Origin of the sequence: Clostridium sp. 1001271st1 H5, assembly GCF_005845215.1 — a bacterium.
Taxonomy (GTDB): Bacteria; Bacillota; Clostridia; order Lachnospirales; family Lachnospiraceae; genus Enterocloster.
Genome location: NZ_SPHO01000010.1, coordinates 57,672 through 173,014, shown reverse-complemented (window position 1 = coordinate 173,014; position 115,343 = coordinate 57,672). Strand labels below are relative to the sequence as shown.

General features: G+C 50.6%; 96 protein-coding genes and 1 pseudogene (2 of these 97 cut by a window edge). 88 read left to right on the top strand and 9 right to left on the bottom strand.

Annotation, left to right across the window (positions count from 1 at the left end; all coding sequences use genetic code 11):
* Positions 1 to 544, bottom strand: the 5' portion of a protein-coding gene (locus FGS84_RS16580; RefSeq protein ID WP_138309646.1) for a 2-keto-3-deoxygluconate permease. The gene continues 479 nt to the left of window position 1, outside the view; the window shows 544 of its 1,023 coding nt (coding positions 1-544); it begins with the start codon at positions 542 to 544; its stop codon lies off the left edge, out of view.
* A 339-nt stretch (positions 545 to 883) separates the two neighbouring features.
* Here FGS84_RS16580 and FGS84_RS16575 point away from each other — a divergent pair, with 339 nt between their 5' ends.
* The 14 genes from FGS84_RS16575 to FGS84_RS16510 all read left to right on the top strand — a co-directional run bounded on the left by FGS84_RS16575 (position 884) and on the right by FGS84_RS16510 (position 16,744).
* Positions 884 to 2,875 carry a sigma 54-interacting transcriptional regulator gene (locus FGS84_RS16575; RefSeq protein ID WP_138309645.1) on the top strand — a complete coding sequence of 664 codons (1,992 nt, stop codon included), beginning with the start codon at positions 884 to 886 and terminating at the stop codon, positions 2,873 to 2,875.
* A gap of 289 nt (positions 2,876 to 3,164) precedes the next feature.
* Positions 3,165 to 4,169 (top strand): 4-hydroxythreonine-4-phosphate dehydrogenase PdxA, encoded by a 1,005-nt coding sequence (locus tag FGS84_RS16570; protein ID WP_138309644.1) that lies wholly within the window; start codon positions 3,165 to 3,167, stop codon positions 4,167 to 4,169.
* An 18-nt stretch (positions 4,170 to 4,187) separates the two neighbouring features.
* Positions 4,188 to 4,637, top strand: coding sequence for a tripartite tricarboxylate transporter TctB family protein (locus tag FGS84_RS16565; RefSeq protein ID WP_138309643.1), 450 nt, complete (start codon positions 4,188 to 4,190; stop codon positions 4,635 to 4,637).
* A 15-nt stretch (positions 4,638 to 4,652) separates the two neighbouring features.
* Positions 4,653 to 6,158, top strand: a complete 1,506-nt coding sequence (locus tag FGS84_RS16560; RefSeq protein WP_138309642.1) for a tripartite tricarboxylate transporter permease — start codon at positions 4,653 to 4,655, stop codon at positions 6,156 to 6,158.
* A 187-nt stretch (positions 6,159 to 6,345) separates the two neighbouring features.
* The gene (locus FGS84_RS16555) at positions 6,346 to 7,338 is read left to right on the top strand and encodes a tripartite tricarboxylate transporter substrate-binding protein (RefSeq protein ID WP_138309641.1); all 993 of its coding nucleotides are present in this window, start codon (positions 6,346 to 6,348) and stop codon (positions 7,336 to 7,338) included.
* Positions 7,339 to 7,661: 323 nt separating this feature from the next.
* Positions 7,662 to 8,498, top strand: a complete 837-nt coding sequence (locus FGS84_RS16550) for a sugar phosphate isomerase/epimerase (protein ID WP_138309640.1) — start codon at positions 7,662 to 7,664, stop codon at positions 8,496 to 8,498.
* Positions 8,499 to 8,533: 35 nt separating this feature from the next.
* Positions 8,534 to 9,193 (top strand): aspartate/glutamate racemase family protein, encoded by a 660-nt coding sequence (locus FGS84_RS16545; RefSeq protein WP_138309639.1) that lies wholly within the window; start codon positions 8,534 to 8,536, stop codon positions 9,191 to 9,193.
* Positions 9,194 to 9,195: 2 nt separating this feature from the next.
* Entirely contained in the window at positions 9,196 to 10,023 is an 828-nt protein-coding gene (locus FGS84_RS16540; protein WP_138309638.1) for a transketolase, read from the top strand.
* Positions 10,023 to 10,958, top strand: a complete 936-nt coding sequence (locus tag FGS84_RS16535; RefSeq protein ID WP_138309637.1) for a transketolase C-terminal domain-containing protein — start codon at positions 10,023 to 10,025, stop codon at positions 10,956 to 10,958. The genes FGS84_RS16540 and FGS84_RS16535 overlap by 1 nt, the downstream gene beginning before the upstream one ends.
* A gap of 31 nt (positions 10,959 to 10,989) precedes the next feature.
* Positions 10,990 to 11,901, top strand: a complete 912-nt coding sequence (locus tag FGS84_RS16530; RefSeq protein WP_138309636.1) for a TIM barrel protein — start codon at positions 10,990 to 10,992, stop codon at positions 11,899 to 11,901.
* A 109-nt stretch (positions 11,902 to 12,010) separates the two neighbouring features.
* Positions 12,011 to 12,913, top strand: a complete 903-nt coding sequence (locus tag FGS84_RS16525; protein WP_138309635.1) for a TIM barrel protein — start codon at positions 12,011 to 12,013, stop codon at positions 12,911 to 12,913.
* A 92-nt stretch (positions 12,914 to 13,005) separates the two neighbouring features.
* On the top strand, positions 13,006 to 13,965 hold the full coding sequence (locus FGS84_RS16520) for a D-2-hydroxyacid dehydrogenase (protein WP_138309634.1): 960 nt from the start codon (positions 13,006 to 13,008) through the stop codon (positions 13,963 to 13,965).
* A gap of 171 nt (positions 13,966 to 14,136) precedes the next feature.
* A complete protein-coding gene (locus FGS84_RS16515; RefSeq protein ID WP_243129999.1) occupies positions 14,137 to 16,008 on the top strand; it encodes a sigma 54-interacting transcriptional regulator in 1,872 nt (623 codons plus the stop codon).
* Positions 16,009 to 16,102: 94 nt separating this feature from the next.
* The gene (locus tag FGS84_RS16510; protein ID WP_138309632.1) at positions 16,103 to 16,744 is read left to right on the top strand and encodes an RpiB/LacA/LacB family sugar-phosphate isomerase; all 642 of its coding nucleotides are present in this window, start codon (positions 16,103 to 16,105) and stop codon (positions 16,742 to 16,744) included.
* Positions 16,745 to 16,860: 116 nt separating this feature from the next.
* Here the strand turns inward: FGS84_RS16510 and FGS84_RS16505 are convergent, their stop codons facing one another.
* Positions 16,861 to 18,189, bottom strand: a complete 1,329-nt coding sequence (locus FGS84_RS16505; protein ID WP_138309631.1) for a glycoside hydrolase family 3 N-terminal domain-containing protein — start codon at positions 18,187 to 18,189, stop codon at positions 16,861 to 16,863.
* Between the two features lie 215 nt (positions 18,190 to 18,404).
* Between FGS84_RS16505 and FGS84_RS16500 the strand changes: the two genes are divergently transcribed.
* The 6 genes from FGS84_RS16500 to FGS84_RS16475 all read left to right on the top strand — a co-directional run bounded on the left by FGS84_RS16500 (position 18,405) and on the right by FGS84_RS16475 (position 25,880).
* Positions 18,405 to 19,643, top strand: a complete 1,239-nt coding sequence (locus FGS84_RS16500; protein WP_138309630.1) for a Zn-dependent hydrolase — start codon at positions 18,405 to 18,407, stop codon at positions 19,641 to 19,643.
* Between the two features lie 14 nt (positions 19,644 to 19,657).
* Positions 19,658 to 20,989: an NCS2 family permease gene (locus tag FGS84_RS16495; RefSeq protein WP_138309629.1), complete on the top strand. Its 1,332-nt coding sequence runs from the start codon at positions 19,658 to 19,660 to the stop codon at positions 20,987 to 20,989.
* 34 nt (positions 20,990 to 21,023) lie between these two features.
* Positions 21,024 to 22,802 (top strand): adenine deaminase, encoded by a 1,779-nt coding sequence (ade, locus tag FGS84_RS16490; RefSeq protein WP_138309628.1) that lies wholly within the window; start codon positions 21,024 to 21,026, stop codon positions 22,800 to 22,802.
* A 328-nt stretch (positions 22,803 to 23,130) separates the two neighbouring features.
* A complete protein-coding gene (locus FGS84_RS16485; RefSeq protein ID WP_138309627.1) occupies positions 23,131 to 24,663 on the top strand; it encodes a DUF3696 domain-containing protein in 1,533 nt (510 codons plus the stop codon).
* Positions 24,656 to 25,570, top strand: a complete 915-nt coding sequence (locus FGS84_RS16480) for a hypothetical protein (protein WP_138309626.1) — start codon at positions 24,656 to 24,658, stop codon at positions 25,568 to 25,570. The genes FGS84_RS16485 and FGS84_RS16480 overlap by 8 nt, the downstream gene beginning before the upstream one ends.
* A 34-nt stretch (positions 25,571 to 25,604) precedes the next feature.
* Positions 25,605 to 25,880, top strand: coding sequence for a hypothetical protein (locus FGS84_RS16475; protein WP_138309625.1), 276 nt, complete (start codon positions 25,605 to 25,607; stop codon positions 25,878 to 25,880).
* Positions 25,881 to 25,952: 72 nt separating this feature from the next.
* Here FGS84_RS16475 and FGS84_RS16470 read toward each other — a convergent pair.
* A pseudogene (locus FGS84_RS16470) lies at positions 25,953 to 30,284 on the bottom strand (acyl-CoA dehydratase activase-related protein); the annotation flags it as partial.
* A gap of 423 nt (positions 30,285 to 30,707) precedes the next feature.
* On the opposite strand from FGS84_RS16470, the gene FGS84_RS16465 reads away from it, so the two are divergent.
* From FGS84_RS16465 to FGS84_RS16415, 11 genes are all read left to right on the top strand, one after another.
* Positions 30,708 to 31,649 carry a magnesium transporter CorA family protein gene (locus FGS84_RS16465; RefSeq protein WP_138309623.1) on the top strand — a complete coding sequence of 314 codons (942 nt, stop codon included), beginning with the start codon at positions 30,708 to 30,710 and terminating at the stop codon, positions 31,647 to 31,649.
* Between the two features lie 35 nt (positions 31,650 to 31,684).
* The gene (locus FGS84_RS16460; RefSeq protein WP_138309622.1) at positions 31,685 to 32,515 is read left to right on the top strand and encodes a hypothetical protein; all 831 of its coding nucleotides are present in this window, start codon (positions 31,685 to 31,687) and stop codon (positions 32,513 to 32,515) included.
* A 66-nt stretch (positions 32,516 to 32,581) separates the two neighbouring features.
* Positions 32,582 to 34,018 (top strand): pyruvate kinase, encoded by a 1,437-nt coding sequence (pyk, locus tag FGS84_RS16455; protein ID WP_138309621.1) that lies wholly within the window; start codon positions 32,582 to 32,584, stop codon positions 34,016 to 34,018.
* Positions 34,019 to 34,115: 97 nt separating this feature from the next.
* A complete protein-coding gene (locus FGS84_RS16450) occupies positions 34,116 to 35,384 on the top strand; it encodes a diaminopimelate decarboxylase (protein ID WP_138309620.1) in 1,269 nt (422 codons plus the stop codon).
* 106 nt (positions 35,385 to 35,490) lie between these two features.
* Entirely contained in the window at positions 35,491 to 36,288 is a 798-nt protein-coding gene (proC, locus tag FGS84_RS16445) for a pyrroline-5-carboxylate reductase (protein WP_138309619.1), read from the top strand.
* 39 nt (positions 36,289 to 36,327) lie between these two features.
* Positions 36,328 to 36,918: an NUDIX hydrolase gene (locus FGS84_RS16440; protein ID WP_138309618.1), complete on the top strand. Its 591-nt coding sequence runs from the start codon at positions 36,328 to 36,330 to the stop codon at positions 36,916 to 36,918.
* Positions 36,919 to 37,010: 92 nt separating this feature from the next.
* A complete protein-coding gene (locus FGS84_RS16435) occupies positions 37,011 to 37,553 on the top strand; it encodes a hypothetical protein (RefSeq protein WP_138309617.1) in 543 nt (180 codons plus the stop codon).
* Positions 37,554 to 37,671: 118 nt separating this feature from the next.
* Positions 37,672 to 39,069, top strand: a complete 1,398-nt coding sequence (locus tag FGS84_RS16430; RefSeq protein WP_138309616.1) for a triacylglycerol lipase — start codon at positions 37,672 to 37,674, stop codon at positions 39,067 to 39,069.
* Between the two features lie 229 nt (positions 39,070 to 39,298).
* Positions 39,299 to 40,183, top strand: coding sequence for a site-specific tyrosine recombinase (locus FGS84_RS16425; RefSeq protein ID WP_138309615.1), 885 nt, complete (start codon positions 39,299 to 39,301; stop codon positions 40,181 to 40,183).
* 191 nt (positions 40,184 to 40,374) lie between these two features.
* Positions 40,375 to 40,746, top strand: coding sequence for a BlaI/MecI/CopY family transcriptional regulator (locus FGS84_RS16420; protein WP_138309614.1), 372 nt, complete (start codon positions 40,375 to 40,377; stop codon positions 40,744 to 40,746).
* A complete protein-coding gene (locus FGS84_RS16415; protein WP_138309613.1) occupies positions 40,743 to 42,308 on the top strand; it encodes a M56 family metallopeptidase in 1,566 nt (521 codons plus the stop codon). Before FGS84_RS16420 ends, FGS84_RS16415 begins: the two co-directional genes overlap by 4 nt.
* A gap of 130 nt (positions 42,309 to 42,438) precedes the next feature.
* Here the strand turns inward: FGS84_RS16415 and FGS84_RS16410 are convergent, their stop codons facing one another.
* Complete coding sequence (locus FGS84_RS16410) at positions 42,439 to 43,545, bottom strand: ribonuclease H-like domain-containing protein (protein ID WP_138309612.1); 1,107 nt, start codon at positions 43,543 to 43,545, stop codon at positions 42,439 to 42,441.
* 217 nt (positions 43,546 to 43,762) lie between these two features.
* Here FGS84_RS16410 and ruvA point away from each other — a divergent pair, with 217 nt between their 5' ends.
* The 6 genes from ruvA to FGS84_RS16380 all read left to right on the top strand — a co-directional run bounded on the left by ruvA (position 43,763) and on the right by FGS84_RS16380 (position 52,006).
* The gene (ruvA, locus tag FGS84_RS16405; protein WP_138309611.1) at positions 43,763 to 44,392 is read left to right on the top strand and encodes a Holliday junction branch migration protein RuvA; all 630 of its coding nucleotides are present in this window, start codon (positions 43,763 to 43,765) and stop codon (positions 44,390 to 44,392) included.
* Between the two features lie 77 nt (positions 44,393 to 44,469).
* The gene (gene ruvB, locus FGS84_RS16400; RefSeq protein WP_138309610.1) at positions 44,470 to 45,477 is read left to right on the top strand and encodes a Holliday junction branch migration DNA helicase RuvB; all 1,008 of its coding nucleotides are present in this window, start codon (positions 44,470 to 44,472) and stop codon (positions 45,475 to 45,477) included.
* Positions 45,478 to 45,771: 294 nt separating this feature from the next.
* Positions 45,772 to 46,629, top strand: coding sequence for a cell division protein ZapA (zapA, locus tag FGS84_RS16395; protein WP_138309609.1), 858 nt, complete (start codon positions 45,772 to 45,774; stop codon positions 46,627 to 46,629).
* A gap of 69 nt (positions 46,630 to 46,698) precedes the next feature.
* A complete protein-coding gene (locus FGS84_RS16390) occupies positions 46,699 to 49,191 on the top strand; it encodes a DUF3656 domain-containing protein (RefSeq protein ID WP_138309608.1) in 2,493 nt (830 codons plus the stop codon).
* A 5-nt stretch (positions 49,192 to 49,196) separates the two neighbouring features.
* A complete protein-coding gene (locus tag FGS84_RS16385) occupies positions 49,197 to 50,552 on the top strand; it encodes an FtsW/RodA/SpoVE family cell cycle protein (protein ID WP_138309607.1) in 1,356 nt (451 codons plus the stop codon).
* Positions 50,549 to 52,006: a penicillin-binding transpeptidase domain-containing protein gene (locus FGS84_RS16380; RefSeq protein ID WP_138309606.1), complete on the top strand. Its 1,458-nt coding sequence runs from the start codon at positions 50,549 to 50,551 to the stop codon at positions 52,004 to 52,006. The genes FGS84_RS16385 and FGS84_RS16380 overlap by 4 nt, the downstream gene beginning before the upstream one ends.
* On the opposite strand, the gene FGS84_RS16375 is transcribed toward FGS84_RS16380, so the two are convergent.
* Positions 51,991 to 52,905 carry a LysR family transcriptional regulator gene (locus tag FGS84_RS16375; RefSeq protein WP_138309605.1) on the bottom strand — a complete coding sequence of 305 codons (915 nt, stop codon included), beginning with the start codon at positions 52,903 to 52,905 and terminating at the stop codon, positions 51,991 to 51,993. The genes FGS84_RS16380 and FGS84_RS16375 overlap by 16 nt on opposite strands.
* 196 nt (positions 52,906 to 53,101) lie before the next feature.
* On the opposite strand from FGS84_RS16375, the gene speB reads away from it, so the two are divergent.
* The 6 genes from speB to FGS84_RS16345 all read left to right on the top strand — a co-directional run bounded on the left by speB (position 53,102) and on the right by FGS84_RS16345 (position 59,935).
* Positions 53,102 to 54,067: an agmatinase gene (gene speB / locus FGS84_RS16370; protein ID WP_347563846.1), complete on the top strand. Its 966-nt coding sequence runs from the start codon at positions 53,102 to 53,104 to the stop codon at positions 54,065 to 54,067.
* 25 nt (positions 54,068 to 54,092) lie between these two features.
* On the top strand, positions 54,093 to 55,529 hold the full coding sequence (locus FGS84_RS16365) for a YjiH family protein (protein ID WP_138309603.1): 1,437 nt from the start codon (positions 54,093 to 54,095) through the stop codon (positions 55,527 to 55,529).
* A 106-nt stretch (positions 55,530 to 55,635) separates the two neighbouring features.
* A complete protein-coding gene (locus FGS84_RS16360) occupies positions 55,636 to 56,430 on the top strand; it encodes an FAD binding domain-containing protein (protein WP_138309602.1) in 795 nt (264 codons plus the stop codon).
* On the top strand, positions 56,427 to 56,885 hold the full coding sequence (locus tag FGS84_RS16355; RefSeq protein ID WP_138309601.1) for a (2Fe-2S)-binding protein: 459 nt from the start codon (positions 56,427 to 56,429) through the stop codon (positions 56,883 to 56,885). Before FGS84_RS16360 ends, FGS84_RS16355 begins: the two co-directional genes overlap by 4 nt.
* A gap of 4 nt (positions 56,886 to 56,889) precedes the next feature.
* A complete protein-coding gene (locus FGS84_RS16350; RefSeq protein WP_138309600.1) occupies positions 56,890 to 59,307 on the top strand; it encodes a molybdopterin cofactor-binding domain-containing protein in 2,418 nt (805 codons plus the stop codon).
* A 175-nt stretch (positions 59,308 to 59,482) separates the two neighbouring features.
* A complete protein-coding gene (locus tag FGS84_RS16345; protein WP_002567924.1) occupies positions 59,483 to 59,935 on the top strand; it encodes an NUDIX domain-containing protein in 453 nt (150 codons plus the stop codon).
* 81 nt (positions 59,936 to 60,016) lie between these two features.
* Here FGS84_RS16345 and FGS84_RS16340 read toward each other — a convergent pair whose 3' ends face one another.
* From FGS84_RS16340 to FGS84_RS16325, 4 genes are all read right to left on the bottom strand, one after another.
* Positions 60,017 to 61,069 (bottom strand): alcohol dehydrogenase catalytic domain-containing protein, encoded by a 1,053-nt coding sequence (locus tag FGS84_RS16340; protein ID WP_243129998.1) that lies wholly within the window; start codon positions 61,067 to 61,069, stop codon positions 60,017 to 60,019.
* Between the two features lie 66 nt (positions 61,070 to 61,135).
* On the bottom strand, positions 61,136 to 61,981 hold the full coding sequence (locus FGS84_RS16335) for a carbohydrate ABC transporter permease (protein ID WP_138309599.1): 846 nt from the start codon (positions 61,979 to 61,981) through the stop codon (positions 61,136 to 61,138).
* A complete protein-coding gene (locus tag FGS84_RS16330) occupies positions 61,981 to 62,871 on the bottom strand; it encodes a sugar ABC transporter permease (protein ID WP_138309598.1) in 891 nt (296 codons plus the stop codon). Before FGS84_RS16330 ends, FGS84_RS16335 begins: the two co-directional genes overlap by 1 nt.
* A gap of 15 nt (positions 62,872 to 62,886) precedes the next feature.
* The gene (locus tag FGS84_RS16325) at positions 62,887 to 64,218 is read right to left on the bottom strand and encodes an extracellular solute-binding protein (protein ID WP_138309597.1); all 1,332 of its coding nucleotides are present in this window, start codon (positions 64,216 to 64,218) and stop codon (positions 62,887 to 62,889) included.
* Positions 64,219 to 64,500: 282 nt separating this feature from the next.
* Between FGS84_RS16325 and FGS84_RS16320 the strand changes: the two genes are divergently transcribed.
* From FGS84_RS16320 to FGS84_RS16105, 45 genes are all read left to right on the top strand, one after another.
* The gene (locus tag FGS84_RS16320) at positions 64,501 to 66,228 is read left to right on the top strand and encodes a sensor histidine kinase (RefSeq protein WP_171042655.1); all 1,728 of its coding nucleotides are present in this window, start codon (positions 64,501 to 64,503) and stop codon (positions 66,226 to 66,228) included.
* On the top strand, positions 66,225 to 67,814 hold the full coding sequence (locus FGS84_RS16315; protein WP_138309595.1) for a response regulator: 1,590 nt from the start codon (positions 66,225 to 66,227) through the stop codon (positions 67,812 to 67,814). Before FGS84_RS16320 ends, FGS84_RS16315 begins: the two co-directional genes overlap by 4 nt.
* Positions 67,768 to 68,886, top strand: coding sequence for a glycoside hydrolase family 88 protein (locus tag FGS84_RS16310; protein WP_138309594.1), 1,119 nt, complete (start codon positions 67,768 to 67,770; stop codon positions 68,884 to 68,886). Before FGS84_RS16315 ends, FGS84_RS16310 begins: the two co-directional genes overlap by 47 nt.
* Before the next feature lie 7 nt (positions 68,887 to 68,893).
* Complete coding sequence (locus FGS84_RS30910) at positions 68,894 to 69,265, top strand: hypothetical protein (protein ID WP_171042648.1); 372 nt, start codon at positions 68,894 to 68,896, stop codon at positions 69,263 to 69,265.
* Complete coding sequence (locus FGS84_RS16305) at positions 69,186 to 70,118, top strand: tyrosine-type recombinase/integrase (protein ID WP_347563845.1); 933 nt, start codon at positions 69,186 to 69,188, stop codon at positions 70,116 to 70,118. The genes FGS84_RS30910 and FGS84_RS16305 overlap by 80 nt, the downstream gene beginning before the upstream one ends.
* Before the next feature lie 360 nt (positions 70,119 to 70,478).
* The gene (locus FGS84_RS16300) at positions 70,479 to 71,024 is read left to right on the top strand and encodes a hypothetical protein (protein WP_138309593.1); all 546 of its coding nucleotides are present in this window, start codon (positions 70,479 to 70,481) and stop codon (positions 71,022 to 71,024) included.
* Entirely contained in the window at positions 70,990 to 71,721 is a 732-nt protein-coding gene (locus FGS84_RS16295) for a CpsB/CapC family capsule biosynthesis tyrosine phosphatase (protein ID WP_138309592.1), read from the top strand. The genes FGS84_RS16300 and FGS84_RS16295 overlap by 35 nt, the downstream gene beginning before the upstream one ends.
* Positions 71,722 to 71,734: 13 nt before the next feature.
* Positions 71,735 to 72,556 carry a Wzz/FepE/Etk N-terminal domain-containing protein gene (locus tag FGS84_RS16290; protein WP_347563844.1) on the top strand — a complete coding sequence of 274 codons (822 nt, stop codon included), beginning with the start codon at positions 71,735 to 71,737 and terminating at the stop codon, positions 72,554 to 72,556.
* Positions 72,541 to 73,251 carry a CpsD/CapB family tyrosine-protein kinase gene (locus FGS84_RS16285; protein ID WP_138309590.1) on the top strand — a complete coding sequence of 237 codons (711 nt, stop codon included), beginning with the start codon at positions 72,541 to 72,543 and terminating at the stop codon, positions 73,249 to 73,251. The genes FGS84_RS16290 and FGS84_RS16285 overlap by 16 nt, the downstream gene beginning before the upstream one ends.
* A gap of 29 nt (positions 73,252 to 73,280) precedes the next feature.
* Positions 73,281 to 74,336 carry an LCP family protein gene (locus FGS84_RS16280; RefSeq protein WP_138309589.1) on the top strand — a complete coding sequence of 352 codons (1,056 nt, stop codon included), beginning with the start codon at positions 73,281 to 73,283 and terminating at the stop codon, positions 74,334 to 74,336.
* An 88-nt stretch (positions 74,337 to 74,424) separates the two neighbouring features.
* On the top strand, positions 74,425 to 75,096 hold the full coding sequence (locus tag FGS84_RS16275) for a hypothetical protein (protein ID WP_138309588.1): 672 nt from the start codon (positions 74,425 to 74,427) through the stop codon (positions 75,094 to 75,096).
* 95 nt (positions 75,097 to 75,191) lie between these two features.
* The gene (locus FGS84_RS16270) at positions 75,192 to 77,156 is read left to right on the top strand and encodes a nucleoside-diphosphate sugar epimerase/dehydratase (RefSeq protein WP_171042657.1); all 1,965 of its coding nucleotides are present in this window, start codon (positions 75,192 to 75,194) and stop codon (positions 77,154 to 77,156) included.
* Between the two features lie 72 nt (positions 77,157 to 77,228).
* Positions 77,229 to 77,813 (top strand): antiterminator LoaP, encoded by a 585-nt coding sequence (gene loaP / locus FGS84_RS16265; protein ID WP_138309587.1) that lies wholly within the window; start codon positions 77,229 to 77,231, stop codon positions 77,811 to 77,813.
* Positions 77,814 to 77,860: 47 nt separating this feature from the next.
* On the top strand, positions 77,861 to 79,084 hold the full coding sequence (locus tag FGS84_RS16260; RefSeq protein WP_138309586.1) for an aminotransferase class I/II-fold pyridoxal phosphate-dependent enzyme: 1,224 nt from the start codon (positions 77,861 to 77,863) through the stop codon (positions 79,082 to 79,084).
* A complete protein-coding gene (locus tag FGS84_RS16255) occupies positions 79,068 to 79,787 on the top strand; it encodes a sugar transferase (protein ID WP_279232817.1) in 720 nt (239 codons plus the stop codon). The genes FGS84_RS16260 and FGS84_RS16255 overlap by 17 nt, the downstream gene beginning before the upstream one ends.
* A 13-nt stretch (positions 79,788 to 79,800) precedes the next feature.
* Positions 79,801 to 81,084, top strand: a complete 1,284-nt coding sequence (locus FGS84_RS16250; RefSeq protein WP_138309585.1) for an ATP-grasp domain-containing protein — start codon at positions 79,801 to 79,803, stop codon at positions 81,082 to 81,084.
* Positions 81,074 to 82,153: a hypothetical protein gene (locus tag FGS84_RS16245; protein ID WP_138309584.1), complete on the top strand. Its 1,080-nt coding sequence runs from the start codon at positions 81,074 to 81,076 to the stop codon at positions 82,151 to 82,153. The genes FGS84_RS16250 and FGS84_RS16245 overlap by 11 nt, the downstream gene beginning before the upstream one ends.
* Positions 82,141 to 83,211 carry a glycosyltransferase gene (locus FGS84_RS16240; protein ID WP_138309583.1) on the top strand — a complete coding sequence of 357 codons (1,071 nt, stop codon included), beginning with the start codon at positions 82,141 to 82,143 and terminating at the stop codon, positions 83,209 to 83,211. Before FGS84_RS16245 ends, FGS84_RS16240 begins: the two co-directional genes overlap by 13 nt.
* A 106-nt stretch (positions 83,212 to 83,317) precedes the next feature.
* Positions 83,318 to 84,433 carry an O-antigen ligase family protein gene (locus FGS84_RS16235; RefSeq protein WP_171042654.1) on the top strand — a complete coding sequence of 372 codons (1,116 nt, stop codon included), beginning with the start codon at positions 83,318 to 83,320 and terminating at the stop codon, positions 84,431 to 84,433.
* The gene (locus FGS84_RS16230) at positions 84,430 to 85,599 is read left to right on the top strand and encodes a polysaccharide pyruvyl transferase family protein (protein WP_171042653.1); all 1,170 of its coding nucleotides are present in this window, start codon (positions 84,430 to 84,432) and stop codon (positions 85,597 to 85,599) included. Before FGS84_RS16235 ends, FGS84_RS16230 begins: the two co-directional genes overlap by 4 nt.
* Positions 85,600 to 85,625: 26 nt before the next feature.
* The gene (locus tag FGS84_RS16225; RefSeq protein WP_138309580.1) at positions 85,626 to 86,813 is read left to right on the top strand and encodes a Coenzyme F420 hydrogenase/dehydrogenase, beta subunit C-terminal domain; all 1,188 of its coding nucleotides are present in this window, start codon (positions 85,626 to 85,628) and stop codon (positions 86,811 to 86,813) included.
* 16 nt (positions 86,814 to 86,829) lie between these two features.
* Positions 86,830 to 87,879 carry a GNAT family N-acetyltransferase gene (locus tag FGS84_RS16220; RefSeq protein WP_138309579.1) on the top strand — a complete coding sequence of 350 codons (1,050 nt, stop codon included), beginning with the start codon at positions 86,830 to 86,832 and terminating at the stop codon, positions 87,877 to 87,879.
* A gap of 35 nt (positions 87,880 to 87,914) precedes the next feature.
* Complete coding sequence (locus FGS84_RS16215; protein WP_138309578.1) at positions 87,915 to 89,261, top strand: MmgE/PrpD family protein; 1,347 nt, start codon at positions 87,915 to 87,917, stop codon at positions 89,259 to 89,261.
* Between the two features lie 21 nt (positions 89,262 to 89,282).
* The gene (locus FGS84_RS16210) at positions 89,283 to 90,284 is read left to right on the top strand and encodes an aldo/keto reductase (RefSeq protein WP_171042652.1); all 1,002 of its coding nucleotides are present in this window, start codon (positions 89,283 to 89,285) and stop codon (positions 90,282 to 90,284) included.
* The gene (gene aepY / locus FGS84_RS16205) at positions 90,281 to 91,411 is read left to right on the top strand and encodes a phosphonopyruvate decarboxylase (protein ID WP_138309577.1); all 1,131 of its coding nucleotides are present in this window, start codon (positions 90,281 to 90,283) and stop codon (positions 91,409 to 91,411) included. The genes FGS84_RS16210 and aepY overlap by 4 nt, the downstream gene beginning before the upstream one ends.
* Positions 91,412 to 91,438: 27 nt before the next feature.
* Positions 91,439 to 92,332, top strand: a complete 894-nt coding sequence (locus FGS84_RS16200; protein WP_138309576.1) for a peptidase — start codon at positions 91,439 to 91,441, stop codon at positions 92,330 to 92,332.
* A gap of 6 nt (positions 92,333 to 92,338) precedes the next feature.
* On the top strand, positions 92,339 to 93,493 hold the full coding sequence (locus FGS84_RS16195) for an HpcH/HpaI aldolase/citrate lyase family protein (RefSeq protein ID WP_138309575.1): 1,155 nt from the start codon (positions 92,339 to 92,341) through the stop codon (positions 93,491 to 93,493).
* A gap of 14 nt (positions 93,494 to 93,507) precedes the next feature.
* Positions 93,508 to 94,011 carry a fumarate hydratase C-terminal domain-containing protein gene (locus FGS84_RS16190; protein WP_138309574.1) on the top strand — a complete coding sequence of 168 codons (504 nt, stop codon included), beginning with the start codon at positions 93,508 to 93,510 and terminating at the stop codon, positions 94,009 to 94,011.
* A 33-nt stretch (positions 94,012 to 94,044) separates the two neighbouring features.
* A complete protein-coding gene (locus FGS84_RS16185) occupies positions 94,045 to 94,923 on the top strand; it encodes a fumarate hydratase (protein WP_138309573.1) in 879 nt (292 codons plus the stop codon).
* Entirely contained in the window at positions 94,920 to 96,326 is a 1,407-nt protein-coding gene (locus tag FGS84_RS16180; RefSeq protein ID WP_138309572.1) for an oligosaccharide flippase family protein, read from the top strand. The genes FGS84_RS16185 and FGS84_RS16180 overlap by 4 nt, the downstream gene beginning before the upstream one ends.
* A 39-nt stretch (positions 96,327 to 96,365) precedes the next feature.
* On the top strand, positions 96,366 to 96,815 hold the full coding sequence (locus tag FGS84_RS16175; protein WP_138309571.1) for a hypothetical protein: 450 nt from the start codon (positions 96,366 to 96,368) through the stop codon (positions 96,813 to 96,815).
* Between the two features lie 33 nt (positions 96,816 to 96,848).
* Positions 96,849 to 98,177 carry a nucleotide sugar dehydrogenase gene (locus FGS84_RS16170; RefSeq protein ID WP_138309570.1) on the top strand — a complete coding sequence of 443 codons (1,329 nt, stop codon included), beginning with the start codon at positions 96,849 to 96,851 and terminating at the stop codon, positions 98,175 to 98,177.
* Positions 98,178 to 98,217: 40 nt separating this feature from the next.
* The gene (locus tag FGS84_RS16165) at positions 98,218 to 100,563 is read left to right on the top strand and encodes a hypothetical protein (RefSeq protein ID WP_138309569.1); all 2,346 of its coding nucleotides are present in this window, start codon (positions 98,218 to 98,220) and stop codon (positions 100,561 to 100,563) included.
* An 86-nt stretch (positions 100,564 to 100,649) separates the two neighbouring features.
* Positions 100,650 to 101,846, top strand: coding sequence for a nucleotide sugar dehydrogenase (locus FGS84_RS16160; protein ID WP_347563843.1), 1,197 nt, complete (start codon positions 100,650 to 100,652; stop codon positions 101,844 to 101,846).
* Positions 101,847 to 101,883: 37 nt separating this feature from the next.
* The gene (locus FGS84_RS16155) at positions 101,884 to 103,005 is read left to right on the top strand and encodes a glycosyltransferase family 4 protein (RefSeq protein WP_138309713.1); all 1,122 of its coding nucleotides are present in this window, start codon (positions 101,884 to 101,886) and stop codon (positions 103,003 to 103,005) included.
* Positions 103,002 to 104,174, top strand: coding sequence for a glycosyltransferase family 4 protein (locus FGS84_RS16150; RefSeq protein ID WP_138309568.1), 1,173 nt, complete (start codon positions 103,002 to 103,004; stop codon positions 104,172 to 104,174). The genes FGS84_RS16155 and FGS84_RS16150 overlap by 4 nt, the downstream gene beginning before the upstream one ends.
* A 39-nt stretch (positions 104,175 to 104,213) precedes the next feature.
* A complete protein-coding gene (locus FGS84_RS16145; RefSeq protein WP_178332214.1) occupies positions 104,214 to 105,668 on the top strand; it encodes a flippase in 1,455 nt (484 codons plus the stop codon).
* A 6-nt stretch (positions 105,669 to 105,674) separates the two neighbouring features.
* On the top strand, positions 105,675 to 106,601 hold the full coding sequence (locus FGS84_RS16140) for a glycosyltransferase family 2 protein (RefSeq protein WP_138309566.1): 927 nt from the start codon (positions 105,675 to 105,677) through the stop codon (positions 106,599 to 106,601).
* A gap of 25 nt (positions 106,602 to 106,626) precedes the next feature.
* The gene (locus FGS84_RS16135) at positions 106,627 to 107,859 is read left to right on the top strand and encodes an O-antigen ligase domain-containing protein (RefSeq protein ID WP_243129996.1); all 1,233 of its coding nucleotides are present in this window, start codon (positions 106,627 to 106,629) and stop codon (positions 107,857 to 107,859) included.
* Between the two features lie 18 nt (positions 107,860 to 107,877).
* On the top strand, positions 107,878 to 109,143 hold the full coding sequence (locus FGS84_RS16130) for a hypothetical protein (protein WP_138309565.1): 1,266 nt from the start codon (positions 107,878 to 107,880) through the stop codon (positions 109,141 to 109,143).
* Positions 109,144 to 109,146: 3 nt separating this feature from the next.
* Complete coding sequence (locus FGS84_RS16125; RefSeq protein WP_138309564.1) at positions 109,147 to 110,937, top strand: diguanylate cyclase; 1,791 nt, start codon at positions 109,147 to 109,149, stop codon at positions 110,935 to 110,937.
* Positions 110,934 to 111,782, top strand: a complete 849-nt coding sequence (locus FGS84_RS16120; RefSeq protein WP_138309563.1) for a metallophosphoesterase — start codon at positions 110,934 to 110,936, stop codon at positions 111,780 to 111,782. The genes FGS84_RS16125 and FGS84_RS16120 overlap by 4 nt, the downstream gene beginning before the upstream one ends.
* Positions 111,783 to 111,800: 18 nt before the next feature.
* The gene (locus FGS84_RS16115; protein ID WP_319638380.1) at positions 111,801 to 113,015 is read left to right on the top strand and encodes a glycosyltransferase; all 1,215 of its coding nucleotides are present in this window, start codon (positions 111,801 to 111,803) and stop codon (positions 113,013 to 113,015) included.
* Between the two features lie 9 nt (positions 113,016 to 113,024).
* On the top strand, positions 113,025 to 114,023 hold the full coding sequence (locus tag FGS84_RS16110; protein ID WP_138309562.1) for a radical SAM protein: 999 nt from the start codon (positions 113,025 to 113,027) through the stop codon (positions 114,021 to 114,023).
* A gap of 23 nt (positions 114,024 to 114,046) precedes the next feature.
* On the top strand, positions 114,047 to 115,343 hold the 5' portion of the coding sequence (locus FGS84_RS16105; RefSeq protein ID WP_138309561.1) for a GGDEF domain-containing phosphodiesterase. It continues 23 nt past the right edge of the window; the window shows 1,297 of its 1,320 coding nt (coding positions 1-1,297); it begins with the start codon at positions 114,047 to 114,049; its stop codon lies off the right edge, out of view.

Below are 115,343 nucleotides of genomic sequence, written 5' to 3'. Positions count from 1 at the left end.
GATTGCCTATGATGAATCCAATGACCATGGGAATGATGCTGGCAATAATGTCTGTAACCGGGAAGTTGCCCATGCCGGAAGCGCCCAATGCAATCATGGTAAAAAAGGGCCCGTCGTTGAGGGCCAGGATGGAGGTTGCGCCAACATCTGTCTCATCTCCGAACTCTCCTGCCAGGGTGGCATAGATAACGCCGTTGGAATTGGTCACGGCACCGATGACAGCCAGGGGCGCCAGTCCCAGAAACCCTGCTTCGCCGAATAATGCATTGAGCAGAAGTCCCAGGCCAAAACCAATAAAGAACTTCAGGGCAGTGAGGACAACGCCTTTCCATACAGTGCTGCCTGCCATTTTTACATCAATGGTGGCGCCGCTGCAGAACAGGAACAGGCCAATCAGGGTGGGGACCCCGTTCTTGAACAGGCCTGAAGTAAAACCGCCTATGGTGAGGGCATTTGGGAAAAAGGTATTCATTGCACATCCAAGGAGCAGGGGAATTACCATCACTCCTGCCGGAAAACGCTTCATTGTCGCTAATATCCTCATAAATCTCTTCTCCTTTACGCGGGCTGCCATGCTCACTGGCCATGTGAGCCGCATCAGCCTCTGGTTGTTTTTCACATACCATTGCAATGTTGCTGACTGATTAAAATAGCAATTGTCGTGCCAAAAAAGATTTGCAGAGAAAACAGCAATGAATTTTATCTAAATCATCTAAAAACAGAGGGAAATATATGTAGTAATTGCACAAAGAATTGGAGGAAACAGAGAATGAGTTGGAATCTATAGAATTGCACATTAATTGTATTTTAGCAATTTAATGCAATTATATGATTGCAAAAATACAATATATGGGATAATATGGACAATGGGAGGAGGGGAAGCATGATTAAAATTGTATTTTTTGCACCATATCCGGACATTCTTCCAGTCATTGAGCAGGTATTCCGGGAACGGCCTGAATCAGAGGCAATCCGGTATGAGGTAATCCAGGATTTCTATAATAACAGACTGGAACAGGTGGACGCAGACGTGGTCATAGCCAGGGGATTTACAGCCCACACCCTGAAGCGCAAAAACATTCCCTGTGCAGAGCTTAAATCCACGGGATACGATGTAATGAAGGCTGTCAATGAATGTATGCAGAAGGGAAAAATTGAGAGGATAGCCGTGGTGGGCGCCTTCAATATGGTGTATGGGGCGGAGCAGATGAGCCACCTGTATCCGCAGCTGGGGCTGGGATGCTATGCGGAGGACGATGAAACCAAGCTGGATATGGCGGTGCATCAGGCGCTGAAGGACGGGAACCAGGCTGTTGTGGGGGGATATTCCACGGTCCAGATTGCAGAGCGGCTGGGGGTGCCGGCTGCCATGATTCATTCGGGAATCGAAGCAGTAAACCACGCCATCTCAGAAGCCATTGCGGTGGCCCATCTCACCCGCTATGAGAGGCAGAAAAGGGATGAGATAGCAAATATCATGAACTACTCCTTCCAGGGAATTATTTCCGTAAACAGGAAGGGAATCATAACTCTTGCAAATACCTGCTGCCACACCTATATGAAGGACAGGAAGACTTCGCTGGCAGGAGAGCCTGTAAGCAAATTTTTTCCGGATATTGATTTCGGCGGCGTTATACATGACAAACAGAAGATTCTGTCGGAGGTGTGCAAGTTCGGGGGTAAACAGGTGCTGGTGAACTGCGTGCCGGTGGAGGGTGATTCGGAGGAATTCGGCTGTGTGCTTACCTTCCAGGGCACGGAACAGATACAGGCAGAGGAAGGAAAGCTGCGTAAGCAGATGCATTCCGACGGTTTTACGGCCAGGTATGACTTTTCCCATATACTTTACAGGGACAGCTGCATGGAGGCGGTCATTAATCAGGCCGTGAAATTCAGCTATGCGGATTCCAACATACTGATTCACGGGGAGACAGGCACGGGAAAGGAATTATTTGCCCAGAGCATCCACAACTCCAGCAGGAGAAGAAAGGGACCCTTTGTGGCGATTAACTGTGCTGCGCTGCCTGAAAACCTGTTGGAGAGCGAACTCTTTGGTTATGTGGAGGGAGCGTTTACCGGTGCAGCCAAGGGCGGCAAGATGGGTTTTTTTGAGATTGCCCATAAGGGAACCATTTTTCTGGATGAGATAGGCGATATATCACCAAAGCTTCAGAGCCGTCTCCTGCGGGTTATACAGGAAAGGGAAATCATACGGCTGGGCAATGACACGGTGATTCCCATTGATGTGCGTGTTATCTGCGCCACCAACAAGGATTTAAAGAAGGAAGTGGCACAGGGAAATTTCAGGGAGGATTTACTGTACCGGCTGGATGTGCTTGAACTCAATCTGCCGCCTCTGAGAAAACGGAAACAGGACATCCTCTATCTGGCGGACCGGATGGTGCGGTTTGAGCATGAACGAACGGGAAGCAGGCTGGAGGCCATATCCCAGGAGGGAAAGGAACTTCTGCTGCGCTATAGCTGGCCTGGCAATGTAAGGGAAATGCGCAACTTCTGCGAGCGTATCTGCATTCTCTGCGAAAAGCCAAGGGCAGGCGCAGAGGATGTGCTGCAGGCTCTCCCGGGAGAATGGGGCGGCGAAGAGCAGGAGGATGGAAAACAGACGGATGGGCGGCGGACAGACAGGCGGCAGGCAGCGGAGCCTTCCCGGGGGCCGGGTTCCCTTGGAACCGGGAATCCCATATCGCTGCCGTCCACTGGCTGCCATGGTCCCCGCCTGGAAGCGGCCCAGAAACAGGCAGTGGAGGACGCCCTTGAGCTGTGCGGCTATCACCGGGGGAGGACGGCAGAATATCTGGGAATTGACAAGAGCACTCTTTGGAGGAAAATGAGAAAGTACGGCATTGAGGGATAGACGGACGGGCCGGCTTTGAGAAGAGAAACATAATGAAACGAAAATACATTTTGAAACAAAGATAAAACGTGATTAAGAGAATGAAACATTTTTGCTGTGAAAAGTATGAACACATGCAGGGTTAAATGATGATAATATATGCAATATGCATAACGATAATAAAGGATTCCTGTAATTAAAATATAAAAAATCGTTCTTCCTGAAAAGTTTGGCACAGTTTTTGCTTTTAATATAGGCATAGGTCAAGAGCAGAAATAAAAACCAAAATAGAAGGAAGGATGATTTTTTTATGAACGGTAAACCAATTTTAGGAATCTTATTAGGAGATGCAGCCGGTGTGGGGCCGGAAATCATTGCCAAGCTGGCAGCTTCCAGATTTTACGATGAGTACTGCCGTCCGGTGGTAATCGGAGATGTCAGGGTGTTTGAGAGAGGGGCCAGGATATGCGGTCTGGAAATTCCGGTACAGGTCATTGACAAGACAGAGGACGCAGACTGGTCCAAGGGAATACCTGTACTGGACCAAAGGGACGTGGATCCGGAGCAGGTTCCCTTTGCAGACATCAGCATTGACAGCGGCCGGGCCTGCCTGAATATGCTGAAGACAGCCATTGAGCTTTACCGGGCCGGCAGGATTGACGGGTTCTGTTTTGCTCCCCTGAATAAGCAGGCAATGATTCAGGCCGGGTGTCCTTTTGAGAGCGAACACCACTACATGGCACACCTCTTCGGACATACGGAGCCGTTTGGGGAAATCAATGTACTGGGAGATTTGTGGACCACCAGAACCACCAGCCATATCCCGATTAGCAAGGTCAGCGCAAGCCTGACAGTGGATACCATCATGAGAGCCATAAGGCTGGCAAACGTATCACTTAAGAACTCCGGCATTGAAAAGCCAAGGCTTGCCCTGGCTGCCCTGAATCCCCACTGCGGAGAGGGCGGAAAATGCGGCAGGGAGGAAATTGATGTAATCGCACCGGCCATAGAGAAAGCAAGGGAGATGGGCATTGACGCCAATGGGCCGTTCCCGTCCGACATATTGTTCATCAAGGCTTTTAACGGGGATTTTGACGGAGTGGTGACCATGTATCATGACCAGGGGCAGATTGCGCTTAAGCTGAAGGGCTTTGACCAGGGCATTACCATTGCAGGAGGTCTTCCGGCGCCAATCGTCACATGCGCCCATGGCACGGCCTACGACATTGCAGGAAAGGGTATCGTCAAGACTTCGGCATTTGAGAATGCGGTCAGGATGGCTGCCAAGATGGCTGCCCACCTGAAGGGCTGCTGATAAAAGGGAGGGGTTTACATGAAAAAAATAGGGACAAAGCAGATTGTGCCCTTGGTATTGGCAGCAGTTGCTGTGGTATTTGCAGTAATTGGTTTTACACAGCTGGGGTTCTGGAAGGACGTGGACGGGCCCCAGCCCGGTTTTTTCCCTGCCATTATGGCTATTGTCATGTTCCTGGCAAGTATTGCGTCTTTCTTTCAGTCCCTTAAGGAAGAAAAGGCGGCTAAGTATGAACGGGATGAGATGATGGTCATAGCCGGGGGAGCGGGAATCATAGCGGGTTCCTTTGTTATCGGTCTGCTTCCCAGCTGCTATCTGTTTGTGATACTGTGGCTGAAGGTATTTGAGAAGACCGGGTGGAAGGAGACGCTCATTGTCCTTGCTGTCTGTATGGCTATTTCCATCGGTGTGTTCCGGGTGTGGCTGGGAGTCCATTTTCCGATGGGGCTTTTGGAAGCATTTTTGTAGAAGGAGGCAGACAAAATGGAAAATATTCAACTGTTAATGCATGGTTTCTCCACGTTGTTTACCTTCAGCAACGTGGGAGCAGCCCTTTTGGGAGCGGTTCTGGGTTTGATTGTGGGGGCAATGCCCGGAATCGGAAGCCTGGCCGGTGTGGCTCTGCTGCTTCCGCTGACATACAAGTTTAATCCCACCACTGCCATCATCATGCTGGGCGCCCTGTATTACTCCAACATGTACGGCGGTGCATTCAGCGCTATCCTGTTAAATATACCGGGAGATTCGCCTGCTATCTGTACGGCGATGGACGGCTATCCCATGGCATCCAAAAAGAAACGTCCGGGGCAGGCGCTGTTTACGGCCAATATGGCTTCCTTTATCGGAGGAACCATTGGCATCGTGATTCTGACCTTTACGGGACCGGCTCTGGCTGATGTGGGTCTTAAATTCGGACCCTCTGAGATGACGGCCCTGCTTCTGATAGCCATGACGTCCATCAGCTGGCTGGTTGGGGAGAATCCCATCAAGGGCGTGGTGATTACCATGCTGGGTATCCTTTTGGCAAGCATGGGCATGGACACGCTGTCGGGTTCGCCCAGATATGATTTTGGCAGCATGTACCTGCTGGGCGGTATTCCATTTACGCCGTTCATTATCGGTACGGTAGGATTTTCCCAGGTTATCAAGCTGGTTATGGAGCGCAATAATGAAGTAAAGTCGGAACCTCATATGAAACTCACCATCCGCGGAAGCCTTTTGACAAAGCATGATTTTAAACGTCTGCTGCCCCCTGCCCTGCGTTCCGGCGTCATGGGAACTTTTGTGGGCGTGCTTCCGGGGGCCGGGGCAACCACGGGTGCTTTTATGGGATATGCAGCCCAGAAGAAGTTTAAGAATGAGGAAGAGCTGGGAACCGGCGCCATCGAAGGCATTGCAGCCAGCGAGGCTGCAAACAATGCGGCTGCCGCCGGTGCGTTTGCACCGCTGCTGGCCCTGGGGATTCCGGGAAGCGGTACCGGGGCAGTGCTTTTGGGAGGCCTGATGATGTGGGGACTTAACCCGGGCCCTCTCCTGTTTACCAATGAACCTGAATTTACATGGGGCCTTATTGCATCCCTGTTCCTGTCCAACATATTTGCACTGGCAGTTGCAATCGGGGTAATTCCGTTCCTGATTCAGATATTATCCGTTCCCGTGAAGTACATGATTCCCATTATCACCATTGTATGTGTGGTAGGGTCCTACAGTTCCAGCTATTCCATGTATGGTGTTCTGATTATGTTCCTGTCAGGCATCCTGGGCTACCTGCTGGTCAAAAATGATTATCCCACGGCTCCTATGCTTTTGTCCTTTGTACTGGCAAAACTGCTGGAGTCCAATATGCGCAAGGCATTTATCATATCGGGGGGAAGCCTGAACATTTTCTTTACAAGACCCATTACCTGTGTTCTGATGCTGATTTTCCTGGCATTTATCTGTACGCCTATGATAAAGGCTGTCCTTAAAAGGGCCAGGGCTTCCAAATAAGGCAGGAACATTTTTTACAGCCGGCATGATGGGGGCGGCATGATAAGGGCAGCATGGTGGGGCGGCAAGACAAAAACAACATGATAATAGCAATATGATAACAGTAACTGGATAACAGTAAAATAAAGAAGGCGGTATGCTAATTTGTTCATCTGTTTATGAACATGGATTGAGGAGGTATTTATTAATGAAGAAAAAAAGTATTGTAATGACAATGGCGGCTCTTATGGCAATTACAACAGTAACAGGGTGTTCAAGCAAGGCTGTCAGCAGCGACGGCACATTTACACCAAAGGAAACCATTAACTGGACCGTTACATCCAGTCCGGGCGGCGGCAGCGATATCTATACAAGAATGATATCTGATATCATGACAAAGGACCAGCTGGTTAATGGACAGCCTATCATTGTAACCAATAAGACGGACGGAAGCGGCGAAATCGGCCGGAACGAAGTGGCTACCACCAAAGGGAGCAAGGCTGACTATACCCTTCTCACATTTAACAGCGGCGATTTGATGCCCATGGTGCAGAATACAAAGAACCGTTCATCCAACTTCCGTATCCTGGCTGTTATGGCAGTGGATAAACAGCTGATTTTCAAAGGGGAGCAGACCAAGTATGCTGATTTCAAGGAGGCCATTGAGGCAGCTAAAAATGGTACAAAGATTGTCATCGGCGGGTCCAAGGGAGATGATATTGCTACCTATGATGCCATGCTTGAGGAAATCGGCATCAGCAAGGATGTGATGTCCTATATCACCTATGATTCCACCGGCGACGCCATTACGGCAGCTCTGGGAGGTCATGTGGAATTTGTTATTTCAAAGCCTGCAGCTGCTTCTGAGTATGTGACAGCCGGTTCCCTGATTCCTGTACTGGCCCTGTCCACGGAGCGGTACACCGGCAATCTGGCAGACGCCCCTACACTGAGCGAAATCGGAGACTATGAAGACGTGGAAGTTCCTGTATGGCGCGGCGTGGCAGCTCCTGCGGCCATGAGCGATGCTGCTGTAGCTTACTGGAGCGAGCAGCTGGGCAAGGTGGCTGAGACCGATGCCTGGAAGAATGATTATCTGGAAAAGAACAAACTGATTGGCAACTACATGGATGCTGCCGCTGCGACGGAATACGTGACAACCTATGAAAAAGACTTTATGGCTGCCAGCGGAATCCAGTAATCGCAGATGAAGCATTAGGAAACCAAGGAATGCGGGAGAGGACCGGAACGGGACATATGGGAGAACCGGAGACGTATCCTCTCCCTTTTTGCACCCTGAAATAAGCTGGAAACACAGGTGGGAGCAACAAAATGAAACGTAGGTGTCTGGGGAGATTGAAACGAAAAAACAAAATGGAACGTAAAGAAACAAATATGGCGAGGTGTTCTAAAATGTTTCATTCATTTGGGTCAAATGAAACGGATTTTAACGGATTTTATGTCTTTTGATATTGGCACGGTTTTTGCTTATTAATAAGGAAAAGCACTGAAGGAGGTTTGGATATGAAACTATGTTATCAGGTGGCCACACCGGACGTGGCAATTGCTGATTCAGTGACAGCGTACCAGGGAAGCCTGGAGAAAAGTTTTGGAGACCTGGGACGGCTGGGATATGACGGGGTGGAGCTGATGACCCTGAATCCGGGGGAGCTGGACTGGGAGGAAGTAAAAGAGACAGCCGGCAGGAACGGATTGTCCGTTGTGCTGGTATGTACAGGGGAAATCTTCGGACAGCTGGGATTGAGCTATACTGACCCCAGGGAGGAGATTCGCAGGGAGGCTGTCCGCAGGAGCAAGGAAATCATTGATTTTGCAAGCTTTCTGGGAGCAAACATAAACATTGGACGGGTGAGAGGACAGTATTGCAGTAAATGTTCCAGAGAAGAAACAGAAAACCTGGCAGTGGAAGCATTCCGGGAACTGGCTGATTACGGGGCACCCAGAAATGTGAGAATTGCACTGGAGACAGTTACCATCATGCAGACCAATTTCATCAACACCCTGGCAGAGGGAGCCGCCATGGTGGACCGTGTGGACCGTCCCAATTTCCGGCTGATGATGGATATCTTCCATCTGAACCTGGAGGAGAAGGACATCTATGAAGCCATCAGCAGGTATAGCCCCTACAACATTCACGTACATCTGGCGGACAACAACAGACGGTATCCGGGGCACTGCGGGCTGGATTTTGAGAAAATTCTTACCACATTTAAGGAATGCGGATACGACGGCAATTTCTGTACGGAAATCTTCCAGATTCCTTCCATGGAGGAGGCTGCGGCAGGCGCCATCCGGCATTTGCGTCCCATTGCGGACCGGGTCTACGGCCAGGCCCGTTAATAGGGAAAACACATGGAAGAGCATGGGAGGAAACAATGAAAAGTATAGCATTAATTCACACAGTAAAGAGCGTGGCAGCAGGCTTTGACGACAGCCTGAGGAATTACCTGGGATACGAAGTGAAGATACATAACCTGTGGGATGATTTCCTGGCAAATAATCCTAATGAGATTGGGGAGTTCACGATTCAGAACCGGAACCGCCTGCTCTGTGACATAAAGGCCCAGGAGCTGACAGGGGCGGATATCATTGTCACCACCTGCTCCACGCTGACCCCTGTGGTGGAGATGATTCGGCCTTTTATCCGGGTTCCTGTCATTGCCATTGACGACGCCATGGCCAGAAGAAGCGTTGTCTACGGAAAACGCATCATGGTGATGGCCACGGCGGACAGCACAGTGGCCCCAACCGTGTCCAAGATTAAGGGCGAGGCGGATAAGGCGGGAAGGGAAGCAGATATATCCACCTGCGTGTGTATGGATGCATTCCATGCCATGAAAGCCATGGACATGAAGAAGCACGACATGATTCTTAAGGAAAAGGCAGGGGAGCTTGGCGGCTATGACTGTATTGTCCTTGCCCAGGCATCCATGGCCCATCTGGAGGACGAGATAGCTTCCATCACAGGCTGCCCTGTCCTTACCAGTCCAAAGCTGTGCATGGAAGAAATCAAGAATAAATTGGAGGAGATATAGAGATGACGAATGAGAGAAAAGAGGAATTACAGAGACAATGCAGCAAATTCCGGAACGACCTGATTGACCTGCTTCACAGTATCCAGACAGGCCATCCCGGCGGTTCCCTGTCATGTACGGAGATACTGACGTCTCTTTATTTTGAAATCATGCATGTGAATCCCGGTAATCCTGAGATGGAGGGAAGGGACCACCTGATTCTGTCCAAGGGCCATGCAGCCCCCATGCTGTACCTGGTGCTGGCAGAGAAAGGCTTTTTCCCCAAGGAAGAGTTAAAGACACTGCGCCAGATGGACAGCATGCTTCAGGGACATCCCTGCGTACATAAGACACCGGGCGTGGAGCTGTCCACAGGTCCTCTGGGACTGGGGCTTTCAGCGGGCCTGGGCATGGCCATGGCGGACAGGATTAAGGGGCTGGATTCCTATACCTATGTGGTTATGGGCGACGGAGAGATTGAGGAAGGCTGTATATGGGAGGCCGCCATGTCCGCCTCCAAGTTCGGCGCTGACCATCTGATTGGAATACTGGACAACAACGGGGTACAGTTGGACGGCACCCTGGAGGAAATCATGCCCATGGGAGATATCGGGGCAAAATGGAGGGCATTTGGCTGGAAAGTCATAACATGTGACGGCCATGATGTGGAGGATTTCTGCCGGGCTGTTGAAGAGGCAAAGAAGACAAAGGGCCAGCCTGTCCTGATTCAGGCCAGCACTGTAAAGGGCAAGGGCGTTTCCTTTATGGAAGGCAGGAACACCTGGCACGGCAAGGCCATCAATGACAATGAATACGCACAGGCGAAAGCAGAATTAGGAGGTGCCAGATAATGGGAGAGAACATAGCAATCCGCGACGCTTACGGCGAAGCGCTTAAGGAGCTGGGAGAACAGAATAAGAAAATCGTGGGCCTGGAGGCGGATGTGGCTTCCTCCACAAAGAGCGGCATTTTTGGAAAGGCATTTCCGGAACGTTACTTTAATGTGGGCATCAGCGAGCTGGATATGGTATCCATGTCAGCCGGTTTTGCCAGGGAGGGATTGATTCCTTATGTAAATACATTTGCAGTGTTCCTGACCACCAGAGGGGCAGACCCCATACAGAGCCTGATTGCCTATGACAACCTGAATGTGAAGCTCTGCGGCACCTACTGCGGGCTTTCCGACTCCTATGACGGGGCCAGCCACCAGGCCATTACAGACCTGGCATTTGTAAGGGCGATTCCCAATATGACGGTGATTACGGTGGCGGACGCAGTGGAGACAAAAAAGGCGGTATTTGCCGCTGCAGACCATCCGGGCCCTGTATATTTAAGGCTGAGCCGCGCGGCGGCTCCTGTGTATTATCCTGAGGATATGGAATTTGAGATTGGCAGGGGCATTACGGTCAGGGAAGGCGGGGATGTAACCATCATCACCACGGGAACCGTGCTTCACAAGGCCCTGGCAGCTGCAGAGCTTCTGGAAGCAAAGGGTATCCAGGCAAGGGTGGTGGATATGCATACCATCAAACCCATTGACAGGGACCTGATTGTTGCATGCGCTGAGGAAACGGGCGCCATTGTAACGGTGGAGGAACACTCCGTTTACGGAGGACTGGGAAGCGCTGTGGCGGAAGTCCTGGCAGAAAATGCTCCTGTGCCAATGACCCGCATTGGTGCAACTGATTTTGCTGAGTCAGGGGATTACGAACAGCTTTTGGTGAAATACGGCTATGGCCCGGAATCCATTGCAGATAAATGCGCGGAAGTTATGAAGCGCAAGTAGAGACAGAGAAAACAGGAAGGAAGGCGCGCTTATGGAACAATCCATGCGAAGGTTCATGAAGGTGGGAATCATCCTCCACGTGTCCTACCCGCAGCTGGGAGGGGGAGAGGGGCCTATCCTGGAATGCCTGGAGAAGATTTGCGGGGATGATTATTTTGAGGCAGTGGAAGTGGCCAGAATGAAGGACCGGGAGGTCCGGAAAAAGGCAGCGGAGATGATTGCCATGGCCCATATGGTATCTGCCTACGGCGGCCAGTCCAGGACATTGTCGGCGGGGCTGAACATCAATGACCTGGATGAAACCAGAAGGGCCATGGCCGTGGACACCTTGAAGGAAGGAATCGACGAGGCCTATGAGATGGGCTGCGCAGGCTTTTCCTTCCTGTCCGGCCGCTATGAAGAGGACCGGAAGGAGGAGGCCTTTGAACAGCTGTTAAAGTCCACCAGGGAACTGTGCAGCCATGCAGAAAAGAAGGGGAAGATGCCCGTCTGCTGCGAGGTGTTTGACTACGACATTGACAAGAAGGCCCTCATTGGCCCGGCTGTTCTGGCTGCCCGCTACGCAGGGGAAATCCGCAGGGAGTATGGGAACTTCGGCCTGCTGGTGGATTTAAGCCATATTCCCATGATTCATGAGACCATTGAGGAGAGCATTATTCCGGTGAAGGACTACATCATCCACGCCCATATGGGGAACACGGTAATCAAGAGCCCTGCATGCGAGGCTTATGGGGATAATCATCCCAGATTCGGATTCCCAAACAGTGAAAATGACGTGGAGGAGCTGGCTCATTATCTGAGGACCCTTAAGGAAATTGGCTTTCTCAATGAGAAGGACCGGCCTGTTGTAAGCTTTGAGGTGAAGCCCTGGAAGGACGAACCTCCGCAAGTGGTGATAGCAAATGCAAAACGTACCCTGAACCGGGCCTGGGAGCTGGTGTGACAAGGACCTGGCGCGGCAGTACCTGCATTTGATATAGAGATATATAGCAGGAAGTAATTGGAGCTGTATAAAACAAGATTTGCAAACAGAAATAAGGAGGTATATAATTATGAAAGACCCAATCCAAAAATATTTTCAGGTAGGAACCATACAGTGGATGACCCATCCGCCGGTAAATTATCCAATCCTGGATTCCGTTAAGACCATCTGCTGCGACGAATACTTTACCGCCCTGGAGATTACCCACATTGAGGACCAGGAGACAAAGGACAAGGTAAGGGATATGCTGGCCCAGGGACATATGAAGGTGTGCTACGGCGCACAGCCCCGTCTTCTGGGACCAAAGCTTAACCCCAATGACCTGGATGAGGAAGGCAGAAAAAAGGCGGAGGCGGTTCTCCTGGATTCCATAGACGAGGCACAGTACATGGGAGCAAAGGGAATTGCGTTCTTGGCAGGAAAATGGGAACCCGGGACAAAGGACCAGGCATATGCCCAGCTTCTTAAGACAACCAGGGCTGTGTGCGACCATGCCGCTTCCAAGGGAATGATGGTGGAGCTGGAGGTTTTTGACTTTGACATGGACAAGGCAGCCCTTATGGGACCAGCTCCCTATGCAGCCAGGTTTGCAGCGGACATGCGCACCACCCACAACAATTTCGGCCTGCTGGTGGATTTGTCCCATTTCCCAACTACCTACGAGACTTCCAGGTTTGTGATTCAGACCCTGCGTCCTTATATCACCCACCTGCACATCGGCAATGCCGTGGTGAAGGAAGGCTTTGAGGCATACGGCGACCAGCATCCAAGGTTTGGCTTCCCTGACAGCGCCAACGACACAGAGCAGCTTGCGGACTTCTTTACCGTACTGAAGGAGGAAGGCTTCTTCAATAAGGAAAACCCGTATGTATTGTCCCTGGAGGTAAAGCCATGGGGGTCTGAGGACGGAGATATCATACTGGCTAACACCAAGAGAGTCATCAACAGGGCATGGGCGCTGGTAGAGGATTAGGGTGCTTCTGAAAATCATTGCGCCGGAGCGCAGGCCCCCGGAGGCCCGGATGCGCGGACAGAATAAAAAATCAGATAACGGAGGAATGCAGCATGAAAATCGTAGTTTTAGACGGATATACAGAAAATCCCGGTGATTTGAGCTGGGAGGGACTTGAAAGATTAGGGGAGCTGACCGTATATGACAGAACTCCCGCTGACAAGATTGCAGAGCGGATTGGGGATGCAGAGGCGGTTTATACCAATAAGACCCCAATCAGCGCAGAGACCATCAGACAGTGCCCCAACATGAAGTTCATCGGGGTACTGGCCACTGGTTACAATGTGATTGATACAGCAGCAGCCAAGGCGGCAGGCGTGGTGGTTTCCAACATCCCCACCTATGGCACGGATGCCGTGGCGCAGTACGCCATTGCTCTTCTGCTGGAGATGTGCCACCACATAGGTGAGCACTCTGACTGTGTGAAGGCAGGGGAGTGGACCCACAATGACGACTGGTGCTTCTGGAAACATCCCCTGGTGGAGCTGGCAGGAAAAACCTTCGGCGTCATTGGCTTTGGACGGATTGGACAGGGAACCGCTAAGATTGCAGAGGCTTTGGGGATGAAGGTGCTGGCATATGACGAATATCCAAATAAAGCACTGGAAACAGACAACTGCAGATACGCGTCACTGGATGAGCTTCTGGCCCAGTCTGACGTTATCAGCCTTCACTGTCCGCTGTTCCCGTCCACAGAGGGAATCATCAACAAGGATTCCATTGCAAAGATGAAGGACGGAGTGAAAATCATCAATACCTCCAGAGGTCCTCTGATTGTGGAAAAAGACCTGAGGGAAGCGCTGGACAGCGGAAAAGTCAGCGGAGCAGCCGTGGACGTGGTTTCCACAGAGCCTATCCGGGAGGACAATCCGCTTCTGGGCGCCAGGAATATGATTATTACCCCCCACATTGCCTGGGCTCCCAAGGAATCCAGACAGAGACTTATGGACATTGCAGTGGATAATCTGAAACATTTTGTAGACGGAGCACCGCAGAATGTGGTAAATAAATAGAAGGAAGGTCACGGGTCTGCGCTGCAGGCCCGGACAGACGCCGGGCGGCAGAAGCGGGTATGAGAGCGCTTTGATTCCTCCCGGCGTATTTCCGTATTGGCAGATGCAGGGCGGATACAGATTGAGAGAGGGTGTGAATTCATGGTAACAGTGCGGATGTTTATTCCTTATATGAATATGAAGAGCAGGTTCGAGGCGGCGGTGAGCCGTCTAGAGCCTCAGGATGATGTCAGGGTGGAGCTGCTCCACGTATTCGGCACCCCGGAATCCCTGTCCCGGTATGGGGATGCGGACATTTTAGTGGCCAGGGGCATGACCTATGACAGGCTCAGGTACCTGTTCCCGGAAAAGCATGTGGTGGAGATACAGCTTTCCAGCTTTGATATACTGAAGGCCCTGATTTGCGCCAGGCAGGAGTTTAGCCCCAGGAAGATTGCCCTCTGTGTCCGGTATATGGATGAGAGCGCTGTGGCGGAGCTGGAGAAATTGTGCCAGGCAGAGATTGCGTATTACACGGTCCATGACGAAGCATCCACCTTGGAGGCCATCCACAGGGCCAGGGCCAATGGCACGGATGTGTTTGTGGGAGCCGGCACCATGTGCGGACTGTGCGATAAGGAATCGCTGAACCGTGTCCATATCCACACAAAGGATATAGCCATAGAGCAGGCTCTGAAGCAGGCCATGGACGCGGCCAGGACCATCAATATGGAGCGGGCCAGGTCCAAGATGACCAGCACCATCCTCAATACCAGTGCGGATGCCCTGATTGCCGTCAGCGGCAGCGGGCAGATTCAGGCGCTGAACAATCAGGCGTACCGTACCTTCCAGCTCTCGTCCCAGTCCGACTTCACAGGACACCCCGTGGAGGAGGTCTGCCCTGCCCTTAAGTGGAAGGACGTGGTGGAGACAGGGCGGGAACGGGAGGAGGTCATCCAGTGGAAGGACCGGAAGCTGTACACGGAATACCGTCCCGTGCTGGTGGATAAGATGGGAAAGGGCGCCATCATTGTTGCCCGCTACACAGAGCAGATTATGGAGGCAGAGACAAAAATCCGCCAGAGCCTTGCAAAGCAGGGGCTTACGGCCAAGTATTCCTTTGACGACATCATTGGAAGCAGTCCTGCTATCCGGGAAAATATTCTTATGGCAAAGCGCTACAGCCGTGTGGATTCCAATGTGCTGATTGTGGGTGAGACGGGAACCGGAAAAGAGCTGTTTGCCCACAGCATCCACCGGGAGAGCCGGCGCAGTGCGGAACCATTTGTGGCGTTAAACTGTGCGGCCCTGCCTGAAAATTTATTGGAGAGCGAGCTGTTTGGATACGAGCCGGGAGCATTTTCCGGAGCATCCAAGAACGGTAAGACCGGGCTGTTTGAGCTGGCCCATAAAGGGACCATTTTCCTGGATGAAATCGGGGAAATCCCCATATCGCTCCAGGCCAAGCTGCTGCGGGTGCTCCAGGAAAAGGAAATACGCCGCATCGGCAGCAACCGGGTGCAGCCGGTGGATGTGCGTGTCATATCGGCGACCAATATAAATATTGAGGAAAAAATCCGTGCAGGCCAGTTCCGGGCGGACCTGTATTACCGCCTGAACCTGCTGGACATCACCATACCGCCGCTCAGGGAACGGGGGGACGATATCCAGGAAATGGTGGATTTCTACCTGACCCGCTTTGCCTGCGAGATGGGAAAGCCTATCCCCAGGCTGTCAAGGGAGGCAGTGGACCTGATGACCCATTACGCCTGGCCCGGCAATGTGCGGGAGCTGCGTAATATCTGCGAGCGCCTGATTGTGCTGAGCGACACTCCGGAAATCGGTCTCAGGGAGATACAGATGCTTAAGATATTCCGGAAAAAAGAAAGCGCCCTGCCCGGTGCAGAGACATCGGTACAAGAACAGGTTCTGCCGGAAACCGGGATAGTGTACGCCAATCTGAAGCCAAGGAAGAAGAAACAGGATATAGCCAAGGAACTGGGGGTCAGCCGGACCACCCTGTGGCGCATGGAAAAAATGGCGCGGGAACAGAAGAAACAGTGATATCTGTTTCGTATCTCTATTGACAGAAAATCCTTTGGGATATATGCTTACAATATCAGGAAAAACCAAACGAATAAAGTTGAGAGGTGGAGACATGAGGATAGCACTGATTAATGAGAACAGCCAGGGCGCCAAAAATACCATGATTTACAATTCCTTAAAGAAGGTGGCTGACCAGTACGGCTTTGAGGTGGACAACTACGGCATGTACACAGCAGAGGATGAAGCGCAGCTGACATATGTGCAGGCAGGTATCCTGGCAGCAGCCATACTGAACGGCAGGGCAGCGGATTATGTGATTACGGGCTGCGGCACGGGCGAGGGAGCCATGCTGGCCTGCAACTCATTCCCGGGCGTGATTTGCGGCCATGTGGAGGATGCACTGGACGCCTATACATTTGCCCAGATTAACGATGGAAACGCCATTGCCATTCCTTTTGCCAAGGGATTTGGCTGGGGCGGTGATTTGAATCTGGAGTATATATTCGAGAAACTGTTCTGTGAGCCTTCCGGCCAGGGATATCCAAGGGAGAGGGCTGTTCCTGAGCAGAGGAACAAGCGGATTCTGGATGACGTGAGAAAGGCTGCCTTCAAGGAGGACCTGGTAGAAATCTTCAAGGGCCTGGACCAGGAGCTGGTTAAGGGCGCATTTGCAGGGGAGAGGTTCGGAGAACTTTTCTTTGGAAAATGCAAGGATGAGAAGCTGGCAGCTTATATTAAGGAATTAATCGGGTAAAAACCGCATAAAAAATGACAAAAGCCGTTCTGCGAAATTGATGTGCAGGGCGGTTTTGTCATTGTATGTTTCCAGGAAATGTTTACAAAGGATGTTTGTGTTTGCGGGCGGTAATCCTACCGGGAGAGCTCAAGCTTCACTCTCAGGATACGCTCCAGGGACTGGTCTAGGCGCTGCTCTGTCAATTCACCTGTTTTGACCGCATCCAGCACCCCGGTGTAAGCTTCTTTAAAATCAGCGGGCATAAGCAAAAGGTCAGCGCCGGCTTCCAGGGCCATGACAGCTGCCCGGCCAGAGGTATAATTGTTCTGGATGGCTCCCATGTTCAGGGCGTCGGTGACAATGATTCCTTTGTATCCCATGGTATTGCGCAGATATTCGGTGAGAATCCGGGGAGACAGGGAGGATGGGGTATCGTCCCCTGTTATCCGGGGCAGGGAGATATGGCCTGCCATGATGAAGGGCGTGCCGTCCTCAACCAGGCTGGCAAAGGGGACCAGCTCCGCCTGCTCCAGTTCATCCCATGTCTTATAGGTGTAGGCAAAGCCCTTATGGCTGTCCCCCTCTGTGGCCCCATGGCCCGGAAAGTGCTTGGGAGTCCCATAGACATGATGTTCTTCAAGTCCCCTCATGTAAGCCTTCACCATCTGTGTTACCAGATTTGGGTCAGAACCAAAGGAGCGGTCCAGCACAACGGTATTGTCCGGGTTGGTCAGCACATCTGCATCCGGCGCAAAGTCTAAATTAATCCCGAATTCTTCCAGATAGCTTCCGATGACAGAACCGGCTTCGTATGCCCTGGACGTATCCCTGCTCTTTCCGATTTCGGCCATGGTGTCCGCCCTGGGCAGCCGGAACCCTTCATGGTTGGCGATGCGGGCCACCTTACCGCCTTCCTCGTCAATGGAGAGGAACAGAGGGAGCTGGTCCAGGCCGGATGCATATTCCTGGGTTCTGGCTGTCATGGTTTTCAGCTGTTCCGGGCTTTGCAGGTTTTGGGGAAAATAAATGAGGCCGCCTACCGGGTATTCCTGTAACGCCTTGCAGGTGGCATCGCCGGCCTGGGTCACGGCCGGATAGCCGGTGAGGGCTTCCGGGGTAATGATGAAAAGCTGGGCTGTCTTTTGCTCCAGGGTCATCCGGCTGATTATGGCCTGGATTTTTGCAGTGTCCGTGCTGTCCGGTTCATCGTATGGTCCGGTGCTGCCGGTTTCTTCCGCCGGCGTTGAACTGTCTGTCTGCCCGGCGCTGTCTTGCTGTCCGGCCCCGTCAATTTCCTGTGAGGCCCTTGTCCCGGCCAGACGCTGGGAATCCGTATTATCAGCCCTGATTTTCAATAGAACGGCAGCAATGATTACGGCAGACACCAGACCTGCCGCAGTAATATAAAACCATTGAATGCCTTTTTGCTTTCTTTTTTTCCTGGAATGTTTTCTGGTTGTCAAGTTGGTCCTCCTTTCGATGTTGGGTGTCAGGTTTGCCGGGATTTAGGTCTTTTGGCTTTCCGTGTCCGGGTATATTGAAAAACTGTATTGACAAAGATAACGATATGAGTAATAGTGATATTATAGCATTGTATGCAGAAATCGTGGAATACTAGAAAAAGATTTTTTAAACAGATTCTGGTACATCCTGCGCCGCGCACAGAGGAGGTGGAAGTGTGGATATTAACGGGGACCGGTTGTGGTCGGATATCCAGGAGTTAGGGAGGATTGGGTGCAATCCGGACGGCAGCATTACGCGCCTGTCCTTTACACCCCAGGACCGCCAGGCCCAGGATTGGCTGGAAGCCAGGATGGCGGATGCAGGACTTTTGGTGAGGGAGGATGCTGCCGGCAATCTGATAGGGGAGCTTTCCGGCAGCTGTCCTGAAAAATCCTGCATTATTTGCGGCTCACATTACGATACGGTTCCAGGAGGCGGACGGTTTGACGGGACCCTTGGCATCCTTTCAGCCCTGGAAGCGGTCCGGAGAATACGGGAACAGGGAATCACCACAAAACGGACCATACGTCTGGCCGCTTTTAAGGACGAGGAGGGAAGCCGCTTTGGATATGGGATGGTGGGCAGCAAAGCCGTCTGCGGCATGGTGGACCCCGCAGGCCTTTCCTCCCGGGACAAGGATGGAATTACCCTGGAACAGGCTATGACAGACTACGGATGCAGGCCCGGTGAGCTGTCTTCCTGCAGGATGGAGGATGCAGGGGCTTATCTGGAGCTTCACATTGAGCAGGGTAAGGTACTGGAGGACCATGGGGCATCCATCGGCATTGTAAGCGGCATAGCCGGGCTGGTGCGGTATACCGTGGAGATAAGGGGTGAAAGCGGACATGCCGGCGCCACTCCCATGAAGGCCAGGAAGGACCCGGTTCCGGCCATGTGCCAATGGATTGGCAGGGTGACGGAGCTGGCGGAGCAGCGGGATTCGTGTGTGGCCACCGTGGGCTCCATTGCCGCCTGGCCCGGAGCCAGAAACGTAATCTGCGGGCGGGTGGTATTTTCCCTGGATTTGCGTTCCATTCACGAGGAAGACCTGAGGGATATCATGGACGAGATGGAACGGTACGGGGCAGAGCTGTCCGGCCTGCGCGGAATCAGAATCAGCCTGCATCAGGACCTGGAGATTCCGCCATGCCGCTGCCATGAACCATACCGGGAAGCCATCCGGCATATCTGCCGGACGGAAGGCTATTCCTTTATAGAACTGATGAGCGGGGCGGGACACGATTGTATGAATTTTAAGAATACGTGTCCCACTGCCATGATTTTTGTGCCGTCCAGGGGCGGTTTGTCCCACCGGAAGGAGGAGTTTACTTCCAGGGAGGACTGCGCCTGCGGGGCCAGGGTGCTGCTGGGACTTTTGCTTGAAACGGCAGGCATTGACGATACCATTGACTGACAAAGGAGATTACTATGGAAAAATTAGAGGAATTTTTTAAGTTAAAAGAAAGGGGAACCAGTGTCAAGATAGAAGTCCTGGCAGGTCTTACCACATTCATGACCATGGCCTACGTGCTGGTGGTCCAGCCCAGCGCCATCATCGGCTTCGGGGATGCCGTATCCTTTACGGACGTCAACGGGCTGGTCATCACCAAAGAGGCCATTGCAGTTACATGTGCTGTTATCAGTGCGCTCATTACCCTGCTCATGGGTTTTTATGCCAACCTGCCCTTTGCGCTGGCAACGGGGATGGGAACCAACTTTATGTTCGGGGCCCTGCTTCAGTCCAACACCCTGTCCTTTGGCTCTATTATGGCCATAACACTGATATCCGGCCTGATTTTTGTGGTGCTCACTATCTTCGGAGTAAGGGATTTGATTGTCAAGGCCATACCTAAGAACATCAAGGTGGCCATCGGATCGGCCATTGGTTTTTACATTGCCTATCTGGGCTTTAAGAATTCAGGCATCGGCACCTTTACCAATGGAATCGGTATGGGAAATTTTAAGGAGCCGGCTGTATTCATTGCCCTGCTGGGACTGATTATCATTGCTATTCTGACCGCCTACAGGGTAAACGGGGCCATCCTTATGGGTATCATTGCCGTCACTGTCATGGGTATTCCCCTGGGCGTGACCACCCTGCCGGACACCTTTGCCAAGATGCCGGATTTTTCCTCCTGGGGCAATATTGTGTTCTGCTTTGATTTTAAGGGACTGTTGTCCTTCCAGGCCATCATCTATGTGTTCATTGCCTTTTGCGGGGACTTTTTCTCCACACTGGGAACCGTGCTGGGCGTGGCCGGAAAGGCGGGTATGCTGGATGAGGACGGCAACATGCCGGGTATCCAGAAACCATTCCTGGTGGACGCCATCGGCACCTGTGTGGGCGCCTGTACCGGAAATACCACCATCACCACCTTTGTGGAATCCACTTCGGGCGTGGAGGCAGGCGGAAGAACCGGCCTGACCAGCATTGTGGTGGCCATTCTTTTTGCGGTCATGGTATTTTTCTCGCCCCTGATTCTGATGATTCCGGATGCAGCCACCGGCCCGGCCCTTATCTTTGTGGGCTTTCTGATGGTATCAGGCATCAGAAACATTGATTTCAGCGACTTCACGGAAGCCTTCGGGCCGTTTGTCATGATTATGTTTGTTATTTTCTGCGGAAGCATTGCAGCCGGAATCGCGGCAGGCATCCTGGCGTATATCATTATCAAGACTGCCACGGGTAAGTTTAAGGAGCTGCATCCGGTCATGTATGTCCTGGCCATTCCGCTGGTTATGTATTTTGTGTTCAAATAACAGGATTTACAAATAAAAGAAGGGAAAGACAGAGATGAAAATACAGCCAAGAGATAAGAGGGCCCTGCTCAGGGCGGCTCTGGGAGAGATAAAAAGTGATTTGGCCATCAAAAATGTGCAGTTGGTCAATGTCATTACAGGGGAAATTTATCCGGCCAGCGTATATGTATATGACGGCTTCATTGCCCATGTGGAATATAAGGCGCCGGGCGGGGAAGAACAGTTCGCGAAAGAGGTGGTGGACGGCCAGGGTAAGTACCTGATTCCGGGCCTGATAGACGCTCATGAGCACATTGAGAGCTCCATGATGACGCCCAGGAATTTCGCAAAGGCAGTGATTCCAAAGGGAACCACCACTGTTATCACGGACCCCCATGAGATTGGAAATGTGTGGGGTGTTGCGGGCGTGCGCTATATGCACGAAGCTTCAGAGGGACTTCCCATGCGCCAGCTCATAGATATACCCAGCTGTGTGCCTGCCGTGCCCGGGCTGGAGCACGCAGGCGCTGAGTTCGGGCCGGCGGAGATTGAGGAGCTGGCAGAGCTTGAGCGCGTGGTGGGACTGGCGGAGGTTATGGATTACCTGGACGTGATTCATGGCGGAGACCGCATGATGGATATTATCAGAACGGCAGAGGACCACGGATTGTACCTTCAGGGCCACGCCCCCTTTGTGGAGGGCAGGATGCTGTCCGCTTATCTGTGCGGCGGCCCGGATACCTGCCATGAATCCAGGACAGCGGAGGAAGCAAGGGAAAAGATGAGAAGCGGCATGAGGGTGGATGCCAGGGACAGCTCCATCACCAAGAATGTGGAGGCCATATGGAGCGGGGTTAAGGATTTCCGTTTCTTTGACAATTTCTGCCTATGCACCGATGACAGGGAGGCGGATGATATCCTCCGCAACGGCCATATCAATGATGTGGTCAGGGCGGCCATAAGATACGGCATGGAGCCGGTGGCGGCCATCAAGAGCGCCACCCTGAATTCAGCCAGGGAAGCCGGACTGCAGAACCTGGGCGCCATTGCGCCGGGATATGCGGCCGACATGCTGCTGGCAGATGATTTGAGGGAACTGACGCCCAGCCATGTGTTCTATGGAGGAAGGCTGGTGGCACAGGATGGAAGGCTGCTGGCTGATATTGAGGACAAATCCTATCCGCTGGAGTCAGCCAACTCTGTCCACATAAGGCCGCTGACTGCGGAGGATTTCACCATCCATCCTCCGGTATCCCAGGGAGCGGTCAGGGTCAATCTGATGAAATACTATGACATGAACCTATCCACAACGGATATTGTGTGTGAGGAAGTTCCGGTAAAGGACGGCAGAATTGATATAAACGGTGATGAGGACCTGAAATTTGTGGCCGTGGTCAACCGGTATAAGGGCAATGACAACATAGCCCTGGGCCTGGTCAGGGGCTTTGGCACAAAGACAGGCGCCCTGGCGTCCACGGTATCCCATGACAGCCATAACCTGACCATTGTGTATGATGACCCGGAGGAGGCGCTTATGGCAGCAGAGGAGCTGGCCAGGACAGGAGGCGGCATGTGCGCAGTGAAGGAGAAGAAGGTCCTTCATACCCTGGCCCTTCCGCTGGCAGGCCTTATGTCCCTTAAACCGGCAGAGGAGCTGGCAGAGGACAGCGCTGCGATGAAGGATGCCAACCGGGCCCTGGGCCTGACCAACATGGAAAATCCCCTGCTGCGCATTGTGACCCTGGCCCTTCCGGTTATACCCGATGCAAAGATGTCGGATATGGGATTGGTGCAGGTGACTGCAAAACGGATTGTGCCGCTGTTTCCGGAATAAAACAGGATTCTATAATTAAGAGAGAAATAGTGAAAAGTAATCTAAAAACTTGCTCCTGCAATTACGGTATGATAAAATAAGAATAACGTTTTGAAATATTTGTACAAGACATATACTTACCAGTTTGTTGTTTGTCGAGGCCGGATTTTATGAATGTAGTCCAACTTAGCATTCTCAATCCGGTCTTGCTATTGTACAAATTGGTACAGCTACCAGCACTTTTTACACACAAGTTAAACTGATGGAATATTTCGTTAAAGTGTTAATGATATATAACACATATAAGTGACCGGGGCAGGTCTACAAATGTTCATAATTAGGAGGTAATATGCAGAAGTTTTTATTAGACCATATAAAATCGTTTGAATATTCAGGGAAGATAGAGATTAAACCAATCACGATATTTGTGGGAAAAAACAGCAGTGGAAAAAGCAGCCTTCTTCGTTTCCCTGTTGTGTTGGCACAGACTTTTAGGGAAGATGCTATAACGCCGTTATTATTATTTGGTAATATGATTGATTATGGAAACTATGATGATGTGGCATATAGACATGAAAGTAGTCCTCTGGGTTTTGGGATATCTTTTGGACGAGAACTGTCACGATTTGTGAATATGGAGTTAAGAAGTACCGTAGATGAATTTTCTCTGATGAAACATTTGGCAAATATGAATGCAGATGTGCAGGTGTATATAGCGAAACCTTCCAAGAAGCTGGAGGTTGAGAAGACAGAACTGCATTTAAATGGAGAAAAGGTGTTTACCCTAAGCCGGCATTCTGTCAACAGCTATACGTTCGTTATTCATAAGCTCTACAATCAGGATGGAAAAATATGGGAAAATGGTGAGAGGGAATGCGAGGTTAAAGATACACTATTTAATAAGTTTATTCCCCTTCTTGATGTAGAAAGTATAGTGAATCAACTATGTGCAGATATGGTTAGAAAAAATAGTAAACCGTTACCTGAATTCAGGTATTCATATACAATTGGTGATTATATAGAACATAATATTTATAAGAAAAATAAAATGGAATATAGAAGTATTTATGATACTGTTTTAATTATTTCAGCCTATTATAGGGCGATTAGAAGACAATTAGCGAGTGAGGCAGCTGGATTAGCATATATTGGTCCGTTTAGGGAAAATCCCAAACGTATATATCGGGATTCAGAGAGCAGTTATGATGATGTCGGTGTAAATGGTGAAAATACTAGCATGTTGCTTAGACAGGCAGCACAGGGGAATAGAAAGTTGTTAGAAGATGTATCTGACTGGCTGCAGGATGCCATGGGATACAAATTGGCTATCAAGGATATGGAGAATGGGCTGTATAGTTTAGTGGTTCAGGGAAATGAAGAGACGGATAATATTATGGATGTAGGATATGGAATATCCCAGGTCCTACCAATAGTGACGCAGTTGTTAAACATTGGTAGGAATAACAGAAGGATGCAAGTGGGACATTCATTGGTTCAGAAAACTGTGATTTTTGAGCAGCCTGAGATTCATTTGCATCCTGCGGCACAGGCGCAGTTGGCAGATTTGTTTGTTGAATGTATCAATCATAAAAAAGGTGAAATTAATAGGGTATTGATTGAGACACACAGTGAACACTTGATTAGAAAACTTCAAGTGTTGGTTGCAGATCCAGATGTTCCGATTTTAAGTGATCAAGTGGCTATATATTATGTTGATAAGGATAAGATGGGAAATTCCTATATTGATAAAATGGAGTTATGTAATAATGGACAATTCAAAAAACCGTGGCCTTCTGGTTTTTTTGATAAAAATTATGAATTAACGCGTCTTTTAATGAAAGCAAATCAAAAGGTGGCTTTTCAGGAGAATAAGTATGATTGATATTATATTGTGTTACAGTATTTTGGAAAAGTGTGGGTATTTAGATGCATTTTATTCTGATTCTGGCACAATTCAGATGGTGCTTAGATTGCGGCAGCATAGAATGGTGCTGACTGAGGCGCTTATGGATTATTATGATGAATATTTTCAGAATAAGGCACCTCAGTGGCAAGAATGGTATAGGAATTTTTGTGCTGATATTTTATATACAGAGGAACGGGCTGTAATGGTAACACCAAAAAGAAACGGTAAATTAGTTACTGAAAATCCATATTATAATGAACTAGTGACACTAAGCAGAGAGACTGCTGATAAAATCCTTCTTATGGAACCTAAAGATAAGATTAAGAAATCTATTATTGATAAATGGGGTATCACAGTTCTTGATAGTTCAGATATAAAAGATGATAGAGGCTCTAACATATTTTCTATGTATACTTTACCTGTAAATGGTAAACATATTGAAGAAGGTCAGGATAGTGATGCAATAGCAAAATGGTTTGGACGTTTTTTGATTACAGAGAGTTATCTGCAAATTTTTGATAACTATCTATTAACTAAAGATGGAATAAACTATTTAAGAAAGTATATACTTAAATACATAAAAGACGGAAGTGAAATTGAAATTTATTCGAAAGTAAGTGAATCCTTTTCAGAACAAATGGTTAAAGAAGAGTTTTCAAAAAATTATTACAGTAAATGGAAGTTTACTATTTATAACGTTAAATCGGTAAAATATCAACATGCAAGGTCTATTCAGGGAAGTAGATATATCATACAGGTGGAACGGGGATTATCAGTGTTTGGAAGAGACGGCCATACATTCCAAACAATAGTTAATATTTATAATAATGAAAATAAGTCCAGAATAATCTTAAAAGAATCGCAGTTAAAACAAATTGTTTAGTAAAACATTTTTATATAATTAGGGGGAGATAATATTGAGGATTAAAACACCATATAGGGTTAAATGTAAATTATGCGGCTTTGTTATCCCTCTTAATATGGATTTAGAATGTGTAAGCTCATACGAACGAAATATGGGACCTGAATTGGAGTATGTAGCGATATTTGAAAGCCCATGTCCTCAATGTGGTGAGGATATAATGATTAAAGTAAATACATGGGAATATCCTGAAGGGGAGCTTAATAACTATAGTGTAATTATGGAAGGGGCTATGGAAATAGAGAAGCCACAGTTCATAATGCATGATTGAATGATGGAAATATACAGATAAAAAGGGGGTTGGAAGTGCTGTTCAGGCACACTCCAGCCTCCTTTTATTAACTTATGTATGCGACATGGTTCCCAGGCAGGGGCTTAAGGTGGCCACCGGCCGCCTTCCGTTTCCCCGGTCCTCCCTGGATATCTCTGTTTTCAGGTTCTTCTGGGCGGTTGCCAGCATTAGCTTGATTCGGTTCAGCTGGTTCACTTCGCTGGCCCCGGGGTCATAGTCCACGGCAATGATATTGGACTGGGGATAATTCCGGCGCAGTTCCTTGATAACGCCTTTTCCTACAATGTGATTGGGCAGGCATCCAAAGGGCTGGGTACAGATAATGTTGTTTACGCCGCTGTGAATCAGCTCCAGCATCTCGCCGGTCAGGAACCATCCCTCGCCGGTCTGGTTGCCCAGGGATACAAAGCCCTTGGCCATCTGGGCCAGTTCATTGATGGCTGACGGAGGCGTGAAATGCACGCTGGCTGTCAGCTCCTTTCGGGCTGTCCTGCGGAAGTACTCTAACAGGGCAATTCCGGCGTTGCACAGCCTGGCTGTGGATTTCTTTGAGCCCAGGTGTTCGGCCTTGAAATTGCTGTTATAGAAGGAGTACAGCAGGAAATCCATCAAGTCGGGCATCACTGCCTCGGCGCCCTCGGATTCCAGCAGCTCCACAATGTGGTTGTTGGCCAGAGGTGAGAATTTCACCAGGATTTCCCCTACAATGCCCACCTTCGGCTTCTTTACATCCAGCCTTGGAAGGGCGTCAAAGTCCCGGATGATTCCCTTTATATTGCGTCCGAATTCCACCATGGCGGCATTCCTCTTGGACAGGGAGGCAATGCAGCGGGCCTTCCATTTTTCATGCAGTGCATTGGCGCTGCCTTGTTCCGCCTCATAGGGCCGGGTGGCATAGAGCACCCGCATGAAGATATCGCCGTACACAATGGCCTGCATGGCCTTTGTCAGCAGGGGCACGGTGAAGGTGAAGCCGGGGTTGGTTTCCATGCCGTTGGCATTGACGGAGATAACCGGTATCTGGGGCATTCCCGCCTTTTCCAGGGCCCTGCGGATGAAGCCGATGTAGTTGGAAGCACGGCAGCCGCCGCCGGTCTGGCTCATGAGGACAGCTGTGTGGTCCAGGTCGTACCTGCCTGAAAGCAGGGCGTCCATGATTTGTCCGATGACAATGAGGGACGGATAGCAGGCGTCGTTATTTACATATTGGAGTCCCACATCCACGGCGTTGCGGTTGTGGTTCTGCAGTACTTCAATCTTATAACCAAAGGAGCGGATGGCCGGCTCCAGAAGGTCAAAATGGATGGGAGACATCTGGGGGCAGAGAAGGGTATAATCCTTTTTCATCTCCTTGGTGAACATTACCCGGTGGTAAGCGCTGGACACCACCTTGCGCTCAAAATGTCTCTGGTCCCGGACCTTTAAGGCTGCAATCAGGGAACGGATTCGTATCCTGGCTGCCCCCAGGTTATTGACCTCGTCAATCTTCAGTACCGTATAAATCTTGCCGGAATGGGTCAGGATATCAGCCACCTGGTCGGTGGTCACTGCGTCCAGTCCGCATCCAAAGGAGTTAAGCTGAATCAAATCCAGGTTATCCTGGGTCTTCACAAAGCTGGCTGCCGCGTAGAGACGGGAGTGGTACATCCACTGGTCCGTCACCACCAGAGGCCGTTCCACCCTTCCCAGGTGGGATACGGAGTCCTCGGTGAGTACAGCGAATCCATAGGAGGTAATCAGCTCCGGTATGCCGTGGTGAATCTCAGGGTCCACATGGTAGGGCCTGCCGGCCAGGACAATCCCCCTTTTTCCATGTTCCTTCATCCAGGCCAGGGTTTCCTCCCCCTTTTTCATCAGGTCGTCACGGGAGGCGGTCAGCTCCTGCCAGGCGGCATGGGATGCCATCCTGACCTCGGCAGCCGGAATCTGGAATGTTCCGGAAAATTCCTTTACAAGGGCATCGGTGAGAATATCCTCATTGGTAAATGCCATGAAGGGGTTCATGAAATGCACGTTTTCCTCGGCCAGGGCCTCCACGTTATTCTTAATGTTCTCCGCATAGGAGGTGACCATGGGGCAGTTGTAGTGGTTGCCGGCGTCCGGGCTTTCATTGCGCTCATAAGGGATACAGGGGTAGAAGATGAACTTCACGCCCTGCTTGATGAGCCAGGTTACGTGTCCGTGCACCAGCTTGGCAGGATAACACTCGGATTCACTGGGAATGGATTCGATTCCCAGCTCATAGAGCTGCCTGGTGGACTGGGGGGACAGCACTACATGGTAGCGCAGCTTTTTAAAGAACACAGCCCAGAAGGGGAAGTTCTCGTACATGTTAAGCACCCTCGGAATGCCCACAGAACCGCGGTCCGCCTGGTCCAGGGGCAGGGATTCGTAGTCAAACATCCTGTGATACTTGTAATCGAAGAGGTTGGGTATCTCCTTTTTGGCTTTTTCAAGGCCGAGTCCTCGTTCGCAGCGGTTGCCTGAGATAAAGCGGCGTCCGCTTCCGAACTGGTTGATGGTCAGCACACAGTGGTTGTTGCAGCCCCTGCAGCGTGTCATGGAGGTGCTGTACTTAAGAGCGATGATTTTTTCAAGGGAGAGCATGGAAGTCTCCGGTTCATTGGCCATGTGATACCGCTCCCTGGCAATAAGGGCTGCGCCAAAGGCGCCCATGATGCCTGCGATGTCCGGGCGCACTGCCTGGCATCCTGATATTTTTTCAAAGCTTCTGAGCACGGCGTCGTTGTAGAAGGTGCCGCCCTGAACCACCACGTGGTTCCCAAGGTCGGAAGCGTTTGTAATCTTAATTACCTTAAATAATGCGTTCTTGATAACGGAGTAGGCCAGACCCGCGGAGATGTCTGCCACGGTGGCCCCTTCCTTCTGGGCCTGCTTTACATTGGAATTCATAAACACCGTGCAGCGGGTGCCCAGGTCCGTGGGATTTTCAGCAAACAGGGCTTCCCTGGCAAAATCCTCCACACTGTAGTTCAGACTCCTGGCAAATGTCTCGATGAAGGAGCCGCAGCCGGAGGAGCAGGCCTCGTTGAGCTGTACGCTGTCAACCGTGCCGTCCTTAATCTTGATGCATTTCATGTCCTGTCCGCCGATGTCCAGGATACAGTCCACATCCGGCTCAAAGAAGGCGGCGGCATAGTAGTGGGAGATGGTTTCAACCTCGCCCTCATCCAGCATCAGCGCTGCCTTTAACAGGGCTTCGCCGTAACCCGTGGAGCAGGAGTAGGCAATGCGGGCGCTTTCAGGCAGCTGGTCCTTTATCTCCCGGATGGCCCGGATGGCAGTGGCCAGGGGGCTTCCGTTGTTATTGTCATAGAAGCGGTACAGCAGGGTGCCGTCCTCGCCTACCAGCGCCGCCTTGGTGGTGGTGGAGCCGGCGTCAATGCCCAGGTAGCAGCACCCCTGGTAGGAGGAAAGGCCGGCGCTCTTTACATGATTGCTGGCATGGCGGGCACAGAACTGGCTGTAGTCTTCCTGGTCCTTAAAGAGGGGGTCCATGCGCTTTACCTCAAAATCCATCTTAATACCTGAGGACAGCCGCTGAATCAGGGTTTCCAGGGCAACGGCCTCCTGGTGTTCCTGGGGATTCATGGCTGCTCCCACGGCCGCGAAGAGGTGGGAGTGGTCCGGCGCAATGACCTGCTCCGGTGTTAAGCGCAGCGTGCGGATAAAGCTTTCCCGAAGCTGGGGCAGGAAGTGGAGGGGACCGCCTAAAAACGCCACATTTCCGCGTATGGGTTTGCCGCAGGCCAGGCCGCTGATGGTCTGGTTGACCACGGCCTGGAAAATGGATGCAGCCAGGTCCTCTCTGGTGGCGCCCTCGTTAATCAAAGGCTGTATATCGGATTTCGCAAACACGCCGCAGCGGGCCGCGATGGGATAAATGGCCTTGTAATGTTCTGCGTAATCGTTAAGGCCGGATGCGTCTGTCTGAAGCAGGGCGGCCATCTGGTCAATAAAAGAACCGGTGCCTCCCGCACAGATTCCGTTCATTCTCTGGTCGATGCCTCCGGTGAAATAGATGATTTTGGCGTCCTCACCGCCCAGCTCAATGGCAACATCGGTCTGAGGCGCATAGTCCTGAAGCGCAGAGGCAACAGCCACCACCTCCTGGACAAAGGGAACATCCAGGTGGGAGGAAAGCGTAAGTCCTCCGGAACCGGTTATGACAGGGATTACCTGGACAGGACCGGTTATCTCACGGGCTTTTTTTAAAAGTCCCGCCAGAGTTTCCTGTATATTGGCATAATGGCGTTCATAATCGGAGAATACTATATGGGAAGCCTGATTTAACAGTGCAACTTTGACGGTTGTGGAACCGATATCGATTCCAAGCGTAAGGGTATTTGTATGTAAGTTCATATATGCGGGGTTTTACCCTGACCTCCTTTGTAACTTGACGGCTGTTCTGCCATGCATGGGGTAAAAACCATGCCCTGCAGTACTGGGAGACCGTAAAGCTGTTTTACATGTATCATAATACAGTTTTATGGGGAATACTGTGACTTATGCAACAAATTCCGGCATTGAAATGCTGGACATTCATAGTAGAGTTTAACATAAAACAAGTATAAATACAATTGGGGACAGGCGTTAAAAAATCGTGAAGAAATGGCGAAAATTGTGCATGTTTCTATGGACTCCTTTTTCCTGTCCAGGTAAAATTTATGTATTCTATCTGAAAAATATTCGGTATAATAGAAAATGGAAGGCTATTTCATTTGACAAAAGCGGGGGCAGTCACTATAATGAGAACGTATAATTTCAAAATGGGGGAGAGTTCGCATGATACGGATTTTTAAGACCGAAGACGGTGCTATGCACGAAAAGGAAGAGATGCAGCCTGGCTGCTGGATTGCGTTAACAAACCCTACAGCCTCAGAAATCATTGACATTGCAGATGCCTATCAGATAGACCCGGACCATTTGCGGGCGCCTCTGGATGAGGAGGAGCGGTCCCGTATAGAGGTGGAGGATGATTACACCCTGATTCTGGTGGACATTCCATCCATTGAGGAGCGCAACGGCAAGGACTGGTTTGTCACCATACCTCTGGCCATCATCACCACCAAGGATGTGCTGATTACGGTCTGCCTGGAGGAAACGCCTGTGCTCACTTCCTTTATGGACGGGAGGGTAAGGGATTTCCATACCTTCATGAAAACCAGGTTCATCCTGCAGATTCTCTATAAAAACGCTACCCAGTTCCTGCAGTACCTCCGGATTATAGACAAAAAAAGCGAAGTCATTGAGCGCAAGCTCCACCAGTCCCAGAAGAATGAGGAGCTGATTGAGCTTTTGGAGCTGGAGAAGTCCCTGGTATACTTTACCACATCCCTTCGTTCCAACGAGGTGGTGCTGGAGAAGCTGCTCCGCATTGAGAAGATAAAGAAGTATCCGGAGGACACGGACCTGCTGGAGGATGTAATTGTGGAGAACAAGCAGGCCATTGAGATGGCCAACATATACAGCGGCATCCTGAGCGGCACCATGGATGCATTTGCGTCGGTCATTTCCAACAACCTGAATATTGTCATGAAGTTTCTGGCTACGGTTACCATCGTGCTTTCCATACCAACCATGATAGCCAGCTTCTACGGCATGAACGTAAACTCCCACGGCATGCCTTTTGCAGACAGTCCCTATGGTTTTGCCATTGTACTGGGCCTGACCCTGCTGCTGTCACTGTTTGTTGCGTATATATTTAATAAGAAAGACCTGTTCTGATTAAAACCATACAGGCAGATGAAAAGGATGATAGGATGAGATTTTTTTATAAGCTTGAGAGAAGGTTTGGCAAATATGCTATCCACAACCTGATGTATTACATCATTATCATGTATATCATGGGATTTGTCATGATGTACATGGACCCCATGTTTTTTACCCGGTACCTGAGCCTGGACGCGGAGGCCATTCTTCACGGGCAGGTCTGGAGGCTGGTGACATTTTTGCTGTACCCGCCCACATTGAGTCCATTCTGGATTATATTTGCGGCGCTCATGTACTATTCCCTGGGACGTTCCCTGGAGGCGGTGTGGGGCGCATTCCGCTTTAATGTGTTCTTTTTTATGGGAGCCATAGGTATCATACTTGCCGAGTTCATCGTGTATTTTATATGGGGCTGGGATATGCACCTGGACACCACGTACCTGAGTATGTCCATATTCCTGGCCTATGCGGTGATTTTCCCGGAGGAATACTTTTATATTTATTTCGTACTTGCCATTAAGGCCAAATGGCTGGCGCTGTTTGACGCCTTTTTCCTGGTATTCGGATTTGTATACGGCAGTTTCCCACAGAGAATCGCCATTTTCCTGTCCCTGGCCAACTTCATTATTTTCTTCCTGATGACAAAGGACTTTAAAAAGTACAGTCCCAAGGAAGTGAAGCGCAGGCAGGATTTCAAGGTAAAGACCATGCGGCCGGTAAACCGCACCCACCACAAGTGCGCGGTCTGCGGCAGGACGGACGAGGAAAGTCCCGGCATGGAGTTCCGTTACTGTTCCAAATGTGAAGGCAGCTATGAGTACTGCATGGATCATTTATATACACACCAGCACGTGAAAAAATCGGATTCCCCCCAATCATAATTCCGATTTTCACGTCTGAACCAACCGTTACACTATAAACTCTCACAATTTTATGGAGGAAGAAACATGAAAAAAACCAAGATTATCTGTACGATGGGCCCCAATACCAGCGACAAAAACGTTATGATGGAGCTTGCCAGAAATGGTATGGATGTGGCCCGTTTTAACTTTTCCCACGGAGATTACGACGAGCATCTGGGACGCCTGGAGCTGTTAAAGGAAGTGCGCAAGGAGCTGGATATCCCGGTTGCGGCGCTTTTGGATACAAAGGGACCGGAGATTCGCACCGGACAGCTGAAGGACGGTAAAAAGGTGACGCTGAAGGAAGGCCAGACCTATACCCTGACCACCAGGGAGCTGGTGGGAGACGATACCATCGGCTATATCAATTACAGCGGGCTGAATGCAGATGTGACAGCGGGCAACCGGATTCTCATTGACGACGGACTGATTGAGCTGGAAGTGCGTGAGGTGAAGGACACGGATATTGTCTGTGAGGTTATCAACGGCGGCGAGCTGGGAGAGAAAAAGGGCGTCAATGTTCCCAATGTGAAGATTAAGCTTCCTGCCCTGACAGATAAGGACAAAGAGGATATCCGTTTCGGAATCAGACAGGGCTTTGACTTTATCGCGGCCTCCTTTGTGCGTACGGCTGACTGCATCAGGGAAATCAAGACAATGCTGGATGAGCAGGGTTCCAGCATGAAGGTCATTGCAAAGATTGAGAACGCTGAGGGCATTGAGAACCTGGACGCCATCATTGAGGCGGCGGACGGCATCATGGTAGCCAGAGGCGACATGGGCGTGGAGATACCGGCTGAGAAGGTTCCCCACATCCAGAAGAAGATTATCCGCAAGTGCAACGAGGCATGTAAGATTGTTATTACAGCCACCCAGATGTTGGATTCCATGATTCGCAACCCAAGACCTACCAGAGCTGAGGTGACGGACGTTGCCAATGCAGTGTATGACGGCACGGACGCAGTGATGCTTTCCGGCGAGACAGCCATGGGCAAGTATCCTGTGGAAGCACTGCGGATGATGGTATCCATTGCCCTGGAGACAGAGTCGCATCTGGATTATGCAGGGTACCGCCAGAGGAAGGTAACAGAGCAGAACATGAAGAATGTTTCCAACGCCGTGTGCTTTGCCTCTGTGTCAACCGCCCATGACCTGAATGCAGATGTAATCATTGCTCCCAGCATCACAGGCTTTACCACACAGATGCTCTCCAAATGGAGGCCGGGCGCAAGAATCATCGGCATGTCCCCCAGCATGGCTACCGTACGCCAGATGCAGCTTCAGTGGGGCGTTGTACCGGTATGGTCACGCCGCGCAGAGTCCACAGACGAACTGATTGAGAACTCCGTGGAAGAGCTTAAGGACAGAGGTCTTGTGGATGAGGGTGAGCTGGCTGTCATTACGGCCGGGGTCGTGACCTACGCAAGACGCCATGAGGCCGCCACCCAGACTAATATTATGAGAGTCATCAATATCGAATAAAAACACTGGACAAGGAAGTCTGCCCGGGAGTACAATTGTACATATTGTACTTCCTGACAGGCTTTTTGCGAAAAAAGGGAAAGGAGACAGATAGATAATGGATAAGAAGCCATTCGTGACACTGGAACAATTAAGGGAGATTGAGAAGACATACCCCACGCCTTTTTATCTGTACGATGAGAAGGGAATCAGGGAGAACGCCGCCAGGCTTAAGCAGGCATTTTCCTGGAACAGGGGATATAAGGAATATTTTGCAGTCAAGGCAACGCCTAACCCATTTCTGCTAAACATACTGAAGGACATGGGGTGCGGCACGGACTGCTCGTCCATGACAGAGTTAATGATGTCAAAGGCCTGCGGTTTTTCCGGGCCGGACATCATGTTTTCCTCCAATGATACGCCCCTTGAGGAGTTTGCCTATGCAGAGAAGCTGGGTGCCATCATTAACCTGGACGACATCACGCATATACAGTGTCTGGAGGACACCCTGGGGTATATTCCGGAAACCATCAGCTGCCGTTTTAATCCGGGCGGCCTGTTTAAAATAAGCAATGACATCATGGATAATCCAGGGGATTCCAAATACGGCATGACCACAGAGCAGATTGGGCAGGCTTTCCGGATTCTGAAGGAAAAGGGCGCAAAGCATTTCGGCATTCATGCGTTCCTGGCCAGCAATACCGTGACCAACGAGTATTACCCTATGCTGGCGAAAATCCTGTTTGAGCTGGCGGTCAAGCTGAAAGAGGAGACAGGCGTCCATATCGCGTTCATCAATTTATCCGGGGGCATCGGCATTCCCTACCGCCCGGACCAGGAGCCCAATGATATCCTGGCCATTGGCGACGGGGTAAGAAAGGTCTATGAGGAAATTCTGGTTCCTGCGGGCATGGATGATGTGGCCCTGTGCACGGAGCTGGGACGTTTCATGATGGGACCTTACGGCGCCCTGGTGACAAAGGCCATCCATGAGAAACACACGTACAAGGAGTATGTGGGCGTGGATGCCTGCGCCGTGAATCTGATGCGGCCGGCCATGTACGGCGCTTACCATCACATCACTGTCATGGGCCGGGAGGATGAGCCCTGTACCCATATGTATGACGTGGCAGGCTCCCTGTGCGAGAACAATGATAAGTTTGCCATTGACCGTATGCTTCCGGAAATCAGGAAGGGGGACCTTCTGTTTATCCACGATGCAGGGGCCCACGGATTTGCCATGGGGTATAATTATAACGGCAAGCTTAAATCAGCGGAGCTTCTGTTAAAGGAGGACGGCACTGTGGAAATGATACGCAGGGCAGAAACTCCTGAGGATTACTTTGCTACATTTGATTTTTGTGATATACTCAAAGATATTGACTGATGAGTGAAGAGGCATCAGGTATGCCCGGAAGCCCTGGCGCACTGCAGAAGGCAGTCTGCCGGGGCTTTGCTGCGGTTTGAAAGTTCATGATAAGGAGGTATGCAGGATGGCAGAGATAGGATTCATAGGAATGGGAAATATGGGAAGCGCCATTTTAAACGGGCTTCTAAAGGTATACAGCCCTGAGAATATGATATTTTCGTCGGCCCGCTGGGAAAAGATGGAGGCAGTGACAGCCAGGACAAAGGTAAATCACGCTGATTCCAACAGGGAATGCGCAGAGGCAGTGAAATACCTGATTCTGGCAGTAAAGCCCCAGTATTTTGAGGCAGTGTTCTCAGAAATCAGGGGGGCGGTGACACCGGAGCAGGTGGTGATTTCCCTGGCCCCCGGCGTTACCATCGCCAATATCGCGGAGCGTCTGGGAGGAAATGTGCGGGTGGTAAGGGCCATGCCCAACACGCCTGCCATGCTGGGAGAGGGAATGACAGGCGTGGCTTATGGGGATTCAGTTTACACCCAGGAGGAAATGGAAACAATCCAGGCCATATTTTCCCACTGCGGAAGAGTGGAGCTGGTGGAGGAACGGCTCATGGATGCGGTTGGCTGCGTCAGCGGAAGTTCGCCGGCCTTTGTGTACATGTTCATTGAGGCCCTGGCTGACGGCGGGGTCAAATACGGCCTTCCCAGAAAGACAGCCTATGCCATGGCTGCCCAGACTGTTTTGGGAAGCGCTAAAATGATACTGGAGACGGGAAAACATCCGGGACAGCTGAAGGACGAGGTGTGTTCCCCTGGGGGAACTACCATTGCAGGCGTGTCGGCCCTGGAAGAGCATGGCCTGAGAAACGCGGTCATCAAGGCAGCTGATGCCTGCTATGAAAAGACACAGCGTATGAAATAGAAAATATATACGAATTATCAGAGAGAGGAAGGAACAGACATGGAAGACAAGGAAAAGAACACGGAGATACCGGTTGTGCGGCTGGACCGCCAGCTTAAATATAAGGGAAATATCCTTAAGATATATGAGGATACAGTCCTGGCGAACGGCCATGAGGCAAAATGGGATTTCATCCATCACGATGGGGCGGCAGCTGTTCTGCCGGTTGCCGGTGATGGTAAAATCCTTATGGTGCGCCAGTACCGCAATGCCCTGGACCGCTATACCCTGGAGATTCCTGCGGGCAAGCTGGATGAGCCGGGAGAGCCCAAGGTGGAGTGTGCGTTCCGGGAGCTGGAGGAGGAGACCGGTTTTAAGGTGGAATCACCGGAGAAGCTTGAATACCTTATGAGTCTTACCACAACCGTGGCATTCTGCGACGAAGCCATTGACATATTTGTGGCCCACAACCTGATTCCCTCCCACCAGCATCTGGACGAGGACGAGGTAATTAATGTGGTTCCCTGCACCCTGGAGGAACTGGAGGAAATGATATATACCGGAAAGATTACGGACGGCAAGACCATTGCCGCCATAATGGCTTATGCCAGGAAATACCGTTCCGTGGATAAAAAGGACAGTATGCTCTAAGTCATAAACCATGGATTCCTGTCATACAGTAGAGGGGGAGAAGCTGCAGCGGTTATGTTTCTTACCTGTAAACTGGGACAGGAGGATGGTGCATGGGAATGAGGTGGTTCAGGCTGCGTCTGGGGACGCTCACCTATGAGGACTGGCTGTTGTTCTGCTTTGCGGCAGGGATTTTTTGCGGTACGGCGGCCGCGCTGGCATTTGGAGGTCCTACGGTGCAGGGATGTATCCTTGGGGCGGCGGGTACCTTCGGGGGAGGAACCCGGGGCGTGAAGGAATTCATGACCGTATTCAGACAGCGGGCACTTGAGACCTGCGGAGGCTGGCTGGCCGGAATTACAGTGTGCAGCCAGATGCTTTTCGGATTCCTGACTTTTTATGCCGGAATGAGCCTGGCTGTGGTCCTGTCCGTTCTGACCATACGCAAGGGGCTTTTGGGAATCGCCGCATTTCTGTGTACGGTCCTGCCCCATGGTCTGGTCTATCTCCTGGTGTGGTACGTGCTGTCAGGGTGGTCGGGACAGGTGCAGAAAAAGCTCCATATCCTGCCGGGCCTTCTTCTGCTGGTTATTACCGGGGCAGGGGCCTTTCTGGAGGTTTTCGTGTCTCCCTTCTTCTGGGGGATTTTTGGATGACGGGGAGAAACTGAACCGCAAATCATTGGCAGGGCTGTTCCTGCTGACAGCAGGCACCCTACTGCTGTTATTATAGGAGCCCGGCTGTTATGACAGGCGGTCAAAAGGAGAGATATACGTGAAGAAGAGGAGAACAGGCAGCAGCTGCCTGAAACGGCTGTTCCTGGCTTTTTACATACCATATGCAGTGAATATCCCTCTGGCGGCCTATGTGTGGGCAGGGGGAATATGGCCGCCTGAAGGCGCCCTTGCACCCGCAGTGCGGACCGTTCTTCTGGCGGCGGGACTGGCCTGTACCTGGCTGGTCTGGATGGCTTACAACATTATGCCGGAAAAAAAGGATTTCTATGCCTCGTGGCGGGTGACCATCATGGAAGGCGGCAGGAGTCTGTGCTACACTGCCCTGTATGGTTTTGCGGTCCAGGCGGCTGTTTTCTGGCGTCTTTATCCCAAGGCTGCACCGGCCGTACATGACCGGAGGATATTGTGGCTGAACGGCATCTACGGGATTATTATGCTGTTCATCCTCTTGTGGAACGGCATCCTGCGCATATTTTTCACCTCGGTCCGGCTCAGGCTTAAATACCGTATTCTGATGCTTCTGGCCATGTGGATTCCCGGGCTTAACCTGGCGGTCCTGCTCTATGCAATGAGGATTGTACATGGGGAATATGATTTTGCCTGTTACAAGGAATCCGTGCGTCAGGTACGGGCCCAGTCACAGATATGCAGTACCAGGTATCCGCTGCTTCTGGTACACGGGGTAGGCTTCAGGGACCTGCGGTTTTTTAACTACTGGGGACGGATTCCAAGGGAGCTGGCCCGGTATGGGGCGGATATCTACTATGGCAACCAGGAGGCTTTTGCAACGGTTGCGTTCAATGCAAATGATATCTGCAGAAAGATACAGGACATATGCAGGGAGACAGGATGTGAGAAGGTGAATATCATTGCCCACTCCAAGGGCGGCCTGGATTCCCGGTATGCCATATCCAGGCTGGGGGCAGCCCCAATGGTAGCGTCCCTGACCACCATCAATACGCCCCACCGGGGCTGCCGGTTTGTGGATTACGCATGCAGGCTGCCGGATGGACTGTACCGCGGCATTGCAGGAATATTTGATAGGTGGTTCAGCCGGTTTGGTGATTCCCATCCGGATTTCTATACGGCCACCCATCAGTTCAGCACACGGGACAGCCTGTGTTTCAATGAAGAGGTGGCGGATGCGCCGGGGGTGTATTACCAGAGCTATGCATCGGTGATGCGGGATTTCCTCAGCGACCCCCTTTTATGGTTTCCCTATCTCATTATCCGGGCCGTGGACGGCAAAAACGACGGTTTGGTGACGCCTGAGTCCGCCATGTGGGGAGAGTTTAAAGGCACTCTTGCCAACAGGAAGCACAGAGGTATTTCCCATGGCGACATGATAGATTTAAAGCGCGAGGATTACAGGGGATTTGATGTGGTGGAGTTTTATGTGGAGCTGGTAAAAGCATTGAAGGAAAAGGGATTTTAGGGCTTTTTGGGGATTGGGGGAGAAAAAAATTTTACCATTGCTTTACAACATATTGACATGCAAAAATACCCCCTTCCAACATGTTGTATGTATTATGTTAATCACTTAAAAATAGGACCTAAAGTGGGAAAAATGTGTTTGATTTTATGGAAAAATGCAGATATAATGATAGTCAGCATACGATTTTGGGCTACTTTTTGTGAGAAACGGGTTAGGGGAAAATAGCGATATGACGTCCGATATAAAAAGCTTTGTGAGCTACCTGAGGGATGTGAAAAAGACCTCCAGGAACACGGAAATTTCCTACCAGAGGGACCTGATGCAGCTGGCATCCTTTCTGGCGGATAAAGGAATAACGGAAGTTGAAAAAGTGACTAAGACAAGTCTGAATTCATATATCCTTTTTTTGGAAAAGGAGGGAAAGGCCACTACCACCATATCCAGGGAACTGGCCTCCATGAAGGCATTTTTCAATTTCATGTTCAAAGAAGGACGAATCCGCAAGGACCCGGCGGAGCTCCTGAAAGCGCCCAAGATTGAAAAGAAGGCTCCCGTTATACTGAGCGTCAACGAGGTCAACGCCCTGTTGGACCAGCCCGGTATGACAACATCCAAGGAGATACGGGACAAGGCCATGCTGGAGCTGTTGTATGCCACAGGCATACGTGTGTCGGAGCTAATCGGGCTGGAGCTTTCGGACCTGAACATGCAGGTGGGATACATCACATGCAGGGACGGCCAGAAGGTGCGTATGGTTCCCTTTGGCAAACCGGCCAAGCAGGCTTTGGGCGTGTATCTGGAAAAGGGCCGCGATGAGCTGCTTAAGGGGAAGGAGTCCCAGTGGCTGTTCACCAATTGCAGCGGAAAGGCCATGAGCCGTCAGGGGTTCTGGAAAATCATCAAGTACTACGGGGAAAAGGCCGGCATCCAGGCGGACATAACCCCCCATACCCTGCGCCATTCCTTTGCTGCCCATCTGATTCGGGGTGGTGCGGACATCCATGCGGTCCAGGCCATGCTGGGACATTCAGATTCCACCACCACCCATATGTATGCTGCCTATTCCGGCAATACGGTGGGAGAGACGTACCGGGCGGCCCTGCCCAGAAAGTAGGGCGGTACTAATAGAATAATGCGGTGATGCCGTTTTAGGAGTCCTGTCTTTTTGACAGGGCTTCTTTTGATTGGGGGCAGGCTGGGTGCGGCAGATTTGCGTGACTATTAAAATAGTCATTGACAAGGAGTGACTATTGTGATAGTCTGAAGGTGTAATAACTATTGCAATAGTCATTGAAAGGAGTTAGTATGAAACTGAAGTTATTTGACTCTGAACTTAAAATCATGGAAACACTGTGGAAGCACGGTGACTGTACGGCCGGGCAGATGGCTAAAATGCTGAAGGATGAGATTGGCTGGAACCGCAATACAACCTATACGGTCATTAAGAAATGTATTGATAAGGGAGCAGTGGTACGTCTGGAGCCCAACTTTCTGTGCAGGGCAGCCGTGACCAGGCAGGAGATTCAGGCAGCGGAGACAGAGGAACTGATTGACAGGATGTTTGACGGCTCTAAAGCTGAGTTTTTTGCAGCCTTTTTATCGGGACAGGATTTGTCCGGGAAAGAACTGGACGAGCTTAAGCAGATGCTGATATCCATGGAACAGGAGGAAGGATGAATCTATTACAGATGAGCATATCAGCAGGTATGCTGATTGCCGTCATATGGCTGCTGCGCCGTGTGGGAAGAAGGCTGTTCCCCGCAGGTTTTTTGTTTGCCCTCTGGTTTGTGGCTGCTGTCAGAATGCTGCTGCCTGTGAGCCTGCCGGTACAGCTGCCCGTATTTTCACTGGAATCAGCTCTGGAAAATGGCGGTAATATGGGGGCGCACCTGGATTTTCAGGAGACCGGAAGGGATGATGCAGAATCCAGGGAAGAAATGGCAGCGGGAGCATATGACCGGATTTCATGGTGGTGCACCCTGATATGGGCTGATGTGGCTTTGGCACTGTTGTTTTCAGGGGCCGTTGCTTATATCAGGCAGCTGCTTAGAATCAATGAGTCCATGCCTTTGGAGGGAAATCAATTTCTGGAAGAGTGGAAAGCATCCCATCCGGTCGGGAGAAACGTCCGGTTTCTGTATTTTGACCGGATTGCCTCACCTGTGACCTGCGGGATAATAAATCCCGGAATTGTGTTTCCAAAAGAGATGGACCTGGATGACAGGAAATCGCTGGAGCATGTTTTACGGCATGAGTATGTGCATATAAGACGTTTTGATAACCTGTGGAAAATCCTGGTGTTTGCTGCTGTGTGCATCCATTGGTTTAATCCCATGGCCTGGGTGATGTGGTATTGTTTTAACCGTGATATGGAGCTGTCCTGTGATGAGAGGGCGGTCAGGGGAATGGACCGGAAGGGGCGGATTGCCTATGCCATGACCCTGCTGCGGTTTGCAGAGAAGGGACGCAGGGTTTCATTACTGTACAACGGCTTTGGAAAGAGCCCGGTTAAAGAAAGGATAATGGTACTTATGAGAGGCAGAAAACGAAATAAAATCGGAATTGTTTGCAGTATATTGGTGATGACTTTGTCCATGACCGTGTTTGCATCCCCAAAGGAAGGGATACAGGGCCGGTCCGGAGAAACAGGGGAGGAAAGTCCTGCCCGGATGCTTTATGAGACTCCGCAGTTCGGGGAGTATCAGGAACTGGGGCTGTATTATATCGCCGGTACGGATGTGATTACATACAACAGCACCGGGGTGGGGTATTTCATAGATGAGTATGCACCGGGTGTATTTAACCAGATGAATGATTTGGCCGGAAGCATTTGTCTGAAAGCGGAACGGGACAGCGCCGGGAAACTGACCGGTTTCCGGGAGGTGGAGAGGACGGATTATCTGAAACAGGCATCGGACGCCGACCGCCGAAGGGCGCAGGGAAGGGGATTCATAAAGGAATACGGCCAGTACGGACTGAGCCTGGACCAGGATACAGGATACCTCTCCTATAACGGAAAACTGGTGGAGGCCATCCGGGATACCGGAGGATGCGGAACTTATGTAAACAGCGCCTTTACCGCAGGAGAGGATACCACCTGCCTGCTTATGGTGAGAGGGGAGGACGGAAGTCTGGAACAGATAAGGGAAATGGATTCCAAACAGATGTCAGAGGTGTTGGAACAGTCCATGGGGGTATACAGGGACAGCGATGGATGGAAGGGGAAAAGTGAAATGTAAGTAAAATGCAGACCTGAGGCGGGCAGCTTTACATGGTAAGGCTGCCCGGAGGTGCAGATGTGGTAAGGCTGTCTGCGGTATGCCGGATGTGGTGAGGCTGTTTCGCGGCCGGCGGCGGACAGGCAGGATATCAAGTCTCCTTTGCCTGACTCACATAAGTGAGAATCTGTCTGGCGTAGGCGTCAGCCATGCCGCAGCCGGACAGCATTTCCGGTTCATATTCAGCATAGGTGAGAGGAGCCTTGTATTCCGGCATAAGGGCAGGGGACCAGAGGGAGCCGAACTGGGGGAGAAAGAGTCCCTGTTTTTTCGTGTAACAGGTCCTGGCTGTGGCCTTTGTGCGGGCGTTCCTGTCCACATACTCTCCCACGCTTTTATGGATGGCCGTGTCTTCCATGGGCAGGTAGTAATAGTCCTTATAATTGGCGTAAAAGTACTTGAGTTCTCCCTGGTAAAGGGCAATATTGCATACCAGGGTATCCTGGTTCAGCTCCAGGCTTACCGGGGCGCTGTCATATTCCAGGGGCACCGGGATACTGCAGGGGCTTTTCCAGGTCAGGTTGAGGAAGGGGCAGGCACTGCCGGTCAAGCTGTCGCAGGAAAAGAGCTGCTGGCCTTCCAGCGTAAACGGGGCCTCCATCATATCCGCATAGCCCAGGATGGGCAGGATGGAGGGCATGCCCTTCAGGTCGTCCTCATTGTGGAGAACCAGCAGGTCGTACAGGAAGGATTCATGGGTGGCCAGGTATTCACGGTAAACCTCTATGAGCTGTCCGCCGTTGTATTTGTCCTCCCTGGCAATGCCGAGGAACTGCTCTATGGATTTCTGTTTCATGTTTTCAAGGCCCAGCAGTTTGCGGTAGGGCTTTATTTTTTTGTAGATATCCACGCTTTTTATGCGGCCAAAATCATAGGGCAGGCCCAGCCGGCGGCAGCATTTTAAAAGATAGGGGATATCAAAGCCGTCGCCGTTAAAGTGGACCAGTATCTTAAAACGCTCCATAAAGGTGAAGAAGGCCGTCAGAAGCTCCCGCTCGGATTCCCGGGTGTCGGCAAACCACTGTATGAGCCTCCATCCAAAGCCGTCATGGTATGTGCAGCCGATAAGGTACAGCTGGGAGGTGTCACCGGAAAAACCAGTGGTTTCTATATCGAAAAACAGCAGGTCCCTCAGCGCCCCTATGCGTTCCAGCGGATATGTATCTGGTAAATCAACAGGATGTTTGATGGTTATCATGGGTAATCACTCCTTTTTTGACAGAGGACAAATAGAAATCATATATATTCCGGACATCCTCCATGGGTTAGTTTATACTAAAAAATCCGGGAGTGCAAGTGTTTGATGACTCACTTTGGCGCAAAACAGAATATTTGTTCGGCAGACTTGCATTGGATTCATGGGTATGATATGATGAAGGGCAGGACATCAGAGAGAGAAAGAACAGGAATAATATATGATTTCTTACGTAAAAGGGCCTCTCATGGCCATTGAGGAAGACGTTATCGTGGTGGAGGCAGGTCATGTGGGCCTGGCCATCCATGTGCCGGTATCCCTTCTTCCGGAGCTTCCGGGAATGGGGAAAGAGGTGACGGTTTATACATATTTTCAGGTAAGGGAGGATGCCATGACGCTGTACGGCTTCCTCCACAGCCAGGACAGGGACATGTTCAGGCAGCTTCTCGGCGTGAACGGGATTGGACCAAAGGGTGCACTTGGAATTCTCTCCGTGCTCCGTCCGGACGACCTGCGTCTGGCTATTGTCAGCGAGGATGTGAAGGCCCTGGCCAAAGCGCCGGGCATCGGCAATAAGACGGCCCAGCGCCTGATACTGGATTTGAAGGACAAGATATCCATGGACGATGTGCTGGGCAATATGGCTGGCCCAGCCGGCCTGGATGCTGCGGATACAGGCGTTTTCGCATCCGGTCTGGCGGAAGCGGCCAGGGAGGCTGTCCAGGCGCTGGTAGCCCTTGGCTACACCAACACGGAGGCGTCCAGGGCAGTGAAGCAGGTGGAGGTGACGGACGGTATGACGTCGGAGGATGTGCTGAAGGCGTCCCTTAAGCATCTGTCCTTCCTGTAGGGCGTGTCAGAAAATTGCTTTTTGCCACGCTGCGGTACTGTTTTGGAAACGTGAGATTGGGATATATAGAGGTGTAAATGGAACGCAGGATTATAACAACGGAAGTGACGGCGGAGGACGAGCGCATAGAGACAACGCTCCGTCCCCAATGCCTCAGGGATTATGTGGGCCAGGAGAAGATTAAGTCCACACTGAACATCTATATAGAAGCAGCCAAGACCAGGGGGGAGCCCCTGGACCATGTGCTGTTTTACGGCCCTCCGGGACTGGGCAAGACCACATTGGCGGGCATTATTGCCAATGAAATGGGCACCAATATGAAGGTAACCAGCGGCCCTGCCATTGAGAAGCCTGGGGAGATGGCAGCCATTCTGAACAATCTCCAGGAGGGGGATGTGCTGTTTGTGGACGAGATACACCGTCTGAACCGTCAGGTGGAGGAGGTGCTGTACCCGGCCATGGAAGATTTTGCCATTGATATTATGCTGGGAAAGGATTCCACTGCCAGGTCCATACGTCTGGACCTGCCCCATTTTACCCTGGTGGGAGCCACCACCAGGGCCGGACTTCTCACAGCTCCCTTAAGGGACCGGTTCGGCGTGATTCAGAGACTGGAATTTTACACGCCGGAGGAGTTAAAAATCATCATTCTCCACTCCGCCAAGGTGCTGGGGGTGGAAATCGAAGCAGGGGGAGCCATGGAGCTGGCCAGGCGTTCCAGGGGAACTCCCAGGCTTGCCAACCGGCTGTTAAAGCGTGTCAGGGACTTTGCCCAGGTGAAATATGACGGGGTCATTACCAGGGAGGTAACTGATTTTGCCCTGGATATTATGGACGTAGACAAGCTGGGACTGGACCAGAACGACAGGAACATTCTGTTAATGATTATAGAGAAATTTTCCGGCGGCCCCGTAGGACTGGACACCCTGGCAGCGGCCCTGGGAGAAGATTCCGGAACCCTGGAAGAAGTATACGAGCCCTACCTCCTGATGAACGGCCTGATTAACCGCACCCCAAGAGGCCGCACCGCCACCGAAACAGCCTACCGCCATCTAGGCGCAGAAATGCAGAAACCGCCTTGTTAAGACCACGGGGGCTGTGGTATAATGTCCACGTAGGCAATGAGCAGTGCGAAAAAAGGCATAGGCAGATTGCCGTTGTGCTGGCACAAAAGGAAATCTGCCTATGCCTTTTTTCATAGGGCGAAGCCCGTGAGTGAGATGGAGCGGAGCGGAATCGAACGCGCACTGCGGACCAGGCATTCGCGGCGGCGAGCCGTAAACCAGCCGCCGTTGTGCTGGCACAAAAGGAAATCTGCCGGACCAGGCATTCGCGGCGTCAAGCCGTAAACCAGCAAAGCAAGAAAGCAGGGAGCAAGCATGGATACAAAAAATTACACCCAAGTATTAATAGACGGAAAAGTATACACACTGGGCGGCAGCGAGGACGAGAGCTATCTCCAGAAAGCTGCCAGCTACGTAAATGAGAAAAACAGCGCCATGAGAAAGGTACCGGGATTCACCAAACAGAGTGCGGATTACCAGATGGTCATGACGGAGTTAAATATAGCAGACGACTATTTCAAGGCTGTGGAATGGGCCGAAGGGATGGAGCGCCAGAAGAATGACATGGAGAAGGAAACCTACAGCTTAAAGCATGAGCTGGTCAGCACACAGATGAAGCTGGAGGCAGTGCTTAAGGATTTGGAAGAGCGACAGAGGGAGCTGGACCGTCTGAACCGCCGGACCGCCCAGCTGGAAGGCGAATTAAAGGAAGCCAGGGAAAACCTTCAGAGTATCAGGAACAGTGCATCTTCTGAGAATGAGAATACAGCCAGGCTGCAGGTAGAGGCAGTGGAGGAGATAAAGGAAACAGTGGAAGTGGAGGCTGGTATCACATTGAAACCATCCCAGCCGGAACCTGTTTCCGGTTCCGGAGTCCAGGAACCGGCCCGGCCGGAGAAGGCAGGCCAGACATTGGATTCAGACGCCTCCGCACAGATGTCCGGCGCACCATCCGGCCAGCCGGAGCAGCAGGCCCCGGCCCTACGGGTTATAAACCCTGCATCAGAAGCAGACAGGGGAATGACGGCAGCCTCCGCGCAGACAGCGGCAGCCGTGACACCGTCCGCTGCGCAGGCGGCGCCTGCTGCAGGCGGTATGACAGATGAGGAGCTTGCCAGAAAGGCGCTGCAGGCAGCCAGGAAAGCCGGTTCCCACAAAGGCGGAAGAAGATAAGAAGATTACGAGGGGGATGTCTCATGGGGATACGTGAGGCATCTTTTCTTTCAGGAAAGGTTGGACGAAATGGAGAAGAGACAGGTAGAGATACTGGCGCCGGCAGGGTCATTTGACAGCATGAAGGCAGCCGTGGCAGCAGGAGCTGATGCGGTCTATATGGGAGGCAGCCGGTTCGGAGCCAGGGCCTATGCGGATAACCCGGATGAAAAAGGGCTTCTGGAGGCCATCGACTATGTCCACCTGCACGGACGCCGCCTGTATATGACCGTCAATACCCTGTTCAAAGAGGACGAGCTGGAGGAACTGGAGAGCTATATGCGTCCATACTGGGAGAGAGGGCTGGACGGGGTCATAGTCCAGGATTTGGGCGCCCTGGACTTTATGCGGCGGCATTTCCCCGGACTGGAGCTGCATTCCAGTACACAGATGACGGTCACCAGTGTATACGGAGCCAGGATGATGAAGGAAATGGGATGCTGCCGGGTGGTTACTGCCAGGGAAATGTCCCTGGAGGAAATACGCCGTATCCATGAAGAAGTTGATATTGAAATAGAGAGCTTTGTGCACGGAGCCCTCTGTTACTGCTATTCAGGCCAATGCCTTATGAGCAGCCTCATTGGAGGCAGAAGCGGGAACAGGGGACGCTGCGCCCAGCCCTGCCGTCTTCCCTACGCGGTGTACGAGCCAGGGGATATAAGCCGTCTGAAAGAGAGCCGTTCCATGCCGGAGCAGGCGGGACAGACCGGTGTCCGGACCCGAATCAATGAACGGCCCGGGAAAAAGACCCGGAACAAAAGGGCAGGGGGTTCCGGCTATTCGGGCGCATCCGGCCATTCGGGCGCATCCGGCCGCACGGCCTCATCCGGACAGCCAGGACCGTCCCCGCTCAACAAAAGCAGCGAGAGATACGTGCTGAGCCTGAAAGACCTGTGTACCCTTGACATCCTGCCCGATATCATTGAGGCAGGCGTGTACTCCCTTAAGATAGAGGGAAGAATGAAGAGCCCCAGATATACGGCAGGCGTGGTGAGTATTTACCGTAAATACGTGGACCGGTATTTAGAATGCGGACGGGACGGGTATTACGTGGAGCAGGAGGACAGGAGGACACTTCTGGACCTCTTTGACAGGGGCGGCTTCACAGAAGGTTACTACGGGCAGCACAATGGACGCGGTATGGTTGCCCTGAGGGAAAAACCGGAGTTCAGGGAGGGAAACCAGAAACTCTTTGATTATCTGGACAAGACCTATGTGGAGGCTGAGCTGAAGGAGGATGTGCAGGGACATGTGGAGCTGGCAGAGGGAGTCCCCAGCTGTCTGACGCTGGAGTGCCGGGGAGCGAAGGTCCAGGTCCTGGGGCAGGCGCCCCAGGCAGCCGAAAAACAGCCCATGACCCAGGAGAAAGTATTAAAACAGTTAAATAAAACAGGAGGCAGTCCCTTCCGTTTTGAAACACTGACAGCCCGGATTAGGGGGGATTTGTTCCTTCCGGTCCAGGCGCTTAACGAGCTGCGCCGCGCCGGCTTTCAGGAGCTGGAAAAAAAGCTGATTCCTGTCAGGACCCTGGCCGGTGAAGATGCCACGGAGGCGGAATCCGGTATACAGAAGGAAAATAGGGCAGAAGACACCAAATTGGCCTCCGGCCATTCGTCCGCTGTCTGGCCCCCCGAATCCCAGTCTGAATCCGCACAGTCCCCTGTCCCTGAATTCCACCCCGTCCTCACGGCCTTCCTGGAGGAACCGGCCCAGCTTTTGCCTGTGCTGGCCCGCAGTGAGATATGGGCGGTCTATCTGGATGCTGACGGTTTCAGTCCGGACCAGTGGAAGGATATTGCAAAGCAATGCCACTGCCAGGGGAAGCAGTGCTGGCTGGCCCTTCCACAGATATTCCGGACCCATGCGCAGAGGTACCTGGGAGACAGCCGCCGTCTGCTTCTGAAGGCCGGATTTGACGGCGTGTTAATCCGGGCACTGGAGGAGACTGTATGGCTGAAAGATATCATGGAACAGGAACACCTTCCAAATCCCCTGCTTGTGGGCATGGACGCCTCAGTCTATGGCTGGAACAGCCGTTCTGCAGAAGTGCTGGCCTCCATGGGGGCGTCTGTACTCACCATTCCATGGGAGCTGAACAGCCGGGAGATGGAGCCTGTTCTCGGCGCGTGCCGCCGCCATGGGCTGGCCAGCGAGCTTATCATCTATGGCAATGCCCCCATGATGGTATCGGCCCAGTGCATCACCAATACGGTGAAGGGGTGTACCCGTAAACGGGGAACCCTCATGATGAAGGACAGAACAGGCGCCCTATTACCTGTAAAGAATCACTGCTCCTTCTGTTACAATACCATTTACAATCCTGCGCCTGTATCCCTGCTGGGCAGCGAAAAGCAGGTGCGCCGGCTCATGGCAGACCGCCTGCGTCTTCAGTTTACAGTGGAAGGAGCAGAGCAGACCGAAAAGGTACTGGATGCATTTATTGGTTCCTTTGTATATGACAGGGCCGTAACAGCCCCCTTCAAAGACTTCACCAGGGGACATTTTAAACGCGGAGTGGAGTGAGGCTTATGACCAATCTGATTGTAGAAATATCCAAATATCTGATGATACTGCTGATGGCGGTGTACACTTATGCGAATTTCCGCTTTTTTTCCTTCCCGGACATGGAGCGTAAGCGCAGGGTGTGCGCCAGGCAGAACCGGGCCATGTTTGCCATTCATTTTCTGGCGTACCTGGTCATGTTCCTGAAAACAGAGGATGAGGGTATGCAGGCCATGCTCCTGGCATTTTACGGGGCCCAGGCAGTCTTCTTCCTGTGCTATATTTACCTGTACCGCCTTTTGTACCGGAATGTTTCCAGGCTTCTGGTGAACAATGCCTGCATGCTGCTGTGCGTGGGCTTCATCATGCTTACCCGTCTGTCCATGGCAAAGGGCCTGGACAAGGCCCTGCGCCAGTTCGCTATTGTGGTCATATCCGCGGCCCTGGCCTGGCTGGTGCCCTATATTATGGAACGTGTGTGGCAGCTTTACAAACTTCAGTGGGTCTATGCAGGGGCAGGGCTGCTCATTCTTCTGGTGGTTTGGGCTGCAGGCAATGAGAGCTTCGGGGCCCAGCTGTCCCTTACCATAGCAGGTGTTTCCATCCAGCCTTCGGAATTTGTGAAGCTGACCTTTGTATTTTTCGTCGCGTCCATGTTCTATCAGTCCACGGATTTTAAGACCATAATCAAGACAACGGCTGTGGCAGGAGCCCATGTGCTGGTACTGGTGCTGTCAAAGGATTTGGGAAGCGCCCTGATTTTCTTTGTCACATACCTGCTGATGCTGTTCGTTGCCACGGGCAGCTGGATTTACCTGATAACAGGAAGCGCACTGGGGACAGGGGCAGCCCTGGCAGCCTACCAGCTGTTTGACCATGTACGCCGCAGGGTGGCTGCCTGGAGCAATCCCTGGGCCGATATAGAGAACAAAGGATACCAGATTACCCAGTCCCTGTTTGCCATAGGCACAGGGGGATGGTTTGGAATGGGGCTCTGCCAGGGTATGCCTGGAAAGATACCGGTGGTGGAGAAGGATTTCATATTTTCAGCAGTGTCAGAGGAAATGGGAGCCATTTTTGCCATCTGCGTGCTTCTTATCTGCCTGGGCTGTTTTATCCAGTTCATGATGATTGCAGCCAGGATGCAGGCTGTGTTCTATAAGCTGATTGCATTTGGCCTGGGAGTGGAGTATATTGTGCAGGTATTCCTGACAGTTGGCGGCGTGACCAAGTTCATACCATCCACAGGAGTAACCCTGCCCTTTGTGAGCTACGGCGGAAGCTCCATTCTGGGAACCTTCCTTTTGTTCGGTATTATCCAGGGACTCTATATCCTGAAGCGCAACGATGAGGAAGAAACCGGAGAGGAGGTAATGCCATGATTCGGAAGGAAGATACCGGCCCAAAGCCGTCCTCAAAGGCCAACCCGAAATCCAACCGGAACATCCTGGGCATCACCTATGTGGTGGTGGCCCTGTTCCTGGGGCTGGCAGCCTATCTGGGGTATTTCCTCCAGGTGAAGAGCGAGGAGGTAATCAACAACTCCTACAATGCAAGGCTGGACAGCTTTTCAGACCGTATTGTGCGGGGCCGGATTCTGGCCTCGGACGGCACGGTGCTGGCTCTGACCCAGACAGACGGGGAGGGAAACGAGACAAGGGTATATCCCTTCGGAGATATGTTCGACCATGCGGTGGGCTATTCCACCAAAGGCAAGACAGGCATCGAGGCCCTGGCTAATTTCTACCTGCTGACTTCCCATGTGAATCTGGCGGAGCAGGTGGGAAACGAACTGACCGGCAATAAAAATCCGGGAGACGATGTATACACCACCCTGGATACGGAACTCCAGCAGGCGGCCTATGCCGCGCTGGGGGCCAGGAAGGGCGTGGTCATTGCCATGGAGCCGGATACCGGCAAGATACTGGCCATGGTGTCCAAACCCGGCTATGACCCCAACAGCCTGCAGGGGGACTGGGATGCTCTGACTGCGGAGGATAATAAGGAGGGCCAGCTCTTAAACCGGGCCACCCAGGGACTCTACCCCCCTGGCTCCACCTTTAAGATAGTGACTGCACTGGAATATATGCGGGAACACCCCGCGGATTATAAGAATTACCAGTTTGACTGCGGCGGCGTGTATGAGAACGGGGAATACAGGATTAAATGCTATCACGGCACGGCCCATGGCCATCAGGATTTCACCCAGGCCTTTGCCAATTCCTGCAATGGTGCATTTGCCAGCCTGGGCCTGGAGATGGACCTGGGAAAATGGAACACCACGGCAGGGGAGCTTCTCTTTAACGGTTCCCTGCCCTTAAGCGGGATTCCCTATAAGGAGAGCACCTATAACATGAAACCAGGAGCCGGCACATGGGAAATCCTGCAGACCTCCATCGGGCAGGGCACCACCCAGATTACGCCTCTGCACAATGCAATGCTCACAGCTGCCATTGCCAACGGCGGCACACTGATGAAGCCTTATTTCCTGGACTCTGTTGTCAGCGCAGGGGATGAAACCATAAAGAAGTTCATGCCTGCTGCATACGGAAACCTTATGAGCGCAGAGGAAGCGGCAGGGCTTGCAGAGCTTATGCGGGCCGTTGTTACCGGGGGGACTGGTTCGGCTGTGCGCACAGATGCCTATACAGTGGCGGCCAAGACAGGGTCCGCGGAGTTTGAGACAGGAAAAGAAACCCACGCATGGTTCACCGGTTTTGCGCCGGCGGAAGCTCCCCGCCTTGTGGTGACGGTTCTGGTGGAGGAGGGAGGCAGCGGCGGAAAGGCGGCTGCCCCCATAGCCAGACAGCTCTTTGATATTTATATGGGCCGGTGAGCCGGGTTTTCAGCAAACAGCTCCTTTAGCTCCCGGATGAACTGTTTTTCCCGGGGATTCATGGTGTAGGAGGCGTGATGCAGGCAGTAGGCGTTCATGCCAAAGGGAGCGTCCACAATGGGAATCTCCACACAGTCCTCGCTGTATGTATCGGTAAAGCGTTTCATCATCACGGTGACATACCGGCTCTGGCGGATGGCATCGATGAGGCCGCCCCGGTCAAACACATATAGGATAGTATTGTCATTTTTAAAATTCAGTATCTTCAGCCATTCATCAAATTTGAAATTTTCATACATGATGAATTTATAGTCAGTTATGCTGTCAAAAGGAATCTCCTTCTTTCGTGAAAGGGGATTCTTTTTTGATGCCAGAAGAATCAGGGGACGGTTGCGGGCAATGGGAATCAGCTTCAGATTATGCTTTTTGGCAAGGGCATAGTAGGTGTCGCTGACCGTGTCAAAGCAGTAGAACAAGGACATGCGGTACCGCTGCTCCACCACGTCCCGTATGGTCTGGATAAGGCCTGTTTCCTTAAATGAATCCTCGCAGGCAGTGGGCGGTTTCTTTTTCTTGAATTTAAGAAAATGATTCATGAAGTCAAATGAATAGGTGCAGGAAATGGAAAGGTTGTCCTTGTGGCTGAACATGGACGGAATATTGTGGATAGTCTCCAGTTCAGTGGCAATCTTCCTGGCTGATTTAAGGAACAGCTCCCCCTCATTGGTGAGGCGTATGCCGCTGTGCTGCCGGCAGAAGATGGGAAATCCCAGCTCCTGCTCCAGGTTCTTGATGCATACGCTTAAGTTTGGCTGCAGCATCTGCAGGTTCTGGGCAGCCTTATTAATGGAACCGCATTCCACAATTTGAATTACATATTCAAAGTATTTGATATCCATAGATAACCCCTCTGTCGTACTTGCCAGTCTTATATAGTCCCTATCTAATTATATGATTTTCCATATAACATATCAAGTATTAATATAACACAGAAGGCCTTGCGGATGGTATGCTGTTGTTAACGGAAAAATTGCCGACAATAAGTCCAGTAGAACCAAAAGTGCGCACGAATCAAATTGAATACAGTTAAATAATATGGAGGATTACATAATGTCAGAAATTAAACAGCCAGCAAGTGCCTTATCTTCACCAAGATTTTGTAATATGGGAACATTTATGAGAATGCAGAAAGTGGACTCCGCAGAGGGCCTTGATTTCGCCATTGCAGGCGCGCCCTTTGACACGGCCAGCTCCTTCCGCTCCGGTTCACGCTTTGGTCCAAATGCAATCAGAAATATTTCAGCCATGATGAAGCCCAACAATGTAATCATGCAGGTAAACATCATGGACGGATTAAAGGGCGGAGACATAGGCGATTTCAATGTTACTCCCGGTTATATCCATCCCACCTACCAGGCAATTGAGGAAGGGGTTGCCAACATTCTGAAGGAAAATGCATGTCCCATCGTACTGGGAGGCGACCACTCCATCACACTGGCAGAGCTTCGTGCGGTTGCAAAAAAGTACGGTCCCGTTGCCCTGGTACATTTTGACTCCCATTCCGATTTATGCGACGAGGTATTTGGACAGAAATATAACCACGGCACACCGTTCCGCAGGGCTTTGGAAGAAAATCTCATTGATGCGTCCCATTCCATCCAGGTGGGAATGCGCGGCTCCCTGTATGACCCGGATGAGCATAAGATGGCGGCGGAGCTTGGAATGAAACTGATTCCGGCCCACAAGGTAAGGGAGATGGGACTGGAGACGCTGATTAAGACCATACTGGAGCGGGTGGGAGATAAGCCCTGCTTCCTGACCTTTGACATTGATTTTGTGGACCCCGCCTATGCGCCGGGAACCGGCACGCCGGAGGTGGGAGGCTTTACTTCCCTGGAAGCCCTGGAGCTGGTACGCAAAATCAAGGACCTGAACTTTGTGGGATTTGACCTTGTGGAGGTGCTGCCCGCATATGACCACGGTGAGATAACCGCTTATCTGGCAGCCAACATTGTATTTGAATACCTGTCTATCCTGGCAGTGAAGAAAAAAGAGAAATAGCGGCAGCTGCAATGGAGGATAAGGCATGGAAAATGACAATAATGTGAACGGGAACCTGAATGACAACTCGGTATTAGACGCACTGGTGCTTACCCGGAATCAGTGGAAGAGCGGGATAGTAAAAGCAGTTATTTTCACCTTGATTGCAGTCATCATCTTTTTTGTCCCGGTTACGGTAAAGGGAAGTACAGATGTCACATTCGGCATCATATATAAGAACATCAAGGCTGGCCTGGGCCTTGCAGGGATGTGGATGGGCGGACTTATCATCATGGGCAACGGCCTGGCCAGCGTATACGGGAAGTATTTCTGTAAAAACAGGAATTCAGCTGTTTACCGGTATTATCAGGAGGATTCGGTGCTGCATCCGCTGTTTTATATGCTGGGAAGTATATTTGCCCTGATTCTGGTACTGCACTACACGTTTCCGTCCTTTGGGGGACCGGAGGCCATCGTCAGTCCCGGCATAGGGGAAACCGTATACTCCATTGCCATGGACGTGGCCTGGATTATTCCGGTCAGCGCCGTATTCATGCCCTTTCTGCTGAATTACGGAATCGTGGATTTTATCGGCAGCCTGATGGAGCCGTTGATGCGGCCTGTGTTTAAGATTCCCGGCAGGAGCGCTGTCAACGCCATTGCGTCCTTTGTCAGCTCTGCCTCGGTAGGGGTGCTGATTACCAGCAAGCTTTACCAGAGGGGAATCTATACGAAAAAGGAAGCAGCTCTTATCGCCACGGGATTCAGTGCGGTCAGCGTGGGATTTGCCTATAAGGTAATTGAGACAGCGGACCTTTCGGAATATTTTCTGCCCATATATTTCATAGCGCTTCTGATAACACTTCTGGTCAGCTTTTTCATGGCCAGGATTCCTCCCCTGTCCCGCAAAGCCTCTGTGTTTACAGACGGTCATCAGCAGACAAAGGAGGAGATTGAGGCGGAACGTGTGCCGGCCAGGGCTGTGCTTAAGACAGGCGCATCCAGGGCAGTCAAGAAAGCAGCCACTGCACCCAATCTTTTTAAGGAAATACGGTCCAGCCTTCTGGACAGCTGTTATGTGCTGCCAAAGGTGATTTCACTGCTGACAGCCGTTGGAATCATAGCAATGCTTATTGCCACCTACACACCGGTATTTAACTGGATTGGCAAATTATTTGAACCTCTTCTGGTCCTTTTACAGGTACCGGACGCGGCTGAGATTGCGCCGTCCCTTCCGGTCGGAATTGCGGAAATGTTTCTGCCTGTGCTGATGATTGCCGATAAGGTCGGTACCCTAGCCGTGGGAGCCAGATACATGGTGGTCACCGTATCCATGGTACAGATTATCTTCTTCTCTGAAACCATTGTGGTCATGCTTTCTACCAAGATACCCGTATCACTGAAGGAACTGATTATCTGTTTCTTTGAGCGGACCATTGTGGCAATACCAATCAGTGCACTGTTCATGCACCTATTATTTTAAAGAATAACGCTATTTGTAGAAAACAGGGAGATTTCATGTTATAATCTCCCTGTTTGTTTTATTTTAAGGCGTGTATTCGCGCGTTTGAGAAGAGAGGAGAATCTACGTGTTCCGAGCAGAGGATTATGTAAAAGTGGACAGTCTGTCCGAGGCATATGAATTATGCCAGAAGCGCAGCAGCCTGGTTGTGGGAGGCATGGTGTGGCTTAAGATGACCAATGTGACCAAGCGTACCATCGTGGACCTGTCCGGCCTGGGACTTGATAAAATCGAGGAAACCAAGGAAGAATTCAGGATTGGAGCCATGTGCACCCTGCGCCAGCTGGAGACAGACCAGGGGCTTGGCCAGTATTTCGGGGGCATTTTCAAGGAATGCACACGCCATATCGTGGGTGTCCAGATGCGCAACCTGGCCACGGTGGGAGGCAGCATATACAGCCGTTTTGGCTTTTCCGACATTCTGACCTGCCTGATGGCACTGGATACATATGTGGAGCTTTATCACGGGGGAGTGGTTCCCCTGGAAGAGTTTGCCCAGCGGCCTGTGCGCCGGGATGACAGGGATATCCTGGTGCGTATTATCATAAAGAAAGACGGAAGAAAGGCAGCCTACACCACCCAGAGGAATTCGGAAACGGATTTTCCGGTGATTGCCTGCTGTGTATCGCGGTGGGGCAATGACTGGTATGTGGCAGTGGGTGCCAGACCCGGAAGGGCACGGGTAGTGAAAATCAAGGATGACGGATACGACAGCCTGGCGCAGCTTGCCGGGGAGGCGGCCGATTCCTTTACCTACGGCAGCAATACAAGGGCAAGCGGGCAATACCGCCGCCAGCTGGCTGCTGTGTATACAAGACGCCTTATGGAGAGACTGACGGGAAGGAGTGTAAGCAGAGTATGAATATAGAGTTTCGGTTAAATGGTAAAAATGTACAGGCAGAGGCAGAGCCGGACGATATTTTACTGGACCTGCTGAGAAATCTGGGCTGCTACAGCGTGAAGCGGGGCTGCGAGACAGCCAACTGCGGCCTGTGCACCGTATGGATGGACGGAAAGCCGGTGCTGTCATGTTCCACCCTGGCTGTGAGGGCGGACGGCCGCCATGTCACCACCCTGGAAGGACTCCAGAAAGAGGCGGAGGAGTTCGGCATGTTCCTGGCAGCGGAAGGCGGGGAGCAGTGCGGATTCTGCAGCCCTGGCTTTATCATGAATGTGCTGGCCATGGAGCGGGAGCTTAAAAACCCGGATGAAGAGGCCATCAAGGAGTATCTGGCCGGTAACCTGTGCCGCTGCAGCGGATATATGTCCCAGCTGCGGGCTGTTAAGAAATATCTGGAATCAAAACAGGAGGTGTGAGCAGATGGGATATACAGACGATAAGACATCCGACAGGACATGGGGCCATACATGCGGTGCATGGGGCAGCACATGCAGCAGTGCAGGCAATACTTGCGGCAGCACGGACGGTACATATGCCGGAAGGAATTACCGTGTGGTAGGCGCCCCCTTCATCAAGAAGGATGCCAGGGCTCTGGTGACAGGCAAGCCGGTGTTCACGGACGATTTGGCTTTAAAGGACTGTCTGGTGGTGAAGGTACTGAGAAGCCCCCATGCCCATGCCCTGGTTAAGGAGATAGACTGCGGCGTGGCCGCCAAGACACCGGGCATCGAGTGTATCCTTACATGGAAGGACGTGCCCCGGAACCGTTTTACCATGGCGGGGCAGACCTATCCGGAGCCCAGTCCCTATGACCGGCTCATACTGGACCGCAGGCTGCGTTTTGCAGGAGATGCAGTGGCAATTGTGGCAGGCAGGGATGAGGCTGCGGTGGACCATGCCATGCGTCTCATACGTGTAAAATATGAAGTGCTGGAGCCGGTACTGGATATGCATGACGCCAAGGACGCAACGATACTGGTGCATCCGGAGGAGGACTGGAAATGCCTCTGTGATGTGGGAGCGGACAACAAACGCAATCTCTGTGCATCCGGCGCAGAGGGACACGGGGACCTGGAACAGGCGTTTGCAGGCTGCAGCCATGTAATAGAGCGGGTGTACCACACCAAGGCCAACCAGCAGGCCATGATGGAAACCTTCCGGGCGTACACCCACCTGGATGTGTACGGAAGGCTGAACGTGGTGGCTTCCACCCAGATTCCGTTTCATACAAGAAGAATCCTGGCCCATGCCCTGGATATACCCAAATCCAGGATTCGCGTTATCAAGCCCAGAATCGGAGGCGGTTTCGGGGCAAAACAGACCGTTGTGGCAGAGGTATATCCGGCCATTGTGACCTGGATAACAGGAAAGCCAGCCAAAATCATTTACAGCCGTTATGAGTCCCAGATTGCATCCTCGCCCCGCCATGAGATGGAGGTACGGGTAAAGCTGGGATGTGACAGCAGCGGCATCCTGAAGGCCATGGATGTCTATACATTGTCCAACACAGGGGCCTATGGGGAACACGGACCAACCACCGTTGGCCTGTCCGGCCACAAGTCCATTCCGCTGTATCACACGCCTGAGGCATTCCGGTTCAGCTATGACGTGGTCTACACCAACCGGATGTCGGCCGGAGCTTACCGCGGGTACGGGGCTACCCAGGGAATTTTTGCCGTGGAATCAGCGGTCAGCGAGCTGGCAGCTGAGCTGGGTATGGACCCGGTGAAATTCAGGGAGCTTAACATGGTCAGGGAGGGCGATGTTATGCCGGCCTATTACGGCGAGACAGCGGTCAGCTGTGCCCTGGACCGGTGCGTTGCCAGGGTCAGGAACATGATAGGCTGGGATGAGAAATACCCCAGACGCCAGGTGAGCGGTTCAAAGGTACGGGGCGTGGGACTGGCCATGGCCATGCAGGGTTCCTCCATATCCGGAGTGGATGTGGCGGGCGCTACCATCAAGATAAATGACGACGGTTTTTACAGCCTGATTATCGGTGCGGCCGATATGGGAACAGGCTGTGATACCACCCTGGCCCAGGTGGCAGCCGAGTGTCTGGGCTGTAAACTGGATGATATTGTGGTATTTGGGGCTGATACGGACATTTCTCCTTATGATTCCGGTTCCTATGCCTCCAGCACCGCCTACCTCACCGGAACAGCGGTGGTCAAGGCATGTGAAGCTCTGAAGGAAAAGATTATCCGCAAGGCAGCCAAATACCTGGAGGCAGATGAGGAGGAGCTGGAGTTTGACGGAAGGCGGGTATATAAGCTGTCCTGCGGGGAAGACGGCGCTGCAAAGGAAATCACCATAAAGGACCTGGCAAACAGGGTGCAGTGCGCCAACGAGGATGCCCTTCAGGTGACCCAGTCCCATTCCTCCCCCATATCCCCGCCGCCCTTTATGGCAGGAGCTGCCGAGGTGGAGGTGGATTTGGAAACCGGTCAGGTGGAGTTAATCAGATTTGCTGCCGCAGTGGACTGCGGAACTCCTCTCAATGAGAACCTGGCAAGGGTTCAGACAGAGGGTGGACTGGTCCAGGGAATCGGCATGGCCCTGTACGAGGATGTAAGCTATTCAAAGAACGGAAAGGTCCATGAGAATTCCTTCATGCAGTACAAGGTGCCCAGCCGTCTGGATGTGGGCAGGGTCCAGGTGGAGTTTGAGAGCAGTTTTGAGCCCACAGGTCCCTTTGGCGCAAAATCCATCGGCGAGGTGGTTATCAACACGCCGTCCCCGGCCATTGCCAATGCGGTTTACAATGCAGTGGGCGTGAGGATACGGGAACTGCCCATAACTGCGGAGAAAGTGTTTAAGGGAATGAACGGACTGTAACAATCCAATACCTGCCAGTCCTGAAATAGCAGATAAGCCTTGCATATCCTTTCCAAAAGTTGTATACTAAGACCAGTTATGATTGCGTAACCGGGACAATAAATGCCGTGCTGCACATGCAGGACGCATCCGGTACAGGCGCGTCAGGTTCACACCAACACCAGGAGGAATTGCAATGATTGAGGCAACGAGCTGCGGCGGTGTGGTTATATTTCGAGGGAAAATCCTCGTCCTTTATAAGAATTACAAGAACAAGTATGAGGGATGGGTTTTGCCTAAGGGAACAGTAGAAGCTGGCGAAGAGTATAAAGAGACGGCCCTCCGTGAAGTGAAGGAGGAGACTGGTGTCAGTGCATCCATTATCAAGTATATCGGCAAGAGCCAATACTCCTTTAATACCCCGCAGGATGTGGTGGAAAAGGATGTACACTGGTATCTGATGATGGCCGACAGCTATTACAGCAAACCACAGCGGGAAGAATACTTTCTGGATTCCGGGTATTATAAATTCTACGAGGCATACCATCTGCTGAAGTTTTCCAATGAAAAGCAGATACTGGAAAAGGCCTATAATGAGTATCTGGATTTGAAGAAAAGTAATCTTTGGGGAAGCAAGAAGTATTTTTAAGTAAATATGTACGTATACGAGGGCGTTCTGCGAGGGCAGGACGCCCTTTTGACAATGTCCTTTTCCAAAAGAATAAGCCTATTATGGTTCCAGCATAACCTTAACTGCCTGGGGATTACGTTCCGCGGTCTCATAAGCCTTCTTCCAGTCGGCCAGCTTATAGCAGTGTGATATCAGGCCGTCCGTCTTAATCAACCCCTTTTCGATTCCGCGGATGACAGCCGGATATACGTTGGCGGACAGATGGGAACCGATGATGGTTAACTCCTTGCCGTCTCCGATGGTATTCCAGTCAGCGCTTACCAAATCAGAAAGCACACCCATCTGGACATAGCGGCCGTGATTGCAGAGCACGGCTAATCCCTGGGCAGCGCTCCTGGGGCTGCCGGAGGCTTCCACATAGACACTGCAGCCCAGCCCGTCGGTCAGCTTCATGATTTCCTCGGCCACGTTGCAGGCCGTGGGATTCAGCACAATATCCGCCCCGTAAGCCTTTGCCATCTCGGCACGCTCATCCCTGATTTCCAGGCCAATGACCAGCTTCGGAAGCTTTAAGTTCGCCAGGTTGCACATGGATACGCCGATGGCGCCTAAGCCGGAAATCACCACCACGTCATCATTTTTGATGTCGGCCTGCTCCAGTGCATGCATACCGCAGGCAATGGGCTCCACCAACACGGACTGCTCCTTTGTAAATGTTTTCGGGAGCTTATGTTTCAGGCTGGTTTTTGGAAGCTTTACATATTCTGCAAATCCGCCGTTTGCGTATTCCTTAAAACCAAATACAGCCGATCTTGTACACATCCAGTAGGTTCCGTTTTTGCAGAAATAGCATTCATTGCAGGGAACCACCTGTTCTGCGCAAATGATGTCACCTGCCTGAAAGTCTCCCACATCTCCCTTTGTTTCCACCACCTCACCGTAGAACTCATGTCCCGGAATGCAGGGGGTTTCAATATAACGGTCTGCCTCTGAGGTGCCCCATACCCGGATTCCGCCGTGATATGCCTTCAAATCCCCGGCACAGATACCGCATCCCCTGACCTTCAGGAGAATCTCGCCGTCGGAAAGCTCCGGGACCGGATACTCCTCATAACGGTTATCGCCAGGTGCATAAGTCACTACTGCTGACATTTTCTTCATCTTTTCCATTTTTATTTTTTGACCTTTCTATGAATTAGTTTATTATCACGGTTCCATTTATCCCTTCAAGCCGGAGGTTGCTATTCCCTCCACTAAGTATTTCTGGAAGAAAATGAACATGATTACCGCCGGAAGCACTGACAGGAATGCCATTGCAAACATGGCTCCGTAGTCCGAGGATGAGCCTGGGTCGCAGAAGAGCTTAAGAGCCAGCGACACCGGATATTTTGCCGACTCATTTACATAGAGCAGGGCGGATAAAAAGTCATCCCATCTCCACATAAAGGAGAAAATGCCCGCGGTAATCAGAGCCGGTGATATGAGAGGAAGGATTATCTTTGAAAATATCGTGTAATAGGAGCATCCGTCGATTTTGGCTGCCTCGTCCAGTTCTCTGGGGATTCCATCAATAAAATTAATCATCAGGTACACAAAAAATCCCTGGATGGCGAAAAAATACGGAACAATGAGAGGAAGGTAGCTTCCCACCCAGCCCAGCTTCTGATACCACAGATACTGGGGAATCATGAGTACCTGGGCCGGCAGCATCATGGATATCAGCATGGCGCTGAACAGGAGCTTTTTCCCCTTGAATTCACAGCGGGCAAAGCCGTAGGCCACGAGAGCCGAGGAAATGACGGTGCCTATGGTTGCAACGATGGAGATAAACAAAGAATTTTTGAAGAACACCCCGAAACTAATCTTGGCAAAGCCCTTCCAGCCATTGATGTAATTCTGCAATGTGAATTTCTCCGGAATCAGGGACCCGGCTGTGGCGAAAATGGTGTTTGTCTCCTTAAAGGAACTCATGACCATCCAAATCAGGGGGTAAATCATCATAAGCCCAAAGCCTAATACAAGAACATGATATATTACAGTGCTTATTTTTCGTGTTGTTTTCATCAAAAGCCTCCTTCATATACCCAGAACTTCTTTGTGGCAAACAGGACCAGGGTAATCATACCCACAATGGCAAGCATAATCCAGGCCAGCATGGCTCCGTAACCCGTGTTATAAAACTCAAAGGACTGCTGGTACATGTAAACCGTATAAAACAGGGTGGAATTCATGGGCCGTCCCTGCGTAATGATGTAGGACTGGGTAAATGCCAGAAAACCGTTAATCATCTGCATCACAAGATTAAAAAAGATGGTAGGTGTCAGCAAGGGCAGGGTAATATCCTTAAACTGCCTGAGCTTTCCGGCGCCGTCCACTCTGGCCGCCTCATAAAGAGTGACCGGAATCTGCTTTAGAGAGGACAGGAAAATCAGCATGGAGGAACCAAACTGCCACACAGCCAGGAGAATCAGCACCCATATGGCGGTTCTCGTATCTCCCAGCCAGGAGAGTTCTGAGTGGATTCCAAAAAGGGAAAGCAGGCTGTTTACGACGCCGTCCATGGCAAACATCCGCTTCCACAGGATGGATACCGCTACGGAACCGCCGATGATGGAGGGCAGATAGTAAGCCGCCCGGTAGAACCCGGTAGCTTTTGTGCTCTTTAACAAAATCATGGCAACCAAAAGCGCAAAAATCAGCCTCAAAGGAACGGAAACCAGTGCATAATAGAAGGTAACTCCAATGGCCTTGTAAAATGTCTCATCGGTTAAGACCGCCAGATGGTTTTTTAATCCCACAAACTTAGGCGGTGACAGGATATTGTAATCACAGAAGGAATAGTACAGGGAGATTCCCATGGGAACCACCATGAACAATAGAAACCCCAGGATGAACGGCAGGGTGAAAATCACCCCTGCCGTACTCTCTTTATTTAAATGCGCCTTTAATTTCATGGCCGCTCCTTTCTATTACTTTGACAGCGCCCCATTTCCAATGTTGTAGAGCTCCTTCGCAGCGTCGGCTGCGGTCAGTTCCTGATACCCCACCTTTTCCACCAGTTGGTTCACTGCCTGAATCACCTCTGCGGAACCTTCCGGAGATGGAGGGTCAATCAGGGAGGAGTTGGGCTCCACTACATTGTATACAAAATCAATTACCTGCTGGCTGGACTTGTCCATCAAGCCTGAAATTTGTTCGGATACAACGGAAGACACAGGAATTCCACGCTCTCCCAGAAGAATTTTATTGGCTTCTATGTCATTGTTCCAGTAATTTAAGAATTTGGCAGCCTCATCAGGATTCTTTCCATCAACGGTAATGGAGAAGAACATGCCTGGCTTTAAGTAATTCGCTGCCTGAGGATTGTCTGCGGGCCAGGTGGTAATCCCCACTTCCAGATTGTCCCCGGCTGCATTCTGCAGGGAAGAAAAGGCATTTGACCAGGAAAATGCGCACCAGCTTCTGGTACTTGGGGTGGAGCCGTAAACCAGGGGCATCTGCTCAGGTGTTCCAATGGTACGTTCCGCGTAAATGGACGGTTCGCACATCCATCCTTCGGTAATTCCTTTCTCATAAATATCGAAAAAGGTCTTCAACTGCTCCTCTGTAGCGCCCAGCTTGCCGTCTCCATAGAGCGAAACTCCCTGGGAGCGCATGACATAAGCCGCGAAGTCGGCTCCATTTCCATAAAATACATCTGTCTTATAGCCGGTTTTCTCATAGACCTCCTTGCAAACAGTATAGAATTCCTCCATGGTCATATTGTCGTGGATTTTGATTCCGTTTTCTTCCAGCAAAGTTTTGTTGTACAGCAGGGTAGGGACATTGATTCCGGTTGGAATGGCATAAAGGCCGTCCCCCACTTTGCCGGAATTTAAAATATCTTCACTGATGTTAGAGACGTCAATGGTTCCGTCCTCTACATAGGGAGTCAGGTCCACCAATAAATGATTGTTCACGAACTGGTCCAGGTAAGCGTAATCCATCTGCACGATATCGGGTAAGGTATTGCCGGCGGCGGCGGTGGAAAGCTTGTTCCAATAGTCCGCCCATTCGGCAAACTGGCCGTCAAACGTGATGCCGCTCTGGCTGCTGTAGAGGTCCAGCACCTGCTGGGTCCGCTCATTTCTCGTCTGGTTCCCCCACCAGGAAACAATCATATTGACGGTTCCTGTCTGGCTCTGGTTTGTACCGGCCGCCGTGGCCTCATTTGTATTTTCACTGCTCTGTCCGCTGCCGCAGGCGGTCAATACGGCCGCCGCCAGGGCGCATCCTAATAGTGCTGTCCATTTCTTTTTCATAATAATAAGCTCCTTCCATTTTTCCTTTTCACACATTTGTACAAATCCGTGCTGCTTTATGAAAATATTATAGTTTTTTTGTACAGAAAATGGAACTCAAAAAAACGTTCCCCGGTCCTAAAAAAACGTGGTTTTTCCGGGGGCTGTTTCCCAAAAAACCGGCCTTACAGTTCGATTTTCCGGCTTGCGGGGGCTATGCCCTTGCAAACCGGATGGACTTTTCCTATAATAATAGACATGAAAATAACAGAAGAAATCCATAAAAAATTTAACAATTTTTCTTTGAATAAGAAGTTTACCTGCATTATCTGCTTTGTCCTGGCCATGACTGCGTTAGGGACAGGAACCGGCCTGTGGTGTATCTATCATTCCGGCAACCTCCTTCTGTACGAGGCCACGAAGGAATCCTCAGACTACAGTTCTTCCGCCATAGCAGAACGGCTGTCCAACACAGTGGACATGACAGGGATGATTCTGGCGGATAACTCCATCCAGGACCTTCTATCGGTTGCCTCTGATTCCCAGGCCAGCGACAATGACAAGTCCAAGGCGTTTCGGACCTTATCTTATGTGATACCGGATTACTATCAAAATTTCAGGCAAAACGGCATTTACTACATTAATTTATATAATCCAAGCTACGTGACCTACAGCAATCCGGCCAGATTCCGGGATGTGCCGCCGGAGATAACAAAAGCCCTTTTGGCCGCTGCCCATGAACATCCGGGAGACGCTATATGGGTCACGGATTACTGTGAAGAATACGGCCTCTTTCTTGTCAGGGATGTACGGCGGGCCAAGGATTTTCAGTTGGACACCATTGGGACCATTCTGGTGAATATTAACCTGAACGAGGTAATCCAGAATTCGGCAGGACAGGTTTTTGATTCGGCGCCGCCTCTCTACATCATTTATAAAGAAGGGAAGGAAATCTACCATTCACCGCAACTGGAGAATCAGGCAATCCCTGCAATTTCCAGGGCAGCAGATTATGGGACCATAGGGAATCCGGGAAGTTCCTGTTTTTTCTATACCAGAGGTACAATTCCTGAATTTGGATGGGATTATCTTTGCCTGCGCCCCAATGATTCTGTGGTTCAGGCCCGGCTTTTATCCCTTTTCCTGTCCTTATCCGTCATTGGTTTGACACTGTTTGCCAGTTTGCTTTTTTCCCGGAAAATGTTTCTTTCCATCAGCCGGCATTTTTACCGTCTGCTCAGTAAAATGAACCAGTTTGGAAAGGATGAGCCACTTTCTCCTTCCAGGGAATTTGATTATTCCGGCCGGACGGACGAGATTGGCGCCCTCCATCAGGGCTTTGACCAGATGGCCCGGCAGGTCCAGGAACTGATTCAGAAAAATTACGTCAACGAGCTTCTGACCAAAGAAATGCAGCTCAAGGCCCTGGAAAACCAGATTAACCCGCATTTTCTTTACAATACGCTGGAATCCATCAACAGCTATGCCAAGGCCATAGAGGCGGAACCGATTTCCAGGATGGTGGAGGCGCTGGGGTCCCTGCTGCGCATTACCTTAAGTAAAAGCACGGCTAAGTCGGTGATTGAAAGCGAAGTGGGCATCGTAAAAGATTACATGGCGATTATCCAGGTCCGGTTTGGAGACCGGGTGCAGTATGAACTCTCGATTCCGGAGGAGCTTTACCATACACCCATTCCCAGGCTGACCCTCCAGCCACTGGTGGAAAATGCCATCAACTATGCGTTGGAGGAGATAATCGGCACATTCCGCATCCAGATAACCGGAAAGCGGGAAAATGGAATGGTTATACTTACAGTCAGCAATAATGGCTCCCAGTTCCCGGATAATGTGCTGGAGAATCTGGAAACCAACCAGATATCACCCCACGGCTTTGGAATCGGGCTTTTAAATATCAATAAACGCATCAAGCTTCAGTTTGGAGAAGCATATGGTCTGCATATTTATAATGTGGAATCCGAGGATTTGGCAGTGGTGCAGATTCGGCTACCGGAGGACCAGAAGGACGTATGATAAAACTATTAATTGTAGACGACGAAACGATAATAAGAGAAACTCTTTCTAAGCACATTCCCTGGGAAAATCTGGGGGTCCGTGTTATCGGAACTGCGCAAGACGGCTTAGAGGCCTATGATATCATTATGGATGAATATCCGGATATTGTGATTACAGACATTAAGATGCCGGGGTTGTCCGGCCTGGAGCTTTTGCAGCGAATCAAACGCCTGCACGCAGAGGTGGAATTTATCGTTCTGTCGGGATACGGGGAATTTGAATTTGCCAGGGAGGCCATGCAGTTTGGGGTCCGCCACTATCTGCTAAAACCCTTTAAAGAAACGCTGATTATACAGACTGTGAAGGAAGTAATCGAGGAACTCTCGCAAAAGAGGATTAGCCGGTATCCCCAGCAGTCGTCACCCTTAAAGCATCTTGACAGTACCATGATGCTGAATGTGCTCAACCAGGGCGTGGCCCAGGATACGTCATGCAAAAGGACGGATTTCCAGTCTATCTATGCCCCTTACCGGAAATTCTTAGACTTTGAAAATACGCCCTATGAGTTGTGCTACCTTTATTTTGTGGATGAATCCGCCATGAAACGGGCAGTGGAATTTATCCACGGTTTCCGCCGGGAACACACGCCCGGACTGACCTTTCATATTTTGTACGTACACCAGACACTGCTGTTTTTCTTTCTGTCTTATCAGGTAGAGTATAGCGGTCTGGATGCCTGTATGGAGAAAATACCGCTTCCGGCCCAGACCATCTCAAGCCAGTATAAACGGATTCATTATGAGAATCTCCAGCTGCTTTTGGATGATGTGATTTTAAAGGTAAAACGCTATGAAATTATTTACTATGACAACGACGGCGCTCTGATTACTATCTGTAATTACCGGAGCATAACAAAAGAGGCGGAGCATCTGACCGAGATGCTCTACCAGGAAAATATCCTGGCTGCCAAAAAGGCGCTGGATGAACTGCTGATACTGCTGTCTCAGATTACGGATACCGTATTTTTTTGCCAGCTGGCCTCATCGGTTTTGATGTATTCTGCCTCACGCTGCCTGTTTTTTTCCGCTTTAAATGCAACGGAGCTGCTTCTTAAGCTGCGTACCCTGACCAGCACGGGTGATATGCTGCAGATAATCGTGCCGAAGCTTCACGAAATTTTTGACAAATACCACAAAGGCGAAACAAAAAAAGGCAGCATAAGCGTCCGCATTGATGAGTTCGTGCAAAACAACCTATCAGACTGCAATCTGTCATTAAAATGGATTGCAGAGAACCATCTGTATATGAACATTGATTATGTAAGCAAACGGTTTATGAAGGAAACCGGAGAACGTTTTTCCGACTACCTGACCCGTCTGCGGATTCAAAAGGCAAAGGAACTTTTGCTGGACGAAGGCATGGGAAGCGACAGGATTATGTCGGTAGCGGAAAGGGTAGGCTGCGGCAATAATCCAAAGTACTTCAGCCAGCTGTTCAGAAAAGCCACGGGCATGACCCCAAGCGCATATATTAAATTTATCTCAGGAGGAAAAGATAATGACAACAGAACGATTGAAAGCGAAGACAAACCAGGTGGCCTATAAACTTCTGCACCTGGGCGGCGCGGACTACGACAAGGATAAAAACATTTCCATAGAGGAAGCCATTGCCACTGGAAATGTGGCAAGGGATTTTGGGATTGAGGAATGGGACTGGCCCCAGGGCGTGGGACTTTACGGCCTGTATATGCTGTATGAACAGAATGGTGATGAAAGTTATATGAAATTTTTTGAGGACTGGTTCCGGAAAAACATAGAGAGGGGCCTGCCCTCGCGCAATATCAATACCACAGAGCCTTATCTCACGCTGCTTCAGATTATGGACCGCCTGCCCCGGAAAGACATGTATGAGGAAATGTGCATGAATCAGGCGGACTGGCTGATTCATGAGCTTCCAAAGACAGGGGACAATGGCTTTCAGCATGTAACCAGCGGTATTGGTGACAGAAACGGCGTCATCTTAAACGAAGGACAGCTATGGGTGGATACGCTGTTTATGGCCGTGTTGTTCTTGCAGCAGATGGGGAACCGCTACAACAATCCGGAATGGAAGGCCGAGGCCCTTCATCAGGTATTGGTCCATATCAAGTATCTGTACAACAAGAACAACGGCCTTTTCTACCATGGCTACAGCTTTATACGCAGAGACAATTTCGGCGGTATCTTCTGGTGCCGCGGAAACTCCTGGTTTACGCTGGGAATCACGCTTTATCTGGAACAGGCAGCTGATTTGGACGAGGGGACACGCAGGTATCTTCTGGACACCTTTAAGGCTCATGCAGAGGCGCTGCGCAGCTGCCAGGCGGAATCCGGCCTGTTCCACACCATTTTGGACGACCCGGATTCCTATGAAGAGGCATCCGGAACAGCTGCTATCGCGGCAGGGCTGCTTCGCGGAGTCCGTCAGGGCATCCTGGACAAGAGCTTTGAGCACTGCGCCAATAAGGCCATTGAAGCCCTCTGTGACTGCGTGGCCCAAGACGGAACTGTTCTCAAGGTATCAGCAGGAACTGCCATGGGAATGGATTCAGAACATTATAAAAATATCGGACTCCGCCCTATGGCTTATGGACAGGCATTGACGCTGATTGCTTTTGCTGAGGCTTTAAGGGGATAGCTGAAATTTGATGCGGTATGGATATCCAGACAGGTATCCAAATTATGACGGAATTGAATCGTTAAACTATAAGGGCGTTCTGCGGGAGCAGAGCGCTCTTCTTTTGGACCATATAACTCTGATAAATCCATTTTCTTCTATTTTTTGTAAAATATCCCATGCCCCCACCTTGTCATATCATGAAAAACCCCTTTTAATATTGTCATCAAGGGAAAGAAACAGAGCAGACTCCACCATATCTTGTATAGAAACAATTTTCAATAGGGAAACTAATTTTAGTAATTGTGAATGGAAGCAGTATGGAACAGTTGGTTGCAGACAATTTAATTTATCAGACGGAGGCGTGGATGGACAAGGCAGCAGTGTTGCAGCAATTTGAAAATTATTTAAGATATGAGGAAAAGGCTGAAGCTACAATAAGTAAATACCTGCATGATGTGAGTGAGATGATGGCGTATATGGGAGATTCAGAAATAAATAAAGACCTGCTCATTCAATATCGGCAGGATATAAGCGCCAAATGCAGGGCGCAGACTGTAAACGGCAAGCTTTCAGCAGTAAATGCATTCCTGAAATTCATGGATTTGGAGGAATACAGGATTAAGTTTTTAAAAGTTCAGAAGCGGTCATATTTGGATGAAAAACGGGAGCTGAATGAAAGTGATTACAGAAGACTTCTGGAGACAGCCAGGCGCCAGGGAAAAACACAGCTATATCATCTGATGCTGGTACTGTACGGCACAGGCATCAGAATCAGTGAGCTGTCCTATGTTACGGTGGAGGCAATCAATCATGGGAATGCGGAAATCTGCATGAAGGGGAAATACAGAGTCATTATTTTTCCTAAGAAATTAGTAAAAAGACTTAAGGAATATATAAAAGCATTAAATATAAAAAGCGGATATGTATTCCGCACAAGAACCGGAAGAAATCTGGACAGAAGCAATGTTTGTCATGCCCTGAAGCGATTGTGCAAGGACGCAAGAGTCGAATCTTCCAAAGTTTTCCCCCATAATTTCAGACATCTTTTCGCAAAGAGTTTTTATTCTATTGAAAAAAATCTAGCACACCTGGCAGACGTTCTGGGGCATTCGTCCATAGAAACTACGCGGATTTATGTTGCAGGAAGCATCAAACAATACGAAAAAATAATGAACAGAATGAAGATTGGGATAGAAATACAAAAACCACAGAATAACCATTCTGTGGTGTCATGCCTGTATATTTATTGATGGGTCCATACATTATTTGTATTTTATAACAAAACGCAGACAGAGTCAATATACATATCTCTTTTTTTTCTACTGCAACAAGGCCGGAAATGAACATAATTGTCAGCCGGCCACTTACGCATGTCATAATTTTGCATTCTATTATCAGTAAAGACAGTTGTTTTTTAAATAATCTCCCTAAATATAAAATCCCTTACAAATCATTGCACACAGTGTACCGCAGAATGGTTATTCTGTGGTCTTTCCATAAATTGAGGTACCGCAGAATGGTTATTCTGAGGTACACACCAGCGGCCTGGAATTTGGACTGGCATTGTTCTTCGGAAATAACGCATATCTATGCAGGGAAAGGAAGGTTATATGGATGCTGAAGAGCTGAAAGACCTGATTATTGCAGAGGATGACATCCTGAGAGATGGGGGAAGGTATCCGGAACAAACGGCTACCATGTTTATTGTCATTGAGGGATGCAGCCAGGGGATAGTCAGGGGATATTTACAGACATTTTACTATGAGGACCCCTTTTTTTTCAGGGGCCTGGATAATTTGCTGGTTCTGATAGAAGCCATAATGGATGCAGCTGCTTACCCATCCAAATGCAATGAATACCGGCATTTGAGCAGGACGCCCCGGACGATGGGGGAGGCGGATGGGAATATGGTTGTGACAAGGCCGGAAAAGCTGCAGCCGGCCAGGTACAACCTCAGTGACCTCTGTACAGTCAGCAAAAAGAGATTGTTTTCCATAAGGGTATACGCAAGGCGTAATTCCAGCATACAGGGCATCCTTAAGAATTATAAGGGAAGCGTCAGCTTCCGCAGCGGAATGGATGTCATACGTGTCATGCATGAATATCTGAAAGAGGAACTGAATGGGTACAATGGCTTTAGACAAGGGCTGGATTGATATACATGCGCATATACTTCCGGGGGTTGATGATGGGGCAGGCAGCTGGGAGGAGGCTGTTGTACTTCTGAACATGGCCTATAAGCAGGGAGTCAGGCATATCATAGCCACTCCTCATTACAGGCGCTGGGAAGATACGGATTTATTAAAGCATATATGCATGCATCTGAACAAAAGGGCAGGCGCCATATCAAAGGATTACCATGTCAGCCTGGGGCAGGAAGTCATGTATTTTGAAAATCTCCCGGAGTATCTGGACAGGGGAAAGGCCCTGACTCTGGCAGAGAGCAGATATGTGCTGGTGGAATTCGAGCCCATGGACAGTTTCAGCAGGATTGAGAGGGCGGTACGGCAGCTGGTGCAGGCATCCTACTTTCCGGTGGTTGCCCATGCTGAACGGTACAAATGCCTTGCAAAGGACGGGCTGGCCGAAGAACTGGTGGACTGCGGGGCGTATCTGCAGATGAATTCCAGAAGCCTGAAGGGTAAGTATACGGATGAAAAGGTCCGATGGTGTAAACGAAAGCTGAAGAATGGAGTGATTCATTTTATTGCTACGGATATGCACAATGTAACAATCCGGCCTCCGGATATAGAGGACACGATTTTGTGGATGGAACGCCACATGGGAAGGGAGGCAGCAGTCCGGATTGCCCTGGAAAATCCGGAACATATATTAGCGGACAGGATGCTGTGACAAAAGAAAACGTATGGAAAAGGTAACTGCAATGGAAAAGAATTTGTATGAGGATGAAAATGATATTGAAATAGACGTGATGGAACTGCTGTTTACATTTAAGAAAAAAGCCTGGCTGATTATATTGGCAGCTGTGGCGGGATGCCTGGCAGCCGGCCTGTTCAGCAAGTTTATTATAAACCCTGTTTATACATCCACGTCCATGGTATATGTGCTGTCCAAGGAGACAACGCTGACGTCCCTGGCGGACCTCCAGATAGGAAGCCAGCTGACTAAGGATTACAGCGTCATGATTACCAGCCGGCCTGTATTGGAGCAGGTGATTGAGAAACAGGGATTGATATTCACGTATGATGAGCTAAAGGAAATGGTCCGCATCACTAATCCCGCGGACACCAGAATCCTGAACATGTCTGTAGCGGATACGGACCCGGTAAGGGCGAAGGCGATTGTGGATGAGATTGCAAAGGCATCTTCCGATTACATAGGCGACATCATGGAAATGATACCTCCTAAAATCATAGAGCAGGGCGTGGTGGCTGACGAGCCGTCCTCCCCAAGTGTAAAGAGGAATGCAGCCATAGGGGGAATGGCCCTGGCTGTTCTGGCCTGCGGCCTTATAGCCCTGCAGGTCATCATGAACGATACCGTGCGTTCCGAGGAAGACGTGGCCCGGTACCTGGGGATGAGCGTATTAGCTTCTGTGCCGGACAACAGCGAGATGGCAGAGGAACACAGGAAGGAAGAGAATTCAAGGAAGAAAAACAGCAGGAAGCAAAAGGCGGACGGGAAGAATAACGGAAAAGGCGGTGTGAAAAGGTGGAACAGACACTAAAGTTAAAAAATTCGGAGAAAAAGGATTATCACTACGAGGAAGCCATCAAAACCCTGCGTACCAACATCCAGTTTTGCGGCAGCAGTCTGAAGGTCATCATGTTTACAAGTTCGCTGCCGGACGAGGGGAAAAGTGAAATAACCTTTGCCCTTGCCTCGTCCTTTGGGTCTATTGGAAAGAAAGTACTTCTGGTGGACGGGGATATCCGCAAATCCGTACTTGTAAAGCGATATGAGATTAAAGGAAATCCCAATGGATTGTCCCAGTATCTGAGCGGCCAGAAGCCACTGGACAAGGTGCTCTACCACACGGATACCGAGAATCTGGACATGATACTGGCCGGACCCTATTCTCCGGACCCGGCCGAACTTCTGGAGGACACATTATTCAAAGATATGTTGGAGAAGTCCAGGAATAATTACGACTATATCATAATCGACACGCCTCCCATGGGGAGCGTTATAGACGGAGCCATTATAGCCAGCCACTGCGACGGGGCTGTCATTGTTGTGGAAAGCGGTACTATCAGTTACCGCCTGGTCCAGAAAGTAAAATCGCAGCTGGAAAAAAGCGGATGCCGTATATTGGGAACCGTGCTGAACCGAGTTAAGGCCGGATATGAAAAAGGGTATTACAAAAAGTATTACGGCAAGACATATGGTAAATATTATGGGGGGGGGGGTGAAATGGTTTAGGATGTGAAGAAGATTAGGTGGAATGTGATATGAATCAGCACCGTTACGGAAAAAGGCTGGAGCGTAAACGTAACTGGAGAAAAGCAGTCATGATTGCGGGGATAATTCTGGCAGGATGTTTTATCTATCAGACCTGCCGTTTATATAAAGAGAAGAACGCTTCCGCAGAAGAAGCGGCGCAGTGGCGTCTGGAGCAGACAGGGGCTGTTTCCGCGGATGCCAGGGACAGAATCGTGTATCAGGGAAGGGGTTACCGGCGCAATACATATGTTAAAGCAATATTATGCCTGGGAATTGACCGGAAGGGACCGCTGGATGAATCCATGGTTCCGGGCTCGGGCGGCCAGGCGGATGGTATTTTTCTGGTGGCACAGGATACAGCCAGAAACCGTGTCAGCATTCTTGTGATACCAAGGGATACTATGACAGAGATAACCCTGACCGATTTAAGCGGAAATGTTCTGGGCCAGGGTATCCAGCATCTTACACTGGGATATGCGTACGGGGATGGCAGGGAAAAGAGCTGCAGGTATATGACGGAAGCTGTAAGCAGCCTGCTGGGAGGCCTGGGCATTGACGGTTATATGGCCGTCAGCATGTCGGCCCTGCCTCTTATGAACGATGGGGTGGGAGGCGTCACGGTTGTAATGGATGAAGACGGACTGGAAAAAGCCAATCCGGATTTTACCCCGGGCAAAATAATTACGCTTGACGGAAAACAGGCGGAGGCATTTATCCGTTACAGGGATATCAATCAGCCCCAGAGCGCACTGACCAGGACGGAACGCCAGAAAACATACATACAGGGGTTCCTGAAAGCGGCCCGGATAAAGGCCGGAAGGGATGAAGGTTTTGTTCCGCGGCTCTTAAAGGACCTGGAGCCGTACATGATTACGGATATGGCCAAGGACCAGTATATGGATATGGCTTTGGCTTTTCTGGGAAGCGGCCAGGACCTGGCAGGAGCCGATATGCTGACCCTTCCGGGGGAGGCTGTGGAGACATCCATTTACGACGAGTACCATCCTGACAAGGAGCAGGTACAGACAATCATACTCGATATGTTTTACCGGCTGGAAGAATAGCCGTATATCACTCACAGGATAATAAGTATTGTAACAGATACTTATCATAAAAAACATAAGTTACACCAAGAAAGGAAGGGCGGGAACCATGAGAAAAAAAATCGCAACAATTGTATTAACTACTGCGCTTGCAGCATCCCAGGCTGTGTGCACATATGCAGCCGGCAGCGCAGGGACAGACCCGGTAATCAACAGCGGCAGCAGCAGTGACGGCAGCAGCTACGACTCGGGAGTAAAAACAGGCACCACCACAAGCAGTACATCTGCCACAAAATCAGGACAGGGAAATAATGTGGTCCAGATTGGAGTTGGGCAGACATCATCAGGAGCACAGGTGGAGACAAACAGCAGAGGACAGGCTGTTGTGGGAAACACGGCTCTGGAATTTGTACAGGACAGCGGAAACGCTGTTGCAGGTCTTCCTGAGTCAGTGGTCAGCGCCATCAATGGCATTAACAGCGGACGTCCTTTAAACGAGGCTGTTCCGGATGTGGACCTGACAGGATACAATGCCCTGGTGGGAACCCATGCAATTGTAACAAAAGATGCTGCAACCAATGCAGAGAAGACAGGGGCGGTGGAAGTGCCTCTTTATATTCCCAATATGGTGGATGGATTAGGCGACATTGAAGTTCTTTTCTACGACAACATGACAGGAACCTGGAAGGTGATAAAACCCAACAAGGTTGACATTGGCTCCAAGATGATATGGTTTGAAGTTCCTAACTCAGGTACGTTTTCAGTTATTTACAAGCGGTAGAGTCTTAAATGGCGGTACAAAGGGTGGGGATGAAATTGAAGGGTAAAGACAGATTTGTTTTAGAGAAATACCTGCCCTGCAGCAGACTGGCAAGGATGTGGATTCTTTGGGGATATGATATGGCGATGGTGTGGATTTGCGCCTATCTTGCCCTGGGGCTGAGATTTGATTTGAATCTCAGCTCCATTCCTGTCAGATATGCAGGGGAGGTATGGAAATACTGCCTTTTACAGATGGCTGTTGTCTCTGCAGTGTTTTATGCGGGACGCCTTTATGCCATTATGTGGGGAGCTGCCGGAATACGTGAAATGATGGAGGCAGCCATGGCGTGCCTGGCTGCCGCTCTGTTTCAGACCGCAGGAATCCTCCTGTTCGGCATACAGATGCCAAGAAGTTACTATGTGCTGTGGTTTGTACTGATGACGGCGGCCGCTATGTGCGGGCGTACCAGTTATCAGGTGGTTCAACGAATCATAAACAGGCTGAACCGGGTAAATGAAAAAGGAACCATTACCCGGGTCATGGTTGTTGGGGGAGGGAAAGCCGGGACCCTGATTATCCGTGAGATGAAGGCCAGTGAAAAAATTCATAACCTGCCGGTATGTATTGTAGATGACGACAGGGGTAAACAAGGCCGTGTCATTGACGGGGTAAGGGTCTGCGGCACCAGGAATGATATACCGGAGCTTGTCAGAGAAAAGAGAATTGATGCGATTTTTGTTGCTATTCCCACGGCTGCGCCGGAAGAAATCCAAAGCATCCTGAACCTATGCCAGAAAACCGGCTGCCAGGTAAAGACCCTGCCGGGAGTATACCAGCTTATGAACGGCGAGGTGAGTATATCCAGACTGCGCAAAGTGGAGATAGAAGACCTTCTGGGCCGGGAGCCTGTCAGGGTTAATCTGGATGAAATCATGGGGTATGTGAAGGATAAGGTTGTACTGGTAACAGGCGGAGGCGGATCCATTGGCAGTGAGCTGTGCAGACAGCTGGCAGGCCATAAAGTAAAGCAGCTGATTATATTTGATATATATGAAAATAACGCATATGAAATCCAGCAGGAACTGAAACGGGAGCATCCCCAGCTGAATCTTGTGGTGCTGATAGGTTCTGTGCGCAATACAAACCGCCTGGATTACCTGTTCCGTACATACCGGCCGGATATTGTCTACCACGCAGCAGCCCATAAGCATGTACCGCTGATGGAGGACAGCCCCAATGAAGCCATCAAGAACAATGTGATGGGGACATATAAGACAGCCAAGACAGCCATCCGGTACGGAGTCAGGCGGTTTATCCTTATTTCCACGGACAAGGCAGTAAATCCAACCAATATCATGGGCGCAAGCAAACGGCTTTGTGAGATGGTGGTACAGATGTGCAACCAGAAAAGCGGGACTGAATTTGTGGCGGTCCGGTTTGGAAATGTGCTGGGCAGCAACGGCAGCGTGATACCGCTTTTTAAACAGCAGATTGAGAACGGAGGACCGGTGACAGTAACCCACAGGGACATCATACGGTATTTTATGACGATTCCCGAGGCAGTCAGTCTGGTGATACAGGCCGGGGCCTATGCAAAGGGCGGGGAAATCTTTGTCCTGAATATGGGAAAGCCTGTCAGGATATTGGATATGGCTGAGAATTTAATCCGCTTGTCCGGATATGAGCCGTACAGGGACATAGAAATTTCCTTTACCGGGCTGAGGCCTGGTGAAAAGCTGTATGAAGAATTACTCATGGATGAGGAAGGACTTCAGAAGACTGGGAATGACCGGATATTTATTGGAAGGCCCATTGAGATGGACTATGACAGGTTTGAACGGGCGCTTCGGAGGCTGGGAGAGGCGGCATGGAACGAAACAGGTGATGTACGCCGGATTGTGCATGAATTGGTACCTGAATATCATTATAAGACAGATGATTCCAGGACGGCAGCCCAGGAAGCTGCTGTTGGAATAGAGCCTGGAAGTGATTCACCGGCAGCCGACCGGCTGCTGCTTCACCAGAGAATGGCCGTATGCAGCATATTTGCGTGCGATGGGAGCGTAACAAAACCATAAAAGGGCATTCATGCAGGATTGTCGCCATTGCGCATTCTGTTTGGATGCCTGTTATATGAAAGGAAGAACTTCATGAAAGACTGCAGGACAAATGATGACAGTGCTTTACATGAGGATGGCGGAGCCTGCCCATCCGGCAGCAGACAGAAATGGTATGCGGTACAGGTAAGGACAGGGAGCGAGTGCATTACGGCCCGGCTCTGCAAGTCCGTGATGAATCAGAGCGTACTGACAGACTGTTTCATTCCAAGGTACGAAAGAATGAGGCGCTACCAGGCGCAGTGGCATCAGGAATACCCAATTATGTTTCCGGGCTATATTTTTCTCATAACAGACAAAGTGAATGCTTTGTATGAGGAATTGAAGCACGTTCCCAGACTGACAAAGATTTTGGGAAACGGTGTGGAGTTCATTCCGCTGAAGGAGGAAGAGACAGAGTTACTTGCAGCCATGGGAAGCAGGGAACATATAACCGCAATGTCAAGGGGTTACATAGCGGGCGACCGGATAATCATCACGGAAGGCCCCATGAAAGAGATGGCAGGACAAATCCGGTTCATTGACCGGCATAAAAGGATAGCCGTGGTTCAGATGGAGATGTTTGGAAGGAAGCTGGATATCAGGCTCGGTTTGGAAATTGTAAAAAAAATAGTATAGAACAACCGGAATGATTGCATTTTTAATAGAAATACGAGGGCAGAGAAATGAGCGGGAAACAAAGGATATATCTTTCGTCACCCCACATGAGCGATGAAGGTTATGAACAGGCATATATAAAAGAAGCGTTTGATACGAACTGGATAGCTCCTTTGGGAAACAATGTAAATGAATTTGAAAAGGAATTTGCTGCTGTGACAGGGGCAAAGGATGCAGCTGCATTATCATCCGGGACAGCAGCCATGCATATGGCATTAAAGGCAGCGGGGGCAGGCCCGGGGGATATTGTATTTTGTCCCACCCTCACCTTTGCCGCAACTGTAAATCCAGTCATATATCAGGGGGCGGTTCCTGTATTTATTGACAGTGATTACGAGACATGGAATATTTCGCCGTCAGCACTTGCCAGGGCGTTTCAGATATATCCCCAGGTCAAAGCCGTTATTATAGTCCATTTATATGGATTGAGCGCAAAGCTGGATGAAATCATGAAGCAGTGCAGGGAGAGAGGGGTTGCAGTTATTGAGGATGCCGCGGAATCTCTGGGGACACTCTATCATGGAAAATGGACCGGTACCTTTGGGGACTACGGGATTTTTAGTTTTAATGGGAATAAAATCATAACAACCTCAGGCGGGGGAATGCTGGTGTGCAGCATGGATGACCCGGAACAGGCCAGAGAACAGGCGGCCAGGGTTCGGTTTTGGGCCACGCAGGCGCGGGAACAGGCCAGACACTATCAGCACAAGGAGATAGGATATAACTACCGTATGAGCAATATTGTGGCAGGCATAGGCAGGGGACAGCTGAAGGTACTGAAGGACAGGGTGGAAAAAAAGCAGTACATTTATTCCTATTATAAGCAGGCGCTGCAGGATATAGAGGCCGTCAGCTTCATGCCCATACCGGAGGGAACCAGCAGCAATTGCTGGCTGACCTGTATCCAGGTGGATGAAAAGAGAACGGACATCACACCGGAACAGATAATGGATGCGCTTGCAGACGACAATGTGGAGTCAAGACCCCTGTGGAAGCCAATGCACCTGCAGCCCGTGTTCCGGGACAAGGCTTTCATAACAGACTGTGAGGAACCTCTTTGCATCACGGATAAAGAAAGATGGGCGGACGACAGTGTTGCAGGTACATTATTCAGGAGAGGTGTCTGCCTTCCCAGCGATACAAAAATGACAGATGGGGATTTGGACCGGGTTTGCCGTTTGATAAAAAATCTGTTTCAGCAAGGTGGATGCGCACATGGACAAGACAGGTGACAATAAGCAGGAACAAGCCGTACAGCCAGGCAGAAAGCATGGTTTTTACAGAACATATATGAAGCGTTTGCTGGACATCGTACTGACATCAGCTGCCCTGGCGGTATTTTGCTGGCTGTATGGGATTCTGGCGCTTCTGGTAAGGTTTAAAATGGGCAGGCCTGTTTTGTTCGCCACTGAACGAATCGGAAAACAGGGGAAGCCTGTCATGATATATAAATTCAGGACCATGACCAATGAGGTGGATGAAAGGGGAGTACTTTTGCCGGGACCTGAGCGGCTGACCGGATTTGGACGTTTTCTGCGCAGTACCAGTCTGGATGAACTGCCTTCTGCGTGGAATATCCTTAAAGGGGACCTGAGTATTGTAGGACCAAGGCCCCTTCCCACCAAGTACAGGCCGTATTTTTACGAGAGCGAGCAGATGAGGCATGATGTCCGTCCGGGACTCACAGGGTGGGCCCAGGTGAATGGAAGGAACGCCATATCGTGGGATGAAAAATTCAGGTATGACATTGACTATGTAAAAAACATGACATTTATGTTTGATTTGAAGGTTGTTCTGCTGACTGTGGTGAAGGTTATCCTGCGCAGTGACATTATACAGGATGACCAGACGACGGCCAGCCTTTATATTGTACGGGCGGATATGAACAAGGCTAAGGAATGCAGAGCAGCCGCAGAGGACGCACCGAAGGTCTGAAAGGGGAACATGGATGGAAAGCTTGAGTCAAAAAAGGCTTTTGGTAATCAGCAGTGATGCCAACGATATTGCATTTGTAAAGGCGGCAAAGGACATGGGCGTGTATGTGGTTTGCTGCGATAAGTATACTGACTGGAGTATCAGTCCTGCCAAGGGTATGGCGGATGATGCCTGGGATATGGATTATACCGACACGCAGGCTGTTGCAGGAAGATGCATGGAAGAGGGAATCGATGGTGTGATTGCCGGCTACAGCGAAGAACGGGTTATGGCGGCCTGTAAGATATCCCAGGCCATAGGAAGCCCCTTTTACGCAACAGAAGAACAGATTGGAATAACAAGGAATAAGCGGTTATTTAAAAGGCTGTGCAGGGAGTACGGAATCATGACACCGCGGGAGTACTGCCGCTCGCTGCCCATGACGCCACAGGAAAAGGCCATGATTAAGTATCCTGTCATTGTCAAGCCGTCTGACAGCGGGGGAAGAAAGGGCATATCCATATGTAAAGACCAGGCGCAGCTGGATGCAGCTGTTGCGCTGGCTGCCGGTTTATCGCGGTCCGGCGGGGTGATTGTGGAGGAGTATCTGAAAGGGACCGAGCTGAGTGCTGTTTACACATTTGCAGACGGTTGTATCAGTCTTTCCTGTCTGAACGATAAGTATATCTCAGGGGAGCAGGGCGGAACCTCCCGGCTCTGCGACGTGGCCCTCACGCCGTCTAAATATTATGACCTGTATTTAAAAACAGTGGATAAAGGGATTAAAGACCTGCTGAGGGGAATTGGCGCCAGGAACGGCATTGCAAACTTCCAGTTCATTGCGGACAGTGACGGTATTAAGGCTTTTGAAATGGGCTACAGGGTAAACGGCAATGATGATTTCAAGGTTATACGGAAATATAACGGTATTGACTTTATGAAAATGCTTATCTCCTACTCCCTGACCGGGTCAATGGGTGACAATCCGGAAAAGGATAACCCGGTTTTTGGCCAGTATGCCTGTACACTGTGCATGTATCTCCACGGAGGAACCGTGGGCAAAGTGGACTACACCCCCTTAACGGGAAGGGCGGAAATGGATGATATATGCCTTTTGAAGCAAGCAGGCTCTGTGGTGGAGGAAAACGGGACAAATGGCCAGAAAGCAATGCTTGTCAAGTTTTCAGCAGGGACAATGCCTGAAATCATTGACCTGATACATTTCATCCAGGCCAATACTGTGATTGAGGACAGGGAGGGCAGGAATATGCTGCTGACGCCCTTTGATACGGACAGGTTGACAGGCTATGAGAGATGAGATAGGCAGCGAATACTGGAGAAGCACCCATGGACAGGCCGTAACCCATGGACAGGCCGGATTGCCGTTATGGCTACGTAATAAGGGAGACATTCGGTTTTATATGTCGGGACGCACAGCGCTGTATGCGGTGATTGAGGATATCGTGGAGGAGCGCCCATGCAGGACTGCATATCTGCCGGACTATTGCTGCCATACAATGATTGAGCCTTTTTTAATGCACGGCATTCAGGTTGCGTTTTATCCGGTTACAGCCGGCAAGGGGCTGAGAAGCCTGGTGGATAAGGGACATCCATGTGATATACTGCTGACCGCGGATTATTTCGGCTACCAGGGAGACAGATGTATTCTGCCTGATGCAGTACACATTCACGACGTGACGCACTCGCTTTTGTCAAAACCAGCATACCATGAACCAGACTACACCTATGCAAGCTTCCGCAAATGGGGGCCGGTTGCCGGCGCCGGATTTGCCTGTAAACATGCAGGGACATTTACGGGGAAGGGTGATATGCCAGAATGTATTCCATATATGGAATTGAGAAAAAAGGGCTATAAAATCAAGGAACAGTATATGAAACGGGAAACCGATGACAAAACCTTGTTTTTAGAAGTATTTCATGAAGCGGAGCTGCTGCTTGAGAAGGATTTTGCGGGCTACGGTGCGGACAGTGAATCTCTTTGCGCCGCAGCCTTACTGCAGGACGGCGCGGGGCAGAGGCGTGAGAACGCAAAATGGCTGACAGCCCATCTTGCAGAGAGCCGGATAGCCCGTCCCATATTTCCGTCCGTACAGGCGCAGGATGTCCCGCTTTTTGTTCCTGTTTTAATCAAGGGCGGTATGCGCAGCCAATTAAAACAGTATCTCATTGAGAACCGGGTTTACGCTCCGGTGCATTGGCCCCTGTGTCATACGGCACACACAATGACAAGGGAAATTTATGAAAATGAATTATCTCTTATCTGTGACCAGCGCTACTGCGTACAGGATATGGAAAGGCAGCTTGGACTGGTTCTGGATTTTGAGACAACACTTGGGGATAAGGTAAATATACAATGGCAAAGATAAGCTTTGTGGTTCCTTTTTATAAGGTGCCATATGATTACATGCATCAGTGCATAAACAGTATACTCGGACAGTCTTTTTCTGATATCGAGGTAATATTGGTTGATGACGGTTCACCGGATGACTGCGGAAAAATATGCGATGAATACAAAAAAAACGATAACAGAGTGATTGTGATACATAAAAAAAACGGCGGCCTGTCCGATGCGCGGAATGCGGGTATTGCTGCTGCAACCTCCCCATGGATAACGTTTGTGGACGGTGATGACTGGATTGAAAAGGACTACTGTGAGGAGTTTATGAACAGAATCAGTCATCAGGAGGAGAAAGCAGATATCTATATCTATTCCGGTTTCCGCGAGTATCCTTCAGGCCAGGTGCAATGTGTTCCGCATTTTGCCGATGGAACCAGGTTTACGGATTACGGTGAACGGGAATATCTGCAGGGTAAATGCTGCACCATCCACCATGAAAAACATGGAAACAGGAGGGGAATGACCATCAGCTCTGCCTGGGGAAAAATGTATGCCTCAGAATTTATCCGCAGCAGCGGTCTGCTGTTTCCCATTGTTCCGTATGACGAGGACAGTATTTTCTATATGTATGCGGTTGAGGCGGCATCCTGTGTAGAATATGCATCCAAAGCAATATATCACTACCGTTATACAGAAGGCAGCATTGTCAACCGGTACAGGCCCAATGCCAAAAAGGAACAGGACATGTACCTGTCGGAGCTGTTCCGCTTTGCAGAACAGTATAATAAGTCGGAAGATTTCACCGGCAAGCTGTATTTAAGAGTCCTGACGTCAATGCTGTTGGCCATTAAGCTCTACTTCTTTAACAGTCAGAATACGGCACCGTATTTTGCACGCAGAAGGGAATGTGCGGAGTATTTCAGGCAGGAGCCTTATTTGCATGTATTTGAGAGGGTTAAAGTGTCTGACCTGGGAAGAAACGCAAAAATAAAATATGTGCTGCTGAGATTAAAATGCTATGGCCTGGCCGAACGGCTGAGAAAGCTGAATGAAAACAGGCTGACACAATCCGGTAAAAACAGATAGATGGAAAGAAGGCACGCGATAAATGGTAATTAAAATAAAACGGAAAAAAGCCTGTCACATCGTATCTGTCAGGGAGTGCTTGTTCCAATATGCGTTTTGCATTTTTTTGTTCTGTTACATCATTAATAACTATGAGTTTGGAGCAATACTTGAAAAGACAATCATCCCGGCCTGTATTCTGCTTCTTACGGCATTGGCGCTGCCCAGGGATGTAGAGATAAAACACTATATACAGGCCGCGGCCATGGCCTTTTTTGCCGTCCTGTCGACCTGCACTTCGGACATCATCCATTTTACCCAGTCACGAATCTTCCATGTTGTATTCTGTATTGTCATGTTTGCATTTGTACCAGGGGTAAATATAAGCAGCGTCACATTAAATAGGATTATCTCATTTTATATAAAATTTGCATTTGTCCTGAGCCTGATTGTTATTGCAGGATATATAGCTGGGTTTGGTGTGGATTCCTACGGCAGGGCTTCCATTAAGTTTGCAACCTTTTATAAGGACCAGAATTACCTGTCGGCGTATCTTATGCCTCCGTTTGCAGTCAACATATACGGTGTGTTTTTTTCAGACAAAGAGCGGAGCCGCCGGCTGATTTACTGTGCATCCACGGTCATTGCAGTATTTATCATGGGCTCAAGAGGCAGCTTTCTCACCATTCTCTGTATATGCGCCCTTGTGCTTGCCAGGGTGATTTTAAAGGATGGTAATCTGATGCGCAAAGCAGGACTCCTGGTTCTGTTAGGCGTATTTACTATGGGTTTCTATTTCTTTTTCCGCAATCTGCCTGTCTTTACCAGAATGACAGGCTTTGAAGGATACGGCACCGATGTGCGCATCAGGCTATGGGCAGCCGGACTCAGAGGCTTTACCGGCCATCCCTTTCTGGGAAGCGGTATTGGTGCGGCATCTGCATATTCCTGGAATATCATTGGAAATGCCGTACATAACTGCTTTATCGAATTGCTGGCCGACCAGGGGATTGCAGGGGGCGTCATTGCTGTCTGGATGTATATTGACATGCTGAGGATACAGCGGGAATGTTTCCCTTTAGTGTTTTTGCTGATGACAGCATTTTTTCTGCCCCTCTTTTTCCTGACAGGATATTCAAACCTGACCTTTTGGATGCCCATGTTCTTTATGAAAATGGTTTCCAACATGTCAAAGCGCAACGGCACAGTTTTCTTTTGTCAGCCGGTGAAGGAGGAGAGATGAGGATAGGGATTATCACGGTCCATAACGGCCAGAATTACGGGGCATCTTTACAGGCCTTTGCCCTGGTAAAGGTATTGCGGGATATGGGACATGGTGCGTATTTAATTGACTACCGCACCAGAAAAGTGGAAGAAAGAATGAGGGGATATACACAGCTTGGCAGCTGGAACTCGCTGGCCTCAGCCGGACATAATATAAAGCGGATAGGCAGCAATTTCCTGTTTCATACGGATAAGCATTATCAGCAGGTCAGGAAAAGGTTTAATGAATTCCATGAACCGCTGTTTGAGTCTCCCCATCAGGTTTTTTGCGACAGCCCTGAACTTGTCAGGCTCAATGACAGGTATGATGCGTTTGTGTGCGGAAGCGACCAGATATGGAACCGGACCATTACGGATTTGGACGGTGCCTTTTTTCTTGATTTTGCAGGCGGAGACAAAATCACGGCAGCCTATGCCCCCAGCCTGGGAATGCCTTCAAATATGGTGGATGAAGAAACTGCAGCAATCATACGCGGTAAACTGGCCGGAATCAGGTACCTGTCAATCCGTGAAGACAATAACCGGGAACTGATTGAATTTCTGTCAGGGCGGGAGTGCCGTGTGGTTGCGGACCCGGTGATTCTGCCGGAGAGGGAGGACTGGCTCAGGGCCGCAGAACAGGCAGAGGATGTCTGCCCGCCGGAACCGTACGCTTTCTATTATCCGGTGGTAGAGCAGCAGGAGCTCCAGGCATTTGCGCTGAAGGAATCCAGAAAAAGGGGAATAAGGCTGTTAAACCCAAGGCTGGTCCCGAAATACGCTAAAATGAAAGGATTTGACGCCTTTGCCCGGACCGCAGCCGGACCGCTGGAATTCCTGAAGCTTCTGATTCATTCAGAGGTAGTGTTTACCAATTCATTCCATGCAACCGTGTTTTCAACCATATTCAACAAAGAAATGTATTCGCTGCAGATGAAGGGCCGTCATTCCAACAGGAATAACCGCATGCTTGAGTACCTGAGGATGACGCAACTGCTGGACAGCCAGTCTCCGGACGGGAACTGTATCAGGATTGAGCCGTTTTCCAACCCGGATTTAGAATCAATATTGGAAAACCAAAGAACCCGGTCCAGGGGTTATCTGCAGAATGTTTTTGACAGTGGAACCGGCAGCAGGCAGTTATAAGACAGATAAAAAAGGAACAATGCAAAATGATAAAGCTGGAAGAAATAATGGATTCGCCGTTTTGTTATGGCTGCGGGGCATGCGTCAGCAAATGCCCGTCTGATGCCATATCCATGAGGACGGATGAAAAGGGGTTCAGCCGTCCTTGGATACATGAAAGCAAATGCACCGGATGCAATCTCTGCTATCAGGTATGTCCGGCCGTGGAAACCAACAGAAACGCCCTGTTTGCCGCCGGCCCGGGCCAGGCCGGAGTAGTATGGTCGGTGAGAAACCGGGACAATGACATACGCAGAAACAGTTCATCCGGCGGCCTGTTTACTGCGCTGTCCGATTATGTCCTTGCGCAGGGCGGCGTTGTCTGCGGGGCGGTATGGCGGGACGGTCTTTCCGTTGGCCATATATGCGCGTCCAATGCGGATGACAGGGACCGGATGAGACAATCCAAATACGTACAGAGTGATATGGGAAGCTGTTTCAGGGATATCCTTGCCTGCCTGAAAGCCGGAAAGACAGTCCTGTTTACAGGGACTCCCTGCCAGACAGGCGGTTTAAGGCTTTTTCTGGGGGATTCGGATACCAGGAACCTGATTCTGTGCGATGTACTGTGCGGGGGAAATGTGAGCCCTGGTCTTTTTAAAGACTATATTTCTTACATTGAGAAGATAAAAAAGGACCGGGCCGTGTCGGTCTGTTTCCGCACAAAGAAATATGGATGGAAGGAACATCATATCCGTGTGGAATTAAAAGACAAGACATATGAGGGCGCGCGCAGGGAAAACGAACCGTTCTTTACACTGTATCTGGGCAAATACTCCATCCGCGATTCCTGTTTTTCCTGCGGCTTTGCCTCAAAAGAAAGAATTTCAGATATAACCATGGGTGATTTCTGGGGAATTGATAAGGCTGAACCGGAGATAGATGATGATATAGGAATTTCCCTGGCAATTGTGAATACGGAAAAGGGGGCCGGTCTGATGGAGCGTATTGGGACTCAGGTATATGCAGAACAGCGGAACATGGATATGGCTGTGCCAAGGCAGATTAATCTGCGCAGCGCGCCTGTTCCTCCCAAAAACCGCGGTATGTTCTGGGATGAATACGCGAGAAACGGCGGAGCCTGTGTGCTGCGCAAATATACCACCTTCGGCCTGGCAAAAAAAATCAGATTCAAATGTGCAAAAGCATTGCGCAGCATTGGATTAAGACGATAAAAGAGGAGAGTATGTCATGTCATTGATTGTATATACAACAGAGCAGGCGGAAGAATGGGACAGTGTGGTGTGCTCGTTTGAACATTACGATGTCTACTTTATGTGCGGATATGTAAAGGCGTTCAGGCTGCACGGCGATGGCGAGCCGATGCTGTTTTATTATGAATCCCATACTTCTCCGCTCCGGGGCATAAATGTGGTCATGAAGCGTGACATTGCGGATGACGGCAGATTCAGGGGAAGGCTTGCAGCGGGCTATTGGTTTGACTTTAATACGCCGTATGGATATGGAGGTTGGCTCCTGGAAGGCGGGGGTGATGAACCGGAGCTGTTCCATGCATACGAAGCCTGGTGCAGGGAGCACAATATTGTAAGCGAATTTGTGCGGTATCATCCGGTACTTGGCAACTGCGTTTTTTCAGATGGCCCGTATGAGGTGATACCTCTTGGAAATACCATTGCCATGGACCTCTCTTCCCCAGAGGTGATATGGCAGAATCTGACCAGTAAGAACCGGAACATGATTCGCAAGGCCATAAAATCCGGAATAGTGATTTATAACGGAAGATACCCTGAAATCTACCAGCGTTTCAGGGAGGTGTACAACAGTACCATGGATAAGGACCAGGCGGATTCCTACTATTATTTCAGTGATGGTTTTTATGAGAGCATACTGAGGGACCTGCCCCAAAACGCCCAGGTCTTTTATGCGCAGCTGGAGGGAAAGGTGGTGGCTGCATCCATCATTCTGGCTGCCAACGGGCGGCTGAATTACCATCTGTCAGGTTCTCTGCAGGAATACCAGAGCCTGGCGCCCACAAACCTGCTGCTTTTTGAAGCGGCCCTGTGGGGAGCTGCCAACGGCTGCCGTACTTTCCATCTGGGAGGCGGCGTTGGTTCAAGGGAGGACAGCCTTTACCGTTTCAAAAAGGCATTTTACAGGGGGGCTTCCTCCAGGTTCTGCATTGGCAGGAAAATATTTATGGAAGATGAATACAGGGCATTGGCTGAAATGCGGGAGGAACCGGCCGGGGACAGCGGATTTTTTCCCGGATACAGGGCGTAATGGAACGGGAAGCCTTAGGTTCAGGGAGGATGTATATGAACAGTACAGAACTATTTTTAACCAGGCTGACGGATTTTTTTAAAACCCGGATTCCTGACCGTGTAATGGATAAAGCAAGGCTTTCCCTGCTGGATTATCTGGGCGTCACCCTGGCAGGCACAAAAGGAATCGGGGATAAGATTGCCAATTACCTGAAATATGAACAGCCGGAGCCAGGCGGCATAACCGCCATTGGCCTGGGCCGCAGGATGAATATAAAGGATGCTGTTTTTTTGAACGGCCTCAACGGACATGCCCTGGATTTTGACGACGGGACCAATACCGGAATCATACATCTGGGTTCCCCGCTTTTCTCCGTCCTGCTGCCCCTGGCCCAGCGGTATGGGATTGAAAGTGATAAGTTCCTGAAGGCAGCCATTATCGGGTATGAAACATCGTTTACAATGGCAGTCTCCATACAGCCGGGGCACAAGGAGATGGGATACCATGCCACAGGGACCTGCGGAGTCCTTGGTATAGCACTGGCAGCCTCATATATGCTGGATTTCACATGGGAGCAGACGGTAAATGCCTTCTCGGCGGCCTGTGTTTCGGCAACAGGGATGCTTAAGGTGCTGGATGACGGTTCAGAACTTAAACCCTATAATGCCGCAAAGTCGGCTCTGCTGGGGCTGACATCCGTACAGATGGCGCGGGCAGGCTTTATGGGACATCCCGACCCCCTGGGAGGCTCACGGGGGTATCTGAAAATGATGACCGGCCGGGAAGATATCAGACTGGAAAAACCAGGAATGAATGGTACATATGCAATTGAAAAGACGTATACAAAACCCTATGCGGCCTGCCGCTACTGCCACCCGGCCATTGAAGCGGCAATTAATATCAGGTCGCGATACGGCATTTTGCAGCAGGCAGTGTCGTCCATTGAAGTGAGGACCTATTACTGGGCGGTTAACAATCATGACCATACCGTGATTCCGGGACCGGCATCCGCCAAAATGAGCATTCCCTACGGTGTTGCCGCGGGACTGATATGGGGGAAGGCAGGACTGGCGGAATACAGCTCCGGCCGTGTGCAGGACCCGGATATACTGGCGCTTGCCGCCAAGGTAAGGGTACTGTCAGACCGGGAGTTCACCGACCTGTTTCCCGCAATGACAACCGCGGTTCTTAAACTGACACTGGACAGCGGAGAAGAATATACGGAGCGGGTGGATTTCCCAAAGGGTGAACCGGAAAATCCCCTTACAAAGGATGAGTTTTCAGAACGTTTTACGGAACTGGCTGTATACAGCGGTAAAACCCGGGAAGAGGCAGCGGCGCTCATGGACTATGTAAACAGCATGAAGGGCAGTATGGAAGGCTTGTTTGCGTATCTGTAAATGCTGCAGGGAGGAAAAATTATGGAACCAGGTATAAATTTGATTCTTGGAACAATGACCTTCGGGGAGCAGGTCTTTGGAACCGATGTCCGGGATATGCTTCAGTATTTCATGTCTCTTGGGCACACCGAGATTGATACGGCCTATGTGTACAACCATGGCGAAAGCGAGCGGCTTATTGGGGCTGAAATGGGACAACCAGGCGCCGGGTCATTGAAAATTGCCACAAAGGTTAATCCCAGGATAACGGGAAGGCTGGATAAGGAGGCGGTCCTTACCCAGTTTACGGAATCCCTGATTCGCATGAACACAGACCATGCGGATACGCTGTACCTGCATTTCCCCGACCCGGCCACGCCCATGGAATCCGCACTGGAAGCATGTGCTGGTTTATACGGCCAGGGCAAATTCAGACGGCTGGGTTTGAGCAACTTCCCTGCGTGGATGGTATCCCAGGCCTGCCATATTTGTGAAGCACACGGGTGGATGCGTCCGTCTGTCTATGAAGGTCTGTACAATGCGCTGAGCAGAAATGCGGAAAGGGAGCTTGACAGTGCCCTTACCCACTATGGAATGAGTTTTTATGCCTACAATCCCCTGGCAGGCGGAATCCTCACGGATAAGTATTCCGGCGGGAAGGGGATGATTCAGAAAGGCAGATTTACATACCGTCCCAATTACCAGCAGCGGTATTGGAAGGAGTCCTATTTTGAGGCGGCCGGCCGTATCAGGAACGCATGCGGGCCGTATGACATCGGTGTGGCGGAAGCAGCTTACCGCTGGCTGGCTTACCATTCCATGCTAAAGCCGGAACGCGGGGACGGAATCATTATCGGGGCTTCGCGTCCTGCCCATCTAAAGCAGAACATGGCATTTCTGGGCAAGGGAAAACTGCCGGAGGATGTGGCGCAGGCAGTGGAAGAGGCGTGGGAAATCAGCCGGGCGGATGCGCCTGAGTATTTTACGTTATATACCGCGCCAGGGAGACAGGAGGGCGGAAGGCCCACAAGGAGGAAGAGATGATAAACCAGGCACGTTTTGTGAATACACTGCACAAAGAAGGGGTTGAATTCTTTGTGGGGGTACCGGACTCCTATCTGAACGGATTCTGTAATTATCTGCTGGAGCACGTACCGGAAGAAAATCATATGATTGCTGCCAACGAGGGAAACGCCGTTGGCATTGCGGCCGGATATTATTTCAGCACCAACAGGGTGCCCCTTGTATATATGCAGAATTCGGGTATGGGAAATGCATTCAATCCCATTGTTTCACTGGCGGATAAGAATGTCTACAGTGTGCCCCTTGTACTTTTGATTGGGTGGAGAGGGGAACCGGGAACCAATGACTGGCCCCAGCACAGGACCCAGGGAGCGGTGACGGATAAGCTGCTTGAAATGCTGGACATACCCTTTGCGGCAGCTGAGGACAACGACGATTTGATGGAGGCCCGGATTCAATGGGCTGTGCGCCTGGCACGTACACGAAAGGGCCCGGTGGCAGTGATTGCAGGAAAGGGCGTGTTTGCAGGCGGTAAGAAGACCAGTGTGCTGTCCGGCAGGTATCCCATGAGCCGGGAGGAGGCCATTGAAATCATTCTGGACACCCTGCCGGAACATACCATTTACGTTGCAACCACAGGCAGGGCAACCCGCGAGCTGTATTTTTTAAGGGAACGGAGAAAGGAGGGCCATGGACACGATTTTCTGAACGTAGGCGCCATGGGTCATGCCTCATCCGTAGCCCTTGGCCTGGCGGCTGCGGACAGGGGACGCCAGATTGTGTGTCTGGACGGGGATTGTTCGGCCCTGATGCACATGGGGGCATTTTCAATGGTCAGCAAAGTGGATGTCCCCAATCTTATGCACGTGGTGCTTAATAACGGTGCCCATGAATCCGTGGGAGGACAGCCGTCAGCCGGATATTCGGTTGACTTTACCTGCATTGCAAAGGGCGCAGGATATGTGACCGCAGATTCCTATGTCATGTCAGGGGATGAACTGGCGGAAACCGTTAACCGGCTGGCCGGAGCAGAGAAGGCGTCGTTTATAGAGGTAAGGATTCACAAGGGACTGAGGGGGGATTTGCCGCCCCTGAAGATTTCCCATCACGGTCTGATACAGGAGCTGATGGAAGAACTGAGGAGATAAATCCAGGTACAGGAATGGAGGAAATTCATGAAAGAGACAAGAGCTTTTTTAAAGTCAATAGGAATGCCGGAAGGCGATGCATATGACCTGCCGTCTTCCGGAAAACGGTTTGCGGACGGAGGCCAGTACCGGTTTGAGGTTCCGGGCATTCAGGGACCCGGGGTAATGGAGGCACTTCTGGAGGAAATGGACAGGTATGGAATCTGTATCCACAGAGTGACCCAGACAAAGGGAATCATGATGCTAACGGATAATGAAATCATGGAAATGGTCCGCCTGGCCCGGCAGGCTGCAACGGATTTAATACTTGCCATCGGCCCAAGGGCAACCACGGATACCAGCGCTTCGGTAAACACGCCTGAGGGTGTCCGCATGGGATACCGTCTGCGGGGACAGGAGCAGGTGGTACGCGCGGTGGAGGATGTTAAAAGGGGGGCTGCCCTTGGCTGCCGGTCTTTTCTGGTATATGACGAGGGATGCCTGTGGCTGTTAAACGAAATGAGAAAAGCCGGAGAGATTCCCGCGGACTGCCATTTTAAGGTTTCGGCCCACGCAGGGCACGGAAATCCCTGCTCCGCCAGGCTGTTGGAAATGATTGGTGCGGATTCCGTGAATCCGGTCCGTGACATCCAGCTCCAGATGCTGGCAGCCCTGCGCCAGGCCATTGATATCCCCATTGACATCCATACGGAGAATCCAAAGTCCACAGGAGGATTTATCCGGCACTATGAGGTGCCGGAGATGATACGGGTGGCTGCGCCCATATACCTGAAGACGGGTGGTTCCGTGGCACAGACACACAGCTGGGAATCATCTGCTGACGATGCGAAAAAGCGTGCAAAACAGGTATGCCTGGTCAGGCGCATGATTGATGCATATTATCCGGAAGCCGTTGGCTCCAAGAAAGGTTCAATCAGGTGATAAGAGATGAGACACCATCAGTATAATTCTGATTTTAAGTTTGTTGTGCCGCCGGAGGACTTTTGCAAATATACGGAGAGGGAGCTGCTTCAGTATTGTCTGGGAGCAACCATGTATATGCCGGGAACAAAAGATTTTTCCAGAAAGGTATTGAACCGTGAACTTCCGGGTCTGACCTCCATGGTGTTCTGCTTTGAGGACGCCTGCCCGGAAGGACAGGTTGAAGAGGCGGAAAAAAACGTTATCAGGATGCTGGACAGATTCAGTACGGCCATTGATAACCATGAGCTTACATATGATGATTTGCCCCTTATTTTCTGCAGGGTCAGGAACCAGCAGCAGTTCATCCATTTCTCAGAGCAGCTGACCCGCAAACATGTAAAGGTGCTGGCGGGAATCAATTTTCCGAAATTCAATACCCACAACGGCCAGGCGTATATGCAGTATCTAAAGCAGCTGAATGAAACCTTCGGTGAAATCATATACGGAATGCCTATTATTGAAGATTCAGAGGTGGCCTTTAAAGAGACGCGGATGGAAGAGCTGACAGGAATCCGTGAGATTCTGAATCAATATAAGGATATGGTGCTGCAGGTCCGGGTGGGCGCCACTGACTTTTCTTCCTGCTTTGGCGTGCGCAGGGGCGTGGACTATTCAATTTATGATATTTTGACGGTAAGGGAATGCCTGTCCGACATCCTGAATCTGTTTGGCAGAAATAATGACTATGTTGTGTCAGGTCCTGTGTGGGAGTATTTCAGGGCCAGCAAGCAGATGATGTTTGAGGAGCTTCCAAGCTATGATATAGAAGACTGCCTGATGAAGCGGATTCCCATCATTAATTCAGAGATTGACGGTCTGCTGCGGGAGGTGATTCTGGATAAGGCAAATGGATTTGTGGGGAGGACCGTAATCCATCCGTCCCATATCAAGTATGTCAATGCAATGCAGGCCGTCACAAACGAGGAATATCAGGATGCGGTGAATATTCTCAGCAGTGAAGCAGGCGGAGTATTTAAGGGCAGGAACGGAAATAAGATGAACGAAGTAAAACCCCATACCAACTGGGCTGCCAGGATTTATATGAGGTCCCGTGCATACGGGGTCATTGAAAATGAGCACAGCTACATAAAGCTCTTTTCGTCTGAACAGCCGGATTAAGGGGGGCAGCAAATATGAAACGACTTGTAACCCCCATATCGGAAGAGGCTGCCGGGAACCTGCATGCCGGCGACACAGTGCTTATATCGGGGAAGATTTACTGCGGAAGGGATGCTGTCCTGCCCAGAATATGCGGGTTAACAGAAACAGGGACTCTGGGGCAGCATGGAATCGACCTGCAGGGAAGCGTGATATTCCATACGGCGGTCAGCCCGGCAGGCATCGGCCCTACATCCAGCAATAAGCTGGAGATTGAGGGCAGCTTCCGGGCGCTGTCAATGGCCGGTGTAAAGCTCCATTTGGGAAAGGGGGCAGTGGGGAAGGAAACCATTGCAGTGCTGAATGATTTCAACTCTGTCTATGCGGTTATTCCCCCTGTGACCGCGCTGTTAAAGGAGAATACATTATGGCAAAGAACCGCAGCCTTCCCGGAACTGGGGATGGAAGCTTTCTATGAGCTTTTGGTAAGGGACTTTCCGGCCATTATTGGGGCCGCGCACAATGAGAGTATCTATTAGGGCGATGTCAGGACAAGCCCTGAGGAGGACAGGATGGATTTTGATAAAAATATAGTTGAGAAAGTGAGCCGGACCCTTGTCCGTGCAGGCTCTTCCTTTCTTCCTGATAAAAAGGCGGCTTACGAACAGGCAATTGAAGCTGAGACAAATGCACTGGCAAAGTGGACAATGGAAACCATATTACAAAATGCAGAAACAGCTGAAGCACATTCCAGCCCGCTGTGCGATGATACCGGGATACCCCATGTGGTCCTGGAGATAGGAACAGACGCAGCAGTAACCGGCCTCATGCTGGAATCAATACAGGAAGGGGTGCGCCAGGGACTGCGCCGTCTGCCGGGAAGACCCATGGCGGTAAGAGGAGATGAGGCACAGCGGCTGGACCAGTCATTGGGCCTGGATACAGACCCCGGCGCCCTGGAGGCAGCGCCTGTCCTGATACGCCGTACGGAAGGGAATACGGTCCGGCTGCATATCCTGATGTTTGGGGGAGGACCCGCAATCAGGGCAAAGACATACCGGGTATTTCATAAACACAGTGTCCGTACCGTACTGGATGAGATTGTATCATGGGCAAAGGAGTCAGCTCCCCTTCTGGGGTGTACCCCGTGCACCCTTGGCGTGGGAATCGGGCGTTCCCATTATGAGGCGGCATCCATGATGCTTCTGGCGCTTGTGGATGGTTCCTATTCACATCAGAGTGATATGGAGAGGGAGATTACAAATCGTGTGAATCTGGCAGGGACTGGTCCTCTGGGGCTGGGGGGGAGGCACACGGTCCTGGCCACTTTTATGAAGGTGGGGCCGCAGCGGGCCAGCGGCGTAAGGGTGGTCTGCATGAGGCCATGCTGCTGCTTTGAACCCAGGATAGCAAGTGTTGATTTGGGTCAGGAAGGTCAGAGTGACAGATGAGCAGGGAAAAAGAGCTTGCAAAAAATACCGTAATATTAGCATTTGGAAAAATATGCACACAGAGCATAAGCTTTTTGATGCTGCCGCTGTATACGGCGGTTCTGGACACAAAGGACTATGGAACCTTTGACCTGCTTGTGACCTATGCCACCCTGCTGCTGCCATTGGTTAACTGGCAGTTTGACCAGGGGCTGTTCCGGTTTCTGCTGGAGAAACGTGGAAATCACAGAGCACAGTCCCAGCTTTTTTCAACCATACTTATCTCCGGTACGATTCAATCGGGAGCCTATGCCGGTATTTTCTTCCTCATAAGGCCGCTGCTGTCAATTGCAAATGGGGAATTTCTGCTGGCTTATGTCATACTGCACGTGTACACCGCAATTCTCCTTCAATTTGTCAGGGGACTTGGAGACAATACAAAATATGCGGTTGCGGGATTTATATCCGCGTCCTCCACCGTGTTTTTTAATGTCATTACCCTGACCGTGTTTAAATGGGGATTAAAAGGGCTGATGACTGCCACCTTGCTGTCCCAGGTTTTTACAATTATCTATTTGGCAGTCAGTGTCAGGTGCTGGAAGTACTTTTCAGTCAAGCGGGCAAAATACAGCCTGTTCCGGAGCGTCCTCAGCTATTCACTGCCCCTGATTCCCAATAATCTGGCGTGGTGGGTGGTTAACGCATCGGACAGAACGGTCATTTCCCATTTTATCGGACTGGCGGCAAATGGGATTTTTACAGTGTCCAGCAAATTTCCCAGTGTGTTCATAAGCTTTTACAATATTGTGAATTTATCCTGGACGGAATCCGTATCACTGCATTTTAATGACGAGGACCGCGATGTCTTTCTGACAGATATGGTTACCATGTTTTTTAAGATATTTGCTTCCGCGTGTTTCGGGGTGGTGGCAGTGATGCCCTTTATATTTCCTGTTATGGTAAATGCCAAATACAGGGAAGGATACAACCAGGTTCTGATTCTTATGTATGCAATGCTGTTCAGAGTCCTGGTAGGCTTATACAGCTGTGTTTACATTGCGGCCAAGCAGTCAAAAAAGGTTGCATATACCTCGGCTGCCGCAGCAGTCATAAATCTCACCGCAGACCTGCTGTTTATCAACCGGATTGGTTTATATGCAGCGTCCCTGTCCAGCCTGATTGCATTTCTGGTCATGTTTATCATACGGTATGTTGAAATTAACAGAACCGTGCATATGCGGATTAAAAGGGCGGCAGCCCTGAGTTCTATTGCAATGGGTGTTCTATTAACCTTTGCTTTTTACTCAGGTTCCACAACCGTTCAGGTAATGGCCTTAGCCGTCACAGCCGCATATGGGGTATGGGCCAACGCTGATTTGCTCCGGACTGTTTTGGATATGGCCAGAAAGGGCGCTAAGGGTTAGATTGGGTATCAGAAGGGCCATTTTGGAGAGAGGACATGTATGACGGAAAAACGGGAAATTTTTATACAGACATTTAATGGATTTGATGTTTTTGCGGATAAGGAAAGAATGTATTTTTCATCCAGGAAGTCAAAGGAGCTGCTGGCTGTCCTGGTGAATAAGAGAGGAGCAAGCGTGCCGCTGGCAGAGCTTGCCTCTCTTTTATATGGAGACAAGCCGGAGAAATTGTCCAAGAGCAACTTAAGGGTGGTCAGTTACCGGCTCCGGCGCATTTTGAGGGAATACGGATGTGAAAATCTTTTGATTCACAGAAGAGGCGTGTACGCAGTTGATACCGGGCTGTTTGAATGTGATTCATATGAACTGCTGAAGGGAAACGGGAAGTTCCTGTCCGCTTACACGGGAAAATACATGCCGGAATATTCCTGGGCCGCGGATACAGTCCCTTATTTAGAGGCGATATATGCAAAGAATACAAAAGAGGGGTAACAGGCAGTAAGAAAGCCGGAAAGGGAGAGGTGCATGGAAGGAAATCTTTACGAGGATATCATGCGGAAAAAGGCGGCGGTTTCTGTGGTGGGGCTGGGGTATGTGGGCATACCTATAGCCATTGCATTTGCGGAAAAGGGAGTCAGGGTAATTGGTTTTGACCTGGACCGGCATAAGATTGGCCTATACCAGGCAGGGACAGACCCTACCCAGGAGGTGGGGGATGATGCCATAAGGAATACAACCATTGAATTTACCTGCGACGAGGCCCGGCTGCGGGAAGCGCGGTTCCACATAGTTGCGGTTCCCACCCCGGTGAACCAGGACCATACGCCTGATTTGTCACCGGTCATCTGCGCGGGCACAATGGTGGGGCGCAATCTGTGCAGGGGTTCCGTGGTGGTATTTGAATCCACGGTATATCCGGGAGTGACTGAGGATGTATGCATTCCAATCCTGGAAAAGGAATCCGGCCTGTCAGCCGGAAGGGATTTTAAGGTTGGATATTCACCGGAGCGTATTAATCCGGGAGACAGGAAACACAAGCTGGAAAATATTACAAAGATTGTCTCGGGGATGGACAGGGAGTCCCTGGAAGTAATTGCAGATGTATACGATATCGTCATAGCGGCGGGAACGTACAGGGTTTCATCCATTAAGGCGGCAGAGGCCATTAAAGTGGCGGAGAACAGCCAGAGGGATATTAACATTGCATTCATGAATGAGCTGGCCATTGTATTTGACAGGATGGGGATTGATACAGAGGAGGTTGCGGCGGGAATGGATACAAAATGGAATGCTCTGAAATTCCGTCCGGGCCTGGTGGGTGGACACTGTATTGGTGTGGACCCCTATTATTTTACATATGAGGCGGAAAAGCAGGGGTATCACAGCCAAATCATACTGTCCGGAAGAAAGGTAAACGACGGTATGGGAGCCTTTGTGGCAGATGCGGCAATCAAACAGATGGTCCTGGCAGGCAAGACGGTCCGGCAGGCAGCGGTGGTGATTTTAGGCATGACCTTTAAGGAGAACTGCCCGGATATCAGAAACAGCAGGGTATATGATATTATAAAACGCCTGAAAGAGTATGGGATTTGTCCCCGGGTGGCGGACCCGCTGGCAGACCCGGCAAACGTAGAAGCCGAGTATGGGGTGTCCGTCACGCCGTATCCCGGAACGTATAATGCGGACTGCATCATTGTGGCGGTTGCCCATGAGGTATTCAGGAGCCTGGCTCCAGGGGAACTGGATAATATGTTCAAGCATGTCAGAGGGGAGGAAAAGGTCCTGATTGACGTAAAGAGCCTATTTAATAAGCCTGAAATGGAACGGGCCGGTTTCCGCTACTGGAGGCTGTGACACAGCATATATGGAAGGGATTGACTGAGGGGAAACGCAAATGACAGGAAGAAAAATTATCAGGATTGCCGCTGTCACAGCAGCAATCCTTGCATCATCCGCCAGTCCGGTCCTGGGTCAGCCCCAAGAAACGGAGCAGACCCTGGAACAGCCGGAAGAGCCGGTACAGACCCCGGGCCAGCCGGAAGAGGCGGTACAGCCCCGGCCTGCAGAGGGCTGGCAGCAGGATGCCTCACAGCAGTGGATATACATGGAAAACAGCAAAAAGCTGACAAGCCGGTGGCTGCCATGGCCGGACGGCACGCTGCGGTATGTTGGCAGGGACGGCCATATGGTCAGGGACAGCTGGGTGGATGCAGGGGAGGTGCGCTGCCGGGTGCGCCAGGATGGTTCCAGATACGAGAATGAGTGGTTCAGCCTTGTGTCAAAGCCCACATTGCCCTCCGGGCGGCAGGGGACCAGCTGGTACTATGCAGGCGGGGACGGAGCCATACGGAAGAGCGGCTGGCATGAGCTGGGAGGGAAGTATTACTACTTTTATTCAGGAGGGAGCTCACCCAGGAAGACATTCCTCAATCTGGATGACAGGCGCTTTTACGTGGACCAGGACGGAGCCAGGAAGGGGCCGGGATGGTTCAGTGTGGATTCTTCTGACGGAAAGGGAAAGACCTTTACGAACTGGTATTATGCAGCTGAGGACGGCGCCCTTTTAAGGGACGGCTGGCACAGGGCAGACGGCCGGACGTGCTATTTTGATTCCAACGGTACGGTTTACCGCAGCAGGTGGTTCAACCTGGGGGATGACAGATACTATGCGGACCAGGACGGGGCGGTACAGAATGGCTGGTTTTCCATCACCTCAACAGGAGGCGGGCAGGAACACACAAACTGGTATTATGCGGAACCCAATGGGGTTGTATGGCGCAATGGCTGGCGGGAAAAGGATGGAAACTGGTATTTGTTTGAAGCCGGCGGCCTGAATTACAGGAAACGCTGGTATACGGACGGCAATGGCGGAAAGTATTATCTGGGCGAGGATGGAATCCTTCAGGATGACGGCTGGTTCAGGATTGAGAATACCAACCCTTCCACAGGCGCGGTGACGGAGAGCTGGTACTATGCATCAGAATCAGGGGCAGTTCTCCGGGGCGGCATCAGGGAGCTGGATGGAAGGAGCTATTATTTTGATTCCAACGGAGTTAATTACCGTAAACGGTGGCTGACACAGGACAACGGCCGGAAACAGTATGCAGGACCTGATGGTGTTCTGTACCGCAATCAGTGGTTTGTAATCAGCGGACTGGATTCCAGGGATGCAGAGTATAACCATTGGTATTATGCAGGGCCCGACGGATATGTGCGCATGGACGGCTGGTATAAGATTGACGGAAAATCGTATTGCTTTAACAGCGCGGGCATTATGCGCACGGGCTGGCTGACAGAGGAAGCAGATGATGACGAGGAGGAGGATTCTTACTATTACTGCGGTGAAGACGGCGCCAGGGCTTGCGGCTGGCAGTGGCTTGAGATACCGGCAAGCTGGATGGATAACTCTGCCGTGGTGGACTATGTACAGGAGCACGGACAATATGCCTATTTTTATTTTAACAGGTCCTCCGGCAGGAAGAAACGCTCCCCAGGCGGCAGGAGGGAGATGAGGGTGGATGGGAAGGAGTACTGTTTTGATGCAAACGGCATCATGTACACGGGCTGGGTAAAGCTCTCTGACACCTCACCGGAGATAAAGGGATACAGATACTTCCATCAGCAGGAAGATGAAACGGAGGGGACTTTCACAGAGGGGGAAAAGGTGCAGGGAGCCTGGCTTAAGCTGGACGGGCCTTCTGACCTGGGCAGCTTCGGCCAGAAGGAATGGTATTATTTCGACCGGTCCGGAAAACCGCTGTGCGCAGGCAGGGACAGCTATTCGGTGGAAAAAGTGCGGGGCAGCTATTATGTCTTTGATATGTACGGCGCGGCCCAGTCCGGGCTGGTGGAGGCGGAAGGGGAATTCTACTACTGCAAGGGACCGGAAGGCGACCGGAAATGCGTCACAGGAAAGACCATGCTGGACGACGGCATAAGCGGTTCCCCTTCCCGGTATTATTTTGACCTGAAGGGAAAGGGAATCACCGGCATTAAGGACGGCCGTTTTTATTATAAGGGTAAAATGCAGAAAGCGGATTCCGCCGCCAGATACGAGGCGTTTGACATTCCGGGGGAGGGAAAGCGGCTTCTGAATTCCAGCGGAAAGATTATGAAGAACACCAAAGTGACAGATGGAGACGGCCGGAGGTGGGTGATTGGAAGCGGCGGCAGGATACTTGTCTATGGGTCGGATGAGACGGCGGAGCTGCTGGCGCCTGAGGCAGCGGCTGCATATTAACCCCGGGCGCAGGTCCCGCCTGCATCCTGCATGAAAAGGAGAGAGCCCCGGCATACATGGGAAAGGGGATAAGAGAGGGGATAAGAATGAAAAAGCAGATGAAGATAGCAGTGGCGGGAATCGGATATGTGGGACTGGCCAATGCTGTGCTGCTTGCACGGGATAATGCTGTCTGTGCAGTGGATATTGTGGAGGAGAAGGCGGATATGATTAACAGAAGGCAGTCGCCGGTGGCGGAGGACGGCCTGGAAGCATACCTGAGGGAGGTTCCGCTTAACCTGCGGGCCACAACCAATGCAGAGGCAGCCTATGAGGATGCGGATTTTATTGTTATTGCCACGCCCACTGATTATGACCCGGAGAAAAACCGTTTTGACACAACTTCGGTGGAAACAGTGGCGGAGCAGGCGCACAGGGTGAATCCGGATGCCTGCATTGTCATAAAATCCACGGTTCCCGCAGGATATACCAGGAAACTTTGCAGCCGGTTCCGGACAGAACGAATTCTGTTTTCACCGGAGTTTCTGCGGGAGGGGAAAACACTGGAGGACAGCCTGTACCCGTCCCGTATCATCATGGGCGTGGATGCAGGAAGCGGGTTCCAGATGGAAAAAGGACGTATATTTGCAGGACTTTTAACAGATGCAGCCCTTAAGCAGGAAGTACCGGTCCTTTATATGGACCCGTCGGAGGCAGAGGCTGTGAAGCTGTTTGCCAATGCATACCTGGCCATGCGGGTGGCTTTTTTTAATGAGCTGGATACATACGCCCAGGTATACGGGTTAAACTCCGGGAACATCATTGACGGGGTTTGCCTGGATTCCAGAATCGGGGACCACTACAACAACCCGTCCTTTGGGTACGGAGGATACTGCCTCCCCAAGGATACCAGGCAGCTCCGGGCTGATTATGGGAACATACCCAACAGCCTTATATCCTCCATTGTGGATGCCAATGATATCAGGAAGAATTTTATAGCGGAGCAGGTCCTTAAAAAATCCGGGACAGTGACCGGAATCTACCGGCTGACCATGAAGGCTGATTCCGACAATTTCCGGCATGCAGCTATTTTGGGAGTTATGCAGCGGCTGGCTGCAAGCAATGCCCGGATGGTCATTTATGAACCGGCTGTCAGTGACAGGTCATTTATGGGAATAAGGGTAATCCGCAGTCTGGAGGAATTTAAGAGGATATCGGATGTAATCGTGGCTAACCGGTATGACGAGGAGCTGGAGGATGTAAAAGACAAAATCTACACCAGGGATTTATTCGGATGTGACTGATACAAAAGAGAAGGGCGGGGACAGCATGAAAATTGCTATGATTGGACATAAACGCGTGCCATCCAGGGAAGGCGGAATCGAGATTGTGGTGGAGGAACTGTCCGTGCGCCTGGCTGCCATGGGGCACCAGGTAGACTGTTATAACCGCTGGCACGGAGGAGGTGGAAATAAAATGCCCCGGGAATACAAAGGCATCAGGCTTATAAGGATTCCCACCTTCAGACGCACAGCCCTGAACGCCTTTGTCTATTCGGTTCTGGCGGCCGTCAGAGCGGTTTTTGGGGGCTACGACGTGATTCATTTTCATGCGGAGGGACCCGGGGCCATGGCATTTATTCCCAGGTTATTGGGTATACCTGTTGTGGTTACTATCCATGGGCTGGACTGGCAGAGAGTAAAGTGGGGAGGATTCGCCACAAGGTATCTGCGGTGGGGCGAACGGAACTCTGCCCGGTATTCCGATGCCCTATTGGTTCTGTCCATTGGAAACAGGCGCTATTTTAAGGATATATACAACCGGAAAGCAATCTATATTCCCAACGGGGTAAATGTAAAGCCTTCTCCGCAACCCGTGGAAATCGGCCGGGTCTGGGGCCTTGAACGGAACGGGTATATTCTTTTTCTGGCAAGGCTGGTACCGGAAAAGGGCCTGCATAATCTGATAGATGCCTATAAAATGACGGATACGGATAAACGTCTGGTCATAGCAGGGGAACTGACCAGGAATGATGCCTATGTGAAAAAAATCAGGGATATGGCCCAGGAGGATTCCAGGATACTGCTGACGGGCTTTGTCCAGGGGAGGGTGCTGGAGGAACTGCTGGCCAACTGCTCCGTCTATGTGTTGCCCAGCGATGTGGAGGGCATGTCCATCAGCCTTTTGGAGGCATTGAGTTATGGCGTCCGGTGCCTGGTCAGCGATATTGAAGAGAATCTGGACACAGCTGCGGGTTTTGCATCCAGTTTTCCCAGAGGGGATGTCCCCATGCTTAAGCAGCGCCTGGAAGGTCTTCTGAAACAGGATGAGGGGGTCCATGACAGTGTAGGGCAGATTGAATTCGTGCGCAGCCGCTACAACTGGGATTCGGCTGTGGAGCAGCTTCTGTGTGTGTATGAGGATGTGAGAAAAAAGGGAAAGGAAGAGGACAGGACGCAATGAAAATTCTAATTGTCAGAAACTTTCCAAGCTATATGGATGTCAGGCGCAGAACCTACAATATCCAGGAACTGGGGCTGGCAAAATCCCTTGTGCGCATGGGAAATACCTGCGGGGTTGTATTTTGGACAGACAGGGATGAGGAACAGATTGATTATGTGTTTGAGGAGGACAGACACATCTGTATTTATTACAAGAAGGGAATCAGCCTGTTCCATAACACGGTATTTCCAGGTATGAAAAAGCTGGCGGACAGCTATGACATTATCCAGTCAGGGGAGTATAACCAGCTGGAGACATGGCTGCTTGCAAAGCAATATCCGGGAAAGACAGTGGTCTATCACGGACCCTATTATTCGGAGCATAACCAAAGGTACCATGCCATGTGCAGGGTCTTTGACCTGTTTCTTCTGAAGACATATCTCAGAAACCGCACCAGGTTTATTGTTAAGAGCCGCCTGGCCATGCAGTTCCTGCTGTCCAAGGGAATCCTCCGGGAAGACATCAAAACCCTTGGAGTGGGCATGGATATGGACGCCCTGGAAACCTGCGGGGAAGAGATTCCGGAATATATCCGGGAGGCTGGGAGGAAAGGGACGGCAATCCGGCTTCTTTATATCGGCCACCTGGACCCGGGCAGGAACATCCTGTTTATTCTGGAAACCATGAAGGCTATCCTGGATATGGGACAGGAGGCGGTTCTGAACCTGGTGGGGACCGGGAAACCTGAGTATACAAAAATGTGCTGGTCATACGCACAAAGGGAGGGGCTTATGCCCTATATCCGGTATGCTGAGAGAATGGAGCAGAAGTACCTGTCCGGCCTATACCAGGCATCGGATTTCTTTCTTCTGCCCACCCGCTACGACATATTCGGCATGGTGCTGCTGGAGGCAATGTACTACGGACTGGCGGTCCTGACAACACACAACGGCGGTTCCACAATGATGATACGGGATGGGGAAAACGGATTTTGCCTGCAGCTGGATGCCGTAATATGGGCCAGGCTGATTGTTCGGCTTCACGGGGACCGGGCGCGGATGGAGCAGATAGGGCGCAGCGCCCACCGGACCGTGGCGGAAGGCTATACCTGGGACGTGCTTGCGCCCCGGTTCCTTGCCCAATACCGCCAGGTCCTGGACGGCGGCGGGGCTGGGCCGGTGTCCGGCTGAACACCCGGGACCGGATAAAGGGATGGAATGGGGGATGGAATGTCGGACCTGAAAAAGAATCTCGCTTATAACATGCTCTACCAGATACTTTTGTTTATACTGCCTCTGGTCCTGTCGCCCTATGTCTCACGGGTGTTGGGGGCCCAGGGCGTTGGAGTTTACTCATACACATACTCCATTGCGGGTATGGCTGCCCTGTTTGGGATGCTGGGAGTGAATCATTATGGAAACAGGAGCATTGCAGCGGTACGGGATGACCGTGAGAAGAGGAGCCGGGAGTTCTGGAATATCTGGTTTTGGCAGATTGTGCTGACCATGGCAGCCATGTCAGGATATGCCTGCTATCTTCGTTTCTTTTGCAGTCCCGGACTGCGCCGGGTGTCAGCAATCCAGATACTGACTGTATTAAATTCCATGGCGGATATTAACTGGATGTTTTTTGGCCTGGAGGAATTCAGGCTGACAGTCACGCGGAACGTGGTGATAAAGGGACTGGCTGTGCTGTCTGTATTTGCCTTTGTGAAGGAACAGAAGGATTTGTGGATTTACGTGCTTATCATGGCATGCAGCGTTCTTCTGGGCAATCTTGTGCTGTGGACGCAGGTTGGGAAATACATGGATTTCAGACGGCCGGAATGGACCAGGGCAAAAAAACATATTCCAAAGCTGGCTGTCCTGTTTGTACCGGTGGTGGCTGTGTCTGTCTATCAGAGGATGGATAAGGTCATGCTGGGCAGCCTCTCTGTCATGGAACAGAGCGGATACTATGAGAATGTAGAAAAAATTATCAATATACCCAAGGGCGTGATTACGGCCCTGGGTACGGTGATGCTGCCCAGGATGTCCTATCTCATATCCAGGGAGGAAACAGGGCTTATTGAGCAGTATACCGCCCGTTCCATGGAATTTGTCATGTTCTCATCCTCGGCCATGGCTTTTGGGATAGCAGCCGTTGCAAATGACTTTGCTCCTTTTTTCTTCGGCAGCAGCTTTGCAGGGACCGGACCCCTGATTCAGCTTATGTCGTGCACCATTATCATGGTTGCATGTGCAAACGTGGTGAGGACCCAGTATCTGATTCCGCGGTGCAGGGATAAGGTGTATCTTCAGTCCGTGTGGCTGGGGGCGGCTGTGAACCTTCTGGTAAACCTGTGTCTCATTCCTTCCCGCGGCGCCCTGGGGGCTGTGGCGGGAACCGTGGCAGCAGAGGGCTGCGTCATGCTGTATCAGATGTACTGTGTGAAAAGGGAACTGGATTTTTTTGTTTATCTGAGGTCAGGAAGCTGTTATATGTTCTGCGGCCTGGTCATGTATGCAGTGGTCAGGGCCATTGCAGAAGGGCTTCGTCCCCATATGGGGGGCGCCCGGCTCATTTGCTGTGAAATTCTGGCAGGCGCAGCTGTGTACATGGTTCTGGCAGCTCCCTGTGCAGTATATCTGCACAGGGCCGGCTTCAAAGAATACTGGAACGCATGGAAGGGAAAACGGAAGTGAGGGATTATGAAGGATACATTGGTCAGCGTGGTCATTACCACATACCACAGGGATTTTGAGATGGTAAGAAAAAGCATTGATTCCGTATTCAATCAGACCTATTCACGGCTGGAGCTCATTGTGGTGGATGACAATGGGCCGGATGCAGACCGGTACGGAATTGAACAGGGGCTGGAACAGTATAAGGACCGGGAACTCCCTGTTTATTATATACGGAACCAGGTGAATCTGGGGGCCCAGGTTTCACGCAACCTGGGAATTCTGCGCTCACATGGCGCTTACATCGCCTTTCTGGATGACGATGACTGCTGGATGGCGGAGAAAACAGAGCATCAGGTGGCAGCGTTTGCAAAGCCGGATATGGGACTGGTGTACTCCAAGGGGTATCAGGTCAGGCTGGACAGCAGGGGAGCTGTCAGGGACAGAAGGCCTTACAATATGTCTGCAAGTTTCCTGGAGGAGGTCAGCTTTCAGGATATGCTGTACGGTGATTATATAGGCACCACTTCCCAGGCAATGCTGCGCAGGGAGGTCTTTGCTTCCTGCGGTCTGTTTGACCCCGGACAGCCTGCCAGGCAGGATTACGAAATGTGGATACGGGTGAGCCGCAGCTACCGGTGCGCAGGGGTGCCTCTGTACCTGTTTGAGCATGTGCAGCATGAAGGGGAACAGATTACCAAAAGCAGCAGGAAGGCCTTTGACGGCCTTTCAAGGGTTTATGCCATATACAGGCCATATGCAGGCCGCACCAGCCGTTGCCACTTCGGATTTCTGCTGGCCAGACAGTGCTTTCAGAATAAAATGTTTCTTAGGGGAGCCGGGTACTGTATGGCTGCGGGGGCATACCTGTTCCTTGCCCTGCTGTCTGAACCGGAAGAGCTCAGATTCAGGAACAGCCTGCATACAAAAAGGCTGAAGGGTACAGCGGTATAGTATGGATGATTTCCTATCAGATGTTATGAAAAGGTGTATTCCGGCGGCAGCCTATATCATGTTTATGACTGCCGCATTTTATGCCTCCGCTGAATACCGGGGCGGACTGCCTGTTCTGCCGGTGAATATGCGCTATGTGATGGACGTGATGGTCATTTTACTGGCTATGCTGCGTGTTCTGGTTACCGCGGATTTTCAGGGATTGGGGTTTGTGGCCCGGATGTCCCTTATATGGCTGGTGCCCCTGGCCGGCATTGAAGTCATATCTATGATGATATGGCTGGTTAATTGCCCTGAAACAGGCTTTATTGTCCGCGGCACCATCAATATCTTGTGCGCTGTGCTGAATGTGCTCTGCATAGCCGCGGCCTACTATATGTTCGGCGAAAAGACGGTCTGGTATACCCTGGGCGCCATGGCACTGACCGTAACCCTTGTTATGGCGGATGTGATGCGCCGTTTTGGGGCAGGCCGTGTGATAGCGGAATATGTACAGCTGCTCAGTACCTTTGCCGGAACCACGGGAAAGGCCATGGAACAGATGGAGATGCATGACCTGATGCAGGGGCTGGGTGTGTTTTCCATGTACTGCCTTTTCTGTATAAAGGATTACCGGCGCTATGCAGCCGGGTTTGCGGTTTCGGCTTTCTTTTTTTCAGTGGGATTAAAGCGGATTGACGTGATTGGAATTCTGATGGCCTGCGGGGCCGGGGCTGTATATAACCGCCTGCCGTACAAGGGAAGACGGGTATTTACCGTTGTTATGGCAGCCCTTGTCTTCCTGTTTGCGTATGGGTATCTGATTCTGATAAAAAGAGGCATGTATACTTCCCTGATGGAAGGCCTGGGAGTCAATACCATGAGCCGTGACCACATTTATGAGTTCTACAAGGATTTTTATGAAATCAGCCCGTCCTTCAAAGGAAATGGAGTCCGCTATATATTCAAGATGTGGTCGGATTACCATAGCTTGGGCAGGGGACTGGCGGTGGAGGACATGCCCCACAATGAGTTTATGACATATTATATTGAACTGGGGTTCTGGGGATTCATATTCTGGCTGTGGAGCAATACATGGTACAGACTGGAATTTGTCAGGAAACGGTTTGGCGCGGAGTCCCTTCCCCTTTTAATCATGTCAATTATATACATGTTTCTGACTTACGCAACCGACAATACATTTTTCTACTATTCCATCAATATTGCCGTGTATGTCTGCGTGACAGCATATGCGGACAGGCGCAGGAGTGGGGGATAGAGGAGGTGAAGGAATACCATGGAGGATATAAAAAAGAAGCTTGGATTTCTGTCTGAAGCAGCCAGGGGAACATGGGTAAGGCTGCTCCTCTGTTCCATCCTGTGCAGCGTTCTTCTGTGCTGCCTGTTTTATTACAGAAGCCGGAATACAGCCGTTATAGGGTTTTCTTTAAATTATGAGGAGGCTTCCAGGGGACTGAATCCAAACGGTACTTACTTCAGCGTCTATGAACTAAAGTCCGAGGAGATACTTGCCAGGGCGCTGGAACTGGCCGGGGTCACGGAAATAACACCGGAAGAGCTGGCTGAAAACATAAGCATTGACCTGCCCGATGATTATAAGGATGAATATGTGGTGACCCAGTACAAGGTGATTTATAAGAAAAACAGGGGACTAAATGCAGTCCGCACAGAAGATATGCTGCTGATGATTTACTATGCATACCTGGAGAACTTTTATAAGGAATATACAGATAACCGGGAAATACTCAGTTATGAGCCAGGAAAGCTGAGCGGACTGGAATACAGCCAGGCAGCCAGCTACTATTATATCAAGCTGTCTCTTATCAGTAAGTATCTGGAGAATAAAGGGAGCTACAACCGCAGTTTTACAGGAGGAAACGGAGCCACATTCCAGGGCCTGGTGGGGGAGATAGGAAATATAAGAAAGGTGACGCTGGCAAATTTCCGGTCTTATGTGACGCAGCTGGGTCTTTATAAAGAAAAGAAGGAATTTGTCAGGGTGCTGGATTACCGGAATTACCGGGACCGTATGAACCATGAGCTGAGCAGCAAGATTCACGGGCTGTATGAAGAATGCATTGAAATGTATGATTCCAGACTGACGGGAATCGTTATGGTGCCCTCCGTGGACAACCAGGAAAAGTTCTATATGTCCAAGACCAAGACCGGTATTGACTACCTGGCTGAGAATTCAGTGAAGGCAAAGGAGGAGCTGGAACAGAAGCAGGAGGAAATTAAATCCAGACAGGCTGTCAGGGACAGCATTGCAGCCTCTGTAAATCATCCCTCCGGTATATCCAAGGCAAATACCATGATGGAGGAGATGGATAAAAAGATAGAGGACATATCCCGCAAAGCCATTGCACTGGATAAAGAGTATTCAAGATACAACAGTAAAAATTATATTACACTGAACGCGGAACCAAGGGGACTTTTAAGCAGGATTAACCTTCTTCCCTCCATTGCTGTCCCGGCTGTGTTTTATGGGGGAATTGTCTGCTGCATGGTTTATAAGGAGAGAAAGAAAGGGTTGGAGGAATAAGAATTGGAGCATTTTCCGGTCATACATTACATAAAAAAATGGAAATATCTGATTATCGTGTTCATGGTCATGGGCGGCTCCATATTTTATATGTTTTTCAACAGAAGGCAGGTCTATACGGCGTACACCCTGATTACCTACACGAATGAAGGCGCTGTAAACGGAAAGACGCCCAGCGGGGCGGACCTTGATGTGAGTAAGATATACGCCTCCAATGTGGTATCCAGGGCAATTGAGTCTTTGGGCATGGACCTGGAAGTGGATTTTGTGCGCAGCGGCATAACCGTGGAGCCTGTCATCGATGAGGAGGAGCAGACCAGAAAGGAGGCGCTGCTCAGCGAGGGCGAGGTATATGAGGCGAAGCCAACGGAATATTATATCTCCTTTTCTGTTGGAAGTGAATACTCAGAGGACTTTGCCAAGAATGTACTCAATGCAGTCGTAAGCAGTTACCTGACCTATTATGGGGAACGGTATGTGGCCCAGTCCATTACGCCGAACAATATTGAGAACCTGTCGGGCAGCCAGTTTGACTACATAGACAAGGTAGATATCATAAAACAGTCCATTGAGGATATACTCAGCTACCTGAGGGCCAATGACGAGAATTTCCGTTCCTCCAGGACCGGGTACAGTTTTTACGATTTGACCTCCCTTTACACCTTTATCCGGGATGTAAGCATTGACCGCCTTTACGTGGATATCCTTTCGGGAAAACTGACAAAGGACAGGGATGTACTGGTGGAAACATACAAAGCCGACATCCAGAGCCTGAGGCTGCAGATGGAGCGTGAGACAGAGCAGTCCGACGGCCTGCTGGACCTGATGGAACAGTACAATCCCAAAATACTGACCGCCCAGGAATACAGCGCCGCATTCAGGGGAGAGTCAGCATCGGACTCCATCATACTGCAGGACATCTATGAGAGGACGGACGACATGGGAAACCCTGTGTACAGTGAGAATACATACGATACACTGATGAATCAATATGTGTCCTACAACAAGATGAGATACGAGCTGGAGAAGAAGATAGAGGAAAAGGAGTACATACTCTCCATGTTTTCAGAGGAGACAGCGGCCGACCGGTCTGTCAGCCGGGAGGAGACGGACAGGAAGCTGGATGCCCTGACCGTACGTCTCAACGAACTTTATGAGCTGTTTTATCAGACTGGCCAGGAATACAATGATTACCTGGTGGGAAAAAATGTGGCAATCAACAGCAGTGTCAAGGCCCGGGAAAAGCTGAACCTGAAGGTGTATCTGGCTATCACGCTGCTTTTGTTTTTCGGTGGAGGCTGCGTGGGGGCTGTTATCCTGGGAAGGCTGGGGGAAATCATTGAACGGACCTTATACATAGATAAGAAGACAAAGCTGCCGAACCGGCTGAGCTGTGACGAGTATATCAAGGCCATGAACCAGCGGGGAATGGTGGAGCTGTGCACCTGCGTGAACCTGAGAATTATGAATCTGAAGGATATCAATGTAAGGCTGGGACGGGAGGCAGGAGATAAGATACTGCGGGATTTGGGCAGGATTCTGGATGGACTGTCAAAGGAATATGGATTCATCGGATATAACGGCGGTAACAGCATCCTGTGTATTCTGGACAAATGCCCCTTTGACAAGGCAGTATTCATGCTGGAGATTCTGAAGGACCGCATCAGGCAGGACATGGAGGATAGCTCTGTGAAAATCACGGCCCAGCTGGCAGAGTCCGGACGCATGGGCATATACAAGATTTATGAGCTCATTAGCTGTACCTATGAACAGGAAGAGAGGACAATCTGGTGAAATTCCCGATATTAAAGAAAAAGAAACTAATCCTGGCTGCCATTTCCATTGCGGTCATGGCTGCAGCACTGGCCTGGAAAATCAAATGGGACGGGAACCAGTTGGAGGTGTCGTTCTACCATGTGGAGTCAGATAAGATTCTCAACGGCTTCCGTATTGTACAGCTGTCTGATTTACACCTGAAGGAATTCGGGGAAAAGAACAGGGAACTGGTGGAGAGAATAGGAAAACTGAAGCCGGACATCATTGCGGTAACAGGAGATATGAACATGGTCCGCAACGACGACTATCATGTGGTGCTGGAGCTGTGCGGGCAGCTGACCCAAATTGCTGATGTGTATTACGTCATGGGCAACCATGAATTTGTGGACTTCGCTGACAGAAAGACGGAGATTGCAAAGGATATAGAGGGGACAGGGGTCCATCTGCTCACAAACGCGTCGGAAAAAACCACGGTCAATGGAAGCCTGATTGAAATAGGAGGACTGGTTAATGAAACAGCCAACTATGAAAAGCGGGGAGGAAAGAAGTTCATGGATAAGTTTATGGAGGACCCCTGCTTCAAGCTCCTGCTGGTCCACTATCCTGAGTACTTTCTGGATGGGATTGAGGACCTGCCCATAGACCTGGCCCTGTGCGGCCACACCCACGGCGGAGTCATACGGATTCCCTTCATAGGAGGACTATATGCCGGGGAACAGGGAATCTTCCCGGAGTTGACGGAAGGGATGCACGAATTGGGGAATTCCACTGTCATAGTAAGCCGCGGCCTTGGAAACAGCCACAAGATTCCCAGAATCAATAATAAGCCGGAACTGGTTGTGGTGGATGTCAACTGGTATTAAGGCGGCAAAAGGGAGAACATGATGAAAATCCTGATAATCAATAAATTCCTGAAGCCCAGGGGCGGTTCGGAAACCTATATCATTGAACTGGGCGCCTGTCTGCACCAAAAAGGCCATGAAGTCCAGTATTTTGGCATGGACGACCCGGACAGGACTCTTGGCAATGCCAGCAATCTGTATACATCCGGCCTGGATTTCCATACCAGGGGCATGAGACGTTTTAAGTATCCTTTTTCAATCCTGTATTCCAGGGAAGCAAAGAATAAGCTGGAGCAGGTATTGAAGGATTTTAACCCGGATGTAGTCCATCTGAACAATTTTAATTATCAGCTGACCCCTTCTGTTATTTACGGAGTCAGGGCCCATGATAAAAGGACGGGGAAAAAGACGGCCATATTCTATACGGCCCATGATTACCAGCTGCTTTGTCCCAACCATATGCTCAACTCGCCCGGGGACGGGCAGAACTGTGAGCTTTGCGTGGACGGACGGTATCAAAACTGTGTCAGGAAAAAATGCATACATTCATCTCTGGTAAAAAGCATATTGGGCGCTGCAGAGGGAGCGGTCTACAGAAAACTTGGCACATACCGGTATATAGACCGGATTATATGCCCCAGCCATTTCCTGGAGACAAAGATGAACCAGGTGGAGCTGTTCAGGGGCAGGACTGTGACACTTCACAATTTTGCCGGCAATATGGAAGTGCCGCCAACACACAAAAAAGATTACGTCCTGTACTTTGGCAGGTATTCCAGCGAAAAAGGCATGGGAACCCTTTTAAAGGCATGCCGGGAACTGCCGTACATTCCCTTTGTCTTTGCGGGCAGCGGTCCTTTGGAACGCCTGGCAGAGGGGGTGCCCAATATAAGAAACATCGGTTTCATGACCGGTGAGGCTCTGCACAAGGTAATACGGGAGGCCAGATTCAGCATTTATCCGTCTGAGTATTATGAGAACTGTCCCTTTTCCGTGATTGAATCACAGCTTCTTTGCACTCCTGTCCTGGGAGCCAGGATAGGAGGGATTCCGGAGCTGATAGAGGATGGGGTAAACGGGGCTTTATTTGACAGCGGGAATTTGGAGGACCTGAAGGAAAAGATAAGGAACCTGTGGAATTCACCGGCGCTGTGTTCAGCCTGGGCGGAGAACTGCGGAAAGGTCCGGTATGACACAGCAGAGACATATTGTGACAAGCTGATGGAATTATACAGAGAAGAATTGAGACAGTAAGGAGAAGCAATGGCTGGGAAACTATACGGAACCGTAATTGTCACATACCGCTGCAATGCGCACTGCAATATGTGCGACTGCTTTAAATATCCAACAAGGCCGGAGGAGGAGATTACACTGGATGTAATCAGGAAGCTGCCGGATATGGCCTTTACCAACATAACGGGCGGGGAGCCGTTCATACGCAGGGATATGCCGGATATTGTAAGGGAATTATACAAAAAATCGGACAGGGTGGTTATTTCTACCAACGGATATTTCACAGACCGAATCATTGATTTATGCAGGGAATTTCCAAGGGTGGGAATACGAATCAGTATTGAGGGACTTAAGGAAACAAATGATTTAATCAGAGGCATTCCGGATGGGTTCAACCGGGGATATGAAACACTGACAACGCTGGTTGGGATGGGACATCCTGATGTGGGCTTTGGCATGACGGTCCAGGACATGAACTGTGAGGACCTGGTGCCATTGTACCGTCTGTCTGACCAGATGGGGATGGAATTTGCAACAGCCACCCTGCATAATTCCTTTTATTTCAGGAAAACGGATAACCGGATTGAGGATAAGAAAAGGGTTGCCGGGAACTTTGAGAAGCTGATTAATGAACTTCTGCAAAGCAGCTCCCCCAAAAAGTGGTTCCGCGCATATTTCAACCATGGACTGATTAATTACATATATGGAAATAAACGTCTGCTTCCCTGCGACATGTCGAGAGACGCATTTTTTATTGACCCGTACTGCGATGTGATTCCCTGCAATGGCATGTGCCGTAAGGCTGTCATGGGAAATCTGAGGGAACAGGAGTTTGAAGAGCTGTGGAACTCGGAACAGGCAAGGCAGGTCCGGCGGCTTACCAGAAGCTGTGACAGGAACTGCTGGATGATTGGAAGCGCTTCGCCTGCAATGCACAGATATATCTGGATACCCGGATGGTGGGTTTTAAAACATAAATTCCTAAAGGGAGGCAGATACTCCCTGGATGAGAATCCATTTATAGCTTAGGCGTGAAAACAGGAGGGCCTGAAATGACAGAGTACAGGAAAAAGACACCCAGGAAACAGAGATATGCAATGAATCACGATGCATTGACCGGCCTGTACAACCGGGAAAAGATGTTCAGGGAAACCCGGCGCATGGTGGATGCACATAGGGACATCCGGTTTGTGTTCCTGAGATTCGATATAGACAGGTTCCGCCGTTATAACACTGTATTCGGAGAAGGAGAGGGGGATGCGCTGCTGCTGTTTCTGGCAGGGAGTATAAGAAGGATATCAGACTATGTGGAAATCAGTACATACGGAAGGACGGTTGCAGATACCTTCTGCATATGCGAACCCTATGACTATGAAACAGTAATCATGCAGGTGGGGATGGTGCGGGACGATTTGGGGTCACGCCATAAGGATTACCTGCTGGAGCCCACTGTAGGAGCATATATAGTAGATGAACCTGACCTGCCTGTGGAAGAGATGTATATCAGAGCCTTTGCGGGAAGCCGGAAATGTAAATACCAGTTTGGGTCTTACCTTGGTTTTTATGACCCGGACCAGGGGAGGAGGGAGGCGGAGGAGGCTGCCATTGTCAATGGAATGCAGTATGCGCTGGACCAGGAGCAGTTCGTCATCTACTTCCAGCCTAAATTTGACCTTACAGACAACAGGGACTATGGGGCGGAGGCTTTGGTGCGCTGGAAGCATCCGGCAGTAGGTTTGATTTTTCCAGGCAAGTTTATACCTGTCTTTGAGAAAAACGGGTTTATCACCAGGCTGGATTACTATGTCTGGGAGCATGTGTGCCGTTTGATGGGTAAATGGCGCGGCGACGGCATATGCCTGTCCCCCATGACCGTCAACATTTCCAGGATTAGTCTCTACAATCCAGGATTAGCGGATATGTTTCTCGGACTGATTGAAAAATACGGCATCCCCATATCCCTTCTGAATCTGGAAATAACGGAAAGCGCATGTGTTTCGGAACCGGAACTGATGCAGGCAGCTGTGCAGAGACTGCGGCAGGCAGGGTTCATCATTTTGATGGATGATTTTGGAAGCGGTTACTCTTCCCTGAATATGCTAAAGGACATTGATGTGGATGCCCTGAAGGTTGACATGCAGTTCCTGGCCAACGGCATTCTGACGGAAAAGGGAGAAATCATACTGGCCAGCGTCATCCAGATGGCTGACAGGCTGGGAATGCCAGTGATTGCAGAAGGGGTGGAGACAGAAGAACAGAAGAGGCTGCTGCACAGGATAGGATGCAGGTATGTCCAGGGTTTTTACTATGAACGCCCTATACCGCAGCAGGAATATGAGGCCAGGTATA

Excerpts from the sequence above, each read along its gene's own strand:
- FGS84_RS16150 (WP_138309568.1), top strand. The coding sequence starts at position 103,002 with ATGAAAATTCTAATTGTCAGAAACTTTCCAAGCTATATGGATGTCAGG.
- FGS84_RS16340 (WP_243129998.1), bottom strand. The coding sequence starts at position 61,069 with ATGTCAGCAGTAGTGACTTATGCACCTGGCGATAACCGTTATGAGGAG.
- FGS84_RS16190 (WP_138309574.1), top strand. The coding sequence starts at position 93,508 with ATGAAACGACTTGTAACCCCCATATCGGAAGAGGCTGCCGGGAACCTG.
- FGS84_RS16140 (WP_138309566.1), top strand. The coding sequence starts at position 105,675 with ATGAAGGATACATTGGTCAGCGTGGTCATTACCACATACCACAGGGAT.
- FGS84_RS16250 (WP_138309585.1), top strand. The coding sequence starts at position 79,801 with ATGGAAAGCTTGAGTCAAAAAAGGCTTTTGGTAATCAGCAGTGATGCC.
- FGS84_RS16210 (WP_171042652.1), top strand. The coding sequence starts at position 89,283 with ATGGAACCAGGTATAAATTTGATTCTTGGAACAATGACCTTCGGGGAG.
- FGS84_RS16485 (WP_138309627.1), top strand. The coding sequence starts at position 23,131 with ATGCAGAAGTTTTTATTAGACCATATAAAATCGTTTGAATATTCAGGG.
- FGS84_RS16200 (WP_138309576.1), top strand. The coding sequence starts at position 91,439 with ATGAAAGAGACAAGAGCTTTTTTAAAGTCAATAGGAATGCCGGAAGGC.
- ruvA (WP_138309611.1), top strand. The coding sequence starts at position 43,763 with ATGATTTCTTACGTAAAAGGGCCTCTCATGGCCATTGAGGAAGACGTT.
- FGS84_RS16330 (WP_138309598.1), bottom strand. The coding sequence starts at position 62,871 with ATGAAATTAAAGGCGCATTTAAATAAAGAGAGTACGGCAGGGGTGATT.
- FGS84_RS16570 (WP_138309644.1), top strand. The coding sequence starts at position 3,165 with ATGAACGGTAAACCAATTTTAGGAATCTTATTAGGAGATGCAGCCGGT.
- FGS84_RS16305 (WP_347563845.1), top strand. The coding sequence starts at position 69,186 with ATGGAACAGTTGGTTGCAGACAATTTAATTTATCAGACGGAGGCGTGG.
- FGS84_RS16115 (WP_319638380.1), top strand. The coding sequence starts at position 111,801 with ATGATGAAAATCCTGATAATCAATAAATTCCTGAAGCCCAGGGGCGGT.
- FGS84_RS16185 (WP_138309573.1), top strand. The coding sequence starts at position 94,045 with ATGGATTTTGATAAAAATATAGTTGAGAAAGTGAGCCGGACCCTTGTC.
- FGS84_RS16420 (WP_138309614.1), top strand. The coding sequence starts at position 40,375 with ATGAAACTGAAGTTATTTGACTCTGAACTTAAAATCATGGAAACACTG.
- FGS84_RS16270 (WP_171042657.1), top strand. The coding sequence starts at position 75,192 with ATGTGGATTCTTTGGGGATATGATATGGCGATGGTGTGGATTTGCGCC.
- FGS84_RS16195 (WP_138309575.1), top strand. The coding sequence starts at position 92,339 with ATGAGACACCATCAGTATAATTCTGATTTTAAGTTTGTTGTGCCGCCG.
- FGS84_RS16425 (WP_138309615.1), top strand. The coding sequence starts at position 39,299 with ATGACGTCCGATATAAAAAGCTTTGTGAGCTACCTGAGGGATGTGAAA.
- FGS84_RS16165 (WP_138309569.1), top strand. The coding sequence starts at position 98,218 with ATGACAGGAAGAAAAATTATCAGGATTGCCGCTGTCACAGCAGCAATC.
- FGS84_RS16110 (WP_138309562.1), top strand. The coding sequence starts at position 113,025 with ATGGCTGGGAAACTATACGGAACCGTAATTGTCACATACCGCTGCAAT.
- FGS84_RS16350 (WP_138309600.1), top strand. The coding sequence starts at position 56,890 with ATGGGATATACAGACGATAAGACATCCGACAGGACATGGGGCCATACA.
- FGS84_RS16245 (WP_138309584.1), top strand. The coding sequence starts at position 81,074 with ATGAGAGATGAGATAGGCAGCGAATACTGGAGAAGCACCCATGGACAG.
- FGS84_RS16555 (WP_138309641.1), top strand. The coding sequence starts at position 6,346 with ATGAAGAAAAAAAGTATTGTAATGACAATGGCGGCTCTTATGGCAATT.
- FGS84_RS16280 (WP_138309589.1), top strand. The coding sequence starts at position 73,281 with ATGAATCAGCACCGTTACGGAAAAAGGCTGGAGCGTAAACGTAACTGG.
- FGS84_RS16155 (WP_138309713.1), top strand. The coding sequence starts at position 101,884 with ATGATTGGACATAAACGCGTGCCATCCAGGGAAGGCGGAATCGAGATT.
- FGS84_RS16355 (WP_138309601.1), top strand. The coding sequence starts at position 56,427 with ATGAATATAGAGTTTCGGTTAAATGGTAAAAATGTACAGGCAGAGGCA.
- FGS84_RS16575 (WP_138309645.1), top strand. The coding sequence starts at position 884 with ATGATTAAAATTGTATTTTTTGCACCATATCCGGACATTCTTCCAGTC.
- FGS84_RS16495 (WP_138309629.1), top strand. The coding sequence starts at position 19,658 with ATGGAAAAATTAGAGGAATTTTTTAAGTTAAAAGAAAGGGGAACCAGT.
- FGS84_RS16300 (WP_138309593.1), top strand. The coding sequence starts at position 70,479 with ATGGATGCTGAAGAGCTGAAAGACCTGATTATTGCAGAGGATGACATC.
- FGS84_RS16545 (WP_138309639.1), top strand. The coding sequence starts at position 8,534 with ATGAAAAGTATAGCATTAATTCACACAGTAAAGAGCGTGGCAGCAGGC.
- zapA (WP_138309609.1), top strand. The coding sequence starts at position 45,772 with ATGGATACAAAAAATTACACCCAAGTATTAATAGACGGAAAAGTATAC.
- FGS84_RS16465 (WP_138309623.1), top strand. The coding sequence starts at position 30,708 with ATGATACGGATTTTTAAGACCGAAGACGGTGCTATGCACGAAAAGGAA.
- FGS84_RS16225 (WP_138309580.1), top strand. The coding sequence starts at position 85,626 with ATGATAAAGCTGGAAGAAATAATGGATTCGCCGTTTTGTTATGGCTGC.
- FGS84_RS16135 (WP_243129996.1), top strand. The coding sequence starts at position 106,627 with ATGAAAAGGTGTATTCCGGCGGCAGCCTATATCATGTTTATGACTGCC.
- FGS84_RS16550 (WP_138309640.1), top strand. The coding sequence starts at position 7,662 with ATGAAACTATGTTATCAGGTGGCCACACCGGACGTGGCAATTGCTGAT.
- speB (WP_347563846.1), top strand. The coding sequence starts at position 53,102 with ATGGAGGATTACATAATGTCAGAAATTAAACAGCCAGCAAGTGCCTTA.
- loaP (WP_138309587.1), top strand. The coding sequence starts at position 77,229 with ATGAAAGACTGCAGGACAAATGATGACAGTGCTTTACATGAGGATGGC.
- FGS84_RS16325 (WP_138309597.1), bottom strand. The coding sequence starts at position 64,218 with ATGAAAAAGAAATGGACAGCACTATTAGGATGCGCCCTGGCGGCGGCC.
- FGS84_RS16160 (WP_347563843.1), top strand. The coding sequence starts at position 100,650 with ATGAAAAAGCAGATGAAGATAGCAGTGGCGGGAATCGGATATGTGGGA.
- FGS84_RS16535 (WP_138309637.1), top strand. The coding sequence starts at position 10,023 with ATGGGAGAGAACATAGCAATCCGCGACGCTTACGGCGAAGCGCTTAAG.
- FGS84_RS16520 (WP_138309634.1), top strand. The coding sequence starts at position 13,006 with ATGAAAATCGTAGTTTTAGACGGATATACAGAAAATCCCGGTGATTTG.
- FGS84_RS16315 (WP_138309595.1), top strand. The coding sequence starts at position 66,225 with ATGATAAAACTATTAATTGTAGACGACGAAACGATAATAAGAGAAACT.
- FGS84_RS16180 (WP_138309572.1), top strand. The coding sequence starts at position 94,920 with ATGAGCAGGGAAAAAGAGCTTGCAAAAAATACCGTAATATTAGCATTT.
- FGS84_RS16435 (WP_138309617.1), top strand. The coding sequence starts at position 37,011 with ATGGGAATGAGGTGGTTCAGGCTGCGTCTGGGGACGCTCACCTATGAG.
- FGS84_RS16440 (WP_138309618.1), top strand. The coding sequence starts at position 36,328 with ATGGAAGACAAGGAAAAGAACACGGAGATACCGGTTGTGCGGCTGGAC.
- FGS84_RS16390 (WP_138309608.1), top strand. The coding sequence starts at position 46,699 with ATGGAGAAGAGACAGGTAGAGATACTGGCGCCGGCAGGGTCATTTGAC.
- FGS84_RS16450 (WP_138309620.1), top strand. The coding sequence starts at position 34,116 with ATGGATAAGAAGCCATTCGTGACACTGGAACAATTAAGGGAGATTGAG.
- FGS84_RS16345 (WP_002567924.1), top strand. The coding sequence starts at position 59,483 with ATGATTGAGGCAACGAGCTGCGGCGGTGTGGTTATATTTCGAGGGAAA.
- FGS84_RS16220 (WP_138309579.1), top strand. The coding sequence starts at position 86,830 with ATGTCATTGATTGTATATACAACAGAGCAGGCGGAAGAATGGGACAGT.
- FGS84_RS16295 (WP_138309592.1), top strand. The coding sequence starts at position 70,990 with ATGGGTACAATGGCTTTAGACAAGGGCTGGATTGATATACATGCGCAT.
- FGS84_RS16410 (WP_138309612.1), bottom strand. The coding sequence starts at position 43,545 with ATGATAACCATCAAACATCCTGTTGATTTACCAGATACATATCCGCTG.
- FGS84_RS16385 (WP_138309607.1), top strand. The coding sequence starts at position 49,197 with ATGACCAATCTGATTGTAGAAATATCCAAATATCTGATGATACTGCTG.
- FGS84_RS16375 (WP_138309605.1), bottom strand. The coding sequence starts at position 52,905 with ATGGATATCAAATACTTTGAATATGTAATTCAAATTGTGGAATGCGGT.
- FGS84_RS16525 (WP_138309635.1), top strand. The coding sequence starts at position 12,011 with ATGAAAGACCCAATCCAAAAATATTTTCAGGTAGGAACCATACAGTGG.
- FGS84_RS16415 (WP_138309613.1), top strand. The coding sequence starts at position 40,743 with ATGAATCTATTACAGATGAGCATATCAGCAGGTATGCTGATTGCCGTC.
- FGS84_RS16275 (WP_138309588.1), top strand. The coding sequence starts at position 74,425 with ATGAGAAAAAAAATCGCAACAATTGTATTAACTACTGCGCTTGCAGCA.
- FGS84_RS16560 (WP_138309642.1), top strand. The coding sequence starts at position 4,653 with ATGGAAAATATTCAACTGTTAATGCATGGTTTCTCCACGTTGTTTACC.
- FGS84_RS16170 (WP_138309570.1), top strand. The coding sequence starts at position 96,849 with ATGGAAGGAAATCTTTACGAGGATATCATGCGGAAAAAGGCGGCGGTT.
- FGS84_RS16365 (WP_138309603.1), top strand. The coding sequence starts at position 54,093 with ATGGAAAATGACAATAATGTGAACGGGAACCTGAATGACAACTCGGTA.
- aepY (WP_138309577.1), top strand. The coding sequence starts at position 90,281 with ATGATAAACCAGGCACGTTTTGTGAATACACTGCACAAAGAAGGGGTT.
- FGS84_RS16260 (WP_138309586.1), top strand. The coding sequence starts at position 77,861 with ATGAGCGGGAAACAAAGGATATATCTTTCGTCACCCCACATGAGCGAT.
- FGS84_RS16530 (WP_138309636.1), top strand. The coding sequence starts at position 10,990 with ATGGAACAATCCATGCGAAGGTTCATGAAGGTGGGAATCATCCTCCAC.
- FGS84_RS16335 (WP_138309599.1), bottom strand. The coding sequence starts at position 61,981 with ATGAAAACAACACGAAAAATAAGCACTGTAATATATCATGTTCTTGTA.
- FGS84_RS16255 (WP_279232817.1), top strand. The coding sequence starts at position 79,068 with ATGGACAAGACAGGTGACAATAAGCAGGAACAAGCCGTACAGCCAGGC.
- FGS84_RS16565 (WP_138309643.1), top strand. The coding sequence starts at position 4,188 with ATGAAAAAAATAGGGACAAAGCAGATTGTGCCCTTGGTATTGGCAGCA.
- FGS84_RS16240 (WP_138309583.1), top strand. The coding sequence starts at position 82,141 with ATGGCAAAGATAAGCTTTGTGGTTCCTTTTTATAAGGTGCCATATGAT.
- FGS84_RS16130 (WP_138309565.1), top strand. The coding sequence starts at position 107,878 with ATGGAGGATATAAAAAAGAAGCTTGGATTTCTGTCTGAAGCAGCCAGG.
- FGS84_RS16480 (WP_138309626.1), top strand. The coding sequence starts at position 24,656 with ATGATTGATATTATATTGTGTTACAGTATTTTGGAAAAGTGTGGGTAT.
- proC (WP_138309619.1), top strand. The coding sequence starts at position 35,491 with ATGGCAGAGATAGGATTCATAGGAATGGGAAATATGGGAAGCGCCATT.
- FGS84_RS16460 (WP_138309622.1), top strand. The coding sequence starts at position 31,685 with ATGAGATTTTTTTATAAGCTTGAGAGAAGGTTTGGCAAATATGCTATC.
- FGS84_RS16290 (WP_347563844.1), top strand. The coding sequence starts at position 71,735 with ATGGAAAAGGTAACTGCAATGGAAAAGAATTTGTATGAGGATGAAAAT.
- FGS84_RS16230 (WP_171042653.1), top strand. The coding sequence starts at position 84,430 with ATGAGGATAGGGATTATCACGGTCCATAACGGCCAGAATTACGGGGCA.
- pyk (WP_138309621.1), top strand. The coding sequence starts at position 32,582 with ATGAAAAAAACCAAGATTATCTGTACGATGGGCCCCAATACCAGCGAC.
- FGS84_RS16510 (WP_138309632.1), top strand. The coding sequence starts at position 16,103 with ATGAGGATAGCACTGATTAATGAGAACAGCCAGGGCGCCAAAAATACC.
- ade (WP_138309628.1), top strand. The coding sequence starts at position 21,024 with ATGAAAATACAGCCAAGAGATAAGAGGGCCCTGCTCAGGGCGGCTCTG.
- FGS84_RS16175 (WP_138309571.1), top strand. The coding sequence starts at position 96,366 with ATGACGGAAAAACGGGAAATTTTTATACAGACATTTAATGGATTTGAT.
- ruvB (WP_138309610.1), top strand. The coding sequence starts at position 44,470 with ATGGAACGCAGGATTATAACAACGGAAGTGACGGCGGAGGACGAGCGC.
- FGS84_RS16380 (WP_138309606.1), top strand. The coding sequence starts at position 50,549 with ATGATTCGGAAGGAAGATACCGGCCCAAAGCCGTCCTCAAAGGCCAAC.
- FGS84_RS16145 (WP_178332214.1), top strand. The coding sequence starts at position 104,214 with ATGTCGGACCTGAAAAAGAATCTCGCTTATAACATGCTCTACCAGATA.
- FGS84_RS16540 (WP_138309638.1), top strand. The coding sequence starts at position 9,196 with ATGACGAATGAGAGAAAAGAGGAATTACAGAGACAATGCAGCAAATTC.
- FGS84_RS16215 (WP_138309578.1), top strand. The coding sequence starts at position 87,915 with ATGAACAGTACAGAACTATTTTTAACCAGGCTGACGGATTTTTTTAAA.
- FGS84_RS16310 (WP_138309594.1), top strand. The coding sequence starts at position 67,768 with ATGACAACAGAACGATTGAAAGCGAAGACAAACCAGGTGGCCTATAAA.
- FGS84_RS16515 (WP_243129999.1), top strand. The coding sequence starts at position 14,137 with ATGAATATGAAGAGCAGGTTCGAGGCGGCGGTGAGCCGTCTAGAGCCT.